General features: G+C 71.8%; 106 protein-coding genes (1 of these 106 running past the window's edge). 52 read left to right on the top strand and 54 right to left on the bottom strand.

Annotation, left to right across the window (positions count from 1 at the left end; genetic code table 11):
* Nucleotides 1-21 precede the first annotated feature (21 nt).
* The 4 genes from ACIBQX_RS02220 to ACIBQX_RS02205 are packed head-to-tail and all read left to right on the top strand — an operon-like array spanning nt 22 to nt 5,630.
* Nucleotides 22-1,323, top strand: coding sequence for an ABC transporter substrate-binding protein (locus tag ACIBQX_RS02220; RefSeq protein WP_396999661.1), 1,302 nt, complete (start codon nt 22-24; stop codon nt 1,321-1,323).
* Nucleotides 1,317-2,195, top strand: a complete 879-nt coding sequence (locus ACIBQX_RS02215) for a carbohydrate ABC transporter permease (RefSeq protein WP_396999659.1) — start codon at nt 1,317-1,319, stop codon at nt 2,193-2,195. The genes ACIBQX_RS02220 and ACIBQX_RS02215 overlap by 7 nt, the downstream gene beginning before the upstream one ends.
* Nucleotides 2,192-3,019 carry a carbohydrate ABC transporter permease gene (locus ACIBQX_RS02210; RefSeq protein ID WP_396999657.1) on the top strand — a complete coding sequence of 276 codons (828 nt, stop codon included), beginning with the start codon at nt 2,192-2,194 and terminating at the stop codon, nt 3,017-3,019. Before ACIBQX_RS02215 ends, ACIBQX_RS02210 begins: the two co-directional genes overlap by 4 nt.
* 22 nt (nt 3,020-3,041) lie before the next feature.
* The gene (locus tag ACIBQX_RS02205; RefSeq protein ID WP_396999655.1) at nt 3,042-5,630 is read left to right on the top strand and encodes a glycoside hydrolase family 78 protein; all 2,589 of its coding nucleotides are present in this window, start codon (nt 3,042-3,044) and stop codon (nt 5,628-5,630) included.
* 31 nt (nt 5,631-5,661) lie between these two features.
* Here ACIBQX_RS02205 and ACIBQX_RS02200 read toward each other — a convergent pair whose 3' ends face one another.
* On the bottom strand, nt 5,662-7,167 hold the full coding sequence (locus ACIBQX_RS02200) for a sugar ABC transporter ATP-binding protein (protein ID WP_396999653.1): 1,506 nt from the start codon (nt 7,165-7,167) through the stop codon (nt 5,662-5,664).
* 75 nt (nt 7,168-7,242) lie between these two features.
* A complete protein-coding gene (locus ACIBQX_RS02195; protein WP_396999651.1) occupies nt 7,243-8,043 on the bottom strand; it encodes a DeoR/GlpR family DNA-binding transcription regulator in 801 nt (266 codons plus the stop codon).
* A 273-nt stretch (nt 8,044-8,316) separates the two neighbouring features.
* Here ACIBQX_RS02195 and ACIBQX_RS02190 point away from each other — a divergent pair, with 273 nt between their 5' ends.
* The 8 genes from ACIBQX_RS02190 to ACIBQX_RS02155 all read left to right on the top strand — a co-directional run bounded on the left by ACIBQX_RS02190 (nt 8,317) and on the right by ACIBQX_RS02155 (nt 18,372).
* Nucleotides 8,317-10,851, top strand: coding sequence for a PA14 domain-containing protein (locus ACIBQX_RS02190; RefSeq protein WP_396999649.1), 2,535 nt, complete (start codon nt 8,317-8,319; stop codon nt 10,849-10,851).
* Nucleotides 10,852-10,866: 15 nt separating this feature from the next.
* Entirely contained in the window at nt 10,867-11,934 is a 1,068-nt protein-coding gene (locus tag ACIBQX_RS02185) for an ABC transporter substrate-binding protein (protein WP_396999647.1), read from the top strand.
* A gap of 1 nt (nt 11,935) precedes the next feature.
* Complete coding sequence (locus ACIBQX_RS02180) at nt 11,936-13,474, top strand: sugar ABC transporter ATP-binding protein (protein ID WP_396999645.1); 1,539 nt, start codon at nt 11,936-11,938, stop codon at nt 13,472-13,474.
* A complete protein-coding gene (locus ACIBQX_RS02175) occupies nt 13,467-14,438 on the top strand; it encodes an ABC transporter permease (protein ID WP_396999643.1) in 972 nt (323 codons plus the stop codon). Before ACIBQX_RS02180 ends, ACIBQX_RS02175 begins: the two co-directional genes overlap by 8 nt.
* Nucleotides 14,435-15,391 carry an ABC transporter permease gene (locus tag ACIBQX_RS02170; RefSeq protein ID WP_396999641.1) on the top strand — a complete coding sequence of 319 codons (957 nt, stop codon included), beginning with the start codon at nt 14,435-14,437 and terminating at the stop codon, nt 15,389-15,391. Before ACIBQX_RS02175 ends, ACIBQX_RS02170 begins: the two co-directional genes overlap by 4 nt.
* Nucleotides 15,392-15,424: 33 nt before the next feature.
* A complete protein-coding gene (locus ACIBQX_RS02165) occupies nt 15,425-17,434 on the top strand; it encodes a protein kinase (protein ID WP_396999639.1) in 2,010 nt (669 codons plus the stop codon).
* Between the two features lie 136 nt (nt 17,435-17,570).
* Nucleotides 17,571-17,945, top strand: coding sequence for a helix-turn-helix transcriptional regulator (locus ACIBQX_RS02160; RefSeq protein WP_397001514.1), 375 nt, complete (start codon nt 17,571-17,573; stop codon nt 17,943-17,945).
* Between the two features lie 10 nt (nt 17,946-17,955).
* Nucleotides 17,956-18,372 carry a VOC family protein gene (locus ACIBQX_RS02155; protein WP_396999637.1) on the top strand — a complete coding sequence of 139 codons (417 nt, stop codon included), beginning with the start codon at nt 17,956-17,958 and terminating at the stop codon, nt 18,370-18,372.
* A 51-nt stretch (nt 18,373-18,423) separates the two neighbouring features.
* Here ACIBQX_RS02155 and ACIBQX_RS02150 read toward each other — a convergent pair whose 3' ends face one another.
* Nucleotides 18,424-19,350 carry a pirin family protein gene (locus ACIBQX_RS02150; protein ID WP_396999635.1) on the bottom strand — a complete coding sequence of 309 codons (927 nt, stop codon included), beginning with the start codon at nt 19,348-19,350 and terminating at the stop codon, nt 18,424-18,426.
* A 43-nt stretch (nt 19,351-19,393) separates the two neighbouring features.
* Nucleotides 19,394-19,897 carry a MarR family winged helix-turn-helix transcriptional regulator gene (locus ACIBQX_RS02145; protein WP_396999633.1) on the bottom strand — a complete coding sequence of 168 codons (504 nt, stop codon included), beginning with the start codon at nt 19,895-19,897 and terminating at the stop codon, nt 19,394-19,396.
* 36 nt (nt 19,898-19,933) lie between these two features.
* Here ACIBQX_RS02145 and ACIBQX_RS02140 point away from each other — a divergent pair, with 36 nt between their 5' ends.
* Complete coding sequence (locus tag ACIBQX_RS02140; protein ID WP_396999631.1) at nt 19,934-20,377, top strand: hypothetical protein; 444 nt, start codon at nt 19,934-19,936, stop codon at nt 20,375-20,377.
* A gap of 33 nt (nt 20,378-20,410) precedes the next feature.
* Here ACIBQX_RS02140 and ACIBQX_RS02135 read toward each other — a convergent pair whose 3' ends face one another.
* The 3 genes from ACIBQX_RS02135 to ACIBQX_RS02125 all read right to left on the bottom strand — a co-directional run bounded on the left by ACIBQX_RS02135 (nt 20,411) and on the right by ACIBQX_RS02125 (nt 23,741).
* Nucleotides 20,411-21,532, bottom strand: a complete 1,122-nt coding sequence (locus tag ACIBQX_RS02135; protein ID WP_396999629.1) for an MBL fold metallo-hydrolase — start codon at nt 21,530-21,532, stop codon at nt 20,411-20,413.
* A gap of 99 nt (nt 21,533-21,631) precedes the next feature.
* Nucleotides 21,632-22,345 (bottom strand): DUF3152 domain-containing protein, encoded by a 714-nt coding sequence (locus ACIBQX_RS02130; protein ID WP_396999627.1) that lies wholly within the window; start codon nt 22,343-22,345, stop codon nt 21,632-21,634.
* Between the two features lie 61 nt (nt 22,346-22,406).
* A complete protein-coding gene (locus ACIBQX_RS02125) occupies nt 22,407-23,741 on the bottom strand; it encodes an NAD(P)/FAD-dependent oxidoreductase (protein ID WP_396999625.1) in 1,335 nt (444 codons plus the stop codon).
* A gap of 34 nt (nt 23,742-23,775) precedes the next feature.
* On the opposite strand from ACIBQX_RS02125, the gene ACIBQX_RS02120 reads away from it, so the two are divergent.
* Nucleotides 23,776-23,952 carry a hypothetical protein gene (locus ACIBQX_RS02120; RefSeq protein ID WP_396999623.1) on the top strand — a complete coding sequence of 59 codons (177 nt, stop codon included), beginning with the start codon at nt 23,776-23,778 and terminating at the stop codon, nt 23,950-23,952.
* 22 nt (nt 23,953-23,974) lie between these two features.
* Here ACIBQX_RS02120 and ACIBQX_RS02115 read toward each other — a convergent pair whose 3' ends face one another.
* Nucleotides 23,975-24,403, bottom strand: coding sequence for a type II toxin-antitoxin system PemK/MazF family toxin (locus ACIBQX_RS02115; protein ID WP_396999621.1), 429 nt, complete (start codon nt 24,401-24,403; stop codon nt 23,975-23,977).
* 190 nt (nt 24,404-24,593) lie between these two features.
* Entirely contained in the window at nt 24,594-25,337 is a 744-nt protein-coding gene (locus ACIBQX_RS02110) for an SDR family oxidoreductase (RefSeq protein ID WP_396999619.1), read from the bottom strand.
* A gap of 174 nt (nt 25,338-25,511) precedes the next feature.
* Between ACIBQX_RS02110 and ACIBQX_RS02105 the strand changes: the two genes are divergently transcribed.
* Both ACIBQX_RS02105 and ACIBQX_RS02100 read left to right on the top strand, forming a co-directional pair.
* Nucleotides 25,512-26,417, top strand: coding sequence for a LysR substrate-binding domain-containing protein (locus ACIBQX_RS02105; RefSeq protein ID WP_396999617.1), 906 nt, complete (start codon nt 25,512-25,514; stop codon nt 26,415-26,417).
* A gap of 22 nt (nt 26,418-26,439) precedes the next feature.
* Nucleotides 26,440-26,853 (top strand): VOC family protein, encoded by a 414-nt coding sequence (locus ACIBQX_RS02100; protein WP_396999615.1) that lies wholly within the window; start codon nt 26,440-26,442, stop codon nt 26,851-26,853.
* Between the two features lie 39 nt (nt 26,854-26,892).
* Here ACIBQX_RS02100 and ACIBQX_RS02095 read toward each other — a convergent pair whose 3' ends face one another.
* On the bottom strand, nt 26,893-27,645 hold the full coding sequence (locus ACIBQX_RS02095) for a hypothetical protein (protein WP_396999613.1): 753 nt from the start codon (nt 27,643-27,645) through the stop codon (nt 26,893-26,895).
* 60 nt (nt 27,646-27,705) lie between these two features.
* Entirely contained in the window at nt 27,706-28,560 is an 855-nt protein-coding gene (locus ACIBQX_RS02090; protein WP_396999611.1) for an enoyl-CoA hydratase/isomerase family protein, read from the bottom strand.
* Between the two features lie 90 nt (nt 28,561-28,650).
* Between ACIBQX_RS02090 and ACIBQX_RS02085 the strand changes: the two genes are divergently transcribed.
* Nucleotides 28,651-29,286, top strand: coding sequence for a TetR/AcrR family transcriptional regulator (locus ACIBQX_RS02085; protein ID WP_396999609.1), 636 nt, complete (start codon nt 28,651-28,653; stop codon nt 29,284-29,286).
* On the opposite strand, the gene ACIBQX_RS02080 is transcribed toward ACIBQX_RS02085, so the two are convergent.
* Nucleotides 29,277-30,293, bottom strand: a complete 1,017-nt coding sequence (locus tag ACIBQX_RS02080) for an Lrp/AsnC family transcriptional regulator (RefSeq protein ID WP_396999607.1) — start codon at nt 30,291-30,293, stop codon at nt 29,277-29,279. The genes ACIBQX_RS02085 and ACIBQX_RS02080 overlap by 10 nt on opposite strands.
* Before the next feature lie 123 nt (nt 30,294-30,416).
* Here ACIBQX_RS02080 and ACIBQX_RS02075 point away from each other — a divergent pair, with 123 nt between their 5' ends.
* Genes ACIBQX_RS02075 through ACIBQX_RS02040 form a run of 8 tightly spaced genes read left to right on the top strand, consistent with a single transcriptional unit; the run spans nt 30,417 to nt 37,838 of the window.
* Nucleotides 30,417-31,688 carry an amidohydrolase family protein gene (locus ACIBQX_RS02075; protein WP_396999605.1) on the top strand — a complete coding sequence of 424 codons (1,272 nt, stop codon included), beginning with the start codon at nt 30,417-30,419 and terminating at the stop codon, nt 31,686-31,688.
* A gap of 30 nt (nt 31,689-31,718) precedes the next feature.
* Nucleotides 31,719-33,179 carry an MFS transporter gene (locus ACIBQX_RS02070; protein ID WP_396999603.1) on the top strand — a complete coding sequence of 487 codons (1,461 nt, stop codon included), beginning with the start codon at nt 31,719-31,721 and terminating at the stop codon, nt 33,177-33,179.
* Between the two features lie 12 nt (nt 33,180-33,191).
* Entirely contained in the window at nt 33,192-33,572 is a 381-nt protein-coding gene (locus ACIBQX_RS02065; protein WP_396999601.1) for a RidA family protein, read from the top strand.
* Nucleotides 33,573-34,547 (top strand): threonine/serine dehydratase, encoded by a 975-nt coding sequence (locus tag ACIBQX_RS02060; RefSeq protein ID WP_396999599.1) that lies wholly within the window; start codon nt 33,573-33,575, stop codon nt 34,545-34,547. It begins immediately after the preceding gene.
* Entirely contained in the window at nt 34,544-35,077 is a 534-nt protein-coding gene (locus tag ACIBQX_RS02055) for a hypothetical protein (RefSeq protein ID WP_396999597.1), read from the top strand. The genes ACIBQX_RS02060 and ACIBQX_RS02055 overlap by 4 nt, the downstream gene beginning before the upstream one ends.
* Nucleotides 35,077-35,667 (top strand): thiamine pyrophosphate-dependent enzyme, encoded by a 591-nt coding sequence (locus ACIBQX_RS02050; protein WP_396999595.1) that lies wholly within the window; start codon nt 35,077-35,079, stop codon nt 35,665-35,667. Before ACIBQX_RS02055 ends, ACIBQX_RS02050 begins: the two co-directional genes overlap by 1 nt.
* On the top strand, nt 35,664-37,043 hold the full coding sequence (locus tag ACIBQX_RS02045) for an aldehyde dehydrogenase family protein (RefSeq protein WP_396999593.1): 1,380 nt from the start codon (nt 35,664-35,666) through the stop codon (nt 37,041-37,043). Before ACIBQX_RS02050 ends, ACIBQX_RS02045 begins: the two co-directional genes overlap by 4 nt.
* Nucleotides 37,044-37,079: 36 nt before the next feature.
* A complete protein-coding gene (locus tag ACIBQX_RS02040; protein ID WP_396999591.1) occupies nt 37,080-37,838 on the top strand; it encodes a thioesterase family protein in 759 nt (252 codons plus the stop codon).
* On the opposite strand, the gene gndA is transcribed toward ACIBQX_RS02040, so the two are convergent.
* Both gndA and ACIBQX_RS02030 read right to left on the bottom strand, forming a co-directional pair.
* Complete coding sequence (gene gndA, locus ACIBQX_RS02035; protein WP_396999589.1) at nt 37,835-39,259, bottom strand: NADP-dependent phosphogluconate dehydrogenase; 1,425 nt, start codon at nt 39,257-39,259, stop codon at nt 37,835-37,837. The genes ACIBQX_RS02040 and gndA overlap by 4 nt on opposite strands.
* Nucleotides 39,260-39,319: 60 nt before the next feature.
* Nucleotides 39,320-40,012, bottom strand: coding sequence for an HAD family hydrolase (locus tag ACIBQX_RS02030; protein WP_396999587.1), 693 nt, complete (start codon nt 40,010-40,012; stop codon nt 39,320-39,322).
* Nucleotides 40,013-40,035: 23 nt separating this feature from the next.
* Here ACIBQX_RS02030 and ACIBQX_RS02025 point away from each other — a divergent pair, with 23 nt between their 5' ends.
* Nucleotides 40,036-40,677, top strand: a complete 642-nt coding sequence (locus ACIBQX_RS02025; RefSeq protein WP_396999585.1) for an SDR family oxidoreductase — start codon at nt 40,036-40,038, stop codon at nt 40,675-40,677.
* A 97-nt stretch (nt 40,678-40,774) separates the two neighbouring features.
* Nucleotides 40,775-43,273: an ATP-dependent Clp protease ATP-binding subunit gene (locus ACIBQX_RS02020; protein ID WP_397001512.1), complete on the top strand. Its 2,499-nt coding sequence runs from the start codon at nt 40,775-40,777 to the stop codon at nt 43,271-43,273.
* Between the two features lie 3 nt (nt 43,274-43,276).
* Here the strand turns inward: ACIBQX_RS02020 and ptsP are convergent, their stop codons facing one another.
* The 8 genes from ptsP to ACIBQX_RS01980 all read right to left on the bottom strand — a co-directional run bounded on the left by ptsP (nt 43,277) and on the right by ACIBQX_RS01980 (nt 50,087).
* Entirely contained in the window at nt 43,277-44,935 is a 1,659-nt protein-coding gene (gene ptsP / locus ACIBQX_RS02015; protein WP_396999583.1) for a phosphoenolpyruvate--protein phosphotransferase, read from the bottom strand.
* Nucleotides 44,928-45,212 carry an HPr family phosphocarrier protein gene (locus ACIBQX_RS02010; protein WP_396999581.1) on the bottom strand — a complete coding sequence of 95 codons (285 nt, stop codon included), beginning with the start codon at nt 45,210-45,212 and terminating at the stop codon, nt 44,928-44,930. Before ACIBQX_RS02010 ends, ptsP begins: the two co-directional genes overlap by 8 nt.
* Before the next feature lie 10 nt (nt 45,213-45,222).
* Nucleotides 45,223-46,227, bottom strand: coding sequence for a zinc-dependent dehydrogenase (locus ACIBQX_RS02005; RefSeq protein ID WP_396999579.1), 1,005 nt, complete (start codon nt 46,225-46,227; stop codon nt 45,223-45,225).
* Complete coding sequence (locus ACIBQX_RS02000) at nt 46,224-46,652, bottom strand: PTS sugar transporter subunit IIA (RefSeq protein ID WP_396999577.1); 429 nt, start codon at nt 46,650-46,652, stop codon at nt 46,224-46,226. Before ACIBQX_RS02000 ends, ACIBQX_RS02005 begins: the two co-directional genes overlap by 4 nt.
* Entirely contained in the window at nt 46,645-46,953 is a 309-nt protein-coding gene (locus ACIBQX_RS01995; protein ID WP_189139194.1) for a PTS lactose transporter subunit IIB, read from the bottom strand. The genes ACIBQX_RS02000 and ACIBQX_RS01995 overlap by 8 nt, the downstream gene beginning before the upstream one ends.
* A gap of 3 nt (nt 46,954-46,956) precedes the next feature.
* Nucleotides 46,957-48,177, bottom strand: a complete 1,221-nt coding sequence (locus tag ACIBQX_RS01990) for a PTS transporter subunit EIIC (RefSeq protein ID WP_396999574.1) — start codon at nt 48,175-48,177, stop codon at nt 46,957-46,959.
* Between the two features lie 43 nt (nt 48,178-48,220).
* The gene (pfkB, locus tag ACIBQX_RS01985) at nt 48,221-49,264 is read right to left on the bottom strand and encodes a 1-phosphofructokinase (RefSeq protein ID WP_396999572.1); all 1,044 of its coding nucleotides are present in this window, start codon (nt 49,262-49,264) and stop codon (nt 48,221-48,223) included.
* Nucleotides 49,265-49,325: 61 nt separating this feature from the next.
* A complete protein-coding gene (locus ACIBQX_RS01980) occupies nt 49,326-50,087 on the bottom strand; it encodes a DeoR/GlpR family DNA-binding transcription regulator (RefSeq protein ID WP_396999570.1) in 762 nt (253 codons plus the stop codon).
* 195 nt (nt 50,088-50,282) lie between these two features.
* On the opposite strand from ACIBQX_RS01980, the gene ACIBQX_RS01975 reads away from it, so the two are divergent.
* Nucleotides 50,283-51,098 carry a hypothetical protein gene (locus ACIBQX_RS01975; protein ID WP_396999568.1) on the top strand — a complete coding sequence of 272 codons (816 nt, stop codon included), beginning with the start codon at nt 50,283-50,285 and terminating at the stop codon, nt 51,096-51,098.
* Nucleotides 51,099-51,119: 21 nt separating this feature from the next.
* On the opposite strand, the gene ACIBQX_RS01970 is transcribed toward ACIBQX_RS01975, so the two are convergent.
* From ACIBQX_RS01970 to ACIBQX_RS01960, 3 genes are read right to left on the bottom strand one after another with little or no spacing between them, the layout of a single operon-like run.
* A complete protein-coding gene (locus tag ACIBQX_RS01970; protein WP_396999566.1) occupies nt 51,120-51,812 on the bottom strand; it encodes a B3/4 domain-containing protein in 693 nt (230 codons plus the stop codon).
* A gap of 32 nt (nt 51,813-51,844) precedes the next feature.
* Complete coding sequence (locus ACIBQX_RS01965) at nt 51,845-52,192, bottom strand: MmcQ/YjbR family DNA-binding protein (protein WP_396999564.1); 348 nt, start codon at nt 52,190-52,192, stop codon at nt 51,845-51,847.
* Between the two features lie 9 nt (nt 52,193-52,201).
* The gene (locus ACIBQX_RS01960) at nt 52,202-52,618 is read right to left on the bottom strand and encodes a CBS domain-containing protein (protein ID WP_396999562.1); all 417 of its coding nucleotides are present in this window, start codon (nt 52,616-52,618) and stop codon (nt 52,202-52,204) included.
* Between the two features lie 146 nt (nt 52,619-52,764).
* Between ACIBQX_RS01960 and ACIBQX_RS01955 the strand changes: the two genes are divergently transcribed.
* On the top strand, nt 52,765-53,559 hold the full coding sequence (locus ACIBQX_RS01955) for a class I SAM-dependent methyltransferase (RefSeq protein WP_396999560.1): 795 nt from the start codon (nt 52,765-52,767) through the stop codon (nt 53,557-53,559).
* 4 nt (nt 53,560-53,563) lie between these two features.
* On the opposite strand, the gene ACIBQX_RS01950 is transcribed toward ACIBQX_RS01955, so the two are convergent.
* Together ACIBQX_RS01950 and ACIBQX_RS01945 are read right to left on the bottom strand one after the other, a co-directional pair.
* On the bottom strand, nt 53,564-54,088 hold the full coding sequence (locus tag ACIBQX_RS01950; RefSeq protein ID WP_396999558.1) for a hypothetical protein: 525 nt from the start codon (nt 54,086-54,088) through the stop codon (nt 53,564-53,566).
* A gap of 11 nt (nt 54,089-54,099) precedes the next feature.
* Nucleotides 54,100-55,080, bottom strand: a complete 981-nt coding sequence (locus ACIBQX_RS01945; protein WP_396999556.1) for a hypothetical protein — start codon at nt 55,078-55,080, stop codon at nt 54,100-54,102.
* A gap of 127 nt (nt 55,081-55,207) precedes the next feature.
* On the opposite strand from ACIBQX_RS01945, the gene ACIBQX_RS01940 reads away from it, so the two are divergent.
* A complete protein-coding gene (locus tag ACIBQX_RS01940) occupies nt 55,208-56,143 on the top strand; it encodes a GNAT family N-acetyltransferase (protein ID WP_396999554.1) in 936 nt (311 codons plus the stop codon).
* Nucleotide 56,144: 1 nt separating this feature from the next.
* Here ACIBQX_RS01940 and ACIBQX_RS01935 read toward each other — a convergent pair whose 3' ends face one another.
* The 3 genes from ACIBQX_RS01935 to ACIBQX_RS01925 all read right to left on the bottom strand — a co-directional run bounded on the left by ACIBQX_RS01935 (nt 56,145) and on the right by ACIBQX_RS01925 (nt 58,567).
* The gene (locus ACIBQX_RS01935) at nt 56,145-56,822 is read right to left on the bottom strand and encodes a 2-phosphosulfolactate phosphatase (RefSeq protein WP_396999552.1); all 678 of its coding nucleotides are present in this window, start codon (nt 56,820-56,822) and stop codon (nt 56,145-56,147) included.
* Between the two features lie 75 nt (nt 56,823-56,897).
* Nucleotides 56,898-57,227: a nucleoside triphosphate pyrophosphohydrolase family protein gene (locus ACIBQX_RS01930; protein ID WP_396999550.1), complete on the bottom strand. Its 330-nt coding sequence runs from the start codon at nt 57,225-57,227 to the stop codon at nt 56,898-56,900.
* Between the two features lie 122 nt (nt 57,228-57,349).
* A complete protein-coding gene (locus ACIBQX_RS01925) occupies nt 57,350-58,567 on the bottom strand; it encodes an MFS transporter (protein ID WP_396999548.1) in 1,218 nt (405 codons plus the stop codon).
* 96 nt (nt 58,568-58,663) lie between these two features.
* Here ACIBQX_RS01925 and ACIBQX_RS01920 point away from each other — a divergent pair, with 96 nt between their 5' ends.
* A complete protein-coding gene (locus ACIBQX_RS01920) occupies nt 58,664-59,143 on the top strand; it encodes a winged helix-turn-helix transcriptional regulator (RefSeq protein ID WP_396999546.1) in 480 nt (159 codons plus the stop codon).
* Here ACIBQX_RS01920 and ACIBQX_RS01915 read toward each other — a convergent pair.
* The gene (locus tag ACIBQX_RS01915) at nt 59,094-59,927 is read right to left on the bottom strand and encodes a DNA polymerase beta superfamily protein (protein ID WP_396999544.1); all 834 of its coding nucleotides are present in this window, start codon (nt 59,925-59,927) and stop codon (nt 59,094-59,096) included. The two genes, ACIBQX_RS01920 and ACIBQX_RS01915, sit on opposite strands and share 50 nt — an antisense overlap.
* On the bottom strand, nt 59,924-60,577 hold the full coding sequence (locus tag ACIBQX_RS01910; protein ID WP_396999542.1) for a DNA polymerase beta superfamily protein: 654 nt from the start codon (nt 60,575-60,577) through the stop codon (nt 59,924-59,926). Before ACIBQX_RS01910 ends, ACIBQX_RS01915 begins: the two co-directional genes overlap by 4 nt.
* 135 nt (nt 60,578-60,712) lie before the next feature.
* Between ACIBQX_RS01910 and ACIBQX_RS01905 the strand changes: the two genes are divergently transcribed.
* From ACIBQX_RS01905 to ACIBQX_RS01875, 7 genes are all read left to right on the top strand, one after another.
* Nucleotides 60,713-63,817 (top strand): NACHT domain-containing protein, encoded by a 3,105-nt coding sequence (locus ACIBQX_RS01905; protein WP_396999540.1) that lies wholly within the window; start codon nt 60,713-60,715, stop codon nt 63,815-63,817.
* Nucleotides 63,818-63,978: 161 nt separating this feature from the next.
* Nucleotides 63,979-65,157: a sensor histidine kinase gene (locus tag ACIBQX_RS01900; RefSeq protein WP_396999538.1), complete on the top strand. Its 1,179-nt coding sequence runs from the start codon at nt 63,979-63,981 to the stop codon at nt 65,155-65,157.
* Between the two features lie 31 nt (nt 65,158-65,188).
* The gene (locus ACIBQX_RS01895; protein ID WP_396999536.1) at nt 65,189-65,839 is read left to right on the top strand and encodes a response regulator; all 651 of its coding nucleotides are present in this window, start codon (nt 65,189-65,191) and stop codon (nt 65,837-65,839) included.
* Between the two features lie 164 nt (nt 65,840-66,003).
* A complete protein-coding gene (locus ACIBQX_RS01890; RefSeq protein ID WP_396999534.1) occupies nt 66,004-68,019 on the top strand; it encodes an MMPL family transporter in 2,016 nt (671 codons plus the stop codon).
* Between the two features lie 49 nt (nt 68,020-68,068).
* Nucleotides 68,069-68,959: a hypothetical protein gene (locus ACIBQX_RS01885; protein WP_396999532.1), complete on the top strand. Its 891-nt coding sequence runs from the start codon at nt 68,069-68,071 to the stop codon at nt 68,957-68,959.
* A 33-nt stretch (nt 68,960-68,992) separates the two neighbouring features.
* A complete protein-coding gene (locus ACIBQX_RS01880) occupies nt 68,993-69,910 on the top strand; it encodes a hypothetical protein (protein WP_396999530.1) in 918 nt (305 codons plus the stop codon).
* Between the two features lie 41 nt (nt 69,911-69,951).
* Nucleotides 69,952-70,824, top strand: coding sequence for a hypothetical protein (locus tag ACIBQX_RS01875; RefSeq protein WP_396999529.1), 873 nt, complete (start codon nt 69,952-69,954; stop codon nt 70,822-70,824).
* 14 nt (nt 70,825-70,838) lie between these two features.
* On the opposite strand, the gene ACIBQX_RS01870 is transcribed toward ACIBQX_RS01875, so the two are convergent.
* Both ACIBQX_RS01870 and ACIBQX_RS01865 read right to left on the bottom strand, forming a co-directional pair.
* Nucleotides 70,839-71,984, bottom strand: coding sequence for a UDP-N-acetylglucosamine--N-acetylmuramyl-(pentapeptide) pyrophosphoryl-undecaprenol N-acetylglucosamine transferase (locus ACIBQX_RS01870; RefSeq protein ID WP_396999527.1), 1,146 nt, complete (start codon nt 71,982-71,984; stop codon nt 70,839-70,841).
* Nucleotides 71,985-71,988: 4 nt separating this feature from the next.
* A complete protein-coding gene (locus tag ACIBQX_RS01865) occupies nt 71,989-72,804 on the bottom strand; it encodes a formylglycine-generating enzyme family protein (protein ID WP_397001510.1) in 816 nt (271 codons plus the stop codon).
* Nucleotides 72,805-73,042: 238 nt separating this feature from the next.
* On the opposite strand from ACIBQX_RS01865, the gene ACIBQX_RS01860 reads away from it, so the two are divergent.
* Nucleotides 73,043-74,002 carry a Ppx/GppA family phosphatase gene (locus ACIBQX_RS01860; protein ID WP_396999525.1) on the top strand — a complete coding sequence of 320 codons (960 nt, stop codon included), beginning with the start codon at nt 73,043-73,045 and terminating at the stop codon, nt 74,000-74,002.
* 80 nt (nt 74,003-74,082) lie between these two features.
* Nucleotides 74,083-74,217 (top strand): hypothetical protein, encoded by a 135-nt coding sequence (locus ACIBQX_RS01855; protein ID WP_396999523.1) that lies wholly within the window; start codon nt 74,083-74,085, stop codon nt 74,215-74,217.
* Here ACIBQX_RS01855 and ACIBQX_RS01850 read toward each other — a convergent pair.
* From ACIBQX_RS01850 to ACIBQX_RS01840, 3 genes are all read right to left on the bottom strand, one after another.
* Nucleotides 74,204-74,626, bottom strand: a complete 423-nt coding sequence (locus ACIBQX_RS01850; RefSeq protein ID WP_396999521.1) for an ATP-binding protein — start codon at nt 74,624-74,626, stop codon at nt 74,204-74,206. The genes ACIBQX_RS01855 and ACIBQX_RS01850 overlap by 14 nt on opposite strands.
* Before the next feature lie 94 nt (nt 74,627-74,720).
* Nucleotides 74,721-75,266: a TetR/AcrR family transcriptional regulator gene (locus ACIBQX_RS01845; RefSeq protein ID WP_396999519.1), complete on the bottom strand. Its 546-nt coding sequence runs from the start codon at nt 75,264-75,266 to the stop codon at nt 74,721-74,723.
* A gap of 65 nt (nt 75,267-75,331) precedes the next feature.
* Nucleotides 75,332-75,649 (bottom strand): STAS domain-containing protein, encoded by a 318-nt coding sequence (locus tag ACIBQX_RS01840; RefSeq protein WP_396999517.1) that lies wholly within the window; start codon nt 75,647-75,649, stop codon nt 75,332-75,334.
* A 67-nt stretch (nt 75,650-75,716) separates the two neighbouring features.
* On the opposite strand from ACIBQX_RS01840, the gene ACIBQX_RS01835 reads away from it, so the two are divergent.
* Nucleotides 75,717-76,646, top strand: coding sequence for a GNAT family N-acetyltransferase (locus ACIBQX_RS01835; protein ID WP_396999515.1), 930 nt, complete (start codon nt 75,717-75,719; stop codon nt 76,644-76,646).
* Here ACIBQX_RS01835 and ACIBQX_RS01830 read toward each other — a convergent pair.
* The 5 genes from ACIBQX_RS01830 to ACIBQX_RS01810 all read right to left on the bottom strand — a co-directional run bounded on the left by ACIBQX_RS01830 (nt 76,643) and on the right by ACIBQX_RS01810 (nt 82,906).
* Nucleotides 76,643-77,971: an AAA family ATPase gene (locus tag ACIBQX_RS01830; protein ID WP_396999513.1), complete on the bottom strand. Its 1,329-nt coding sequence runs from the start codon at nt 77,969-77,971 to the stop codon at nt 76,643-76,645. The two genes, ACIBQX_RS01835 and ACIBQX_RS01830, sit on opposite strands and share 4 nt — an antisense overlap.
* Nucleotides 77,968-79,395, bottom strand: coding sequence for a hypothetical protein (locus tag ACIBQX_RS01825; protein WP_396999511.1), 1,428 nt, complete (start codon nt 79,393-79,395; stop codon nt 77,968-77,970). The genes ACIBQX_RS01830 and ACIBQX_RS01825 overlap by 4 nt, the downstream gene beginning before the upstream one ends.
* Before the next feature lie 64 nt (nt 79,396-79,459).
* Complete coding sequence (locus tag ACIBQX_RS01820; protein ID WP_396999509.1) at nt 79,460-80,557, bottom strand: hypothetical protein; 1,098 nt, start codon at nt 80,555-80,557, stop codon at nt 79,460-79,462.
* Nucleotides 80,554-81,441, bottom strand: coding sequence for a hypothetical protein (locus ACIBQX_RS01815; RefSeq protein WP_396999507.1), 888 nt, complete (start codon nt 81,439-81,441; stop codon nt 80,554-80,556). The genes ACIBQX_RS01820 and ACIBQX_RS01815 overlap by 4 nt, the downstream gene beginning before the upstream one ends.
* A 109-nt stretch (nt 81,442-81,550) precedes the next feature.
* On the bottom strand, nt 81,551-82,906 hold the full coding sequence (locus ACIBQX_RS01810; protein ID WP_396999505.1) for an MFS transporter: 1,356 nt from the start codon (nt 82,904-82,906) through the stop codon (nt 81,551-81,553).
* Nucleotides 82,907-83,165: 259 nt separating this feature from the next.
* Here ACIBQX_RS01810 and ACIBQX_RS01805 point away from each other — a divergent pair, with 259 nt between their 5' ends.
* From ACIBQX_RS01805 to ACIBQX_RS01795, 3 genes are read left to right on the top strand one after another with little or no spacing between them, the layout of a single operon-like run.
* On the top strand, nt 83,166-84,020 hold the full coding sequence (locus tag ACIBQX_RS01805) for a shikimate dehydrogenase (protein WP_396999503.1): 855 nt from the start codon (nt 83,166-83,168) through the stop codon (nt 84,018-84,020).
* A gap of 56 nt (nt 84,021-84,076) precedes the next feature.
* Entirely contained in the window at nt 84,077-85,918 is a 1,842-nt protein-coding gene (locus tag ACIBQX_RS01800; protein ID WP_396999502.1) for a bifunctional sugar phosphate isomerase/epimerase/4-hydroxyphenylpyruvate dioxygenase family protein, read from the top strand.
* 52 nt (nt 85,919-85,970) lie between these two features.
* Nucleotides 85,971-86,633: a TetR family transcriptional regulator gene (locus tag ACIBQX_RS01795; protein ID WP_396999500.1), complete on the top strand. Its 663-nt coding sequence runs from the start codon at nt 85,971-85,973 to the stop codon at nt 86,631-86,633.
* Here ACIBQX_RS01795 and ACIBQX_RS01790 read toward each other — a convergent pair.
* From ACIBQX_RS01790 to ACIBQX_RS01770, 5 genes are all read right to left on the bottom strand, one after another.
* Nucleotides 86,621-88,033: a dihydrolipoyl dehydrogenase family protein gene (locus ACIBQX_RS01790; protein WP_396999498.1), complete on the bottom strand. Its 1,413-nt coding sequence runs from the start codon at nt 88,031-88,033 to the stop codon at nt 86,621-86,623. The genes ACIBQX_RS01795 and ACIBQX_RS01790 overlap by 13 nt on opposite strands.
* 98 nt (nt 88,034-88,131) lie before the next feature.
* Nucleotides 88,132-88,953: an ABC transporter permease gene (locus ACIBQX_RS01785; RefSeq protein WP_396999496.1), complete on the bottom strand. Its 822-nt coding sequence runs from the start codon at nt 88,951-88,953 to the stop codon at nt 88,132-88,134.
* Nucleotides 88,950-89,669 carry an ABC transporter ATP-binding protein gene (locus ACIBQX_RS01780; RefSeq protein ID WP_396999494.1) on the bottom strand — a complete coding sequence of 240 codons (720 nt, stop codon included), beginning with the start codon at nt 89,667-89,669 and terminating at the stop codon, nt 88,950-88,952. Before ACIBQX_RS01780 ends, ACIBQX_RS01785 begins: the two co-directional genes overlap by 4 nt.
* A gap of 71 nt (nt 89,670-89,740) precedes the next feature.
* A complete protein-coding gene (gene mctP / locus ACIBQX_RS01775) occupies nt 89,741-91,351 on the bottom strand; it encodes a monocarboxylate uptake permease MctP (protein ID WP_396999492.1) in 1,611 nt (536 codons plus the stop codon).
* A complete protein-coding gene (locus ACIBQX_RS01770; RefSeq protein ID WP_396999490.1) occupies nt 91,348-91,560 on the bottom strand; it encodes a DUF3311 domain-containing protein in 213 nt (70 codons plus the stop codon). Before ACIBQX_RS01770 ends, mctP begins: the two co-directional genes overlap by 4 nt.
* 320 nt (nt 91,561-91,880) lie before the next feature.
* Here ACIBQX_RS01770 and ACIBQX_RS01765 point away from each other — a divergent pair, with 320 nt between their 5' ends.
* The gene (locus ACIBQX_RS01765; protein WP_396999488.1) at nt 91,881-92,774 is read left to right on the top strand and encodes an SDR family oxidoreductase; all 894 of its coding nucleotides are present in this window, start codon (nt 91,881-91,883) and stop codon (nt 92,772-92,774) included.
* Here the strand turns inward: ACIBQX_RS01765 and ACIBQX_RS01760 are convergent.
* The 4 genes from ACIBQX_RS01760 to ACIBQX_RS01745 form a co-directional block, all read right to left on the bottom strand.
* The gene (locus tag ACIBQX_RS01760) at nt 92,765-93,718 is read right to left on the bottom strand and encodes a helix-turn-helix transcriptional regulator (RefSeq protein WP_396999486.1); all 954 of its coding nucleotides are present in this window, start codon (nt 93,716-93,718) and stop codon (nt 92,765-92,767) included. The genes ACIBQX_RS01765 and ACIBQX_RS01760 overlap by 10 nt on opposite strands.
* On the bottom strand, nt 93,700-95,280 hold the full coding sequence (locus ACIBQX_RS01755) for a CocE/NonD family hydrolase (protein WP_396999484.1): 1,581 nt from the start codon (nt 95,278-95,280) through the stop codon (nt 93,700-93,702). The genes ACIBQX_RS01760 and ACIBQX_RS01755 overlap by 19 nt, the downstream gene beginning before the upstream one ends.
* Nucleotides 95,281-95,373: 93 nt before the next feature.
* Nucleotides 95,374-98,796 carry a S8 family serine peptidase gene (locus ACIBQX_RS01750; RefSeq protein ID WP_396999482.1) on the bottom strand — a complete coding sequence of 1,141 codons (3,423 nt, stop codon included), beginning with the start codon at nt 98,794-98,796 and terminating at the stop codon, nt 95,374-95,376.
* Nucleotides 98,797-98,997: 201 nt separating this feature from the next.
* Nucleotides 98,998-100,425, bottom strand: coding sequence for a glycosyltransferase family 39 protein (locus ACIBQX_RS01745; RefSeq protein ID WP_396999480.1), 1,428 nt, complete (start codon nt 100,423-100,425; stop codon nt 98,998-99,000).
* Between the two features lie 271 nt (nt 100,426-100,696).
* Between ACIBQX_RS01745 and ACIBQX_RS01740 the strand changes: the two genes are divergently transcribed.
* The 4 genes from ACIBQX_RS01740 to thyX all read left to right on the top strand — a co-directional run bounded on the left by ACIBQX_RS01740 (nt 100,697) and on the right by thyX (nt 107,662).
* Nucleotides 100,697-102,829, top strand: a complete 2,133-nt coding sequence (locus tag ACIBQX_RS01740; protein WP_396999478.1) for an anthranilate synthase component I — start codon at nt 100,697-100,699, stop codon at nt 102,827-102,829.
* A gap of 52 nt (nt 102,830-102,881) precedes the next feature.
* A complete protein-coding gene (locus tag ACIBQX_RS01735; protein ID WP_396999476.1) occupies nt 102,882-104,027 on the top strand; it encodes an amidohydrolase family protein in 1,146 nt (381 codons plus the stop codon).
* 173 nt (nt 104,028-104,200) lie between these two features.
* Entirely contained in the window at nt 104,201-106,846 is a 2,646-nt protein-coding gene (locus ACIBQX_RS01730) for a M4 family metallopeptidase (protein WP_396999474.1), read from the top strand.
* A 105-nt stretch (nt 106,847-106,951) separates the two neighbouring features.
* Nucleotides 106,952-107,662: an FAD-dependent thymidylate synthase gene (gene thyX / locus ACIBQX_RS01725; RefSeq protein ID WP_396999472.1), complete on the top strand. Its 711-nt coding sequence runs from the start codon at nt 106,952-106,954 to the stop codon at nt 107,660-107,662.
* 46 nt (nt 107,663-107,708) lie between these two features.
* On the opposite strand, the gene ACIBQX_RS01720 is transcribed toward thyX, so the two are convergent.
* Nucleotides 107,709-108,017 (bottom strand): molybdopterin synthase sulfur carrier subunit, encoded by a 309-nt coding sequence (locus ACIBQX_RS01720; protein WP_396999470.1) that lies wholly within the window; start codon nt 108,015-108,017, stop codon nt 107,709-107,711.
* Between the two features lie 3 nt (nt 108,018-108,020).
* Entirely contained in the window at nt 108,021-109,100 is a 1,080-nt protein-coding gene (locus ACIBQX_RS01715; RefSeq protein ID WP_396999468.1) for a WD40/YVTN/BNR-like repeat-containing protein, read from the bottom strand.
* 167 nt (nt 109,101-109,267) lie between these two features.
* Between ACIBQX_RS01715 and ACIBQX_RS01710 the strand changes: the two genes are divergently transcribed.
* Nucleotides 109,268-110,059, top strand: coding sequence for a helix-turn-helix domain-containing protein (locus ACIBQX_RS01710; RefSeq protein ID WP_396999466.1), 792 nt, complete (start codon nt 109,268-109,270; stop codon nt 110,057-110,059).
* A gap of 6 nt (nt 110,060-110,065) precedes the next feature.
* On the opposite strand, the gene ACIBQX_RS01705 is transcribed toward ACIBQX_RS01710, so the two are convergent.
* Nucleotides 110,066-111,133: a globin domain-containing protein gene (locus ACIBQX_RS01705; RefSeq protein WP_396999464.1), complete on the bottom strand. Its 1,068-nt coding sequence runs from the start codon at nt 111,131-111,133 to the stop codon at nt 110,066-110,068.
* Between the two features lie 534 nt (nt 111,134-111,667).
* Between ACIBQX_RS01705 and ACIBQX_RS01700 the strand changes: the two genes are divergently transcribed.
* Together ACIBQX_RS01700 and ACIBQX_RS01695 are read left to right on the top strand one after the other, a co-directional pair.
* Nucleotides 111,668-112,354 carry a gamma-glutamyl-gamma-aminobutyrate hydrolase family protein gene (locus ACIBQX_RS01700; RefSeq protein WP_396999462.1) on the top strand — a complete coding sequence of 229 codons (687 nt, stop codon included), beginning with the start codon at nt 111,668-111,670 and terminating at the stop codon, nt 112,352-112,354.
* 9 nt (nt 112,355-112,363) lie between these two features.
* Nucleotides 112,364-113,210 carry the 5' portion of an alpha/beta hydrolase gene (locus ACIBQX_RS01695; RefSeq protein WP_396999460.1) on the top strand. The gene runs 68 nt beyond the window's last position, so 847 of the gene's 915 nt are visible here — the first part of the coding sequence; it begins with the start codon at nt 112,364-112,366; its stop codon lies beyond the right edge, outside the window.

The following is a 113,210-nucleotide window of genomic DNA, read 5'->3' as shown; positions in this document are numbered from 1 at the left end:
GATCGGACCTTGGAGAGCGTTATGAACACCTCTCACCGCGCGCTGGGAATGGGCCTCGCCGTTCTCACCATGGCGGCCCTGACCTCCTGCGGCTCTGACAGCGAACCGGCGACCGGCGGCTCCGTGACCCTGACGTTCCTCGTGGACAACAGCCAGGCCACCATGGACACCGCCAAGGCGCTCGCGGACGCGTTCATGCAGGCCAATCCCACCATCAAGATCGAAACGGAGAGTCGTCCGGGCGGGACCGAGGGCGACAACATCGTCAAGACCCGCCTGGCTACCGGTGAGATGGCCGACGTGTTCTGGTACAACTCCGGCTCGCTGCTCCAGGCGCTCAACCCGGCACAGACCATGGTCGACCTCACCGGCGACCCGGTGCTCGCCAACGTGCAGAAGGACTACCTGCCCGTCGTCACCCAGGGCGGCAAGGTCTACGGCGTCCCGGCCGGCACGGCCATGGGCGGAGGCATCCTCTACAACCGCAAGGTCTACGACGAACTCGCCCTGAAAGTGCCCATGACCTGGGCCGAGTTCATGGCCAACAACGAGAGGATCAAGGCCGCCGGGCGCACCCCGGTGATCTCCACCTTCAAGGACACCTGGACCTCCCAACTGCTCGTGCTGGGCGACTACTTCAACGTCCAGGCCGCGGTGCCGGCCTTCGCGTCGGACTACACCGCCAACAAGGCCAAGTTCGCCACCACTCCGGCCGCGCTGGCGGGCTTCCAGCACCTGGCCGACATCCACGCCAAGGGGTACGTCAACAAGGGCTTCGGCTCGGCCACCAACGAGCAGGGCATGAAGATGCTGGTAGCGGGCGAAGGGGTGCACTACCCCATGCTGAGCGCCCAGCTCCCGCCGCTGGTGGCCACCACCCCGGCGGCGGCCACCGACATCGGCTTCTTCGCCATCCCGGGCGACGACCCGGCCACCAACGGCGCCACCATCTGGGAACCGCCGGGCATCTACCTCGCCAGGACCGGCGAGCACCAGGAGGAGGCCAAGAAGTTCCTGGCCTTCATCGCCTCCCCGCCGGCCGCCGACGCCGTCAACAAGGTCGTCCAGCCGGCCGGCCCGTACCGCATCGACGGCGCCAAGCTCCCCGACGACGCCATCCAGGTGGCCAAGGATCTCCAGGCCTACATCGACAAGAACGCCACCGCCCCCGCCCTGGAGTTCGTCTCCCCGATCAAGGGGCCGGCCCTGGAGCAGATCACCTCCGCGGTCGGCTCGGGCCTGACCACCCCGGCCGAAGGGGCCGCCCAGTACGACAAGGACGTGGAGAAGCAGGCCAAGCAGTTGGGCCTGCCCGGATGGTGACCACTCCCCACCGGACCACGAAGAGCCCTTACCCCTACGCCCTCTACCTTCCGGCGGCCGTGGTCTATGTCGTGATCTTCCTGGTCCCGACGGTGATGGCCTTCTACTTCTCGCTGACCCGGTGGACGCTCTTCGACAGTACGTTCGTCGGGTTCGAGAACTTCGTCGACTTCTTCGCCGAGCAGAACCTGCGCATCGGATTCCAGAACACCATCATCTACGCGGTGCTGACCAGCGGCCTCAAGGTCGTGCTGGGCATGGCGCTGGGGGTCCTGCTGACCTCGAAGCTGCGGCTGCGCGGATTCCTGCGCTCGGTGGTCTTCTTCCCGGTCCTGGTCAGCACCGTCGCGGTCGGCATCACCTTCAGCGTGCTCCTGCGCCCGGACACCGGCCTGGTCAACAAGGCGCTGGCGCTCGTGGGCGTCTCCGGCCCCGACTGGCTGGGTGACGCGAACACCGCCCTGCTGTCCGTGGTGGTGGTCGACGTCTGGAAGGGCGTGGGCCTGGCCGTCGTCATCTACATCGCGGGCATCCTGTCCATCCCCCAGGACTACTACCAGGCCGTCGCCGCCGACGGGGGGACGGCCTGGCACCGGTTCCGCCATGTCACGCTGCCGCTCAGCTGGCCCGCGACGTACTCGGTGATCATCCTGTCGTTCATCGGCGGGCTGCGCTCGTTCGACCTGATCTGGACGATGACGCGCGGCGGGCCCGGCTTCACCAGCGACGTCATCGCCTCGATCATCTACAAGCAGTACCAGGCCGGCTTCTTCGGCCTGTCCACGGCGGGCAACGTCATCCTGTTCGTGGTCGTCACGGCCATCGTCGTGCCGCTGGCGTACTTCCTGGGCAGACGGGAGGTCTACTCGTGAGGGCGCTCCGCAGGTCAGCCGGCGAGATCGCCGTCCTGCTCATCGCGACCGTCGTCTTCCTCGTCCCGTTCTCCTTCATGCTGCTGACCGCGCTCAAGGACGAGGCCGAGGCGGCCGATCTGAGCTTCGCGCTGCCGACGAACTGGCCCGTCGTCGAGAACCTGATCGCCGTCATCTCCGCCCGGGACTACGTGCTGCTGCGGGCCTACCTGAACAGCACGATCCTCACCGTCACCTCGGTGGCGCTGGTCGTCGTCTTCGGCGCGATGGCCGCCTTCGTCCTGCAGCGTCGCGGCGGCCGCGTCGGCGCCGTGGCGAACATCCTCGTGCTGTCCGGTCTGATCATCCCGCCGGCGATCGTGCCGACGATCTGGCTGCTGCAGTCCATCGGCCTGTTCAAGACCCTGCCGGGCCTCATCCTGGTCGAGGTCGCCTTCCAGGTGTCGTACGCGATGCTGCTGTTCCGGGCGTTCATCGCCGCCATCCCGCGCGAGCTCGACGAGGCCGCGCAGATCGACGGGTGCACCGGTTACCGGCTGTTCTTCAAGGTGATCTTCCCGCTGCTGCGGCCGGTGACCATCACGGTCATCCTCACCAGCTCGGTGACGATCTTCAACGACTTCGTCAACCCGCTGTACTTCCTGCCGGGCGACGACAACGTGACCGTCCAGGTCACGCTCTACAACTTCCAGAGCCAGTACAGCACCCAGTGGAACCTGCTGTTCATGGACATCGTGCTCATCACGATCCCGCCGCTGCTGGCCTTCGTCTTCTTCAACCGCAAGATCGTCGCCGGCATGACCGCCGGCGCCATCAAGGGTTGACCTCAGAGGAGCATCACACCCCGTGACCCCCGCACCTGACCTCCGCGTCGAACCGCCCCGCTTCGAGCACCACCGGGAGCCGATCGGCATCGGAGAGAGAACTCCCAGGCTGTCCTGGACGACCGTCACCGATCTGCCGGACTGGCTGCAGCGAGCGTACGAGATCGAGCTCTGCGACGCCGACGGCGCGATCACGTACGCCACCGGGATCGTCGAGACCGGCTCCTCCGTGCTGGTGCCCTGGCCCGGCGTGCCTTTGGAGTCGCGCCGGCGAGGAGGGGCGCGGGTGCGGGTGCACGGCCGTGACGGGTCGAGCTCCGGCTGGAGCCCGTGGGCCTGGGTCGAAGCCGGGCTGCTGGAGCCCGGCGAGTGGCGGGCCGGCGCGGCGGCTCCGCCTCTGGAACTGCTCGGCGCCCCCGACGGGCCGGCCGTTCACCTGCGCCGGGAGTTCGCCGTGCGCGCGTCCATCGCCCGGGCGCGGTTGCACGTCACGGCCCACGGGCTCTATGAGGTCGAGATCAACGGGTCCGTGGTCGGCGACGACGTCCTCGCTCCCGGATGGACCAGCTACGGGCACCGGCTCCGCTATCGCACGCATGACGTGACCGCCCTGCTGCGGGAGGGGGACAACGCCATCGGCGCCACCCTGGCGGACGGCTGGTTCCGTGGACGTGTGGGGTTCGAGGGCGGGCGCACCGGCGTCTACGGCGACCGGACCGCTCTCGTGGCCCAGCTGGAGGTCACCTATGACGACGGCACGGTGCTCCGGGTGGTCACCGACGAGCGGTGGCGATGCGCCCGAGGCGCCGTCACGGCCGCCTCGCTCTACGACGGGGAGCGCTTCGACGCCCGCCTGACCCCCGCGGGCTGGTCGCGACCGGGCTTCGACGACGCCGGCTGGATGCCCGCCGACGTCGTGGCGTTCGATCCCGCCCTGCTCGTCGCACCGGTGGGCCCCGCCGTACGCCGCGTCGAGACGCTCGGCCCGGTGGCGGTCCTCACCGGGCCCGCCGGTGAGACCATCCTGGACTTCGGCCAGAACATCTCCGGCCGCCTGCGTATCCGCGTCCACGGCCCCGCCGGCCATACCGTCACCTTGCGGCACGCCGAGGTGCTGGAGAACGGGGCCCTCGCCCTGCGCCCCCTCCGGGACGCCGCCGCGCGTGACGCGTACACGCTGCGCGGTGCGGAGGGCGTCGAGGAGTGGGAGCCCACCTTCACCGTGCACGGTTTCAGGTACGCCCAGGTCGACGACTGGCCCGGTGACCTCGGCCCCGACTCGGTGCGGGCCGTGGTCTGCCACACCGACATGCGCAGGACCGGCCGCTTCACCTGCTCCGACGCCGAGCTGACCAGGCTGCACGAGAACGCGGTGTGGAGCATGCGAGGCAACTTCGTCGACCTGCCCACCGACTGCCCGCAGCGCGACGAACGGCTCGGGTGGACGGGCGACATCCAGGTGTTCGCGCCCACGGCGTCCTTCCTGTACGACTGCGCGGGCCCGCTGACGTCCTGGCTGGAGGACCTGGCGGCCGAGCAGGAGGAGTACGGCACGGTTCCGCACTACGTGCCGTGGGTCCCCCTGGTCTTCCCGGTCGGCCCGGCGGCGGCCTGGGGCGACGCCGCGGTGATCGTGCCGTGGACGTTGTACCAGCGGTTCGGCGACCTCGGCCTGCTGGCCGCCCGGTATCCCAGCATGACCGCCTGGGTCGACCAGGTCGCCGGGCTGGCGGGCGAGCGCCACCTGTGGGACACGGGCTTCCAGTTCGGCGACTGGCTCGATCCGGCCGCGCCTCCCGACCGCCCGGCGAAGGCCAGGACGGACAGCGCCCTGGTGGCCACGGCCTACCACGCGTGGACCGCGCACCTGGTGGCCGAGACCGCCGCCCTGCTCGGGCGGGACGAGGACGCGGTCCGGTACGCGGCGCTCGCCGCGGCCGTCCGCGAGGCGTTCCGGGACGAGTACGTCACCCCGGCGGGCCGGTTGACCAGCGACAGCCAGACGGCGTACGCCCTCGCGCTGAGCATGAACCTGCTGGCCAAGCCCGAGCAGCGTGACCGGGCGGGGCGCAGGCTGGCCGAGCTGGCCGCCTTCGACGACTTCCGGATCGCGACGGGCTTCGTCGGCACCCCGCTGGTCTGCGACGCCCTGGCCGACGCCGGGCAGCTGGAGACGGCCTATCGGCTGCTGCTCCAGCGTGACTGCCCGTCCTGGCTGTACCCGGTGACCATGGGAGCCACCACCATCTGGGAGCGGTGGGACAGCCTGCTACCCGACGGGACGGTCAACCCCGGCGACATGACCTCGTTCAACCACTACGCCCTGGGCGCGGTGGCGGACTTCCTGCATCGGGTGGTCGCCGGCCTGGCTCCCGCCGAGCCCGGCTACCGGCGGCTGCGGATCGCGCCGCGCCCCGGCGGGGACCTGACGTCGGCCGCGGCCGAACTCGACACCCCCTACGGCCGCGCGGCGGTCTCCTGGCGGCTGGACGACGGCGTTCTCACCGTGACGGCCACGGTTCCGGCCAACGTGGTGGCGGAGGTGGACCTGCCCGGACTGGCTCCGGTGGAGGTCGGCTCGGGTACGCACACCTTCGCCACCGCGCGCTGACCCGCGGCCGGCCGGCCCGTTCGCCGGCGTCTCAGTCCTTCGCGAGGGCGGCGAGGAGGCGCTCCTCGGTCACCTCGGGGCCGGCGAGCTGGTCGGTGATCGCGCCGTCCCGCAGCACCACCACGCTGTCGCAGTTCTCCACCAGCTCGGCCACGTCGGAGGAGATCAGCAGGATGGCCAGGCCGTCCACGGCCAGCTCGTCCAGCAGGCTCTGCATCTCCACCTTGGTCGCCACGTCGACGCCCCTGGTCGGCTCGTCCAGCAGCAGCACCTTGGGGTGCATGGCCAGCCAGCGGGCCAGCAGCACCTTCTGCTGGTTGCCGCCCGACAGCTCGCCCGCGGCCTGGTGGGGGGAGACCGCCTTGATGCCGAGCCGCTTCATGAACGTGGCCACGATGCTGTCGACCCGCGCGTCCGACACGATCCCGGCCCTGGACAGGCGGGGGAGCGCCGCCAGCGCGATGTTGTCGCGCACCGACAGGGTCGGCACGATGCCCTCGGTCTTCCTGTTCTCCGGGACCAGGCCGATGCCGGCGCGGATGGCGTTCCTGATCGACCAGGTGCGGGGCCCGGCCCCCGACACCGCCCCCGACACCGTCACCTGGCCGGCGTCGACCGGCATCGCGCCGGCGATGGCCCGGGCCGTCTCGCTGCGACCGGCGCCCAGCAGCCCGCCGAGACCGACGACCTCACCCGCGCGCATCACCAGCGACACCCCGTCGAGCACGTGGTGGCGGGTCAGGCCCGTGGCCTCCAGCACCGGCAGGTCGCCGGGCTCGTCCGGCTGCCCGGTGACGGCGGAGGGCGGCGCCCGATGGAAGGCCGGGTGGAAGGGCCGGCCCAGCATGAGCGAGACCAGCCGCAGCCGGTCGAGGCCCGCCAGGGGGCCGGTGTGGACGACCCGGCCGTCGCGGAGCACGGTGACGCGATCGCAGATCTCGTAGAGCTCCTCCAGCCGGTGGGTCACGTAGACGACCGAGCGGCCCTGCTCGCGGAGTCTGGCCACGGCGCCGAACAGCGTCTCCAGCTCGGCGTGGTCCAGGGCGGCGGTGGGCTCGTCCATGATCACCAGCTGGGCGTCCGCCGAGGCGGCCCTGGCCAGCGCGACGAGCTGGCGGGCTCCCTCGCCCAGCGACGCGAGGGGCCTGCGGACGTCCGTGCGCAGGCCGTACGTGGCGAGGACCTGCGTGGCGCGGTCGTTGACGGCCGCGAAGTCGATCAGCCCGAACCTGCCGCGCGGCTCCCTGCCCAGCAGCAGGTTTCTGGCGATGCTCATGGTGGGCACCAGGTTGGTCTCCTGGTGGACGGTGGCGATGCCCGCGCGCCGGGCGTCGGCCGGGTCGGTGAACCTGACCGGCTCGCCTCGGTAGCGGAGCTCGCCCGCGTCGGGCTGGTGAACCCCGGACAGCACCTTGACCAGAGTGGACTTGCCCGCGCCGTTGCCGCCGACCAGCGCGTGCACCTCGCCGGGGCGCACGGACAGGGTGACGTGGTCGAGCGCGATGACGCCCTGGAAGGTCTTGAGAACTCCTGCCACCTGTAACACGGTTGCCTCCGGACTCGATCGTGATCGTAGCAGGAAACAATCCAGTAACAGAGAAGTCACATTCGATCAGAGTCGGGCGATGTGCAGCCGGACGCCACGGCCGGACAGCTCGTCCAGCACCTCGGTGGGCGCGCCCTCGTCGGTGACGAGGTGGTCGATCTCCTCCGGCGGGACGGTCTGCACCATCGTGTCGATGCCCACCTTGGTGTGGTCGGCCAGCACGACCACCTCCTCCGCCGCCGCGGCCAGCGCCCGGTCGACGCCCGCGACCACCATGGTGGGGGTCGACAGGCCGCGCTCGGCGCTCAGCCCGTTGCCCGAGATGAACGCCCGGCGCACCCGCAGCCCGGCCACCGAACGCTCGGCGGCGCTGCCGACCAGGGCCAGGATGGAGCCGCGCAGCGTGCCGCCGGTCAGCATCACCTCGACCCGGGGCGAGCTCGCCAGCGCCTGCGCGACCAGCAGCGAGTTGGTCACCACGGCGAGCTCGGAATGCCTGGTCAGGCGGCGGGCGAACTCCTGGGTGGTGGTGCCGGGGCCGATCACGATGGCGTCGCCGTCCTCGACCAGCGCGGCCGCCAGCTCGGCGATGGCGGCCTTCTCGGCCGACTCCAGCGACACCTTGTGCGTGTAACCCGCCTCGCGGGTCAGCTCGCCGGGCAGCGTCGCGCCGCCGTGGTGGCGGTTGAGCAGGCCCTCCGACTCCAGCGCGCGCAGGTCGCGGCGCACGGTCACCTCGGAGGAGTGCACGGCCTGGGCGAGCTCGCGCAGCGACACGGCGCCGTTGGCGCGCACCAGCTCCAGGATGCGCTGCCTGCGCTCAGCGGCGAACACGGGCCGGCGTCCGTCGCTCTGCGTGTCGCTCACGCTCCCGATCATAGACGCACGGTCAAATCCGCTTCGCCTCTGACCGATTAAGTACGAATCTGATCGGAAATCTTGACCGGCTGGGTCCATTAGTGCTTATTTGGAGCCCAGGCAGGGGTCACTTCCTGTCCGATCCTGATCGAAGGGCCGCATCATGCGCACCCCCCACCTTCGTCCGTCCGGTCGCCCCCGCGCTGTCGGGACCTGTTCCTCGCATCCCCCCGCGTGAACGTGCGTGAACGTGAACGTGCTCTCCGTGTGAAAGGACCATCCGTGCGAAAGACGATCGCGGTACTGACCTCCGTACTGCTGGCGGTGTTAGGCGCGGTGGTCGCCGCGCCGCCCGCCGTCTCCGAGACGAGCGCCGCCGCCGGCGAACGGCACGGCCTGCGCGGCGACTACCACCTGTCCACCGGGGCGGGAACGCTCGACTTCGGTGAGCTGAAGGCCAGCGTCGTGGAGCCCAACCTGGAGCTGTCCGACCTCAACCCGGCGCTGCAACTGCTGACCGGCCGGGCCGACGACGTCTCCGTGCGGTGGACCGGGCAGATCCAGCCCGAGCACTCCGAGACGTACACCTTCTCGATGATCGGCGACAACGGCTTCCGGCTCTGGATCGACGGCCGGGTCGTCATCGATCACTGGGTCGACGACTGGGACGTCGAGCAGGTCGGCACGCCGATCGCGTTGGAGGCGGGCCGGAAGTACGACGTCAAGGTCGAGTACTTCGAGCACTTCGGCGGCGCCCACCTGCGGCTGCGCTGGCAGAGCCCGAGCCAGCCGAAGGAGATCGTGCCCGTCGAGGCGCTCACGTTGCCCGAGGGGTTCGACCCGCCGGGACCGGTGGCCGCCACGGTGAACGAGGCCGGTGACGTCGCCACGCTGACGTTCGGCAAGCCCCTGAACGCGCTGCCCGCCGACGCGGCCGACAAGCTCGTCATCACCGTCGCCGGCACCAGATGGCCGGTGAAGTCCGCCGCCCTGACGGGGCAGGACACGGTGGCGCTCACCCTGGAGCACCCGGTTCCCGCGAAGGCGGGCAGCAGCCTGCGCGCCTCCTACGACGGCAGCGGCGGGATCACGCACACCGACGGCACCCCCCTGGCCGCCTTCCCCTACGCCTTCGTGATCAACGCCTCCACGCACATCCTGTCCACCCGCTGGTCCAAGGACGTGAACCCGGCCCGCCCGCTGCCCGAGTACCCCCGCCCGCAACTGGTCAGGGACGACTGGCGCAGCCTCAACGGCACCTGGCAGTTCGCCCCCGCCCAGGAGGGCGAGGCCGCCCCGATCGGCCGCGACCTGTCCGAGCGGATCGTCGTGCCGTACCCGGTGGAGTCGCAGCTGTCCGGCATCGGCCGGCACGAGGAGCGCATGTGGTATCGCAGGACGTTCGAGGTGCCCCGCTCCTGGAAGGGTGAGCGCGTCCTGCTGCACCTCGACGCCGTCGACTGGGACTCCACCGTGTACGTCAACGGCGAGCGGGTCGGCAACCACAAGGGTGGCTACGACCGCCACACCGTGGACGTGACGGACGCGCTGAAGCGCCACGGCCGGCAGGAACTCGTCGTCGGCGTCGTCGACCTCACCGACCAGGGCGGCCAGGCCGTCGGCAAGCAGCGGCTCGCCCAGGGCGGCATCTGGTACACCCCGGCCTCCGGCATCTGGCAGTCGGTCTGGATGGAGCCGGTGCCCGAGAACCACATCGAGCGCGTCGACACCGTCCCCGACGTGCCCGGCCAGGCGCTGAAGGTCACCGTCAAGGGCTCGTCCGGCACCGCGATCGTCACCGCCCGCGACGGTGGGCGCGTCGTCGGCCGCGTCGTCGGCAAGGTCGGCACCGAGCTGACGCTGCCCGTGCGGAACCCGAAGCTGTGGTCGCCGGAGGACCCGCACCTGTACGACCTCACCGTCAAGGTCAAGCACGACGAGGTGAAGTCGTACTTCGGCATGCGGACGATCTCCGTCGAGAACAACCGGATGATGCTCAACGGCAAGCCCGTCTTCCAGATCGGCCCGCTCGACCAGGGCTTCTGGCCTGACGGCATCTACACCGCCCCCACGGACAAGGCGCTGCGCCATGACCTGGTGGAGACCAAGAGGCTCGGCTTCAACGCCGTCCGCAAGCACGTCAAGATCGAGTCCGACCGCTGGTACCACCACGCCGACAAGCTCGGTCTGCTGGTCTGGCAGGACATGCCGTCGGCGCACCGGAGCACCGACAGGCCGCAGTTCGAGGTCGAGCTGAAGGCGATGGTCGACCAGCACCGCAGCAGCCCGTCGATCATCATGTGGGTGCCCTTCAACGAGGGCTGGGGCCAGTACGACATGGCCCGCATCGCCGACCAGGTCAAGAGCTGGGACCCCTCCCGGCTGGTCAACAACCAGAGTGGCGTCAACTGCTGCGGCGCCGTCGACGGCGGCAACGGCGACGTCAAGGACCTGCACATCTACCCCGGCCCCGGGAACACCGGCAAGCCCAGCGGCACCCGCGCGACCGTGCTCGGCGAGTACGGCGGGCTGGCCCTGCCGGTCATCGGCCACACCTGGACGGGCGGCGGCTGGGGCTATGCCACCGAGCCCGACAACAAGGCGCTCACCGACCGCTACATCGCGATGACCGAGGAACTGCGCCGGCTGCACGCCTGCGACGACCTCAGCGCCGCCATCTACACCCAGACCACCGACGTCGAGACCGAGATCAACGGCCTCATGACCTACGACCGCGCGATCACCAAGCCCGACGTTCAGCGCGTGCACGACGCGAACAAGGCGCTCACCGGCGAACTCAGCCCGGCCTGTGCCTGATAGGAAGGAATCCCTATGAAGCCCCCCATCCGGACGGCGTCACTGGCGCTGGCCGTCCTCCTCACCGCCGCAGGGTGCGCCAAGGCGGAGGCGCCGCAGAGCGCGCCCGCCGCCACCAGCACGGCCGGGCAGCAGGTCGTGCAGACCCCCACCGGCAGCGCCGGCGCGACCTGCACGCTGCAGCAGTTCGGCGGCGAGAAGTTCGACCTCAAGACGGCCACCGTCGGCTTCTCCCAGTCGGAGAAGGAGGCCAACCCGTTCCGCATCGCCGAGACCAAGTCGATCAAGGACGAGGCGGCCAAGCTCGGCATCGCCGACCTGAAGGTCACCAACGCGCAGTCGCAGTTCTCCAAGCAGATCACCGACGTGCAGCAGCTCATCGCCCAGGGCGTCAAGCTGCTGGTCATCGCGCCGCTGAACTCCGACGGCTGGGAGCCGGTGCTCCAGCAGGCGGCGGCCAAGAAGATCCCCATCATCACGGTCGACCGCAAGATCAACGCCAAGCCGTGCAGCGACTATCTCACCTTCATCGGCTCCGACTTCTACGAGCAGGGCAAGCGGGCGGCCGACCAGATGATCGAGGCGCTCTCCAGCAAGGGCAAGGTCGCGATCCTGCTCGGGGCGCCCGGCAACAACGTCACCACCGAGCGGACCAACGGCTTCAAGGACCGCGTCAAGGAGGCCGCACCGGAGATCGAGATCTCCTTCGAGCAGACCGGCGAGTTCGCCCGCGAGAAGGGGCAGCAGGTCACCGAGCAGCTCATCCAGTCCAACCCCGACATCAACGGCATCTACGCCGAGAACGACGAGATGGCCCTGGGCGCCGTCACCGCCCTCAAGGGCGCGGGCAAGGAAGCCGGTGACATCAAGATCGTCTCGGTGGACGGCACCCGCAGCGCGGTCCAGGCCATCGCCGACGGCTGGCTGCACGCCGTCATCGAGTCCAACCCCCGCTTCGGCCCGCTGGCCTTCTCCACCGCCCAGAAGTTCCTGGACGGCGAGGCCATCCCCGAGAAAGTGATCATCTCCGACCGCGACTACGACACGAGCAACGCCAAGACCTCCCTCGGTGAGGCGTACTGAGTTGGAAGCGGTACTCGAGGCCAAGGGGATCAGCAAGCGCTTCCCCGGCGTGCTCGCTCTCGACGGCGTGTCCCTCGCCCTTCACCCGGGCGAGGTGCACGCCCTCGTGGGGGAGAACGGCGCCGGCAAATCCACGCTGATCAAGGTCTTCACCGGCGTGTACCACCCGGACGGCGGCGAGCTGCTCCACCAGGGGCGGCCCGCCGTGTTCGGCACACCCATGGACGCGCAGCACGCCGGGATCTCCACCATCTACCAAGAGGTCAACCTCGTCCCCATGATGAGCGTGGCCCGCAACCTGCTGCTCGGCCGCGAGCCACGCAGCCGCTTCGGCGTCATCGACGCCAACGCGATGTACGGCGAGGCCGGTCGCGTCCTGGCCGGCTACGGCGTCGAGACCGACGTCCGCCGGCCGCTGCGCGACCTCGGCATCGGCGCCCAGCAGATGGTCGCCCTGGCCAGGGCCGTCTCGGTGGACGCGCGGGTGGTCATCATGGACGAGCCCACCTCGTCCCTGGAGCCGCGCGAGGTCGAGACGCTGTTCGGGGTGATCAGGCGGCTGCGCGACAGCGGCATCGCCGTCATGTACGTCAGCCACCGGCTCGACGAGCTCTACCAGGTGTGCGACCGGGTCACCGTGCTCCGCGACGGGCGGCTGGCGCACACCGGCGCGCTGGCCGGGCTGGAGCGGCTGGAGCTCATCTCGCTCATGCTCGGCCGCGACCTGGGTGAGGTGCGCGGCTCGGGCGTGACGAAGTTCTCCCGCGACCGGCACCTCGCCGCCGGGACGTCCGTGGACCAGAAGGCCGAGCCGGCCGTCGAAGCCCGCGGGCTCACCCGGCGGCACGTGCTCGACGGCGTGGACGTATCGGTCAGGCCAGGCGAGGTCGTCGGCCTCGGCGGCCTGCTCGGCGCGGGCCGTACCGAGACCGCGAAGGCCATCGTCGGCGCGATGCCCCTCGACGGCGGGCAGGTGATCGTCGCGGGGCTGCCGCTGCGCGGCGGCTCCACCAAGGCGGCCATCAGGGCGGGCATCAGCCTGCTGCCCGAGGACCGCAAGGCCGAGGGCATCATCCCGACGCTGTCGGTGCGGGAGAACATCGCGCTGGCCGCGCTGCCCTCGCTCGGCACGGCCGGCGTGGTCTCCGACACCAAGATCGACCGGGTGGTGGAGATCTTCATGCGCCGGCTGCGGATCAAGGCCGCCTCGCCGAACCAGCTCGTGTCCGAGCTGTCCGGCGGCAACCAGCAGAAGGTCCTGCTCGCCCGCTGGCTCGCCGTGCGGCCCAAGGTGCTGCTGCTCGACGAGCCCACCCGCGGCATCGACGTGGGCGCCAAGGCCGAGGTGCAGGCGCTGATCGACGAGCTGGCGGCCGAAGGGCTGGGCGTGCTGCTGATCTCCTCCGACCTGGAGGAGCTCGTCGAGGGCGCCGACCGCATCCTGGTGCTGCGCGAGGGCGCGGTCGTCGGAGAGCTGTCCGGCGACGACGTCACCGAGGAGAGAATCATGGCTACGATCGCGGAGCAGTCGGATGGCTGAGCTCACCTCGCCGCGAAGCGAGCGGATGGCGGTGCTCAAGCCGCGCGTCTACGCCTGGGTGCAGGACTACGGCGTGTACGCGGCGGTGCTGGCGCTGCTGCTGTTCAACGTGCTGTTCACGCCGTACTTCCTGGACGCCTCCAATTTCCGCACCCAGCTCGTCCAGGTCACGCCCATCGTCATCGTCTCGCTCGGCATGGCGCTGGTGATCGGCACCCAGGGCATCGACCTGTCGGTCGGCTCCGTCATGTCGCTGGCCGCCGCCGTGGTCGTGCTCTACCTCGGCTACGGATGGCTGCCGGCGCTGATCGCCGCCCTGGTCGGCGGGGCCGTCGCCGGGGCGGCGGGCGGGGCGCTGATCGCCTACGTCGGCGTCCAGCCGATCGTCGCCACCCTCGCTCTGCTCGTCGGGGTGCGCGGCCTGGCCAACGTGTTCGTGCCGCAGCTCGTCGAGTTCCGCAGCCCCGGCCTGATCGCGCTCGGCAGCAGCTCCGTGGCGGGCATCCCGATCATCGTGCTCATCGCGGGCGCGCTCACGCTGGTGATGATGTTCGTGGTCCGGCGCACCACCTTCGGCCGCCAGGTGGTCGCCATCGGCGGCAACCGGACGGCCAGCGAGCTGTCCGGCCTGCCGGTCAAGCGCGTGCTGCTGATCGTGTACGTCATCTCCGGGCTGCTCGCGGCGCTGGCCGGCGTGCTGGCCACCGCCAGGCTGCAGGCGGCCGACCCGACCTCGCTCGGCCTGTTCATCGAGCTGTCCGCGATCACCGCGGTCGTGGTCGGCGGCACCCCGCTGACCGGCGGGCGGATCAGGGTGCTCAGCACCGTCATGGGCGCCCTGCTCATGCAGCTGCTCGCGGCGACCCTGATCAAGCACAACCTGCCGCAGTCGTGGACGCAGATCGTCCAGGCCGGGATCATCCTGGCCGCCGTCTACGCCACCAGGGAGCGTGGGACCCGATGACCTCTCGCGAACAGGTGAGCCGCACCCTCCAGCAGCACGGCGCCCTCATGGTGCTGGCCCTGCTGGTCATCGTGGGCAGCCTGGCCTTCGACTCGTTCGCCACGGCGGGGAACGCGGCCAGCGTCGTGGTCTCCTCGTCCTTCCTGGCGATCATCGCCATCGGCATGACGTTCGTGATCATCAGTGGCGGGATCGACCTGTCCGTGGGCTCGCTGTTCGTCCTCGGCGGGGTGCTCGCGGCGTACGGCTCGCAGTACGGGATCGTCGTCGCCCTGGTCCTGCCCCTGGCCGCCTGCGGGCTCGTCGGCCTGCTGCAGGGCGTGATCATCGCCAGGACCGGGATGGAGCCGTTCATCGTCACCCTGGCCGGGCTGCTCGGCGTCCGCGGCCTCATGCTGGCCCTGTCCGACGAGGGCGCCACCACCTACCTGGTGAAGGACCCCGCCTTCGCGGCGCTGGGCCAGGGGCAGATCCTCGGCCTGTCCTACCCCGTGTACATCACGATCGGGCTCGCCCTGGCCGCCATGGTGCTGCTGCAACGGACCGGCTTCGGCCAGAACGTCTACGCCATCGGCGGCAACCAGCAGGCGGCCGCCCTCATGGGCGTGCCGGTGGCCGCCACCAAGATCCGCGTGTACGTCATGTCCGCGCTGCTCGCCGGGCTGGCCGGAGCGCTGAACGCGGCCCGGCTGTCCTCCGGCGTCACCATCCTCGGCATCGGCCTCGAACTCGACGTCATCGCCGCCGTGGTGATCGGCGGCACCCTGCTGACCGGGGGAGCGGGCGGCATCACCGGGACGGTGGCGGGGGTGCTGCTGCTGGGGGTCATCCAGAGCCTGATCAACCAGGTGGGCAACCTGACCTCGGCCTTCCAGCAGGTGGTCAGCGGGTTGTTCCTGGCGCTGGTCGTGGTGGCGCAGCGGCTGCTGAGCAAGGCGCAACGCCTGTCCTGAGGTCGGGCTCCGCATTACCGCCATAATCGGGACATGTCGCCCGCTATGGAGTGCCGAGCCGAGGATCCCGCCGAGCTCGGCGGGTACGCCATCCGGGGCCGGCTGGGCGAAGGCGAGCAGGGAGTCGTCCACCTGGGCGCGGACGCCGACGGCGGCCAGGTGGCGATCAAGTGGCTGCGCCCGCACCTGGCCGGCGACCCGGCGGCCGCCCAGCGCTTCGCCCGCGAGGCGGCGCTGGCGCGGCGGGTCGCGCCGTTCTGCACGGCGCGGGTGCTGGCCACCGGCGTGCACGAGGGCCGGCCGTACATCGTCAGCGAGTACGTCGACGGGCCGTCGCTGGGGCAGGCGGTGGCGCGGGAGGGGCCCCGGGCGGGCTCCGGGCTGCACCGGCTGGCCATCGGCACGGTGACCGCGCTGGCCGCCATCCACCAGGCCGGGATCGTGCACCGCGACCTCAACCCGAACAACGTGCTGCTCGGCGGCGAAGGGCCGCGCGTCATCGACTTCGGCATCGCCAAGGCGTTCGACGCCAACGCGACGATCGGCTCCGTACCCGTGGGCGCCCCCGCCTTCATGGCCCCCGAGCAGATCCTGGGGCGGCCGGCGGGGCCGGCGGGGGACATGTTCGCCTGGGCGAGCACCCTGGTCTTCGCGGCCGACGGCGTCGGCCCGTTCGCCGCGGCGTCGGCGCCCGAGGTCGTCCAGCGGGTGTTGCACGACGAACCTGACCTCACCCGGCTGACCGGGCCGTTACGCGACGTGGTGGCCGCCTGCCTGTCGAAGGACCCGGCCCGCCGGCCGGCCGCCGAGGAGGTGATCCTCCGCCTGATGGAGCACCCGGCATTCTCGGGTAGCGCTCCCTTCCAGCCCTCCTCCGGGAAGTCCTTCGTAGGTGAGCCGTTCTCCCCGGCGTACCCCCCGTCGTTCTCCTCGTCGTCCGAGCCCATTCGGCAGAAGGGCCGGAGGGGGTGGGTGGTCGCGGCGATCGCGGTCGGGGCGGCGCTGGTCACGACGGGCGCCGTGGTCGTCGTCGCGGTGAGCGACCTGGGAGGCGGGCGCGAGGTGCGGCCCATCGCCCTGACGAGCGGCCCGGCCGGCACCCCGTCTTCCACGCCGGTGCGGACGGCGGACCTGGTCGGCTTGTCGCTGCCCGGCACGGACGCCACCCTCTTCGAGCACCCGTCCGACCCTGTCAGGCTGACCACGTACTCGGTCTACAGCACGAAGGCCAAGCAGTGGGTGTACTACCCCCGTAACTCCCTCACCGGAGAGTTCCGGAAATATCCGGATGTGTGGGAGAGCGTCCTGTCGCCCGACGGCCGGTACCTGGCCCAGCGCGGCAAGCGGTACGTCGACGGCTACGACAGCGTCAGGATCACCGACAGGGAGACGGGCCGGACCTCCCGCGTCAACGTGGTACGCCGGCCGCTCAGCGCCTACATCCAGGCCTGGTCCCGCGATAGCCGCCGCCTGCTGCTCAACGTCGGCAACCCGGTCAAGGCCTCGTGGCAGTCGACCGGTTTCGCCATCGTGGACGTGCCCACGCGTACCGCCGGCGTCGCCGCACTCCGGGAGAGCCGCCTGCGCGGCATCCGCTACGGCTTCGCCCCCTCGGGCGGCGGCGTGGTGGCCCTGGCCGAGCAGAGCAGCCGGCAGGACCTGCGCTTCTTCGACGACAGCGGCCGCCGCCTGCGCAGCGTCCCCGGCGTGGGCGCGGGCCTCGCCGACCACCTGTTCTCACCGTCGGGGAAGAGGTTCGTCACCACCTGCCCCGGCCTCGCCGCGGGCACCACCTGCGTGTACGACTCCCTTTCGGGGCAGGAGCTGAAGCGTGTCGAGTCCCACTGCACCAACCTGGCCACCTGGTACGACGACGACCACCTGATCTGCTGGCTCCGGCCCGACCCCGGCGGCCGACGACACCAGGCGCAGGTTGTGGACCTCACCGGCACCCCGATCCGCGTACTGGTCGACGCCCCGACCGGGGCGGCGGACCTCAGCCTGACCTACACCTACACCTACACCTACAGCCACACCGACTAGCCGCCACCGCCCGAAGTCGCGCTGTTCGCGCTCTGATCAGCAGGAACTCCGGTGAGACGGCGGCACGGCGCTGTGGGATGCTGGTCGGGTGACGACGTTGGAGGACCTCGTCCGGCTGCGCCGGGCCCGCGACCGGATGGACCGTGACTACGCCGAGCCGCTCGACGTGCCGGCGCTGGCGCGGGTCGCCCTCATGTCACCGGGCCACTTCTCCCGCAGCTTCCGCGCCGCCTTCGGGGAGACGCCGTACAGCTACCTGATGACGCGCCGGATCGAGCGGGCCAAGGCGCTGCTGCGCCGGGGTGACCTGACGGTGACGGAGGTCTGCTTCGCGGTCGGCTGTACGTCCCTGGGGTCGTTCAGCACGCGGTTCACCGAGCTGGTCGGCGAGAGCCCCAGCGCCTACCGGGCCCGCAGCCATGACGAGGGCGCCACCATCCCGGCCTGCGTCGCCAAGATCTACACGCGACCCGTCAGGAATGGAGAAGCGAAGGCCGCCCGCCGTTCATAGGGTGAAACCCATGGACATCCAGCTCTCACAGTGCTTCATCGCCGTCGAGGACCACGACAAGGCGCTCGCCTTCTACCGCGACGCCCTCGGCCTGGAGGTGCGCGACGACGTCGAGTTCGAGGGGATGCGCTGGGTGACCGTCGGCTCGCCGTCGCAACCCGAGGTGGACATCGTCCTCGAACCGCCCCTCGCGGACCCGAACGCCTCGCCCGCCGACCGGAAGGCCATGGCGGAGCTGCTGGCCAAGGGCATGCTGCGCGGGATCATCTTCAGGACCGACGACTGCGACGCCACCTTCGAGCGGGTCCGCGCCGCGGGTGGCGAGGTGCTGCAGGAGCCGATCGACCAGCCGTACGGCGTCCGCGACTGCGCCTTCCGCGACCCCTCCGGCAATATGCTGCGCTTCAACCAGCCCCGCGCCCGGTGAGCTCGGCGTCGCCGGCCTTCCCCGTCCGCCGACGCAGCCGTCCCCGTGGGACTAACGCACCCGCCCGCGCGGCCGCAACCGGGTCCCCGGCAGGGCGGGGGCCGGCAACGGCTCGCCGTCGAATCCCTCGACGGCGCCGAAGCCCGTGCCCTCCATCCACTCCTTGCGGAAGGCGGCGATCTCGTCATGACCGCGACCGACGAAGTTCCACCACATCACGATCTCCTCGCCGAACGGCTCGCCGCCGATGAGCAGCATCCGGCCCTGACCGCTGACGCGCACGCTCTCACGGCCGGGCGGCAGGTAGCGCAGCGGGCCGGGCCGTAGCGGCTCGATGGCCCCGTCGAGCAGCAGCAGCCCGTGCTCGAACGCCGGATCGAGCGGCACCTCGGCGCTCCCGTCGACCGCCACCTCCGCGCCCACGAGCGGGCTGTGCACGGTGGCGGGCGACGTCTCCCCGCCGAGCGAGCCCATGATCACGGTGGCGGCGAAGCCGGATCCGGCCCGGACGGGCAGCACCGCGTGATGCTCGAAGCGGGGCGCGACCTCCCGCTGCTCGCCGGGCAGCGCCACCCACAGCTGCACCCCGTGCAGCACCTCGTGCCGCGACTCCTCGGAGTGGGAGATGCCCCGCCCGGCCGTCATCAGGTTGAGGCCGCCCGGTCGTATCTCCTGCATGCTGCCGAGGCTGTCGCGATGCAGCACCCGGCCGGCGAGCAGCCAGCTCACCGTCTGCAGGCCGGTGTGCGGGTGCGGCGGCACCCGCATCGCCGTCTCCTCGGGACCGTAGGCGTCGACGAAACACCAGGCGCCGATCATGCGCCGGCGCACGTTGGGCAGCGTCCTGCTGACGGCCATCGCGCGCGGGCCGCCGAGCGGCACCGCACGCCCCTCCAGCAGCTCGCTCTCCTCGCCGACGCCGCCGCGACCATCACTGCCGCAACGCACCTCACGCGGCTCCCGCTCCAGATTGCTCACCCCACGACTGTACGGCGAAGCTGGGCGGCCGGTTCGGCTTCGATCACGGCTCCCGGGCCTCCTGCTCCGCGTCGGGGTCGTCCAAGGCGGCCGACAGTCGCAGCGCGTGCGCGCGGTTGACCTCGGCGAGCCGGCCGAGGAGCACGAGGAAGCCGCGCAACCGGTCGGCGGGGACGTCGTCCAGCACGGCGACGGCGTCCGCGTGGACCCGCTCCCAGGTCGTCGCGCGCAGCTCCGCGTGGCCGTCCGACACGCGGATGACCTGGGCGCGGCGATCGGCGCTGCTCTGCCGCCTGACCGCGTAACCGGCGGCGACGAGCCGGTCGGTGACCTTGGTGATGGCCGCCGGGCTGAGGTTGCTCAGCGCGGCGAGGCGCTGGGCGCGCATCTCGCCTTCGCGATGCAGGATCTCCAGGCAGCGCAGGTCGTTGTGGTTGAGCCCGTAGCGTCCGGCGACCGACTCCAGCAGGGCGTCATGGGTGGCGTGGAGCTCGCGGATCGCGTTCAGCGCGCGGGCCGCCTCATCCGAGGCTGCGGGGTCGGCCATGTCCACCTATATTTTCCATCGTGTATCTTTCACGTCGTGAACTACTTTACCGCACAGGGAAGATGGCCCGCCGCCGCGACCGCGCTGTACGTCCTGTGGGGGCTCCTGCACGTGGGACTGGGCGCGAGCATGATCCTGGCAGGGCTGTCCAGCGGGCCGCCGGCGGACGAGCAGGCGGCCGAGAGCCTCATGTTCTTCGTGTGCGCCGTCGTCTTCGGGGCCCAGGCCATCGCCGTCGCCCTCACGATGAACCGCCTCAACAGCCGCGGCGGGCACTGGCTCAACCTCGTCGTGCTCGGCGTCGTCGACGCGGCGTTCCTGGCTCTGATGGTCCGCCCCGGTCACGTGGACGTGGTGGGCGGGCTGTCCGGGCCGGTGGTCTGGCTGCTCGCCGCCATCGCCTCCACGCTCGCGCAGCGCCGCGGCCCGTACGGCGACGCCGCGGCGAGCGATCGCCGGCCGCGGCGTTCGTCCGCGTGATCAGCCGAGGGTGTTCGGCGTCCGCTCCCGTGATCAGCCGAGGGTCTTCCACCAGCCGTCGACCGGCGGGGCGGCGGCGGTGTCGACGGCCTCGCCCGGGCGCGGCACCACGATCTTGACGTCGCGGGCCTTGGCCTCCCGCCACAGCCGGTCGACCGGCTCCGCCCACGGGTGCACCGCCAGGGTGAACGTCGCCCAGTGCACCGGCAGCATGAGCTTGCCGCCCAGGTCGAGGTTGGCGTTGACGGCCTCCTCCGGGTCCATGTGGATGTCCGGCCAGGAGGCGTTGTAGGCGCCGATCGGCATCAGGGTCAGGTCGAACGGCCCGTGCGCGGCCCCGATCCCCTTGTAGCCCTCGAAGTAGCCGGAGTCGCCCGCGTAGAAGACCCGCTTGGCGGCGCCGGCCACCACCCAGGAGCCCCACAGCGTGTCGTTGCGGGTGAGGGTGCGGCCGGAGAAGTGGCGGGCGGCCGTGGCGACGAACCGCAGTCCCGCCACGTGCGCCTCCTCGTCCCAGTCCAGCTCGATGATCCGGTAGGCCGGGACGCCCCACCGCTCCAGGTGGGCGCCGATGCCGAGCGGCACCAGGAACGGCGCCTTCTGCGTCCTGGTCAGCCCGCGCACGGTGTTCAGGTCCAGGTGGTCGTAGTGGTCGTGGGAGATCACGACGGCGTCGACCTGCGGGAGCCGGTTGAGCGCCACGGGCAGCGGATGGTGACGCCTGGGGCCGACGAGCTGAGAGGGCGAAGGACGATCGCTCCACACCGGGTCGAACAGCACCCGCCGCCCTTCGATCTCGACCAGCGTGGAGGCGTGGCCGTACCAGATGGCTCGCAGTCCGGTCGGCGAGGGGTCGCCGGTCGGCGGCACGCGCACCGGGATGGGGCCGGGCGGGCGGCGCAGCTCCCTGTCCTTGACCATCTCGCCCAGCAGGCTCACCGGCGGCGCCGTCATCATGGTGGTCGTCTCGGGCATCGGGTTGACGAACGTGCCATCCCTGAACTGGCGTGAGCGCCGTATCCTGTCAGCCCGGTCGGGCCCCGACGTCAGCGGTCGCACGCCCAGCTCGGCGGGCACGTCCCGCAGCACCCATCCTGCGGCGGCCAGGGCCGCGCCCCCCGCCAGGATGCGCCGAACCGTCCGAAAACCTGCCATCGCCACACTCCTCAAGAATCAGTTACACCCAGCTCAACTGATCTCGACGTCCCCCGTGTTCCCATCGGCCACGATATGTCGCGTCGCGCTTGTCCTGGCCTATCGCTCCGGTTCGCCGTTCCCGGTGCGGCCGGGGTGCGGCCAGGGGTTGGGACTGCAGCGGCCCAGCGACTTCGACTGCTGCATCATCACCGGAGCCGGACGTCCGGGGCCGGGGCAGCCGGTGTGGTGGTGGCCGAGGGCGTGACCGACCTCGTGGCTGATCACGTACTGACGGTATGCCCGCAGGTCGCCGAGGTACTGCGGGACGCCCGTGGCCCAGCGGACGGCGTTGATGATCGAGCGGGTGCCGTTCCAGCAGGACAGGTCGCCGCCGGTGCGCAGCGGCCGGCACCCCCGGTCGGTCAGGCGCGGACTGGCCAGGGCCACGCGGACCCGCACCGGCGGACGGTCCACGCGCCGGAACCGGGCCCAGCCACGCGGGTCGTTCAGCGTGCGGTGCACCTCGGCGGCGAAGGCGCGGCCGTCGAACGGCAGCCCCCGCTCCACCTCCACCAGGTAACGCACCACCGCGCCGCGGCCACGCCTGGGGGCCGCCCCGCCGCGCACCACCGCGTAATGACCGGACGCGGCCCTCGGCACCTTCGGTGTCTGCGGTGTCGCCTCCGCCGGGACCTCCCGGGGTGCCGTGCGCGGCGGCTTCCCGGCGTCGGCCTTGCCCGGTGGCGCGGTGGCCTCACGGGCTCTCGGCGTCGTCGCGCCGCACGCCGTGACCGGCAGCAGCATGAGGACCAGCAGTACGAACCGGCGCATGGCCGCCTTCCCCTCCGAGCGCGGTGGGGAGGCTTCGATGATAGAAGAGCCGTTTCGTCCCTCAGCCAGGGGGGCCGTACGGAGCCAGGTCGATGGGCGCGTCCTCGCCGAGCGCCAGCCCGGCGGCGAGCTCGCCGGTGAACGGACCCGCCGTCAGGCCGTACGCGCTCAGGCCCGTCGCCACCACCACCCGATCGGTGACGCGGCCGATGAGCGGCGGACCCGGCGCGTACACCGGGCGCAGCCCGACCCTCGTCTCCGTCACCGTCGCGCCGTACAGGCCGGGCGCCACCCGCAGCCCCGCCTGCAGCACCTCCTCCAGCCCGCCCATCGTGATCCGCGGCGCGAACCCGACGTCCTCCACCGTCGCGCCCACCACCACACGCGAGCCGGGGAACCCCAGCAGGTACGGCCCGCTTCTGGGCAGCACGATGGGCCACCAGGCCGTGTCGACGCCGTCCAGGGTGGCGTGCACGATCTGACCGCGCCTCGGGAAGACGGGCAACTCCACGCCGAGCGGGCGGCACACCTCGCCGGTCCAGGCCCCGGCGGCCACGATCACCACATCGGCCTCGATCGGCGTCCAGCCTTCCTCATCGCCCCCGGCCTCGCTCCCGGCCACCGGCCCTTCGCCCCCGGCCTCCCTCTCAACGACCGCCGCGCTCTCCGGGCGTGCGTCCTCCAGGTCGGCCGGGCGCTCTTCAGCGGCCGTTTCGCCCGGGATGTGGAGGCTGCCGGGTGGTGCCGGTTCGGGGGCGCCCTGGCGCCAGGACGCCTGGGCGCCGGTGGTGCCGCGTGTCCCGGGCGGAGGCTGCCGGGACAGCAGCCGGCCGCGCGAGTCGGCCTCGTGCGCCTCCCGTACCAGCACCCGGCCGTCCGGCGTGACCATCGCCGTCCCCGTACGCGACTCCGCGCCCTGGCGGAAGGCCGCGTCCAGGAGCGCGTCCCGCACCGCGCGCCCGTCGACCCGGGCGGCGCCGGGGACGAGCAGCGCGCTCAGGTCCTCGGCGATCGGCGGGAACAGCTCCGACGGCGCGGTCACGTCCGTGACCGCGCCCATCTCCGGCGCTTCCGCGTAGCGGCGGGCCAGCAGGGAGCGCACCGGTTCCAGCTCGGCGGGGTCCTCCGCCACCAGGAGCGCCCCCACCTGGGCGTAGCCGATGTCCTCGCCGAGGACGCCGACGAGCTCGGGATAGCGGCGGGCGCCCTCCCTGGTCAGTCGGTACCAGTCCTCGTCGTCCGGATGGTCCACCCACGGGCACACGATGCCCGCCCCCGCCTGCGTCGCCTGGCCCTGGTAGGCCCCGTCGATCACGGTGACGGACACGCCGCGGCCGCTCAGGTGGTAAGCGGCGGCGGCGCCGACGATGCCGCTCCCGATGACTGCAACACGCATACGGCAATGATCGCAGCCGGGTCGACGTCGGAGGATGACGGGTGTAGTCATCGGCACGCTGGTCGTCATGGGCCGGGAATACGGATGGCTGTGTGACAGGCTGATCGGGCTCGGCCGGGACGTTCTGGTGATCGATGGGGGCACGGGTGAGCCGGGCGTGTCGTACCCGGTGAACGCGCCCGACGACCGGCCCGCGGCGACCCGATCGTGACCTCCGCCGTCGTGCCGGCGGATCAGCGTCCGGCGGACCAGTCGTAGAGCTTCATGAGGCGGGCCGCGACCCGCGCGAACTGGTCGGCGTCCATGACAGCTCCCTCGCGCCGGATGTCGTCCTCGTTCAGCACGAACACTCGATCCAGCCGCAGGTAGGACACCTTCCCGTCGCGCCCCCACGCGCCGACGCTCATCCAGTCGGGCGCGTCGTCGCCCCGGCTGGACAGCATCATGCCCAAGAGTCCGCGCCCGCTACGGCCCACGACGAGCAGCGGCCGGTCCTTGCCGCGCGCCGGATCCTCCTCGTACGGCACCCACGCCCACACGATCTCACCGGGATCGGCGAGACCGTCGAGGTCGGGGGAGTAGGACAGCGTCGCCACCCGAGCCGACGACACCTCACGCACGGCGCCCCTGAGAGGCCGGGGGTCTTCACCTGAATCTCGCACCGTCGGATCCTACGGAACCCACCGGATCCCCGCCAGTCGGGGCATCCGGACCCCCTGTCGACGCCGCACCGGCCGCTGGGCAGGCTGTGGGCCAAGCGGGCCTCCAGCTCGAAGAACTTCAGCATCAGGCTGACGTCTGTTCCTACCCCGCTGAGGACGCTGCGGCCCCGGCGTGGTGGCGGGTGCGTCCCTATACTCCGATCCCGCCTCCGCCGCCGACGATGATGTTCTCGCCGGTGATGTAACCGGCCGCGGACGAGGCGAGGAACGCCACCACTTCGGCGATCTCCTCGCTGGTCCCCAATCTGCCGAGGGGGACCCGGGAGGCCGTGGCGTTGGCGGCCGCTTCGATCGCTTCGGGCGGGAGCCCGCCTTTGGCCCAGATTCCGGTGTCGACGGCGCCGGGGCTGACGGCGTTGACCCGGATGCGCCGGGGCGCCAGCTCGACCGCGAGCGAGGGTACGAGAGACAACAGGGCGCCTCTGGTGGCGGCGGTGACCGACCCGCCGGATATCCCGCGAATGGCGCCGATCCCGACGGTGAAGATGACCGAACCTCCGTCGCTGAGCAAGGGGAGGGTCTTCTGGAGGGTGAAGAACTGGCCTTTGAAGTTGACGTTGACCAGGTCGTCGAAGGTGGCTTCGTCAAACGCCGCGACCGGTCGTCCCCGGACGATCCCCGCGTTGAGGAACAGCACGTCCAGAGCGCCGAAGCACTCCCGGATCTCCTCGGTGACGCGGTCGGTGTCGGTCAGTGACCTGGCGTCGGCGCGGAGCACGACGATCTCTTCCGGGAGTGCCTTCTCGGCTGCGGCGATGGTGTCGGGATTCTGCCCGGTGACGATCACCCGGTATCCGCGGGCATGCAGCAGCTCGGCGGTGGCCTTGCCGATTCCGCTGGTTCCGCCGGTGATCAGGGCTGTCGGTGCGGACATGGTGCACTCCATCTGTGATGAGCGGCCCGGCTGCGGCACCACGATGGTGTCCGGCCGCTGGCCCAGTCTGTGGCGGCGGGGCACTCAAGATCCAATGAATGTTTCGTATCGCGTCATACGATTTGCGTATCACCGCACGTCATGGTGGCTATCGCGCGAGCTACGCTGCGGGGTATGCCCGACTCGCCACCGCCTTCGGTGAACCTCGACCTGCGCCTGGTGCACTGCTTCACCGTCGTCGCCGAGCACCGGCACTTCGGCCGTGCCGCCGCCGCCCTCCACACCACCCAGCCGTCCCTGAGCCGGCAGATCCACCGCCTCGAACAGCAACTGGGCGTCCGCCTGCTCGACCGCACCCCCCAGGGCACCGAGCTCGCCGAAGCCGGTGAGGTCTTCCTGCCGCTCGCCAGGACACTGCTGCAGTCGGCCACCCAGGCCGTGGCGCGCACGAGGGCCGCCGCCCGGCCCACCCGGATCACCATCGGCTACACCACGAACCTCATCATCACCCCGGCCGTGCGCGAGTTGCGCCACCGGCACCCGGACGCCGACGTTCGCACCGCGTACCTGGCATGGGACGAGGCGCGAGCGGCGCTGCTCGATCACCGGGTGGACGCGTTGGTGGCCCGGCTGCCGTTCCCGACCGACCGACTGCACGTGACGGTCCTGTACGACGAACCCCGCGTACTCGTGGTGCCCCTCGATCACCGCCTGGCCGGCAAGGAATCCGTCACCCTTGACGACATCGCGGACGAACCCCTGCCCCGGGTGACGGACCCGGACTGGAACGCCTTCTGGCGCATCGACCCCCGGCCCGACGGAAGCCGCGCACCCGACGGCCCCCTCATCGAAGCCGTCGAGGACAAGGCGGAGCTCATCGCCACAGGGCAGGCCGCCGCGATCATCCCGGCCGGCGAGCACACCAGCCGGCTGCGCCCCGATCTCACCACGATCCCCCTGGAGGGCGTCGAGCCCAGCCAGGTCGTGCTGGCCACCCGCGCCGGCGACCGCGACCGTCTCGTGACGGCCTTCCGCAAACTCGCGGGAGCCCATCTCACGGGCACCTCGGCACGCCAGTGACCCGGCCCGCAGCCTTGGCCGGGTGACGTACGCGTTCAACGGGCGGGGGTTCGACGCGCCGGACCCGAAATGGAGCGGGGGACGCCGGAGTACCGCTATTTCTTCGATCGTGTTCGACTGCGCCGCGCCCGGCGCGCTGGCTGAGTTCTACGCCAAGGCCACGGGCTGGGCGGTGTCGCACGCCGACGCCGACTCGGCCGGTGTCGACGGTGGCGCCGTTCAGCTGTCCTTCCAGCGGATCGACGGCTATCAGGGGCCGGGGTGGGCGAATGACGCCAAGCACCTCCACCTCGACCTGCTCGTCGCCGACGTCGAAGCCGCCACCCGGGAGCTGGCCGGGCTGGGCGCGACGGTGCCGGACTTCCAGCCGGGCGGCGACGGGTGGACCGTGCTCGTCGACCCCGAGGGCCACCCGTTCTGCATCTCGGCGGCCTAGAAACTCCGGGACCGCCTCGTACGACATCGTGCGGGCGGGTCACGGCGCCGACGGGACGCCGATCGCGTCGGCCCACGCGTGGATCGACCCGTCGTAGCCGGTGAAGTGCCCGCGCTGGATGACGCCGGCCGGGTCGATGTGGCGGGACCCGGAGAGCCCGAACCGGCCCAGCAGATCGACGACGAGCGGTCGCGCCGTCGCCGCAAGGCCAGGCGACAGGCACGTGGCCAGGTCGGCGGTGCAGCGAGCGGAGGCGATCTCGGTGACCTGGCGGTCTCCCGCCGGACCGTACAGGCCATGGGCGTGGTTCCAGATCTCCATCGGCACCCCGTCGCCGGGGGAGATGACGGCCGCTTCGACGACGGCTCCGCCCAGCACCCCGGTGTGAATGCCGTAAGCCGCCGTGAGCCGCAGCAGCGCGATGGTGATCCAGGCCAGGGCGCCCTCGCCGACAGCCCAGACCTGTCCGCCGTCCGGCGGACTGTCGCGCAGCGACCCCACCTGAAGCGCACCGAGTGCGGACCCGTCCGCATGGAGCTCGCAGTGGTACGTGCTGGGAGGTCGTGACGGCGTGAAGGTCAGCTTGTCCGCGTGTGTCTCCGGGCGCTCCGATCCGATGGGCACCGGGGCCGGCCAGCCGGCGACCTGGCGGCTGACCCACTGCCCGAGTTCGCCGCCGCTCGCCGCGCTGAATCCGGCCGGCGCCGGGTGGACCGGCACCGCGCTCACCGCGAGCCACGGCGAACGAGTGCCCGGCGGGGCGGTCGGGAGCCGGCCGAGATCGATCATCATGCGTACCTCGTCTGTCGGTGAAAGCGGGCGGGCCGGCCGGGCCGGCCCGCCCAGGGGAGGTCAGAACAGCTTGTGCGCCTCGGAGTCGGCGAGCAGCGCCGGGTCGGGCACCACGGACTTGCCGGCGACGTTGGCGAGCATCTGATGCGCCATGTGGAAGCCGAAGTCCTCGGCCACCGCCTTCTTCCAGTGCCGCGACAGGATGTTGTGAGTGGCCCAGCGCGTGTAACGCGGCCGCTTCATGATGAAGCGGGCGAGCTCCCAGGCGCGTTCGAGGAGCTGCTCGCGGGGAAGCACATCGCTGATGACGCCCCATTCGAGAGCCTTGTCGGCCGGGATCGATTGGGCCGCGTACATGTAGTACGCGGCGCGCTTGGGGCCCATCAGCGCCTGGAGCGCCATGCCCTGGCCGTCCCCGGGAGGTGAGCCCAGCCAGAAGTGCGGGTCCATGAAGTCGGCGTCCGGCGCGGCGAGCGTGACGTCGCTCATCATCGCGAACTCGGTGTGCACGCCGGGGCCGTTGACGGCCGCGATCGTCGGGATGTCGATGTTGTTGACGAAGCTCTCGATGAGCTTCCAGCCGTCGATCATCCGCTGGTAGATGTGGTCGGGGTCCAGGTCGGAGGCGGGTTTGGGGTTGAGCCCCTTCGGGTTGCCCGTCATCCACCTGTCGCCGGTGCCCGTGATGATCAGGACGTGGTTCTCCGGGTCGTTGCCGATCTCCTGCCATACGCGTGTCCACACGTTGTGCGCGGCGTGGGTGTGGGCGTACGGGCCGTCGCCGGTGTGCAGGCGGACTTCGATGATGCCGCCCTCGCGTCGCATCCGGAAGAAGTCCGCGTACCTGGCCGAGTACTCCTCGAACGCGGGCGGGGGCAGGTAACCCGCCCAGTGTTCGGCCGGATCGAATGCCATGTGACTACCTCCGTGTAGTGGTCTGCCGCAGCACGCCCATAAAAGCACACTATTCAGTGTGGTTTTAAGGATCCAGCGTATGCTGAGCGCATGTCGAGGGCTATCGCGGAGGTGCAGACCCCCGGCCGCCGCCGTCGGTCCGAGGGCAAGCGGGCGGCGATCCTGGACGCGGCGGAGGCGCTGTTCATCGCCGAGGGCTACGAGCGGGCGAGTGTCGACGCCATCGCGGCCCGCGCGCAGGTCTCCAAACGCACCGTCTACGACCACTTCGGCGAGAAGGGGACGATCTTCCTGCGGGTGCTCGAACGGGTGAACGACACGCTGGTGAGCACCGTACGCGCCGCGATCGACGAGGAGCTGCCACCGGGGCGTGACCTGCGGGAGGCGTTGACGGCGTTCGGGCGGCGACTCGTCACGCGGACGTTCCCGTCATCCGACTACGTGACCTTCCGGCGGCTGACCGCGCAGCACTGGTCGACTCCGCGGTTGGCCGGGGCCGCGCGTGACCGGCCCGAGCGGATGCTCGCCGAGCGCTTCGCCGCGCTGGCGGCTGTCGGCGAGATCCGAGCCGCCGATCCCGGCCTCGCGGCGCGGCACTTCACCGCCCTCACGCTGGGCCTCGCGCTGGACGCGATCGACGAACGGCACGACGCCGGGGCGGGGGAGCCGGAGGTCCTGGCGATCATCGACGACGGCGTCGAGGCGTTCCTGCGCGCCTACCGTTGACCGTCCGCGTCGGAGACGAGCGGGACGGCACGGACGGATCGCCCCTCCCTGTCCAGGATGCGCCCCAGCAGCTTGATCATGTTCAGCACCACCGAGCGGTCCTGAACGCGCAGGGCCGGCAGCTCCTGGCCCATCCGCCACTCCAGGTCGTGCACCTCGGCGGTCGACCGCAGCGAGGCGTCGACGATCACGTTGAACGGCCCCGCGACGAACGTGGAGGCACGGACACCTGGCAGTGAGCGGATGCGCGCCTCGGCGGCTGCCAGGTCCTGGGCGGCCAAGGAGCCGAAGTACACGGCGGACACGGACCGGGCGGACAGCAGACGCGAGATGTCGCAGCGGAAGGTGATGAGCCCCGCCTCCTGCATACGCGAAAGCCGGCGGCGCACGGACACCGGGCCGATGCCCGCACGCCGGGCGAGCCGTTCGAAGGACATCCGCCCGTCCATGTGCAGCGCGCGGAGGATCCGGCTGTCGGAGCCGTCGAGGATGTCGGCGTCCTCGGACCGGAGCCTCGCGTGGGAGCCGAGGCGGCGCCGCTGCTCGGGGTTGAGCGCGCCCTCCCGCCAGCGGCTGGCCTCCAAGGTCGACCGGGTGACCACATGGCTGCGGATCCTCGCGATGCCCGGGAAGCGTCCGACGAGGTTGAGGAGATAGTCCGACAGCGAGTCGAGGTCGGGCGCCTGGGCCAGCACGAGCACGTCCCGGGCGCCGCTGGTCACCTTGACGGTGGCCGCCTGGGTGTCCTCCGCGAGTGCGTGCGCGACGTCGGCCGACCGCCCCGCCACGCAGTCGACCTCCACCAGCGCGCACGCGGGGGTCGCGCTGCCCGAGGGGTGGGCGGTCACCCAGGCGGCGCCCTCGGACTCCATACGCGCCCAGCGGCGGCTCACGGTCGCCGGGTCGACCCCGAGCACCTCGCCGAGGTTTCGCCAGCTCGCGCGCGGAGCCGATCGCACGGCGTCGACGATCGCGACGTCGAGCTCGTCGAAGGACGCAGTGAGCATCTCGCGGTGCACCTTTCCTGCAGGGGACCGGTGTTCGATGGAGATTTCATGCGATTTCGAGGCCCAATCGCAGGAGGACCTTACCGTCGGTGCGCACAAGAGCCAACGAGAACAGGTCGACGAGTGAGACTGAACGACGGAAGCGCGCTGCGGGTTGACCGTGTGCGGCTCATCGACGGTGTCAGCGCGGACGTCGTGGACGATGCCGTGCTGGAGGCCGACGCCGATGGCCGGATCACCTACGCGGGTCCGGCGGCGCGGGCGCCCGAGGCGCGCGTGGGGGTCAGGACGATCGACGGTCAGGGCGGGACGCTCCTTCCCGGGCTTTTCGACTGCCATACCCACCTGGGTGTGGCCGCTGACCGATCGCTCGTGGAGAGCGCTCTGCTGACCGACCCTGTCCTGGGTGTCCTCCGGACGGCCGAACGGCTGAGCCGGACGCTCGAGTCGGGGATCACGTCGGCCCGCGATCTGGGCGGGCTGCCCGCCGGATTCCGCGACGCCGTCGCGGCGGGACTCGTCGCGGGCCCCCGCCTGCAGACGTCGGTCGGCGTGATCAGCCACACCGGCGGGCACGCTGACGACACCCTGCCCAGCGGCAAGAGCCTGGACCTCGACTACTGCGAGATCGCCGACGACGTGGCGGGCGTGCGGAGGGCGGCGCGGCGGATGCTGCGTGCCGGCGCCGACCTCATCAAGATCTGCACGAGCGGCGGGATCAGCAGCGCGCACGACGATCCCGACGATGAGGACCTGCTCGACGAGGAGATCGCGGCGGTCGTGGACGAAGCGCGCCGCCACCGCGGACGCCCGGTAGCCGCGCACGCGCAGGGGCGGGCCGGCATCCTCGCCGCGATCCGGGGCGGCGTCCGCTCGGTCGAGCACGGCTTCGGCATCGACGACGAAGGCTGTGACCTGCTCGGCGAGAAGGGGGCCTTCCTCGTACCGACCCTGTCGGCCGTCTTCCAGCCGCTGGACCCGCAGAAGACCACGCCATGGCGCTACCAGAAGAAGCTGCGCTGGAACGAGCGAGCCAAAGAGAACCTGGCCGAGGCCATCGCGCGCAAGGTGAACGTCGCGGTGGGCACGGACGCCGGCGTCACCCCACACGGTCAGAACCTGTTCGAGCTGTCGTGCCTGGTCGAGCTGGGCATGTCGCCGATGGACGCCATCCGCGCGGCGACGTCCGGCAGCGCCCGGCTGCTCGGCGTGGCGGACACCCTCGGGACGCTGCGACCTGGATACGCGGCGGACCTCGTCCTCTGCACGGAAGATCCGCTGCGGGACGTCGCCGTCCTGTCGGACTCCCGGAACATCGCGATGGTCGCGCAGCAGGGCGTCGTCCGCAAGCTCACCCTTCCCGGCACCGGCTCGCGCGTCGCGGCGCGGCCCTGATCCCCGTATCCAGAGCAGAAAGAAGACCCCATGCAGGACAGCACCCTCGCGGAGAAGCCGGCGCCTGATCCGCACACCGGCTGGACGGGCCGGGTCATCGGCTATGTCGCCATCCTCATCCTGGTGAACGTCATGGTCGACACCGTGATCGCCGCGCCGACCTTCGTCCTCCCGCAGCTGAGCGCCGCCTTCGACACCACGCAGTTCGCCTGGATCGACTCCAGCGCGATGCTGGCGGGAGCCATGTGGGCGCCGCTGCTCGGCAGGAGCGCCGACATCTACGGCAAGCGCAGGGTGCTCGTCAGCACGCTGCTCGTCGCCGGTCTCGGCGGGGTCGTGTGTCTTCTCGCGCCCCACATCGGCGTCTTCGTCCTCGGGCGGGCCCTTCAGGGCGCGGCGGTGGCGGCACTGTTCCTCACCGTCGCGATCATCCGCGACATCTGCGCGCCCAGGTTCGCCATGATCGTGACCGGGATCGTCACCTCCGGCTCCGCCGTCTTCGGCATCGCCACCGCCTTCATCCTGGAGCCGGCCACCGAGGTGTTCGGCTGGCGGTTCGTGTTCGTGGTCTCGGTGACGTTCGCGGGCCTGGCCGCGCTGCTCGTGCGCCTGGTGATCCCGCTCTCCCGGTACCGCACGCCGGGCAAGGTCGACGTCGCGGGGGCGCTCCTGCTCGGTGGCGGCCTCGCGGGCGTGCTCACCTACATCAGCCTCGGGCAGGAGTTCGGCTGGCTGGGCATCGCTCCGGTCGCCATCCTCGCCGGTGGCGTGGCCGCGCTGCTGGTCTGGTTCTTCGTCCTGAGCCGCGTTCCGGAGCCCGTGATCGACATCCGCGGCGTCTCCCTGGCGCTCGGCCTCGGCCTGCTCGTCGTCGTGATGGGCACCGGCGCCTACCGGAGCATGCTCGCGCTGTTCAGCCTGCTGATCGCCGTCTCTCCCGAGGACGGCCTGGGCTACGGGATCGCCGGTCCGGGGGCGCTCGGCCTGATGTTCGGCATCCCGTCGATCGGGATCATGCTCGGGGGCGTCATCGCGGGCGCGATCGCGACCAGGGTGGGCCCGGCCTGGCCGCTGGCCGCCGGTGTCGTGCTGGGGACGACCGCGTCCCTCGTGATGTTCCTCGTCGGCGCCGGCAGCCTCCCGATCGCCGTGATCTGCTCGTTCGCGTTCAGCCTCACGGCGGGCTCGCTCGTCACCTCCGGGTTCAACCTCGCATCCGTCCTCGCGCCTCCCGAGCGGCAGGGCACCGTCTCCAGCATGGTCATGGTGATGGTGGCGGTCGGCTCGGTGACAATGAGCTTCATCGGCTCGGCCATCCTCGGGGCCACCGACATCGTGGTCGACGGACAGACGGTGAACTCCTCGCTCGGCGTGCACTCCTACATCGCCGTCGCGGCCGGCGTGTTCGTGCTCGCCGCCGTCCCCACGGTCTTCCTGGTACGCAGGATGCGCGGACATGTCGTCGCGGGCATCCCCATGAGCCATCTCTAGGAGGGAGGCGCAATGACGAACCTCGCACCGGTGAGTCCCTCGCAGGCGCGGCACCCGTACAGTCCCGTGCGTGCGGCCGAGGGCCGGATCGTGTACGTCTCCGGGCAGCTCGGCATCGCCGACGGCAAGATCGTCGAGGGCGGCGTCGTCCATGAGACGCGGCGGGCCCTCGCCAACCTGCGGGACAAGCTGGCGTCGGCGGGGCTGGAGCTCCGCCACGTCGTGAAGATCACGGTCTACCTGGCGTCGATGGACGACCGCAACGCCATGGACGTGATCTACCAGGAGACGCTGCCCGAGCCGCTGCCGGCCCGCACCTGCGTCGCCGTGGCGGCGCTGCCGTACGGCGCCCGGGTCGAGCTCGACGCCGTCGCCGCCGGAGAGGGAGCCTGAATGGGCGCCCCAGCGGTGATCGTCGGCGATGTCGTCGCGGCACGCGCCCGGATCGCCGGGGACGTCGTGCGAACGCCGCTGCTGCCCGCCTCCTGGGCGCCGGGAGAGCTCTGGCTGAAGGCCGAGAACCTCCAGCCGATCGGGGCCTTCAAGCTCCGCGGCGCCCTGAACGCGATCGGCCGGCTCCACCCGGACGTCCGGGCACGCGGCGTGGTCACGCACTCCAGCGGCAATCACGGCCAGGCGGTCGCGTGGGCCGCACGCGCGGCGGGCGTCGCCGCCGTGGTCGTCATGCCGGACACGGCGACGCCGGTCAAGATGGAGGCGACCAGGCGGCTGGGCGCCGAGATCGTCATGGTTCCCGGCGCCCGGAGAGAGGCCAGGGCCGAGGCCGTGCGGGCGGAGCGGGGGATGACACTGATCCCGCCCTTCGACCATACGGACGTCATCGCCGGGCAGGGGACGCTCGCTCTGGAGGTGCTCGACGATCTGGACGACATCGACACGGTGATCGTGCCGATCGGGGGCGGCGGGTTGATCTCGGGGGTGGGAGTCGCGGTCACGGCGCTGTCCCGGCGAACCCGCGTGGTCGGCGTGGAGCCGGAGCTGGCCGCGGACGCGCGTGACTCGCTCGCGCGCGGGCGCCGGGTGGAGTGGGACGCGCGGTCGGCCTCCCGCACGATCGCCGACGGAACGCGGGCGCCGGTCGTCGGCGAGATCACGTTCCCGCTGATCCAGGCCACAGTCGATGAGATCGTCACGGTGAGCGAGGACGAGATCCTCGCCGCGGTGGCGGTCCTGGCCCGTCGCGCCCATCTCGTCGCCGAACCCAGCGGAGCCCTCAGCGTCGCCGCTCATCTCGCCGACCCGGGCAGATACGGGCGGGCGGTCGCCGTCCTGTCGGGCGGCAACATCGACCCGCCCGTCCTCGCCCGCGCGCTCGCCCTTCCCTCCCGAGAGGAACCACACACATGAGATACGCGGAAGCCGTCGCCGACGGCATCTGGGCGGCGGACGTCGTACGCGTCGGGTACATCCCCTCGGTGACCGTCGCGCCGATCGTCAACGCGCTGGTGGCCGCCGACGGCGGGGCGAACGGCGTCTCCCCGCGCGTCACGCCGCTCTCGCGGGAGGAAGAGGCCGTCGGCGTGATGGGAGCCGTCGCGTTCACCGGCAGGCTCGGCGCCGTCGTCATGCAGGACAACGGCTTCGGCAACGCGCTCACCGCGCTGACGACGTTCACGCTCTCCTACCACCTGCCGTTGCTCATCTTCGCGAACACCCGCGGCGGCCTCGGCGAGTACAACTCGATGATTCACTCCATCAGCCAGCCGGTGCCGGCCCTCCTGCGCGCGGTCGGGCTGCCCGTCATCGAGCTGGACCGCAGGAGCGGCGCCGAGGACTGGCGCGACACCGTCCTGGAGGCCGGTGCGCACGCCGTCATGACGTACCGGCCCGTGGTGGTCCTCGGGTCCTTCTGGAACACCGACGGGAAGGTCGCCTGATGAAGCGGATCGAAGCGCTCGGCGTGCTCGCGGACCTGACGAGCCGGCATCCCGTCGTGGTGACCTGCGCGGCGACGAGCCGTGAGCTGGCCTCCGTGCGGGACGGCGACAACCACCTCTACCTCCTCGACGCGATGGGCCTCGCGGGGTCGGTCGCGACCGGCCTGGCGCTCAGCGTGGACCCCGCCGCGCCGAAGGTCGTCGGCATCGAGGGGGACGGCTCGCTGTTCATGAACCCGAACGTCCTGCCCACGGGCGGCTACCTCGCGCCCGGCAACCTGCTCCTCGTCCTGCTCGACAACGGGGTGTACGGATCGACCGGGGCGCTGCCCACCTACTCCTCGAAGATCGATCTCGAGCGACTCGCCGCCGCCGCCGGCTGGACCACCCGCTCCACGGACACCACCGACGGGCTGCGGGCCGCCTTCGGTGAGCTCCTCACGGAGACGGGACCGGCGTTCCTGTACGCCCGCATCGAGGCAGGCAACGCCGAGGGCGTCGAGAAGCTGCTGATCGACCCGGTCGCGCTCACGGGCCGGTTCACCCGCTGGCTTCGCGAGGCGCATACCGTCGCGGACGTCACGGCATGACGCGCGCGGACGCCGGCATCGTCACCATCGACCCCACGTCGGGCGACGAGCTGGACTTCTACCCGTACACGACTCCGCAGGGCGTCGACCGGGTGCTCGACCTCGCCGCCGCTTCACGCTGGGGGCGGTCGAGCGTCGAGGACCGCGTCGCCGCCATCGGCCGGCTCGGCGACGTCCTGGCGGCCCGGCGAGAACCGCTCGCCGCGCTCGTCACCCGCGAAATGGGCAAGCCGATCACGCAGGCGCGCGCCGAGATCGACAAGTGTGTCACCGCTTGCCGCTACTACGCCGGGGAACTCCCCGGCATCCTGCGGCCGGAGACCTTCGACCTCGACGGCGACGCCGCGGTCGTCCGGGTCGTGCCGATCGGGGTGGTGTTCGCGATCCTGCCGTGGAACTACCCGTGGTGGCAGGTGATCCGGGCGATGCTGCCCGCGATCGCGGCCGGCGACACCGTCGTACTCAAGCACGCGGAGTCCGTCACCGGCAGCGCCATGGCGGTCGAGGAGGTGTTCCAGGACGCGTTCGGCGCGGGCGTCCTGCAAGCCGTCGTCGTCGACGGGGCGACGGCGTCGGACATCATCGAGGACAGGCGCGTCGCCGCCGTCACCTTCACCGGCAGCGACCGCGTGGGCGCGCTCGTCGCCGCGCGCGCCGGCGCCGCGCTCAAGAAGTGCGTGCTGGAGCTCGGCGGATCCGACCCGTTCATCGTCCTGGCCGACGCCGACATCCCCGCCGCGGCCGCCGCCGCGGTGCGATCCCGATTCCTCAACAACGGGCAGAGCTGTATCGCGGCCAAACGGATCCTCGTCCACCGCGACGTGCGTGACGCGTTCGTGGACGCTCTGGCGCCGCGGGTCCGCGCGTTGAGAGTCGGCCACCCGGCGGACGAGACGATCGACGTCGGGCCGCTCGCCCGCCACGACCTGCGGGACACGCTGCGCGAGCAGCGCGCCCAGGCGCTGGCGGCCGGCGGCCGGGTGATCGCCCAGGCCGGGGCGCCCGAGTCCGCCCGCGGGGCGTGGTTCGCGCCGTCGATCGTCGAAGTGGACGCGTCCGGCTCGGTCCTCCTCTCCGACGAGACGTTCGGGCCGCTCGGCGCGCTCACCACCGGCGCGGACGACGACGAGCTCATCGCCATCGCCAACTCCTCGCGCTACGGGCTCAGCGGCAGCCTGTGGAGCATGGATCACGAGCACGCCGCGGCCGTGAGCGCCCGGATCCAGGCCGGAGCGGTCTTCGTCAACATGATCTCCGCGACCGATCCGCGCCTGCCCACGGGCGGCATCAAGGCGAGCGGCCACGGACGCGAGCTCGGCAGGTGGGGCGTGTACGAACTGGCCAACCTCCAGGCACTCCGCGTCCACACGACGTGAGGGCCGCCGGCCGGCTCTGCTCTAGAATCCGATTCTGTGACGTCAGCGTTCTTCACGCGCGGCCCGGCGGGGTTCGTCCCCGCCCCGCACGCCCGCAGCCCCTGGTCCCCCGGCATGCTCCACGGCCGCCTCATCGGCGGGCTCGCCGCCCGCGCCATCGAGGAGGAGTACGGCGACCCGGAGATGCACTTCGCCCGGCTCACCGTCGACCTGTTCCGCAACAGCCCGATGCTGCCGATCACCGTCGAGGTGGACCTGGTCAGGGACGGGCGCCGGATCCGGGTGGCCGACGCCGTGCTCCGCACCGAGCAGGGCGTCATCGGCCGGGCGGGCGCCGTACTGCTCAGGAAGGGCGAGCAGCCCGCCGGCGACCGGCCGGTCACCCCGGCGTGGGGGGAGAGCCCGCCCGACGGGCCGCCACCGGAGCACGCCGGCGGCTGGACGCCGCCGTTCGACCTGTGGCCGCTGTCGGCGTGGAACGGGCCGGGACGCCGGCGGATCTGGACACGGGAGAACCGCCCGCTCGTCGAGGAAGAGGAGCTCTCCCCGTTCGTGCGGGCGGCACTGGCCGCCGACTTCGCCAGCCCGCTCAGCGGCATGGACAGCGGCGGGCTGCAGTTCATCAACGCCGACTACACGCTCAACCTGGCCCGCCTGCCGGAGGGCGAGGTGATCGGCATGGACGCCACCGGTCACCTCAGCGTCGAGGGGGTCGCGGCCGGGCAGTGCACCGTGCACGACGCGGCCGGACCGATCGGCTACTGCCTCGTCACCGCCGTCGCCAACCCGCGCTAGGCCGGCCGCTCGGCGCGGTCGCCCGACCAGTCGGTGTGGAAGACGCCCTCCTTGTCCACCCGGTGGTAGGTGTGCGCGCCGAAGTAGTCGCGCAGCCCCTGCACCAGCGAGGCGGGCAGCCGGTCACGCCGCAGCCCGTCGTAGTAGGCCAGCGCCGAGGAGAAGCCGGGCGTCGGCACCCCGATCCGCACCGCCGTGGTCACCACCCGGCGCCAGGACTCCTGCGCCAGGTTGAGCGCGCCCGCGAACGTCGGGTCCGCCAGCAGCGTCGGCAGGTTCGGGTCGGCGTCGTAGGCGGCGCGGATCCGGTCGAGGAACTTGGCCCGGATGATGCAGCCGCCCCGCCAGATGGTGGCCATCGCGCCCAGGTCCACGTCCCAGCCGTACTCCTTGGACGCGGCCGCCATCTGGTCGAAGCCCTGCGCGTAGGCGACGATCTTGGACGCGTACAGCGCCTGCCGCACGTCCTCGACCAGCTCCTTGGCGCCGTCCCCGGACAGCTCGGGGCCCTCCAGCGACCTGGCGGCCCGCCGCTGCTCCGGGTGGCCGGACAGCGCCCTGGCGAACACCGCCTCGGCGATCCCTGTCACCGGCACGCCCAGCTCCAGCGCGCTCTGCACGGTCCAGCGGCCGGTGCCCTTCTGCTCGGCCTGGTCCACCACGACGTCCACGAACGGCTTGCCGGTCTCGGCGTCGACCTGCTCCAGCACCTCGGCGGTGATCTCGATCAGGTAGGAGCCGAGCTCGCCCTCGTTCCACTGCCTGAACACCTCCGCCAGGTCGGCGGGCGTGACGCCGAGCGCCTGGCGCAGCAGGTCGTACGACTCCGCGATGAGCTGCATGTCGGAGTATTCGATCCCGTTGTGCACCATCTTCACGAAGTGCCCGGCGCCGTCGGGACCCACGTGCACCGCACAGGGCACGCCGTCCACCTGGGCCGAGATCTTCTGCAGGATCGGGCCGAGCGCCTCCCAGGACTCCTTCGACCCGCCCGGCATGATGCTCGGGCCGTTGAGCGCGCCCTCCTCGCCGCCGGAGATGCCGCTGCCGACGAAGTGGATGCCCCGCTCGCGCAGCGCTGCCTCGCGCCGCCGGGTGTCGGCGAAGTGCGCGTTGCCGCCGTCGACGATCATGTCGCCCGGCTCCATCAGGTCCGCGAGCTGGTCGATCACCGCGTCGGTGCCGCCGCCCGCCTTCACCATGATGATCGCCCGCCGTGGCCGCTTCAGCGAGGCGACGAAGTCCGCCAGCTCGCTCGCGGGCACGAACGTCCCCTCGTCGCCGAACTCCCGCACCAGCTCCTGGGTACGGGTCTCCGAGCGGTTGTGCACGGCCACCGCGTAGCCGTTCCTGGCCAGGTTGCGGGCCAGGTTGCGGCCCATCACGGCCAGGCCGGTGACGCCTATGTCTGCCAAGTCCATGTCAGCTCCTCCATGAGGGATACGGATGCTCCAGCCTGATGGTTCGGCCGGATATTCCCATCAGTCGCTCTGCCGGACGCCCAGCTCGTCGAGCCGGTCCAGCATGTCGGCCGGATCGGCGTAGACCCGGAACGCGCCCGCTCGTTCGAGCTCGTCCCGGCCGTAGCCGCCCGACAGCAGCCCGATCCCGAGCGCGCCCGCCCTGCGTGCGGCGAGCAGGTCCCAGATGCTGTCACCCACCACCATGGCATGCGCGGGATCCACCCGCAGGAGGGCGGCGCCGGCGAGGAACAGATCGGGGTCGGGCTTGGCCCGGCGCACCAGGTCGCGGGTCACCATCGGTGCGTCGTCGGGCAGCCCCAGCAGGCCCAGCGCCAGCTTGGCCGTACGCGCGTAACCACTGGTCGCGATCGCCCAGGGCACGCCGCGCGAGGTCAGCTCGCTCAGCAACTCGACCGAGCCGGGCAGCGGCCTGACCGAGTCGGCCTGCTGCTCGTACGCCGTGGCGTGGGCCGACTGCAACTCGTCGATCTGCTGCTGCGTCAGCTTCAGCCCGGTCTCACGCAGCAGCGCGTTGACGAACAGGCCGCCGCTCATGCCGATGCGCCGGTGGATCCGCCACACCGACAGGTCGATGCCCAACCCCGACAGCGCCTGCCGCCAGGCGATCACATGCTGGTAGACGCTGTCGATCAAGGTGCCGTCGAGGTCGAAGAGAAACGCCGGAGTGGGTGCTTCAGGGAAGTCGTACATGGCTCCATGACACCATGGCGACCATGAGGATCATCATCGCGGGCGGGCACGGCAAAATAGGGTTGCGCCTGGCGAAGCTGCTCGGAGCGGGCGCGGTGGGCCTGGTGCGCAACCCCGCGCACCTCGCCGACGTCGAGGCCACCGGGGCCGAGGCCGTGCTCTGCGACCTGGAGAAGGCGAGCCTGGAGGAGGTCACCGAGATCCTGCGCGGCGCCGACGCGGTCGTCTTCGCCGCCGGAGCCGGTCCGGGCAGCGGCGTCGCCCGCAAGGACACCGTCGACCGGGCGGCCTCCGTCCTGCTGGCCGACGCGGCCGAGCGGGCGGGCGTGCGGACCTTCGTGCAGATCTCCGCCATGGGCACGGGCAAGGCGCCGAGCCCCGGGACCGACGCGGTGTGGGCCGCCTACCTCAGGGCCAAGACCGAGGCCGAGGAAGACCTGCGCAGCCGCGACCTGGACTGGACGATCCTGCGGCCTGGCCGGCTCACCGACGAGCCGGGGATCGGGCTGGTGCGGCTGGCGCCCGAGGTGCCGCCGGGCTCGGTGCCGCGCGACGACGTCGCCGCCGTCATCGCCGCGCTGCTCCGGGCCCCGGACACCGGCCGCCGCACCCTGGAGCTCGTCACCGGCGACACCCCCATCAGCGAGCTCGTCGCGACCCAGTGACCCGCCGGTCCCCAGCCTTTACCGTCAGGTGGCCATAGGTTGCGGCATGCCCGGCAACAGGTCCCTGAGGTGGGCGAAAGGGGACGTAGTGTCGAACATGCCATTCGGGTCGTTCTTCGGCAGGGACCCGTTCAAAGGATTCGAAGAGCTGACCGGCCGGGTGTTCGGCGACATGGACGCCTGGCCGCCGGCCAGGCCCAGCGTGCAGCGGGTCGACGTCGGCAAGCTGCTGAGCGCCACGGCCAGGGACGTGCTGTCCGGCGCGCTGGAGCACGCCGGCCGGCGCGGGGCCGAGGACCTGGACGTGCTCGACATCCTCGGCGCGCTGACCGAGGCGGAGCCCACGCGCGAACTGCTGCGCAAGGCGGGCGCGGACGCCGGCCGGCTGCGTGACCGGATCGCCGCGCTCGCCGGGGCGGGCCGGCCCGCCGAGCCGCCGAGCACGCTGTCCCCGGCCGCCAAACGGGCCGTCCTGGACGCCCAGCGCGTCGCCAGAGCCCTGGGGTCCTCCTACATCGGCCCCGAGCACCTGCTGCTCGCCGTCGCCGCCAATCCCGAGTCCCATGCCGGGCGCCTCCTGCAGGAGCAGGGCGTGTCCGCCAACGAGGTGCAGCAGGCCATGCTCGCCGAGCCGTCCGGCCCTGGGCAACCGGCGCCGGACGGCCGGCGATCCGGCGGTGACACACCCTCGCTCGACCAGTACGGCCGGGATCTGACCGAGGAGGCCAGGCAGGGCCGGCTCGATCCGGTCGTCGGCCGCGAGGAGGAGATCGAGCAGTCCATCGAGGTGCTGTCGCGCCGTACCAAGAACAACCCCGTGCTCATCGGCGAGCCCGGCGTCGGCAAGACCGCCATCGTCGAGGGCATCGCCCAGCGCATCGTCAACGGCAGCGTCCCCGACACGCTCAAGGACCGGCGGGTGATCGCCCTCGACCTGACCGGGATGGTGGCGGGCACGAAGTACCGGGGCGAGTTCGAGGAGCGCATCAAGCAGGTCATCGACGAGGTGCGGGCGCACGCCGACGAGACCATCGTGTTCATCGACGAGGTGCACACCCTGGTCGGCGCCGGCTCCGCCGAAGGCGGCATGGACGCCGCCAACATCCTCAAACCCGCCCTGGCCCGGGGCGAGCTGCACGTCATCGCCGCCACCACCATCGACGAATACCGCAAGCACATCGAGAAGGACGCCGCCCTGGAGCGCCGCCTCCAGCCGATCCTGATCGCCGAGCCGACCGTCGAGGAGACGATCGAGATCCTCGCCGGACTGCGGGACGCGTACGAGGCCCACCACCAGGTGCGCATCACCGACGAGGCGCTCGACGCCGCCGCCACCCTGTCCGCCCGCTACATCGCCGACCGGTTCCTGCCGGACAAGGCCATCGACCTGATCGACCAGGCCTCCGCCCGCGTCCGGCTGCGCTCCCGGACACCCGCCGGTGACGTGCGGGAGCTGGAGGAGCGGCTCGACGCGTTGCGCAGGGACAAGGACCAGGCGATCTCCTCCGACGACTTCGACCGGGCCAAGGAGGTCACCGCGATGATCGACAAGGTCAGGCCGGAGCTCGACCGGGCGAAACAGGGCCACCACGAGGTGCCGCAGGTGATGGTGGAGGACATCGCCCACGTCGTCTCCCGCCGCACCGGCATCCCGGTCACCCAGCTCACCCAGCGGGAGCGCGAGCGGCTGATGCGGCTGGAGCAGCTCCTGCACGAGCGGGTCATCGGCCAGGACGACGCGGTCATCGCCATCGCCGAGGCGGTGCGCAGGGCCCGCGCCGGCTTGGGGGACCCGAACCGGCCGATCGGCAGCTTCCTGTTCCTCGGCCCCACGGGCGTCGGCAAGACAGAGCTCGCCAGGGCGCTGGCCGCCGCGCTGTTCGGCGGCGAGGACCACATGGTCCGGATCGACATGAGCGAGTTCCAGGAGCGGCACACCGTCTCCCGGCTCATCGGCGCGCCTCCCGGCTACGTCGGGTACGAGGAGGCAGGGCAGCTCACCGAGGCCGTCCGCCGCCGCCCGCACGGCGTCATCCTGCTCGACGAGGTCGAGAAGGCGCACCCGGACGTGACCAACATCCTGCTGCAGATGCTCGACGCCGGCCGCCTCACCGACGGCCAGGGCCGCACCGTCGACTTCAGCAACGCGATCGTGATCATGACCAGCAACATCGGCGCCCAGCTGATCCTGGACGCGCCCGGCGACGTGCCGCGCGAGCAGCTCATGGACCTGCTGCGCCACTCACTGCGCCCCGAACTGCTCAACCGCATCGACGAGACCATCGTGTTCGAGCGCCTGGGGCGCGAGCAGCTCCGGCAGATCGTGGACCTGCTGCTGGAGAAGACCAGGCAGCGGCTGCGTGGCCAGAACGTGACGCTGGAGGTGACCGACGCGGCCAAGGACCTGCTGGTGGCGCGCGGCCACCAGCCGGAGTTCGGCGCCCGCCCGCTGCGCCGCACCATCCAGCGCGAGCTGGACAACCGGCTCTCCACGATGCTGCTGACCGGAGAGGTCCCCGAGGGCGGCCGGGTGACGGTGGACGTCGAAGGCGATGAGCTCAGCCTGCGCGCCCACCATCCCCAGCCGGTCGGCTGACGATCAGGCGGTGGCCGTACGGGCGCGTTCCCGGCATTCCTCCAGCGTGTGCCGGGCCAGGGCGTCGCGGACGGCGGGGACGCAGACCGGCGCCATGGACAGGCTGGTGACACCGAGCCCGGCCAGCACCGGGGCGAGCACCGGGTCGCCGGCCGCCTCCCCGCACACGCCGACCGGTTTGCCCGCCGCGCGTCCCGCCTCGGCGCAGGCGCCGACGAGCCGCAGCAGGGCGGGCTGCGACGGGTCGAGCAGGTCGGCCAGACCGGGATGCTGGCGGTCCGCCGCGAAGGTGTACTGGCTGAGGTCGTTGGTGCCGATGCTGAGGAAGTCGACCTCCTCCAGCAGCCGGTCCGCCTGCAGCGCGGCGGCGGGGACCTCCACCATCACGCCCACCCGGCCGATGCCCCGGGCGCGGGCGCGCCGGGCGAAGTCGGCGGCCTCGGCCGGGGTGGTGACCATGGGCGCCATCACCCACGCGTCCGCGCCGGTCGCGCGGGCCGCCTCGGCGATCGCGTCGAGCTGGGTGTCCAGCACCTCCGGCAGCACGCGGTCCACGCGCAGGCCCCGGATGCCGAGCGCCGGATTGTGCTCCGGCGGCAGGCCGAGGAACGGCAGCGGCTTGTCCGTGCCCGCGTCCAGGGTGCGCACGACGACCTGCTCGGCCTGCCTGAACACCTCGGTGTAGGCGGCCACCTGCTCCTCGAACGACGGCGCCTGTTTCCGGTCAAGGAAGAGGAACTCCGTCCTGAACAGGCCGACTCCCTCCGCGCCCGGCCGCAGGTCGGCGGCCGAGCCGATGTTGAGCAGCAGCTTGACCGGGTGGCCGTCGGCGGTCCTGCCCGGCCCGCTGGTGGCGGCCAGTCTCGCCCGCTCCCTGCTCTCCTCGTCCAGGATGCGCGCGGCCTCCGCCTCGGTGACGCCGACCGCGATCTCGCCGCTGACGCCGTTCACGGAGATGTACGTACCGTCCGCCAGCTCGGTGATGCCCGCGCACGCGACCACCGCGGGCAGCCCGCGGCCGCGCGCCAGGATCGCGGTGTGGCTGGTCGGGCCGCCCTTCTCCGTCACCAGCGCCAGCACGTCGGCGCCCAGCCCCGCCGTGTCGGCGGGGGAGAGGTCCTCGGCGACCAGCACGTACGGGTGCCCCGGCGCGGGCAGGCCGGGCATCGGCACGCCCAGCGCGCCGGCCACCGCCCGGTGCTTGAGGTCGTCCAGGTCGGCGGCCCGCTCGCCCAGATAACCGCCGAGCGCCGCCAGCGCCTCCCGATGCCGGTTGAACGCCGCGTCCAGCGCGTGCGCGGCGTCGAGCCCGTCCCGCACGCCCTGCTCGGCCTCCTCCCGCAGCATCGGGTCGTCGGCCATCATGGCCAGCGCGTCCAGGATCTCGGCCGCGTCGTCGCCACCGGAGCCGGACGTACGGTCATGCGCGGCGGCGGAGCGGCGCCGCAGGTCGGCGGCCACCGCCTCCAGGGCCTTGCCCACCACCGCGAGCTCCGCCCCGGCGTCGGCCACGGGCCGCGCCGGGGGCAGCACCGGCGGCCCGGCCATCCGCATCAGCGGCCCGGCGGCCCGGCCGGGGCTGACCCCCAGCCCGGTGAAGCCCCCCGGTGCCGCGGGGGCGTCGGCGGGAGTCCCGGGGGCCGGGACCGCCTCGTCAGGCATCGAGGGCCTCTTCCGCGTCCAGGTCGCGGGAGAGCAGCCCGGCCAGCGCCTCCAGCGCCTCCTCGGCGCCCGGCGCGTCCGACTCCAGGGTCACCTCCGTGCCGTGCACCGCGCCCAGCGACAGCACGCCGAGCATGCTGTTGGCCGGAACCGCCTTGCCGTCACCCACCCGGATCCGCACCGGCACCCCCAGCCGCGCGGCCTCCTGAACGAAGAGCTTGGCAGGGCGGGCGTGCAGCCCGCTGGCCGATGCGACGGCCACCGTCCTTGCTGGCATCGGAACCTCCTCAGGGTTCGATCGTGACCTTGATGGCCGCGCCCCGGCTGACGAGATCGATCCCGTCGAGCACCTGGGACAGCGGGAGCCGGTGCGTGATCAGGTCGGCGACCGGCACGGCGCCCTCCGCGATCAGGCGGAGCGCCTCGGCGTTGTGCGCGGGGCTGGAGCCGTTCGCGCCGACGATGGTCAGCTCCCGGTAGTGCACCAGGTTGGAGTCCAGCCTGATGAACGGGTCGTCCTTGGGCAGGCCGCCGAAGAAGCTGATGCGGCCCTGCCTGGCGGCCATCAGCACCGCCTGCTCCTGCGCCGCGCCGGCCGCCGCCGCGGTGATGACCACGTCGGCGCCGCGCCCGCCGGTCAGCTTGAGCACCTGGTCGACCGGGTCGGTGTCGATGGCGGCGTCCGGGCGTACCAGCTCGGCCGCCATCGCCAGTCGTTCGGCGTTGACGTCCACCAGGAACACGCGGGCCGCGCCGCGCGCCCGCGCCAGCCGGACGTGCAGGCAGCCGATCGGGCCGGCGCCCATCACCACCACGTCGTCACCCTGACCCACCCGGGCCAGCGCCTGCCCGTTGAGCACGCAGGCGAGCGGCTCGGCCACCGACGCCTCGGCGAAGCTCACCCCTGCCGGGATCGTGTTGACCCCGTTCACGGCGAGCACCTTGGCCGGGACGATCATGTACTCGGCGAAGCCGCCGTCGTAGTGATAGCCCATCGACTCCTGGTTGGGGCAGACGGTCAGCCGTCCCCTGGCGCACTCGGCGCACGTCCCGCACGGGATCGCGGCGATCACCTGCACCCGTTCGCCGGTGCCGACCACCTCGCCGGCGATCTCGTGCCCCATCACCCGGGGCGGCCGGATGTGGTGGTGCCCGAACTTGAAGATCTTCGCGTCGGTCCCGCAGGTCGAGCAGTTGCGCACCCGGATCTTCAGCTCACCCGGACCCGCCTCGGGCTCCGGGGCGTCCTCCACCCGGATGTCGCCCGGCGCGTGGAATCTGGCGACCTTCACGACGTCAACTCCTTCGTCACCTGATGAACCTCGGTGGCCTCGCGCAGCGTCCGCGCCCTGTCGGGGTCGAGCAGGATCTCCGCCAGCGCGGCCAGCAGCGGCACGTGCCCGTCGTCCTTGGCCGCGATGCCCACGCAGACCGTGACCCGCTCGCCGTCCCAGTCGACCCCGTCGGGAAAGCGCACGACACAGATCGCGTCGCGCCTGACGTCCTCCTTGGAGGCGGCGGTGCCGTGCGGGATGGCCACCCCCTCACCGACATACGTGGAGATGGAACGCTCGCGTTCGAGCATGGCCTCGATGTACGGCTCCGCGACGGCCCCCACGTCGACCAGGGCGCGCCCGCACCGGCGGATGGCCTCCTCCCGGCTGCCCGCGCTCTCGTGCAGCAGCACGCCACGCGGGTCGAGCAGGTCGTCACGCATCTACGGTGCCACCGTTCTTGATCGTGGCGATCAGCTTGGTCACCGCCGGGTCGCCCAGGAAGATCTGGAACGGCACCAGCACCTTGCCGGGAGCGGAGACCCTGGCCCTGGCGGCGAGCCCGGTGTGGCAGAGCACCACGTCGGCGTCGGCGGGGATGTCGTTGACCGGGGTGTGCTCCACGGTGACGCCGGTGGACTTGAGCTGCTTGCGGAGCTGGGTGGCGAGCATCACGCTGCTGCCCATCCCCGCGTCGCAGGCCACGATGATCTTGTGGATGTCCTTGCTGTCGATGCTGGGCATGACTCACGCCTCCTTGGCGATGGTTCGGGGCTGCGACTGCGGCGTTTGCTCCGGCTCCTGAGCCTCGGCGCGGGCGGGCTCGGCCTGCCCGGCCTGCTCAGCGCGCTCGGTGCGCTCGGCGTCCTCGGCCGGCTCCGGCGTGGCGTCGGTCGTCGGGTCGTCGGCCGGGACCTCCTTCTCGCCCCTGCCGAAGCCCATGAGGACCGCGGCGACGATGAAGGTCACGGCCGTGGCGATGAGAATTCCGGCGATCATGCCCAGCCAGCCGCCTCGCGGCGTCACCGCGACGTAGGCGAAGATGCTGCCCGGCGACGGCGTCGCCACCAGGCCCGAGCCGGTGACCATGAAGGTGGCCACGCCGGCCGCGCCGCCCGCGATCATGGCGAGGATGAGACGCGGCTTCATCAGCACGTACGGGAAGTACATCTCGTGGATGCCGCCGAAGAAGTGGATGATCATCGCGGCGGGGGTGCTGGGACGCAGCGCTCGCGGGCCGAAGAACAGGAAGGCCAGCAGCAGACCGAGGCCGGGGCCGGGGTTCGACTCCAGCATGAACATGATCGACTTGCCGCTCTCCGCCGCCTCGGCGACGCCGATCGGGCCGAACACGCCGTGGTTGATGGCGTTGTTCAGGAACAGCACCTTGGCCGGCTCGATCAGCACGGAGACGAACGGGAGCAGGCCGTTGTCGATCAGCCACCCGACCGCGCCGCTGGCCGCCGTGGTGATGCCCTGGACGATCGGGCCGATGGCGAACATGCCCGCGATGGCCATGACGCCGCCGACGATGCCGGCGGTGAAGTTGTCCACCAGCATCTCGAACCCGGACTTGGTCCGCTCCTCAGTGAACTTGTCCACATATTTCATGACCAGGGCCGCGAGGGGGCCGATGATCATGGCGCCGAGGAACATCGGGATGTCGGCGCCCACCACGACGCCCATGACGGCGACGGCGCCGACCACGGCGCCACGCTGCCCGTGCACCATCCGGCCGCCGGTGTAGGCGATGAGGATGGGCAGCAGCATCTTGATGATCGGGTCCACCATCGCGCCCAGCGTGGCGTTCGGCAGCCAGCCGGTGGGGATGAACAGCGCGGTGATCAGGCCCCAGGCGATGAACGCGCCGATGTTCGGCATGATCATGCCGGCCAGATGGCCGCCGATCCGCTGGATCGTGGCCTTGATGCCGGTCCCTTGGACCGGGGGAGTGTAGGTGTCGGCCATTGGACGTGCTCCTTCGGGGGGTGAGCAGACGCTCCTGAAAAGGTCAGCGGGACGCCGGTGGGGGATGGTGATCCGGCTCGCCCAGGCCCGCCCCCGGCGGGCCGAGGGGATTCGGGCCGCTGGGACGCGGGTCGGGCGCCTCCGACCAGACGGCGGAGGTGAGCAGCCGGGCCGGGTCGGGCCTGCCGGTGCGGACCCCGTCACGCCTGATGTCGCCCGGCCCCGGCATCCGGCTGCCCGGCAGGCGGACCGCCGCGGCGCCCCAGGCGAGGGCCTCCACCAGGGCCGCCTCGCCGCGCGCGCCCCCGGCGAGGAACCCGGCCAGCATGGCGTCCCCCGCGCCGACCGAGCTGCGGGGCCCGGTCACCGTGGCCTCGCCGTACCAGATGCCCTGGTCCTCGACCAGGACGGCGCCGTCGGCGCCGAGGCTGGCCAGCACGGTGCGCGCGCCGGTGGCGCGGAGCTTGGCCGCGGCCTCCACCACGTCGCCGACGCACAGGATCGGCCTGCCGGTGACGCCGGCGAGCTCCTCCAGGTTGGGCTTGACCAGGGCGGGGCCCGCGCCGAGCGCGCTGGCCAGCGCCGGGCCGCTGGTGTCGACCGCGACGTGGATGCCCGCGCCGGCGAACCTGCGGCAGAGCCCGGCGTAGACGTCTGCGGGCACCTCGGGCGGCAGGCTGCCCGAGGCCACCACCCAGTCGGCCTCGTGCGCCTCGGCCAGCACGGCGTCGGCGATGGTGTCGAGCTCGCCGGTGGACAGCGCGGTGCCGGGCTCGTTGATCTTGGTGACGGTGCCGTCCGGCTCGGCCAGGGTGACGTTGGACCGGGTCCGGCCCGCCACCGGGACGGTGACCATGTCCAGGCCCTGCTGCCGGAGCAGGTGCACGAGCTGCCGGCCCTCGTCGCCGCCGAACGGCACCACCGCCCGCGAGGCGACCGAGTTGGCCAGCAGGGCACGCGAGACGTTGACGCCCTTGCCGCCGGGGTCCAGCCGGGCGGTGGCGGCGCGGATGACGGCGCCCCTGGTCAGCGAGGCGATCTCGATCGTGCGGTCCAGGCTCGGGTTGAGCGTCAGGGTGAGGATCACGGCCGCCGCCCTCCGGTCCTGGCTCCGTACGAGATCGTCGAAGGAGGGGTCGTCGAAGGGATCATGTCCGCACCACCTCCGGGCCGGCCGCCGACAGGTCGGCGGCCAGGGAGAGGTCCAGCCCGGTGTCGGTGATCACGAGGTCGATCTCGCTCAGCGCCGCGAACTGGGCCAGGTAGGTGTTGGTGAACTTGGTGTGATCGGCGAGCAGCACGCTGCGCTGGGCGGCGCGCACCATCGCCCGCTTGATCGCCGCCTCGGCCGGGTCGGGCGTGGTCAGCCCCTTCTCCGCCGAGCAGCCGTTGGTCGCCATGAACGCCACGTCGACGTGGAGCTGCGCCAGCGGCAGCAACGCCCAGTCGTCCACCGTCGCCAGCGTCCTGCCGCGGACCCTGCCGCCCAGCATGATGACGGTGAGGTTGGCGCGCGCCGCCAGGACGGTGGCCAGCGGCGGCGAGTTCACCACCACGGTGAGCTCGCGGTCGGCGGGCAGCACGCCCACCAGGCGGCCCGTGGTGGTGCCCGCGTCGATGATCACCGACCCGTCCTCGGGCAGCTCCGCGAGCGCCGCCTTGGCGATGCGCTCCTTCTCGGCGGTCAGCACTTCGTCGCGGGTGGCCACAGCGGGCTCGAAGCCGAGCCGCTCCACGGGGATGGCGCCGCCGTGCACCCTGCGCAGCACTCCCGCCCGCTCCAGCGCGGTGAGATCACGGCGGATGGTCTCGGTGGTCACGTCGAGCTCGGCCGCCAGTGACACCACGTCCACGCGGCCCGCTGCACGCGCTCTGCGGAGGATCTCCTGCTGCCGCTCCTCGGCGTACATGATGTTGATTCACCGCCGTTTCCGTTTGGTTTCCTCTGTGTTTAGTACTGTTTCTGTGGTGCGTCAAGACTCTGATAGGTATGTCGGATGCGAATGAAGCCGTGGGCCGCCGTGGCGGCAGCCGTACCCCTCGCAGCAGGCTGCGTCGCGGGCCCCTCAGCGGGCCCAGCGTCCGCGACGACCAGCGCGTCCCCGTTGAGCGCGCCTTCCGCCGACGCCTCTCGTACGGCCGAGCCGCCCCGGGTGCCCGCCGGCACCACTGCTTCGTGGCTCGTCTATGACCGCAAGGCCCGCAAGCTCGTGGCGACCAAGCACGCGCACCGCAGGTTCCGCTCCGCCTCGGTGATCAAGATCTTGATCGCGATCGACTTCCTGGACAAGCGTGCCGCGCTCTCGGCCGCCGACGCCCGGCTGCTCAGGGTCATGCTGCGGGAGAGCGACGACGCCGCCGCGACGGCGTTCTGGAACCGGGGCGGCAAGGGCGCGATCGTCACCAGGACGGCCCGCAAGCTGCGCCTGTCCGACACCGCGCCGCCGCCCGCCACCCACCCGGGGTTCTGGGGCTACGCGTCACTGAGCGCCCACGACATCGTCCGCACCTACCGCTACCTGCTGGACACCGCCGAGCCGCGCGTCCGCGACACCATCCTCGGCCACCTGCGCAAGGCCACCCCGTGCGGCAGCGACGGCTTCGACCAGACCTTCGGCATCCCCCAGGCGGTGCCCGCGCCGCGCGCCGTCAAGCAGGGCTGGTCCGGGTTCGGCACCGTGCCGCCGGTCAAGTGCGACGCCCGCGCCTCGGGCGCGTCGATCTCCACGATCGCGCTGCGATCCGCCGGTTCGGGGATCCCCGACCTCGGACGGCCCGTCCTCTACACGACCGGGCTGGTGGGCAAGGACGAGCGGTACGTCATGGCGCTGCTGACCACCCACCCCGCGGGCAGCACCTGGAGCAGCTCGGTGCGCCGGATCACCACCCTGGCCAAGGGGCTTTACCGCAGCGTCTCCTGAACGCGAAGCCGGCGGCGTGCCTCACCACTCCAGGCGCGGGGAGCGCGGGCTCAGCAGCGCGGTCTCCGGGGCGGCGCCCCAGAGGGCCTTCAGATCGTCGGTGAGAGTGGCCAGCAGGGCGCGGACGTCGTCGGCGGCCGTGGCGTGCAGCGCCTCGGCGACGATCAGGACCGAGCTCGTCGTGTCGCGCACGGCCGACAGGCCGCTCTGCCGGTTGGACCAGCGCCGGGCGTGCGCTCGCCCGGCGGCGTCGGCGAAGATCACCTCGCGGGGCTCCGGATGCTCGATCTGCCCGGCGAAGGTGAGATGCTCCTCCTCGCCCGAGGCGCGCCGGACCTCCAGGAAACCGGTGACCTCCGACAGGTCGAACACGGCCACCGGGATCGCGAACGCCAGCGAGATCGCGTTGCAGACGTCGATCAGCGGATGGATCCGGGGCAGCGTCCCGTCCTTCTTGAAGCGCCGGAGCAGCGATTCGGAGGCGCAGCGGTACTGCGTGGGCTTGAGGCCCATCGCGGCGAAGGTCCGCCGCCAGGCCCGGATCTCCGGCAGCTCCGACTCCGGCCCGCCGGCCAGCCGGGACCTCGCGGTCGCGTGATGGCCGGCGATCCGGGAGCCGGCGGGCGCGTCGCCGGTGATGCCGTCGGCGAGCAGCGCGCCGGCCGCCAGGCCGGGGAAGTCCCGCCAGATGTCGCTGGAATGCTGGAAGTGCATGTGGTCGCTCCGGGCTCGGATGCCTGATCACCCTACCGGGATGCGGCCAGGTAGGCGGCGTAGACCTTCTTCGGCACCACCATCCGCCAGGCCTCCACGACCAGCTCGCGCATCTCCTCCGGGTCCAGGGCGGCCAGCCGCGCCTGCACCCAGTTGAAGCGCAGGTCTGACTCCGGCGGCAGCAGGAACGTGTCCGGCTCGGCGGCGACCAGCGCGGCCCGCTCCTCCTTCGGGAAGGCGAAGCCCATCAGCGTCTCGTCGCGGGAGAACGCGAGGTAGACGATGGCGCCCACGCGGAACTTGACCCGGTCCCGGATCAGGTGCTCCGACGAGCGGGGAAAGGTCGCCGCGAGCCGTCGTACATCGTCGACCGTGACCATGCGGCCAGCCTAACGGTTGCCCTCCGCGGCGGAGATGTCGGCGAGCGCCGAGTTCGGGTCGCGCTCCATGGCCAGGTCGCCCAGGCTGAGGATGCCCACCGGGCGGCCGTCCTCCACGACGGGGAGACGGCGCACGTGGTGGGTGCGCATCAGCTTGACGGCCTGGTCGATGCTGGTGTCGGGGCCGACGGCCTCGACGCTGGCCGAGCACGCCTCCCGTACCGGCGTGTCGGGGCCCTTGTCGTCGGCGACGCACCGCACCGCGATGTCGCGGTCGGTCACGATGCCCTGCAGGCGGCCGTTGTCGTTGACGAGGATCGCGCCGGTGTCGTTGTCGCGCATGAGCGCGGCGGCCACCTTCACCGGCTGGTCGCCCTCGATGGTCGCGGGGTGGGCGGTCATCACATCTGCCACGGTCCTGGCCATGATGTGCCTCCATTCGTCGCTGTCGCTGGAGCCCTCCTGCTACCCGATATTCCGGCCTCTCACATGTCTCTCATGGTGAGACGATATTTCTTGAATGGCGAGACGGTGTTAGCGTGCCGGTACCCGTACGACATGAGGGAGTCTCGATGGACGCCGTCTACACCCATGGCCACCATGAGTCGGTGCTGCGCTCGCACCGGTGGCGCACCGCCGCCAACTCGGCCGCCTACCTGCTGCCGCACCTCCAGCCGGGGATGAGCCTGCTCGACGTGGGCAGCGGGCCGGGCACCATCACCGCCGACCTGGCGCGGCGGGTGGCGCGGGTCACGGCGTCAGAGGTGAGCGAGCAGGCGCTGGCGCTCGCCAGGGCCGAGGTGGAGTCCGCCGGCGTGGGCAACGTCGACTTCGCCGTCGCGGACGTGCACCACCTGGACTTTCCCGACGATTCCTTCGACGTCGTGCACGCCCACCAGGTGCTGCAGCACGTCGGCGACCCCGTACGGGCTCTGCGCGAGATGCGGCGGGTGACCAGGCCGGGCGGGCTGGTCGCGGTGCGTGACAGCGACTACGCCGCGTTCGCCTGGCACCCGGCGCTGCCCGAGCTGGAGGAGTGGATGACGCTCTACCAGCGGCTGGCGCGAGGCAACGGCGGCGAGCCGGACGCCGGGCGGCGGCTGCTGTCGTGGGCCTGCGCCGCCGGTTTCGACGAGGTCACCGCCACCTCGTCCACCTGGTGCTTCGCCACCCCCGAAGACCGGGCCTGGTGGGGCGGCATGTGGGCGGAGCGCATCCTCGCCTCCGCCATGGCGGACCAGGCTCTGGCCACCGGCGCCGCCACCGAGGAGGACCTGCGGCGCATCTCACGGGGATGGCTGGAGTGGGCCGGGGCGGGCGACGGCTGGCTGTCGATCCTGCACGGCGAGATCCTCTGCCGCGCCTGACCGGTCAGAGCCCCAGGGTGGTGGTGCGCTGCCACTGCGGGTCGCGGTAGAGCACCACGTTCGCGGTGGTGTCGAGCAGCTCGTCCGGCGCCGACAGCATCGTGATCTCGCCGTTCTCCTGCATCCGCAGCAGCAGGTCGCGCACTCGGGGGCCGACCGGCAGCCGCCCGCCGGGCAGGCCGAGGCCGTCCCGGACCGTGTCGGCGATCTCCGACAGGTGGAACGGCCCGTCGAAGTCCGCCACCACGCCGCGCACGACGGCCATCGTGATCACCTGCTCGGCCTCGGCGTGCGCGAGCTGCCAGATCATCTGCTCACGGCGGCGGCCGGTGCCGGCGCAGGCCGTGCACTCGCGCGTCACCCCGGGGACCACCTCCTCCTCGACCGTGCCGAGGCAGGCCGAGCACAACTGCTGCTCGGCCGCGTGCAGCTCGGCGGCCATGCGATGCACCAGCCGCGTGCCGCAGGCGCAGGCGTAGCCGTCGCCGAGGATGGTGCTGGTCTGCCGGGTGATCGTGTGCTTCGTCATCGCGCCAGACTCTACCGGCGCGCGTCGGCCAGGCCGTGCAGGCGGCGCAGCGCCTTACGGGCGGCGGCCGAGACGCGGCTGTCGGGATGGTGGTCGATGAACACCCTGAGCACCAGCTCGGTGCCGGGATGGTCGCCCAGCGCGAGCAGCGCGATGGTGCGCGCCTGCTCCTCCGGGTCCTTGCCGTCGGCGAGCGACTCGATGACCTCGCTCGTCTCGCCGCCGAACTCCAGCAGCGCCGCCGCCATGTCCACCAGCACCCAGGCGATGTCCTCCGGCGCCGGGTCGTGGCCCTCGCGGCCCAGCCGGGCGGCGATCACGGCCCCCACCCTGGGCTCGTCCAGCAGCCCGTCGAGCGCCTTGGCGCCGTCCTCGCCGAACCGCGAGGCCAGCAGCTCGACCCCGACCGCCCGGCCCAGCGGGCTCGCCTTGCCCAGCGCCGCCGCGATCTCGGCCGCCGCCTGCGCGGGCTCCCGGCCCTCCAGCCAGCCCGCCAGCTCCTCCTCACGCTCGGCCTGCGGGTAGGAGCGCAGGCCGTGCAGCAGCGCGGCGGCGTCCTGCCCCGCCAGCGAGCCCATGACGGGCACCTCCTGCCCCGCCGCCTCCGCGAGCACCTGCCTGCCGATCCACCGGCCGAGCGGCGTCAGCTCGTACGGGCCCTTGGCCTCCACCAGGCCGAGGCTGGCGAGCACGTCGGGGGAGTCGTCCTCGGTGGGTTCGCTGCCGAGGAACAGGCGGACCACCTCCAGCAGCAGCGCCTCCTCCGGGGCGAGCAGCGCGCGGCAGACCTCCGACCAGGTCCGCAGGGTCAGCTCGGCCGGTCCGTCGCGCAGCGCGGCGGCCATCTCGGCGTTCGCCCGAGGGTCGCCCGCCTCCTCGCGGCGCAGGATCTCGGCCGCCAGAGGGGTGGCGCGGACGGCGTCGGCCAGCTCGTCGTCCGGCGGCAGCCGGAGCGGCGGCTGGAGGGGAAGCATGTCGTTGTAGGTGCCCACGTTCTTATCCTGTCGGAACTCCCGTCACTTTGGGTTAAAGTCGGCGGGGCCCTGAAAAGTCGAGGGAAAGGAGGCGCTGCGATGTCCCGTGGTCTACGGACGCTTCCCGCGTCCTTCTGGAGGAATCGTGCTGTTCCGCTCCACGGTCGAGGCTGACCTCGACCGCCTGCTCCGCTGCACCGTCGACGAGCCCGTCAGCTGGGCGAACCCCGACCGGTTGTGTTCCTTCCTGGCCGACGGCCACTACCGCCACGAGCGCGTCTGGATCGCCGAGCAGGACGGCGAGATCCTGGCCCGCGCCGTCTGGTGGGGCTTCCCCGACGGCGACCGGCCGCTCGCCCTGGACTGCCTGTACGTTCACCCCTCGGTCGAGGACCGCGTGACGCTGGCCGCCGAGCTGCTGCGGCACGGCCACGCCGCCTTCGGCGACGCCCCCGCCTACCACGTGTTCGTGCCGACCGGCTGGCGCGACAACCCCGCCGTCGCCGACGCCGTCGCGTGGCGGTGGGAAGCGGGCCGCCGCGCCGGGCTGACCGACGAGCTCGAACGCCTGCGGTACGCGTGGACGCCGGCCGCGCCGGTGCCCGAGCCGTCAGGCAGGCTGACGTTCACGGCGGAGCCCGACGACGAGGCGTTCGTCGAGGTGTTCCGCCGGGTCGCCGAAGGCAGCCTCGACCATCACACCCGCCTGGCCCTGCTCACCAAGGACGCCGAGACGCAGGCCCGCGAGGACCTCGCCGACTACCTGAGCATGCCGGGAGACAGGTCCTGGTGGCGGCTGGCCCACACCCCGGCCGGCGACCTGGCGGGCTTCGCCCTGCCGTCCGCCAACAACGCCGGGCCCGTCGTCGGCTATCTGGGCGTGCTGCCCGAGCAGCGCGGCCACGGCTACGTCGACGACCTGCTCGGCGAGATCACCCGCTGCCACGCCGAGCGGGGCGCGCAGCGGATCGCCGCCGACACCGACGCCACCAACCTGCCGATGGCCAGGGCGTTCGAACGCGCCGGCTACCGGTTGTTCGCGGTGCGGCTGGTGCTGTCGGCCGATCCCGCGGCCGGCTGAGTCACGGCGTCACGCGCGGACGCAGGACCATGAGCGAGCCTTCCGAGCTCGCCACCATGGCGAAGGGGAACCGGTCGACCTCGAGACAGAGTGCGACGTCATCAGGATGGACTCCTTGGCGCACCCCCTCCGCCAGCTCGGCGGCGGCGCGTGACTCGGCGGCGCGGCGGAGGAACTCGGCGGCATCCGTCCCAGCCTCGGCGACCCGGCGAGCGATGTACTGAGCACACGCCAGATCCTCATCGGCCTGCCCGTCTTCGCCGGTGACCACGAACGTGACACCGTCACCCTCGCGCGTCCGCAAGAGCCGAGCCGTCGCCTCCGCCACCACGAAGCCGGCGCACAGCACCAGCGACGCCTCCTTGACCGCAAGGGCGCCGACCGTCCCTGCCGTGGTCTTCTGCACAACGGTCCGTCCGCCGAGGTCGATGGACCGCAGCAGGCCCGGCGAGTTGACGGCGTCGAACCCGGGCGCGGGCGGACCGTCCTTGACCGCCACCCAATCCGGGTGGCGGGCCTTGAGCGCCAGGGCTTCGTCCAGCGACTCAGCGAGAACGATCTTCTCCGCACCCTGGGCGAAGGCCCAGGCGGCCACGGTGAAAGCACGCATGACGTCGACCACGACCGCCACGGACGGGGTTTCGACCAGCTCAGCGATACCGAGGAAACGAGTGTCCATTCCGGTCATGATGGGGCATACCAGGGCGCGCTGGGTGCCGCACACGTGCTGAGCCGGGGCGACGACGTCGCCATGTCAGCGACCGTCGCCACTGCCGCCGATCACTCCTCGTCGCTGCCGGTCGGCGAGCTTGGCAATATTGAGTTGGGCGACTTCCTCAAGTTCGACATCAAAGTAATCGGCGATCACGGCGATATACCAAAGCGAGTCGCCAAGTTCTTTCTTGAGGTCTTCTACGTCCCACTGAGAGAAGTCGCTATCGTGATCGCGAACGACCTTCTTGGCCTTTTCGGCAATCTCCCCTGTCTCGCCGACGAGTCCGAGGAGCAGATGAAACAGCTCGTTGTGCTTGCTCTTGGGGGCTGCGGTCAGAAGTGCCGCCTGCTGATAATCATTCAAATTCATACGCTCACCCTATCGTGCCGATGCCAGGTGAACCGGTCGCGTCCGTGGGGCGGTAATGGACGGGATCGGACATTTTCGGGATCGCCGACTCGGCGAATCCCCTGAGGTTTTCTCAACGGTGCTCACTTCCGGATCCGGTTGAGGACCAGGAGCGCGAGGCAGCTGATCGCGGCCCCCAGTGCGCACACGGCACTCCAGCCGCCCACGGCATAGAGGGCGGTCGAGGCGATGGCTCCGAAGGCGCTGCCGAGCGAGTAGAAGACCATGTAGCCGCCGATCAGCCGGCTGCCCGCGTCCGGGCGAAGCGCGTAGATCAGGCTCTGGTTGGTGACGTGGACCGCCTGCACGGCGAGGTCGAGGACGATCACGCCGAGCGCCAGTGCCCAGAGCGACTGCCGGGCGAAGGCCAGGGGCAGCCACGAGGCGACGAGCAGGGCCAGGCCGATGCCGGTGGTCCACTGGGAGAGCCCGCGGTCGTTCAGGCGCCCGGCTGCGGTCGCGGCCAGGGCGCCCGCGGCTCCCAGCAGGCCGAAGGCGCCGATCGCCGTGTGGGACAGAGACAGCGGAGGCGCGCTCAGCGGCAGCGCGATGCAGCTCCACAGGGTGCTGAAGGCGGCGAAGATGAGCAGGGCGAGCAGGGCGCGGAGCCGAAGGAGGCGCTCCTGTGCGAACAGGGTGAGCGTGGAGCGCAGGAGCTGTCCGTAGTGCATGGACGGTGCGGCGGTGTCGCGGGGCGGCAGGGCATGGTGCAGGGCCAGGGCGAGCGCGCAGGTGAGGGCCGCCGAGGTGAGGTAGACGGAGCGCCAGCCGGCGACGTCGGCCAGGATGCCGGATACGGTGCGGGCGAGCAGGATGCCGGTGACCACGCCGCTGGTCGCGAGGCCCACGACGCGTCCGCGTCGCGCCGGTGGGGCGAGCGAAGCGGCGAAGGCCACCAGCGTCTGGGTCACCACCGCGAGGAGTCCTACGGCGGCCATGCCCGCGAGCAGGAGTGCCGCGACGGTGGCGGTGCCGACCACCATCAGCGCCGCTGCCAGCAAGAGCAGCTGCACCACGATCAGCCGCCTGCGGTCGAGCAGGTCGCCCAGCGGCACGAGGAAGAAGAGTCCCAGCCCGTAACCCAGTTGGGTGAGGGTGACGACGGCACCGAGTGCCGCCGGGCTGATCGCGAAGTCACGGCCCAGCGTCACCAGGAGGGGCTGCGCGAAGTAGACGTTGGCCACCGCGGTCCCACAGGCGATGGCGAAGAGCAGGGTGACGCCTCTGGGCAGCGCGCGGCTGGGAATCCTCTCCTGCGTGCCCGCGGTCCGCGGTTTCGTGGTCTCGTCGTTGCCGGCCACCAGGCGTCCTCCCAGAGAATGGTTTCATCTTGCTACCAGTTGGACGGTAAGCCATTCTGGTAGCATGTTGCAACCGATGTAAGGGTGGAGGGTGACATGGTGAAGCGGACGCGTCTCAATGACAGTGACTGTCCCGTCGCGCGATCAGTCGACGCGATCGGCGACTGGTGGTCCTTGTTGATCGTGCGGGACGCGTTCGACGGCAGCCGCCGCTTCGGAGAGTTCCAACGCAGCCTCGGCGTCGCCAAGAACATCCTCACCACGCGTCTGCGCGCCTTGGTCGCCGGCGGCATCCTCGACGTCGTCCCGGCTGCCGACGGCAGTTCTTACCACGAGTACGTGCTGACGCCGAAGGGCAACGACCTCTTCCCCGTCATCGTGGCGCTGCGACAATGGGGCGAAGGCCACTTCTTCGCGCCCGGTGAGCCGCATTCGGAGCTGATCGACCGCCAGTGCGGGCGGCCCCTGCGCGTGCTGGAGGTCCGCTCCGCAGATGGGCGACGGCTCGACCCCGATGACACCATCGTCAACAAGGTCGATCAGCCTCGAACGGCTGATCTCGGTCAACGGAGCTGATTCCCTCGATCGAACCCACGGCCGATCCTGCGGCCGGCTGAGTCATGGTGCCGCCCGCCAGGCGGGTCCGCACGACCAGGTCGTGTACGGCCTGGTGGGCGCTGCCCGTCTCGGGAAGAGGCGAGGCGTCCCTCGCCGCCTCCAGCTCCGCCGTCAGCCGCGCCACGTCCCCGGCCGCGTCGGGGACCGGTGGGGCGGCCCCGTGCTCGGCCTCCCGCTTGGCGGCCACCAGCTCCGGCAGATACCCGGGACCGTACGCGTACAGCCTGGTCAGGTCGGCTTCGAGCGCGCCGGTTCGCATCAGGTGGAGGCCGGTGGCCAGCACCCGGAAGGTGTAGAGCAGCGGCTTGAGCTCGCCCGTCCTGCCGTACAGCCGCCACTGCGTGCGCGCGAACCCCAGGTAGTGGTGGGCGTGGTGACGGGTCAGGCAGCCGGGGGCCAGCGCCACCAGCTCCTCGTGCACCGGCGACGACGCCACGACCAGCGGTGACAGCAGCTGCTCCAGGACGTAACCGTTGCGGCCCAGCAGCAGCCGGCAGAACTTGGCCAGGTCGTGCGTGACCAGGTCCACCTCCACCCCGTCACGGGTCCACGTCCTGTCGAGCGTCTGCGGCCCGACGGTCAGGCCGACGACCTGCTCGACCGGCAGCACGTGCACGCCGCGCAGGTCCACGTCGGAGTCCGCGGACGGGAAGCCGTACAGGTGGGCGCCGCTCACCGTCGCGAACGCGAGCGGATGCGGCTGCTCGCCGGGGATCTCCGGCAGCCAGTCGGGCAGTCTCACAGATGCTCCCTGCGCACGTCGATCAGGAACTCCTCCACCGCGCGGACGTCCGGCCGCTCAGGCAGTACGGACTCCGCGCCGGCCAGCTCGGCGGTCAGTTCGGCCCGCCAGGCGGTCACCCGCTCCCACGGCACCTCGCCCCGCCGGACGGCCAGCAGGCGCTCGCGGTACGGGCCCACCTGGAGCAGCAGGTCGCCGTGGCGTACCAGGTGCAGGCCGCTGAGCAGCAGCCTGATCAGGTGCATGGCCTGCTTCCACTTCGGCGCGGCCGGGTCCAGCCGCCGGAACTGCGCGTCGGCGTATCCGGTGAACGTCCGGTGGGCGCGCGCTGACAGGAACGCGCCCCGCAGGTCACGCAGCCGCTGCCCTTCCGGGGTGCACACCTCCACGATCGGCGACCACAGGCACTCCAGCACCGTCGGGTTCGCGTCCAGGGCCAGCCGGCACAGCCGTTCGACCTCCCAGGAGAACTGCTCGGGCAGCGGTCCGTCGCGGTGCGTGGCCGGCTTGTCCAGGCGCCAGAAGGCCTCGGTCGGCGCCACGAACACGCCCCGCCGGTCGGTGTCGGATGAGGCGGTGTCGAGCCCGTAGGCGCGCGACCCCACCACCACCGAGAGGATCAGGTCCTCGCCCGCGGAGGCGTGCGTCATGATCGTCCACCTCCCCGTGCCTGACTCGAAGCCATACCTTAACGGAACGGCTGATCACCCGTACTAGCCGAGAACGCTCCAAAAGCGGTGGGAACGGCGTCATGATGGACCCACCCGTACCTCCTGGAGACGCCTATGACGGACATCCTGAGCTACGCCGACGCCCTGGAGATCCTCGGCTGTGAGCAGAGCAGGCTGGTCGAGCTCACCGAGTTCGCCTCGACCGTGGCGCGGACCGGCTGGGCCACGGCCGGCGTCGCGCGGCCGGCGACGGGCCTGCTCGACCTGCGGAGCGACATCGTCGGCTACACCGAGGACGTGGTACGTCGCCTCGGCCGGCGTCGGAGGGGCGGCAACAGGTTCACCCGCACCCGGCGGCTGGCCGCCACGCACGCCGTGCTCGTCGTGTCGGCGTACTTCGAGGCGCTCGGCGACGCCAGGCTGCCCGTCGAACTGGACCGGCTCGACCACGTCCGCCATCCCGGCAGCGGCCCGGCGGAGAAGTTCGCGGCCCTGGTGGAGAGCCTGCTGCTGGAGCCGCTGCCGATGCCCGAGCCGCACCGCCCCTACGCCGAGACCCGGCAGGCCGTGCGGCGGTTCTACGAGCGGATGTCGCAGGCCCTGACCACGTATGCCCGGGAGCTGCCGGTGTGGGGGGAGATGTCCGTCGGCGACCGCACCCGCCTGCCCATCCTGCTGGACGACGGGCCGGCCACCCAGGCGTTGCGGATCTACGACGAGGACTACCGGCTGCTCGGTGCGGACAGCCCCGAGTTCGGCATGTGGAGCCTCGTCACCGAGCCGCAACCGCTGGGCACCGGCCTGTCCAGGGTGGCGCGGCTGCTGGCCGAGCTGGCCCCGCCCAGGGTCGGCGACCGGCCGATGATCCACCTGGTGCGGCTCGCCGCCACCGCCCTGGACCTGCCGCTGATGGCCGGCGGGACGGCGCCCGAGGACGTCACGCTGCCGCTGCTCGGCGAGGGCTACATCAGCCCCCGCTGCCGGGTCGCGGAGATGACGCGCGAGGCGTCGGTGCGGCTGCCCGCCGCCAAGAGCTGGTGGGCCGACCAGCGCGAACTGCCCGATGCCGAGGCGTTCCTGATCGGGCACCTCACCTCGCTCCGCGCCACCCAGGCGCCCCTCGTCGTGCTCGGCGAGCCCGGCTCGGGCAAGACCAAGCTGACCGAGGTGCTGGCCGCGCGGCTGGCCGGATCGGAGTTCCTGCCGATCAGGGTCGAACTGGGCGACGTGGCGGCGGACTCCGCCGTCTCATCACAGATCGACCAGGGTTTACGCCACCTGCTGGGCGAGGAGGCGCGCTTCGAGGACCTGGTGGGCACGGGAGAAGGGGCGCTGCCCGTGGTCATGCTCGACGGTTTCGACGAGCTGATCCAGGCCGCGCACGCCAGCAGGTACGACTATCTGGAGCAGATCCAGCGGTTCCAGCTCACGCAGTACCGCGCGGGACGGCCCGTCGCCGTGATCGTCACCGGCCGGACCGTCGTGGCCGACCAGGTCGGGTTCCCCGAAGGCGTGCTCGCCCTGCAACTGCGGCCGTTCGACGAGGACCAGGTGCGGCGCTGGCTGGACATCTGGGACCAGACCAACCGCGCCGTACTGGCCAGGCACGACCGGACCCCGCTGACCGCCGACGTGGCGCTCGCCCAGGGCGAGCTCGCCACCCAGCCGTTGCTCCTGCTCCTGCTCGCCCTCTACGACGCCACCGGCAACACGGTACGGCGAGACGGGCCGCACATCGGCCGGGCCCAGCTCTACGAGTCGCTGATCAGGGACTTCGCCCAGCGCGAGGTGGCCAAGGACGCCGACGCGGCCGGCCTGCCGCCCGCCCGCCTGCGCGCGCTGGTGGACCGGGAGCTGGTGCAGCTCGGGGCGGTGGCGTTGTCGATGTTCGCGCGCGGCCGGGCGGTCGCCACCGAGGCCGTGCTCGACCGGGACCTGGCCGCGTTGTGCGGGCAGGCGCGCGGCGGCGCGGACGTCGCCGTCAACGACGGCACCGACCACGGCACCGTCGACCACGGCACCGTCAACTGGGCGCGGCGGGCCACCCGGCGCTTCTTCTTCGTGCACCGGACGGAGACCGGGCCGCCCACCGGCCGGGTGCGCTGCTACGAGTTCCTGCACGTCACCTTCGGCGAGTTCCTCGTCGGCTGGCTGGCCGTCCACGCGGTGCGGGAACTCGTCCGCAGGCACGAGCTGGTCGACAGCGAGCTGACCGCCGCCCCCGCCCAGGACATCGACGACGACCTGCTGCACGCCGTGATCTCGTTCTCCTGCCTGGCCGAGCGCGGGCCGATGGTCGGCTTCGCCGTCGAGCTCATGGCCGCCCTGCCCGCCGAACTGCGCGATCGGGCCGGCGACCTGCTCGGCACGCTGCTGCGCGAGTCGCTGCACGAGCGGCGGCGGCGCTCCTTCACCGGCTTCGAGCCGGTCCGCCACCCGGTGACGCGCCGGCTGGCCGCCTACTCGGCGAACCTCACCCTGCTCCGCGTGGCCGCGTCCACCGAGCCGGTGCGCGTCTCGGAGCTGCTGCGCGACCGCGACCCCCTGGCCCGCTGGACCTCCTACGCGCACCTGTGGCGCAGCCAGCTCGGCGACGACGGCTGGGCCGGCCTGCTCGCCGCCCTGCCGGCGCACCGGGTGTCAGAGGGCGGCGAACGGGACATCCTGCTGGGCCGAGCCGGACAGGCGCCCGAACCGGCGGGCCTGAGCTGGTGGTTCGACCACCGGCCGCGCCGCCAGGCCACGCTGTTGCGCCACCGCACCAGGGCCCTGGCCGAACGCCCCTACCTGCTCGACGTCGACACCGACCTGCTCGCCGACCTGCTCGGGGACGAGGCGGAGCTTCCCCTCGTGCTGCGCCCTTCGGGCGAGGTGGCCAGCGGCGCCCGCCTCGTGCACGACCTGCTCACCCGCGAGCCCGGCGCCGCCGGTGAGCGCGTCGCGCTCTACCTGGACACGATCGCCGCCGTCACCGCGCCGAACACGCCGCGCAACGGCCGGCTGCTGGGCCTCATCGCGCACGCCGTCACGCTGGACGGCGCCGCACTGCCCTTCGCCGACCGCGGCCGCATCCTCAGCGAGCTCCTGCACGGCGGCACCGACCACGCGCTGCTGCGCCCCCTCGTGGAGTCGATGATCGCCGAACGGTTCGAGAGCTGGGAGAGCCTGGTCAAGGCGGGCATCCCGGAGGACGTGCTACGGAAGATCCACAGCCCCTAGGACGACCGGCGGCTCGGCCGTGCCGCGCTCGCCGTACCCGATGTACCGCCACGGCGGTATCGCGCGGCGGCAGGGGCGCGCACTACTGTGCGGGTGTGAAGTGGGCCGGTGCGCGGGCGGGTGCGGGGCGGGCCGGCGCGCGGAGAATGTGGTGGGCCGGTGTGCGGAAAAGCGTGCGGCGGGTCGGCCTGCGGGCGGCCGGCGCGCGGTGGCTCGGCTTGGGGTCAGGGGGTTCGAAGGCGGCCGGGGTGCGGACGGTCGCGCTGGTGGGTGGCTTGGCCGTGGTGGTGCTGTCCTCGACGGTCATGGCCTACGGCAACCAGCCGGACAGCAGGCCGCTCGACGTGCTCGGCTACGCGCTGCTGGTCGCGACCGCCGCCGGGCTGGCGTGGCTGCCCGGCAGGCCGGTGGTGGCGCTGGTCGTCACGATGGCGGCGGCCGGCGCCTGCTTCGCCCTCGGCTACGCCTACGCCTTCTGGCCCGTCCCAGCGCTGGTCGCGATGTTCGCCGCCATCGCCGCGGGCCGCCGGTCGGCGGGCTGGACGGGCGCCGCGCTCCTGGTCGCGGTGCCGGCGATCGCGACGGCGGCGCATCCCGGCCTGGACCGGGTCGTCGGCGTGGTCATCTGGGCGCTGCTCGTCCTGGTCGTCGCCCAGCCCGCCGAGGTGTCCCGGGCCCGCCGCGCCTACGTCGCCGAGGTGGAGCGGCGCGCCGCCGAGGCCGAGCGCACCCGCGAGGAGGAGGCCCTGCGCCGGGCGCAGGAGGAACGGCTGCGGGTGGCCAGGGAGTTGCACGACGTCACCTCGCACACCGTGTCGGTGATCGCCTTGCACGCCGCCGTCGCCGCCGAGGCGGTGGAACGGGCCGGCGGGCCGCCCGAGGCGAGCGCCGCCCTCCAGGTGATCCGCGCCTCCAGCCGCCAGGCGCTGGCCGAGATGAAGGGCGTCCTCGGCGTCCTGCGCCCCGGCTCCCGCCGGCCGCCGCCCGGCACCGCCCAGCTCCCGGCCCTGGCCGAGACCGCCGGGCTGCCGGTGGACCTGGCGGTCTCGGGCTCGCCACGCCCCCTCCCACCCGCCGTCGACCTGGCCGTCTACCGGGTCGTACAGGAGGCGTTGACCAACACCATGAGGCACGCCGCCGCCACCCACGCCACGGTGACGCTCACCTACGACGAAGCGGCTGTGACGGTCCGGGTGGACGACGACGGCGCCGGCAGCCGGGCCCCGAGGGGTCACGGACTCACCGGCATGGCCGAACGCGTCGCCGCCGCCGGCGGCCGCCTCACCACGGGCGACGGCCCCACCGGCGGCTTCCGCGTCGACGCCTGGCTGCCCGCGTGATGCCGAACCCGCTCACCGCTGGGGAGCCCGCGTGATCACTGTTCTGCTCGCCGACGACCAGCCGCTGGTCAGGGCCGGGCTGCGGGCCCTGCTGGACACCGAGGACGACCTCACCGTCATCGGCGAGGCCGCCGACGGGCGGGAGGCGGTACGGGAGGTCGCCCGGCTGCGGCCCGCGGTGGTGCTGATGGACATCCGGATGCCGGGGCTCGACGGCCTGGAGGCCACCCGCGAGATCGTCCCCACCGGTGCCCGGGTCGTCGTGGTCACCACCTTCGACCTGGACGAGTACGTCTACGAGGCGCTCCGATCCGGGGCCAGCGGTTTCCTGGTCAAGGACGCCGAGCCCGCCGAGATCCGGCACGCCGTGCGGGTGGCGGCCAGAGGCGACGCGCTGCTGTCGCCCGGCGTCACCCGGCGGCTCATCGAGGAGTTCGCCGCCCGCCCGGCGAGCGGGAGCGCCCATCTGCTGGCGCCGCTGACCGCCCGCGAGCGTGAGGTCCTGGCCAGGGTCGCGCACGGCCTGACGAACACCCAGATCGCCGAGGAGCTCTTCATGAGCCCCGCCACCGTCAAGACGCACGTCAACCGCATGATGGCCAAGCTCGCCGCACACGACAGAGCCCAGCTCGTCGTCCTCGCCTACGAGAGCGGCCTGGTCCGGCCCGGCCACAGCGCCTGACCGGGCGGCAGGCGTACCTGCCGCGCCCGGCCCCTGCCCGGCGACCTCGCGGATGCCGCGTCCGGCCTCTGCCCGGCGACCCTGGCGGATGCCGCGTCCGGTGTAGCGCGGTGTCCGTGGTGGGTGGACGACCGGGGGTGGTGGCGGTTCCTAGCGTTCGCCGCATGATCCTTTTCTGTGTTCGTCACCGGCGCCTCGTCCTGATGCTCTGGCTGGTGCTCGCCGCCGCTCTCGTGGCGGGAGCCGTCGCCCGGCCCGGCCCCTCCTCCGATGACTTCTCGCTGCCCGGCTCGGAGAGCCAGCGGGCCGCCGACCTGCTCGGCGACGCCCGGCCGGAGCCGTCGGGCAGGCTCGTGGTGTCCGCCTCCTCCGGCGTGCGCGACCCCGCCGTCCGCGCGAGGGTGAGCGAGCTGGTCGCCCGCATGAACGCCGTCGCCGGCGTACAGGCCGGCCAGGCAGGTGAACGGGCTTCCACCGGCGCTCCCTACGGGCAGGTTTCACCGGACGGCACGATCGGCACCATCCCGATCAGCTACCTGGACGCCGGCACCGCGCTGGAGCTGAAGAGCCTGCGGGACGGATTCGCCGCTCCCGGCGTGGCCGTCGAGCTGGCGGGCGAGGACTTCGCGGACTTCACGCCCGGGGGAGTGACGGAGGGCGTCGGGCTGCTGGCGGCGGCGGTGATCCTGCTGCTGGCCTTCCGGTCGCTGCTGGCCGCCGCGCTCCCCATCGCCATCGGCGTCATCGGGGTGACCTGCGGCGTCGCCCTCCTCACCCTGCTGAGCAACGTCGTCGACACGCCCGGCTTCGCCGTCTTCCTGACCATCATGCTCGGCCTGGGCGTCGGCATCGACTACGCGCTGCTCATCGTCACCCGCTTCCGCACCGGGCTGGAAGAAGGGCTCGGCGTGGACGCGGCGATCGGCCAGGCGATGCGGACGGCCGGCCGGTCCGTGCTGTTCGCCGGCGTCACGGTGATCGTCACCGGCGCGGGCATCCTGTTCCTCGGGCCGTCGCTCGGCGGCGGCATCGCGCTGGCCGCCGGATGCGGCGTGCTCATGGTGATGCTCGCCGCGCTCACCCTGCTGCCCGCCCTCCTGCGGATGGCCGGCACCCGTATCGACAGGCTGTCGCTGCCGCGCCGTACCGGACGGGAGCCGCTGTCGGCGCGGTGGAGCGGGATCGTGCGGCGCCGGCCGTGGACGGCGGGACTGCTGGCGGCGGGGCTGCTCGTCGTGCTCGCGCTGCCCGCGCTGGACCTGCGCGCGGGCTGGTCCGACGCGAGCAACCGGCCGGTCAGCGACACCACGCGGCGCGCCGGAGACCTCCTGGCCCGCGGCTTCGGGCCCGGCGCGGAGGCGCCGCTGGTGTTGGCGGCGGGCCGGGAGCACGCGGAGGCGATCGGCGAGGCGGTCGAGCGGGCGCGCCGGACGCCGGGTGTGGCCGATGCCGTGGCGCTGGGGGAGGGGGCCGCGCTCGTGGTGCCCGCCACCGGGCCGCAGGACGAGGCCACCACCGCGCTGATCCACCGCCTGCGTGCCGAGTTGCCCGCGCCGGTGCTGGTCACCGGCTCCACCGCGGCCGCCGCGGACTTCGCCGGCTTCGCCGCCGGGCGGTTGCCGTGGATGGTCGGGGCGGTGTTGCTGGCCTCGTACGTGCTGCTGCTGGGCGTGTTCAGGAGCGTGGTGCTGCCGTTGAAGGCGATCGTGGTCAACCTGCTGTCCATCGGGGCGGCGTACGGGGTGATCGTCGCGGTCTTCCAGTGGGACCTGCTGGGGCGCGGCACCGGCGGCCCGGTCGACGCCTGGGTGCCGATGATGCTGTTCGTCATCACGTTCGGGCTGTCGATGGACTACGAGGTGTTCCTGCTCTCCCGCATCCGGGAGGAGTATCTGGGCGGGCTGGGCAACAGCGCCGCCGTCGCGGCGGGGGTCGCGGGGACGGCGCGGGTCATCACCGCCGCCGCCGCGATCATGTTCTGTGTGTTCGCCGCCTTCGGCACGTTCGACGACCGCGCGCTGCAGATCATGGGCATCGGATTGGCCGCCGGGGTGCTGGTCGACGCCACCGTGGTGCGGCTGATCCTGGTGCCGGCCGCGATGGAGGTGCTCGGCGAACGCAACTGGTGGTTCCCTCACCTGTCCTTCACGAGGCTGCCACTTAGGAGAAATGTCTCGTAGTATCCCCGTCATCACGAGCGTTGGGGGCGCCAGGGTGCCAGGACAGAGCGTGGGTGTGGTGGTCGATCCCGGAGTGCCACCGGAGATCGCCGGGTCACTGCGTGCCAACGCCCCGCTGCTGTCCAGGTTCAGATCCGGCTGGGTGCCCCCCGCCGGGGTGCCGGTCGGGCCGCGGCGCAGGAGCCCGTCCAGCGCCGTCCTGCTCGCCGCCACGCCGGTGATCATCGCGTTGATGGCGGTGCTGCTGGAGACCGCCATGGCGCCGGTCGGCTTCGTCCTGCTGGGCACGTTCGTCTTCGTCGTGCTCATCAAGATGGCCGGCTATGACGAGGTTCCGGAGGGCCACCGCCCGCACGAGCGGGACGTCTACGAGCACGCCCGGCGCCACGAAGGCCGCTACTTCCTGCCCGAGGACTTCGACGAGCGGGCCGGGCAGGTGCTCGGCAGGGCGCAGCGGGCCATCGGCACCGTGCTGCGCTCCCATGTCAACGCCGAAGGGCTGCTCGACGACGCGCGCAACGCGGTGATGCTGCCGGAGCAGGAATGGGAGATCGCCCGGCTGCTGGCCAAGCTCTCGGTGCTGCGCGCCGAGCACCACGACCTCGTCGCCCGGGGGATCGCGCCGGAGGTCGCGGCCGTGGTCCGGCCGCTGCAGAACGCGCTCGACGTCAGCGAGGCCGCCGTGGTCGCGCGGGTCGAGGCCCTGGAACGTTACGCCGGCCACGTCGCCGAGGCCGAGCGCGCCTACCACGCCCGCGGCCAGATCGAGACGTTGCGCGCCCGGCTGCCCCGCTACGAGGAGCTCCTGGCCGAGTCGGGCGCCGACGCGCTGGCCGTGCCCGAGATCGAACGGCTCGCCCAGGACGCCGACGACGTCGAACGCGCGCTGCGGCGCAGCGTGAGCTCCGCGCACGAGGCGTTCCGCTACTTGGAGGGCTGACGTTCGGACAGATCGCCACATAGGATCTGTTATGTGCCCGGTCGCCATGCGAAGGTGGTAGTGGAGCCGACGGTGCCTGGCGAGGCCGCCGACCTGTTCCGTGACAACCGCAACCTGCTGGTACGCATCCGCGCCGGGTGGATCCCCACCCACCGGCCCCGGCCGCCCGCGTTCGGCCTGGTCACCAACATGCTGATCGGCGCGGTGGCGCTGGTGGCCATCGGAGCGGGGCTCGACTTCTTCCTGGCCGGCCTCTACACGCCGTTCGTCGTCATCATGACCCTCGCCGCCCTGCTGATCGTCGGCGCGCTGGCCAGGCCCCGGCCGGACGCCGAAGCAGAGCGACGGCACGCGGTCGAGCACCACGTCTTCGAGAGCGCACGCCGGTACGAGGGCAGGTTCGTGCTGCACGAGGACCTCGACGAGGGCGCCCGCGCGCTCATGACCCGCGCCCAGACGGCCATCGACGCCATCATGGGCTCCCATGTCAACGCCCAGGGGTTGCTCGACGACGTGCGCAACGCGGTGATGCTGCCGGAGCAGGAGTGGGAGATCGCCCGGCTGCTGGCCAAGCTGTCGCGGCTGCGGGCCGAGCACGACGAGGTGGTCGCCGAGGGCGTCACTCCCGAGGTCGCGGCCGTCACCGAACCGTTGGCCCAGGTGCTCGACAGCAGCGAGCGGGCCGTGCGCACGCGGGTCGAGGCGCTGGAACGCTACGCGGGCCACGTGGCCGAGGCCGAGCGCGCCTACCGCGCCAGGCACCAGATCGACCGGCTCAGCGCCAACCTGTCCCGCTATGAGGAACTGCTGACCGAATCCGGCGCCGACGACTCGGCCCTGCCCGAGCTGAGCCGTCTCACCGAGGACGCCGACCGTCTTGAGGAGGCCCTGCGCGTCAGCGTCACCTCCGCCCAAGAGGTATTTCGCCATTTACGTGGGGGAGACGATTGATAACCCCCGAAGGCCGATTTCCCATAGGATTCGAGTTTGTGGTGGACGTGGTAGTAGATCCGGGGGTGCCGCCGGAGGACGCGCGACTGATCAGGGAGAGCAAGCACGTCCTGATCAAGATGCGTCGCGGCTGGGTGCCCGAGCCACCACCCAGGGCGGGCGTGGGCCGCTCCATGACCATCACGGTGCTGGCCGTCGCCGCCCTCCTGATCACCCTCGCCGTGATGACCAGAGGCCTCGGCATGCTGCTGCTCGCCATCGTGGCCGCGCCCATCCTCATGGTCACCCTGGTCCGTAACGATCCCGGCGAGGAGGAGCAGGCCGTCGCCGACCGCGAGATCTACGAGCAGCTCCGCTGGTACGAAGGCCGCTACGTGCTCGCCGACGACCTCGACGAATCCTCTCGCAGGCTGCTGGCCAGGGCGCACCGGGCCGTCACCGCCGTGACCGAGTCGACGGTCAACGCCGAGGGGCTGCTCGACGACGTGCGCAACTCGGTGATGCTGCCCGCGCAGGAATGGGAGATCGCCCGGTTGCTGGCCAAGCTGTCCGCGCTGCGCACCAAGCACAGGGAGACCGTCACCGACGGCCTCAGCCCCGAGGTGGCCATGGTCGCCGAGCCGCTCGCCAGGGCCCTCGACAGCAGCGAGGACGCCGTCGTGGCCCGGGTGGAGGCGCTGGAGCGCTACGCCGCCAACGTGGCCGAGGCCGAGCGCGCCTACCGCGCCCACCACCAGATCGAGGAGCTGCGCGGCCGGATCCACCAGTATGAGGAGCTGGTCGCCGAGTCCGGCGCCGACGGCTTCGCCGTGCCGGAGATCGAACGGCTCTCCCGCGACGCCGACCAGCTCGACCAGGCCCTGCGGCGGAGCCTCCACTCCGCCCACGAGGCCTTCCGCCATCTGGATCCCTGAGCCGTAGGGCCCCGCTAGCCGCCGGGCCGCGTCGTACTCTCCACGGACCGCACCAGCAGGTCGCAGAGCGCGTCGGCCGCGTCCAGGCGGCCCAGCTTCTGCGCCGCCTCGCCCATCGAGGCGAGCCGGCCCGGGTCGGCGAGCAGCGGCATCAGCTCCGCCAGGAGCATGTCTGCGGTGGGGCGCGGCTCCAGCAGCGCCCGTGCGGCGCCCGCCGACACCAGGTAGGAGGCGTTCTTGCGCTGCTCGTCACCGCCCGTCGGGATCAGCGGGATCAGCACGGACGGCTTGCCGATCGCGGTCAGCTCCGACACCGTGCCGGCGCCGCTGCGGGCGATCACCACGTCGGCGGCGGCGTACAGGTCGGGCAGCTCGCCGCCCACGTAGGGGACCGGATGGTAGCGGTCGGCCAGCTCGGCGGGCAGCTCGACCGAGCGCATCTGCTCGATCCACGCGGGCCCGCACTGGTGCACGATCTGGGCGTGCGGCAGCAGCCGGGGGAGGATCTCCTGGATCAGCGTGTTGATCTGCTTGCTGCCCTGCGCGCCGCCCGTCACGTAGATCAGCGGCACCTCGAACGTCAGCCCGAACAGGTCGTAGGCCGCAGCCCTGTTGCCCTGCAGCAGCTCCGGCCTGATCGGGTTGCCCGTCACCACCGCCTTGCTCCTGGTCGAGGCAGGAAGGTAGTCCAGCGACGACTCGTGGGACAGCGCGATCCGGGTCGCCAGCCTGGACAGGATGCGGTTGGCCAGCCCCACCACCGTGGTCTGCTCGTGCATGACCAGCGGGCGCCGGATCAGCTTGGCAGCGACGCCGATCGGCACCGCCACGTAGCCGCCCGTCGACAGCACCACGTCGGGCAGGTAGCGGGCGGCGTGCCCGATCGCCTGGAGCACCCCCACCGGGATCCGGAACACGTCGGCGATGTTGGTGCCGAGCTCGCGGAGGTTGGGCCGGCGGCGCAGCTTGCCCGTGGTGATCGCCTTGAACGGGATGCCGTGCTCGGCGGTGATCTTGGCTTCCAGGCCGCCGGACGTGCCCACCCAGAGCACGTCGTGCGGCACCTGACGGCGCTGCATCGCCGACAGAGTCGTCAGAGCCGGATAGGTGTGACCGCCGGTGCCGCCGCCGGTGATCAACAGTCGCAGGGTTCGTGACATGCGCTCAGACTATGGCCGCACAGCGGAAACCCGTGTGCCCGGTGGCGGAGTCGGGAGTATTGGCGGTGCGCGCGGCCACCCGGTAGCGGTTGCAGTAGGAGTCGTGGCACAGGTAGGAGCCGCCGCGCATCACCTTGGCGTCGCCGTCGGCGGGCCCGGTCGGGTCCTCGGCGAACGGCTCCCAGACCGTGCCCCACCAGTCGGCGGTCCACTCCCACACGTTGCCCGCCACGTTGTAGAGGCCGTGGCCGTTGGGCTGGAACGACTTGACCGGCATCGTGCCCTTGCTGGGCGCGCTCGGGAAGTGGCCCTGCCAGATGTTGCACCGCGTGCGGCCCTTCGGCGCCAGCTCGTCGCCCCAGGGGTAGCGGGCGCGCTCCAGCCCGCCGCGCGCGGCCATCTCCCACTCCGCCTCCGTGGGCAGCCGCTTGCCCGCCCAGGCCGCGTACGTGGCCGCGTCGTTCCATGAGACGTGCACGACCGGATGGTTCTGCCGGCCGCCCACCGAGGAACCGGGCCCTTCCGGCGAACGCCACGTCGCCCCCTCGACCCCGGCCCACCAGGGCGCCTGCGGCACGCTCGCGTCCATGACGCCCGGCCCGGCGAACTGCCTGAAGACGAACGACCAGCCGATCCGCTCGGCCTCCGTCACATAACCGGTGTCCTTCACGAACGTGGCGAACTGCGCGTTGGTCACGCAGGCCGGGTCGATCAGGAACGGCGTCAGCCGCACCTGCCGCACCGGCCCCTCGCCGTCCTCCTGGTTTCCGTCCGGGTCGTCCCCGCCCATCCAGAAGGTCCCGCCGGGAATGCGCGCCATCCCGCGCGGCGGCTCTCGCCGCACCGTCTCCACCACCACGGGCGGGCCGGCCGCCGGCCGCTCCGCCCCGGAGGCCGCGTCCCTGCTCGGACCGCAGCACGCTGCCATCAGCACTCCTCATCTGTCACCAGGAAGCGTAGTGGCCCCCGCTCACCAGGAAGCGCAGTGGGCTCCGCTCACCAGGTAGCGCAGCGGCCTCGGCTTCACCGGGTGATGCGCGGAGCTGTAGCGTCAAGCCATGCGACTCGGCGTGCTGGACATCGGCTCGAACACCGTCCACCTACTCGTCGTCGACGCCCACCGCGGCGCCCGGCCCATTCCCGCCTATTCACACAAGGAGGAGCTGCGGCTGAGCGAGCACCTCGACGAGGGCGACAACCTGTCGGCCGAGGGTATCGAGCGGCTCGGCGCGTTCGTCGAGGAAGCGGTGCGCATCGCCGAGGACAAGGGGGTGGAGGACCTGCTGGCCTTCGCCACCTCCGCCGTGCGCGAGGCCGCCAACGGGGAGCGGGTGCTGGCGGGGATCGACGACCGCTGCGGGGTGCACATCGACGTGCTGTCCGGGCGTGACGAGGCGAGGCTGACGTTCCTGGCGGTGCGGCGCTGGTTCGGCTGGTCGTCCGGCCGGCTGCTCGTCTTCGACATCGGCGGCGGCTCGCTGGAGATCGCCTCCGGTGTCGACGAGGAGCCCGACGTGGCCGTGTCGCTGCCGCTCGGCGCGGGCCGGCTGACCCGCGACCGGCTCACCGCGGACCCGCCCACCGTCGAGGAGGTACGGAGCCTGCGCAAGCACATCCGGACCGAGATCGCCCGCACGGTCGGCGGCGTCGTCAGGTACGGCCGCCCCGACCGGGCCGTGGCGACCTCCAAGACGTTCAAGCAGCTCGCCAGGATCGCCGGGGCGGCGCCCTCGGGCGACGGCCTCTACGTCTCGCGCTCACTGACGAGGCAGGACAGCGCCCACTGGGCGGCGGAGCTCACCGCCATGAGCTCCGCCGAGCGGGCCGAGCTGCCGGGCGTGTCCGAAGGGCGGGCGGCGCAGCTGGGGGCGGGGGCGGTCGTGGCCGACGCCGTCATGGACCTGTTCGAGGTGGACCGGCTGGAGGTGTGCCCGTGGGCGCTGCGCGAAGGGGTGATACTGCGCCGGCTGGACATGCTCCCGAGCAGCCTCGACCCGCACAACAACACCGCCAAGTAAGGATGAAATATCCCCACATAACGCCCAGTTAGCGGTGTCGAAACAGCATGAATGGGGGGTATTGCGGGCATTTTTGGCGGATGTGGACACTGCTCGGCGCGTTCGCGTCCTTGGTGATCGCCCTCATCCTGTCGTTCCTGGCCGTGGTCCTCATCTCGGTGGTCGTGCTCGTCTGGCTCGCCTTCATGGCGAGCATGACGGCTAGGTCGTCATGAAGTGCGGTCCGGCCGCCCCGGGGACGAAGCGGAGTTTCTTCTCCAGACACACCATGGCGCCGTTCTCCCGCTTGTTGGTGAAGCGGACGTCATCGGCGAGCGCACGCATGATCTGCAGGCCGCGGCCGTGCTCCGAGCTGGGTGAGGGCTCACGCACGGCGCCGGCGTCGAAGCCGCCGCCCGTGTCGATCACCTTGATCACGCAGAGGTCGTCGTAGACGGAGACGCTGACGGTGTAGTCGTCGCTGGGCTGGGCGTGCTTGACCACGTTGGAGCAGGCCTCGCTGAGCATGAGCTCGATGTCGTCGCGGATCTGCGCGTCGACGCCCAGCGATCGCAGTGTGCCGTCCAGCATCTGCCTGATCAACGGCACACTGGCCGCATCCCTGGGCAGACGGAGTGCGATCATCGTCTCCACTGCGTTCCTCCCCATTCGCCGTGGGAACCCCCTGCCCAAGATCCGGGCCGGCAATCGTCACCGGCGCCACTCCCGCCTCGGCGTCCTACGGCTCCAGGAGACCGAGAGCCACCTCCAGCGAGGCCTCGGTGACCTCCTCCTCGGTGAGCGAGCCGTCGCCCGCCACCCACTTACTGGCGTGCAGGGTGTAAAGGGCCATGAACCGGCTGACCCGGGTGGCCGGGGGCATGTCGTGCTCGCTCATCTCGCCGACCAGCCCCACCAGCACCTCGCGCATCCGGAAGATCCTCGGATGGTGGCGCAGCGATGTCTGGTTGCGCTCCAGGAACCGGGCGATCCCGACGTAGCGGGGCTCGCGCAGCTTGGCGGCGTAACGCAGGATCAGCTCGCGCCGCATCTGCGGAGTCTTCGGCTGCGACCTGACCCAGGCCAGCAGGCCGTCCATCTCGGCCGCCCAGAGCTCGGCCAGGCTGGCCACGATCTCGTCCTTGGTCTTGAAGTGGTAGTAGAGAGCCGCCTTCGTCACGCCGAGCCGCTCGGCGATCTCCCGCAGCGAGGTCGCCTCGTATCCCTGCTCGGTGAAGAGCTCGAGGGCGACCTCCTGGATCCGGGACCGGGTGTCTTCCCGCACAACGCACCTGTCTCGACGGCCGGAGATGAGATCCCCCAGCCTAGGGCACCTGCCGGGAGGCAAGATCAGGCGGGCGGGATGCCGAACAGCCGGTCCAGCGCCGTCATCCGCATCAGGCTGCGCACATAGGGGGTCAGCGCCACGATGCGCAGCACCGCGCCTGTCCCGGCCACGGCCTGCTGCAGGCGGACCAGCGAGGCCAGCCCCGAGGAGTCGATGAAGGCCAGGCCGGACAGATCGACGTCCACCCGGTCGTAACCGTCCACGGGGAGTGACGAGAGCTCCGCCGCCGTGTCGAAGTCGAGGTCGCCGCTGAGCGTGATCCGGATCGTCCCCGCGGTGGGCGAGTCGATCTCGATGCGTAGCGGCGTCTTGTCGAGCACGTCCCACAGCCTATCCGCGGACGGAAAATGAGAGGCAGGCGGTAGGGGTTTTGTGGAGAATCACCGCATGCACATCATCAGGCGGCCACGGGCCGAGGACGCCGCCGCCATCCACGAACTCAGCGTGGCCTGCGACGTGGCGGTGCTCGGCGTGCCCGACACGACGCTCGGCGACGTCGAGGACGTGCTGGCCGAGCCGACGCTCGATCTCGGCAGGGACGCCTGGCTGGCGCACGACGCCGACGGCGGGCTCCTCGCCTGGGCGTGGGCCTGCGGACCGGGTGACAGCGACCTGGTGGAGATCGAGGTCATCGTCCGGCCGGGCACGTCCGGCCTGGCCGAGCGGCTCTGGCCGGTCGTCGTCGAACGGGCCCGCGAGATCGCCGGCGAGCGCGGCTACGACACCGCCACGGTCGACGCGGTCGTCTACCGCGCCGACGAGACCAAGCGGGCGCTGGCCGAGCAGCACGGCTTCGAGCACAGCACCAGCTACTTCCGGATGCGCGTCGACTTCGACGGGCCCGTCGAGCCGCCCGCCGAGCCGCCGGGGCTCACCGTGCACACCGGCGAGAGCGACGAGATCCGCCGCGAGGCGCACCAGGTGCTGGAGGATGCCTTCGCCCACCACCACGGCTTCGTCAGAAGCGGCTACGACCTGTGGTTCGAGCGCAGGCAGCAGCAGAGCGTCAACGACTGGAGTCAGCTCACCCTGGCCAGGATCGACGGCCGGCCGGCGGCGGCGCTGCACGCGAACGACCAGTTCGTCATCGACGAGAGCTGCGGCTACGTCGCCTCGCTCGCGGTGCTGCCCGAGTTCAGAGGCCGGGGGCTCGGCAGGTTCCTGCTCCGGCGCGCCTTCGCCGCCGACGCCGCCCGTGGCCGCAAGGGCACGATCCTGCACGTGGACTCCAACAACGTCACCCCCGCGCTCGGCCTCTACGAGTCGGCGGGCATGCGGTCCGTGCTGATCATGGACGCGTGGCGGCGCCGGATCTAGACCCGATGGGCGGCCAGGTGGTCCAGCACCGACTGGTTGGCCTCCCAGCCGTCGGGGAACTTCACCGGCGCCCCGAGCTGCACCGGCTCCGCCGAGGGATGGGCGTCCAGCAGCTCGGCGATGCCCGCCCTGGCCACCACCACGCAGGCGTGCCGGTGCCGCGAGGTCAGCACGCACAGCCGCCCCGACTCCAGGTGGAACGCGGTGGCGTCCCGGCGCCCCGACAGCGGGTGCAGCACGATGGTGACGTCGTACTCACGGCCCTGCAGCCGGTTGGCGGTGTCGACCGTGATCTCCGGCGGCAGGCCCGCGCTCCTGATCGCCGCCACCTGGTCGCGGTGGGCGGCGCCGACCGCGATCCGGTCGGCGGTCACGGGCCGCTCGCCCTGCTCCGAGCTCGCCACGGCGCCGCGCTGCAGCAGCCGCTCGGCCAGCAGCGCCACCGCCTCGACCGCCTCGCCGTCGGTGCGCACGGTGTGCCGGTTCGGCAGCTCCAGCAGCGCCCACCCGGACCTGGCCGCCTCCTCCAGCGCCCGGTCGTGCACCGTGCCCATGCCGCCGGTGGTCAGCTCCAGCCGCCGGTCCTGCGGCCCGGTGCCCGAGGTGAACCCGGTGAACGGGTAGAACGCCCCCGACACCACCGGCGCGGCCGAGGCCGGCAGCCGCCACGACACCGGCAGCCGGTGCACCGGCAGGTCCGGGTTGTGCCGCAGCAGCACCGAGACCGCGCTCTGCAGCGGGTCCCACGACAGCCCGGACCACCGGTCGCCGTCCACGATGGAGAACGGGTCGAGCTGGCCCGGATCGCCGACGAACAGCGCCCGCTCGAACAGCCCGGCGATGCGTAGCAGCTTGTCCGAGCGCATCTGGTACGCCTCGTCCACGATCGCCCACGGCCAGACCCGGCCGGAGATCCACGCCCACTTGTCCGCGGTGGCGATGACGATGTCGGGATCGCCCAGGTCCTGGACGCGGGTGCCGACGGTGACGCCGGGCAGCTCCAGCATCCGGGCCGGCGGCACGTAGCCACTCGCCGACAGCCGCCCCACGGTCAGCCGCGGGTGCTTGTCGCTGATGCGCGCCACCAGGTCGTCGACCTGCTCGTTGGTCTGGGCCACGATCATCAGCGGCTCGCCGGTCTCGGCGAGGTGCGCGGCGGCCCGTACGACCAGCGTGGACTTGCCCGCGCCCGGCGGCGAGTCGACCACCACGCCCCGGTTGCGCGGCAGGTCGGCGAGCACGGCCTGGATGACCTGCTCCGGGGTGGGGCCGGTCGGTTGCGCGGCCGGCTGTGCGGCCGGTTGGGCGGTCGGCTGTGCGGTCACGACCACTCCTCCTGGGCGTCCTCGTCGGTGGGGACGTACGGCTGGGGCGGGCCGCCGTGGGTCCACGGGGTCGCCTCCGGGTCCGGCAGGGCCGGTGAGCCCTGGAAGTCGCCGGTGAGCGAGGTGTAGCAGACCCGTTCGCCCACCTCCGGCACCGAGCCGGGAGCGGGCGTCCTGGCCCGGCCCATCCCCTTGGTGATCTTGATGGTGACGAGGCCGTCGCGGGCCGACACCAGCTGCGCGCCCTGGCCGCGACGCTCCGGCGTGCCCAGGGCGGTCCCCGGCGCGAGCCGTACGGGATCGTCGGTCTTGACCACGACCAGCGGGCGCAGCTTGCGCGAGCGGCCTTCGCCCTCGGTGTTGTCAGGATCGTTGTCGACCACCTCGCCCGCGAACGCCTCGCCCGTCAGCCGGTACTCGGCCATGATCAGCGGGTCGTCGTAGGCGCGCTGCACGTCGTAGGTGGCCTGGGCGCGCTCCATCCGGGCCAGCCGGGCGGCCGCCGCGATCGCGCCGTCCCGCCTGGCCTGCGGCGGCCCGCCCTCCGTGACCTGGGCGGCCATGCCGCTGAAGGAGGCGCGGTCCTGCTCCCACCGCTGCGCGACGCTGGCCCCCTCCGCCAGGCCGCGCAGCAGGTCGAGCGCGCGCCACATGAGCCGCCAGGTGGGTTCGAGCTGGGTGCGCAGCGCCTCGGTGACGCGTTCGGCCGACTTGCTGTCGATCGCCGGCGCGAGCACCTCGGCGTCGAACCCCGGATCGGTCGCCGGTCCCGCGGGCGGCCAGATCAGCGGGTCCTCGGCGTCGTCGTTCGGCCCCTCGGTGATCCAGGAGACCAGCGCGGCCAGGTTGGCGTCCTCCAGCGAGCTCTGCCCGCTCGCCCAGTGCCTGCCGAGCTCGTCGGTCGCGCACAGCGTCAGCGACGAGCCCGGGTAGGCGGCGCGCTCGCCGAAGTACGTCAGCCAGCGCCCCAGCAGCGGCACCCCCGTCGGCACCGGGTACGGGCCGTCGAGGCGGCGGAAGCGGGTCGAGCGCCCGAGCAGCCGGGTGAACGCCACCCCCGCCCGGTTCGGCACCACGAGCTGCGGCGCGTCCAGCGCCCGCTCGTACGGGTCGGCGTTCTTGCGCTCGACCGTCTCGGTGCTCGACAGGAACGTCTCGACGTACGGCACCAGCACCCCGGCCAGTTCGGCGGCCCAGGCGAACCGCAGGTCGCGGTTGCGCGGCTGGGGCACGACCAGCAGCCGGGGCTCGTCGCGGTCGGTGCCGAGCATGGCGGCCAGCGGCGCGGCGGCCTCGCCCGACAGCTTGAGCGGGATGAACACCATGGGCCGGGCCGACACGTGACAGTGGCGGACGGTCGCGATCGGCTGCGCGATGCCCTCGTCCAGCGCCCGCAGCCGGGCCAGCGAGGTGAGCAGGCTCATGCCGCGAACCTCCGGCACACGGCCCGAAGGGTGATGCGGCGGCGCCCGATCCGGTGGCGCGGGGTCACGTGAGGCACTCCCGGCGCAGGCGTTCGGCGTTGCGGAGCAGCCGGGCGATCTCCTCCTGGCCGGCCGCGGCGTCACGGGTGCCGTCGGCCAGGCCGAGCACCTCGCCGACGGAGGCCACCCCGCCCAGCTCGTCGCGGACGTTCCGGCCGAGCAGGTCGGAGGCGCCCTCCTGCCTGGCCTCGTCCCGGCAGAAGAAGCACAGGTCACAGGTGGACAGGCAGTCGGGCGCGTAGCGGGCGGCCGCCCCGCGCACCGCGTCGGCCAGCTCGGCGACCGGCCTGGTGGGCAGCCCGTCCTCGCCCGGCAGCAGGTCGAACGTCAGGTCGTCCGGCAGCCCGTCCAGCAGCCGGTCCAGGTTCGTCATCCGGGTGAGCTGGCGGCGCAGCACCGCGAGCTGCCTGCGCACGTCCACCAGCGTCGCCACGGGCCGGTTGGCGAAGTTCTCCGGGCAGACCAGCACCACCTCGTGCGACACCCGCAGCGGGTCGTGCCCCAGCTCGGCCAGCAGCCCGCGCAGCGCGAGCACGTACACGGCCGCCTGCCGCGCCGCCGCCGCCACCGCGGCCGGGTCCGCCTGCCCGTCGATCACCGCGAACGACTTGATCTCCACGATGTGGAACCGCCCGCCGACCTGGAAGGCGACCACGTCGGGCTCCAGGTAGGCGGTGTGCCCGGCGATGTCCAGGGTGAACAGGGGATGGTCGTAGACGGTGCCCGCGTCCTCCTGGCGGACGGCGCGGTCGATCAGCGTCCGGGTGTGGGCGTGGCGCAGGTGCGCGCCGACGTTCTCGACGTCGTGGTAGGCCACCTCCGCGATCGGCAGGCCGAGCAGCTCGCGCAGCATCCGCAGCAGCTCCGCGCAGCCGTCGGCCTTGACCAGCGCCTCGAAGGCGTTGCCACGCGTGATCGCGAACGGCGACTGCCCGAACGGCGCGGGGAATCCCAGGTGCCGCGCGGCGGCGTCCTTGTCGATCCCGGCCCCGTCCATCAGCGCGCGGCGGGTGCAGCCGGGGTTGGCCGCGAGCGCCGCGATCGCCCGCGCGTCGTGCGGCTTCTGCGGCGTCGTGCCGCGCAGCGCGTCCAGCCGGTTCATCGGCCGCCTCTCATAACCCTCGTGGATCTTCCCTTGGCGACGGTGCTCAGCGTAGCGGCGCCGAACAGCCCGGCCGCCTCATCCAGCTGGGATGTCGCGCGTTTCGCCAGCTCCGCCCTGTCCCGCGTGTCGCGGCCGGTGTGCACGCGCAGCTCCCTGCTGGCCGCCTCGATCACCCGGCCGGGATCCGGGGGCCCGAACGCGTCGTCGCCCGCGCCGGGGATGTTGCGGGCCATCCTGGCCAGCAGCCGGTTCCCGTCGGGTAAGGAGCCCGGCAGCCCGCCGAGGTGCCGCGCCACCCGTAAGGCGCAGGTGAGGAAGTCGACGCGGGGGCTGAGCGGGCCCACGACCCTGCGCTCGGCGGGCCACGTACTGACCGTGAGCAGGCCACGGGCGGGGGAGAGGCGGTCGGTGAGCGCCGCGCACAGGTAGTACGGCCTGCCGTACGGCGAGGCCCGGAACGAGCGCTCCTCGTCGCGGCGCAGGCTGGTGAGCTGAGGGCTGCGGATGGAGCCGGCGAAGAACGCCTGGCTGACGGCGACGATGAGCCGGGCCTGCGCGGGCGCGTCCAGCAGGGCCAGCGCCTGGTGCACCTGCTCGCGCACCGTCACCAGCCGCGGCCCGTCACCGCGCCCTGCCCCCTTGGCGCGAGTCCGCGCCCCCGCGCCCCGTCCGGTCTCATCCGGTACGGTCTCAGCCGGCGAGCCGTCCGCCGGGGCGGGGTCGTCCTGGCCGCTGACCAGCGTGTCCCAGGCGCGCTCGGCGGTGCGCAGCTCCGCGCGCAGGGTCCTGGCCGTGGCGGCGTCCCTGGCCCGCATCGCCGTGCGCACGCCGGCCCGGAGCTCGTCGATCCGCCTTTCGAGATCGTCCAGCCGGTCACTCATGGCGCGAGCGTACCAATAGTTCCAGTAATTACCAGTAATATCGCCGCATCGCGCCGCGTGTGCTTCCGGAGACCACGGCGGGCGGGCGGTCCCCGGAAGCGGGCAGGCGTCAGGCGGGCGCGGAGGCGTTCGGCCGGGGCTCGGACGGGTCCAGACCGAGGTGCTCGGTCGGAGTCCGGTACGTCTCCCGCGCGGTCGCCACCGCGATGGCGCTGATCGCGCACAGGACGCCGGTGAAGACGGCGACCCCGCCCCAGCCCTGGAGCCCGAGCCATCCGGACGGGGAGACGATCCCGGCGGCCGAGGCGACCGCGAAGCCCGCGACGGCGAACCCGATCTGGGTGCCGATCGCCATGCCCGACAGCCGGACCTTGGTGGTGAACATCTCGCCGTACAGCGCGGGCCAGATGCCGTTGGACGCGCTGTAGACGACACCGAGCGTGAGGATGCCGACGAGGAAGATGAGCGGATAGCTCTTCGAGTTGATCGCCGCCAGGTAAGCGAAGATCATCAGCGGGCTGCCGACGGCGCCGATGAGGAAGACGGGCTTGCGGCCGACACGGTCGGAGAGCATGGCCCACAGCGGGATGGCGAGCAGGGCGGTGGCGTTGGCGGCGGTGCTGATCCAGAGCATGGTGGCCCGGTCCAGGCCGACGGCGTCGCTGGTGGCGTAGCTGAGCGCCCAGACGGTGAAGATGGTGCTGACGGTGGCGATCAGCGCCGCGCACACCACCCGCAGCACGCTCGCCCAGTGGTCGCGGAACAGCAGCGACAGCGGCATCCTGGGCACGGTCCCCTCGGCGACCTCGCGTTCGAAGGCCGGCGTCTCCTCCAGTTTCCGGCGGATGATCCACCCGGCCACGGCGACGGCCAGGCTCAGCCAGAACGGCACCCGCCATCCCCAGGTCAGCAGGTGTTCCTCCGGCAGCGCGGCCACCGGGATGAAGACGACGGTCGCCAGGATCTGCCCGAACTGCGTGCCGTTGAGCGTGAAGCTCGTGTAGTAGCCACGGCGATGGGCGGGGGCGTGCTCCAGGCTCATGGAGTTGGCGCTGGCCTGCTCACCGGCCGCCGACAGGCCCTGCAGCACCCGCAGGACGACCAGCAGCACCGGGGCGAGGCCGCCGATCTGGTCGCGGGTGGGCAGGCAGCCGATGAGGAAGGTCGACACGCCCATCAGGACGAGCGTGAACACCATGATCTTCTTGCGGCCGAACCTGTCGCCCACGTGCCCGAGGAAGAACGCGCCGACCGGGCGGGCCGCGTACGCGACGCCGAAGCTGGCCAGCGACTGGAGCGTCGCGGTGGCGGGGTCGGATTCGTCGAAGAAGACCCGAGAGAAGATCAGGGCCGCGGCGCTGCCGTAGATGAAGAAGTCGTAGTACTCCAGCGCGCTGCCGATCCAGGCCGCGGTGGCCGCCTTGCGAGGGGTGCCTTGCGGGAGGCTGGGGGGTTGATCGGTCACGAGTGCTCCTTGCGGCTCTGAATCTGGTTCTGGGTGGGTTTCGTGCGGTTTGGAGGTCCCCCCGTCACGCACCGCTGATCGTGTACGCGAGCCTGCCGGATGTAGTTACGAACTAGATAGTTAATTGTGTGCCGTCATGCTCCTGTGGCGGCCAACGGGTGTCAAGAGGATCCGGCTTGCCTCTTCACCGTCCGCCGCCGGGGTGCTATGACTAACTCACTAGTTCGTACATTTACGGAGTGAGGATGAGCCACGTCAGATGACCTCCTACCTGGTCGGCCTGATCGGATCCGGCATCGGCCCTTCCCTCAGCCCCGCCCTGCACGAGCGCGAGGCGCGCCGCCAGGGGCTCCCGTACGTCTACCGGCTCATCGACCTCGGCGACCTCGGCCTGGCCGCCCAGGACGCGGGAGAGCTCGTCCGCACGGCCAGAAGGCTCGGCTACGACGGACTCAACATCACCCACCCCTGCAAGCAGACCGTGATCCCGCACCTGGACGGCCTGTCCGGCGACGCCGCCACCCTGGGCGCCGTCAACACCGTCGTCTTCGAGGGCGAGCGCGCCATCGGCCACAACACCGACTGGACGGGCTTCGCCGAGTCGTTCGCCCGCGGCCTGCCCGACGCCCCCACCGGCCGCGTCGTCCAGCTGGGCGCGGGCGGGGCGGGGGCGGCCGTCGCCCACGCGCTGCTCACGCTCGGCGCCGACGAGGTCGCCGTGGTGGACGCCGTCCCGGCCCGCGCGCGGGATCTCGCGGAGAAGCTCGCCGCACGCTTCGGCACGGACCGCGCCCGCCCCGCCGCGCAGGCGGACCTGGCCGCGCTGCTGCCCCGGGCCGACGGCCTGGTCCACGCCACCCCGACGGGCATGGCCCACCATCCCGGGACCCCGCTGCCGGCCGAGCTCCTGCACCCCGGCCTCTGGGTCGCCGACATCGTCTACCGCCCACTGGAGACGGACCTGCTGCGGCACGCCCGCGCGCGGGGCTGCCGCACCCTGGACGGCGGCGGCATGGTCGTCTTCCAGGCGGCGCACGCCTTCCAGCTCTTCACCGGCCAGGAACCGGACGCCGAGCGCATGCTCGCCCACCTGGCCGACCTCATCACCACCTGACCCCGGAAAGCCGGCGGCGGACGCCCCGGACCGGCGCGACATGACAGGAGGACGGCATGCGCAAGTGCATCGCCACCGTCTCGGTCAGCGGCACGCTGACCGAGAAACTCGCCGCGATCGCCGCCGCCGGCTTCGACGGCGTGGAGATCTTCGAGAACGACCTGATCTCCTGCCCGCTCTCCCCGGAACGGATCCGCGACCGCGCGGCGGACCTCGGCCTCGGCATCGACCTCTACCAGCCGTTACGCGACTTCGAAGCGGCCGGGCCGGCGACGCTGAAGCACAACCTGCGCCGGGCCGAGCGCAAGCTCCGGCTCATGGAGCGCCTCGGCGCCGGGACGCTGCTGGTGTGCTCCAGCGTGTCACCCGAGGCGGCTGACGACGACGAGCTGGCCGCCGCGCACCTCCACGCCCTCGCCGAGCTCGCGGCCCGCCACGGCGTCCGGGTCGCGTACGAGGCGCTGGCCTGGGGCCGGCACGTGAACGACTACCTGCACGCCTGGCGCATCGTCCAGCTGGCCGATCACCCGAACCTCGGCACCTGCCTGGACAGCTTCCACATCCTGTCGCGCGGCTCCGACCCGATCGGCATCGAGGCGATCCCGGGGGACAAGGTGTTCTTCCTCCAGCTGGCTGACGCGCCCCTGCCGGCCATGGACGTGCTCCAGTGGAGCCGCCACTACCGTTGCTTTCCCGGCCAGGGCGGCTTCGACGTGCCGGGGCTGGTGCGCCACGTCCTCAACACCGGGTATCGGGGGCCGCTGTCGCTGGAGGTCTTCAACGACGTCTTCCGCCAGTCCGACGCCCGCCGTACGGCCCTGGACGCGATGCGCTCGCTGATCGCCCTGGAGGAGGCGCTCGACCGCCGGGCACCGGGACCGGTGATCCCGACGGGATTCGCCTTCGCCGAGCTCACCACCGGGACGGCGAACACCGGGACGGCGACGGCCGCGCGGACCGGTGGGCCGTCCGCCGGTGACACCGTCCCCCCGGCCTCCGGTGCGGCCGCCACGCTGGTCGGCCTGCTGGCGGCACTCGGCTTCACCCGCACCGGGGCGCACCCCACCAAACCAGTCGAGATGTGGGAGCAGGGCGCGGCCAGGATCCTCCTCAACGCCACCGGCACGGAAGCCGCGCTCGCCGCCATCGGCCTGGAGACCCCGGATCCCGCCGCGTCGGTCAGGCGGGCCGAGGACCTGCTGGCCCCCGTGCTGCCGCGCGAGCGAGCCCCGGAAGAGGTCCCGCTGGAGGCGATCGCGGCGCCGGACGGCACCCAGATCTTCTTCTGCCGCAGCGGCCGGCCCGACCACCCGGACTGGACCGGCGACTTCACCCGCGGCCCGGCCCCGTCGTCAGGGTGTGTCACCCGGGTGGACCATGTGGCGCTCACCCAGCCGTGGCATCACTTCGACGAGGCGTCGCTGTTCTACCGCAGCGTCCTGGGCCTGCGCCCGTTGGAGAGCGTGGAGGTCCCGGAGCCGTCCGGGCTGCTGCGCAGCAGGGCGATGGCCGGCCCGGACGAGGGGGTGCGGATGGTGCTGAACCAGGCGCGGGTCGGCGCCGGGCAGACGCCCTGGCAGCACGTCGCGCTGGCCTGCGACGACCTCCGGGGCCTCGCCCGCCGCCTGTGCGCCGAGCACCCCGGCCTGCTGCTGCCGATCCCGGGCAACTACTACGACGACCTGGAGGCCCGCCACGACGTCGGCCCGGAGATCCGGGAGCTCGGGCTGCTGTACGACAAGGACGAGCACGGCGAGTTCCTGCACCTGTACACGATCACGGTGGGCCGGGTCTTCTTCGAGATCGTCGAGCGGTCGGGCGGCTACCGGGGCTACGGCGCCGCCAACGCGGCCGTCCGCCTGGCCGTACAGCACGCTCGCGGCCCAGGCGCGCCGTGAGCGGGCCGGTCATAGGATGAGGCGGATCGGTCCCGCCTTTCCGTGGAGCCCCATGACCTCGCAGCCCACCACCCGCCCGGCCGGTGAGCGCCGGCGTGACGCCGACCGCACCAAGGCGGAGATCCTCCAGGTCGCCCAGGGGGAGTTCGCGCGGCGCGGCTACGCGGGGGCCAGGGTCGACGAGATCGCCGAGCTCATGCGCACCACCAAGCGCATGATCTACTACTACTTCGGCAGCAAGGAGAAGCTCTACGTCGCCGTGCTGGAGAAGGCCTACTTCGAGGTCCGCGCCGCCGAGCGCGCCGTGGACGTCGAGCACCTGGCGCCGGTGGAGGCGATCCGCACGCTGGCCGAGCTGACGTTCGACCACCACGATCGCCACCGCGACTTCATCAAGCTGGTCGCGATCGAGAACATCCACGAGGGCCGGCACATCCGCAAGTCCGAGGCCCTGGCCAACCTCGGCACCCCGGTGCTGGACGTCATCTCGCGCATCCTCGACGCCGGCCGGGCGAGCGGTGCGTTCGTCACCGAGGCCGACGCCGTGGACGTGCACATGATGATCAGCGCGTTCTGCTTCTTCCGTGTCGCCAACCAGCACACCTTCGGCGCCCTGTTCGGCCGTGACATGACGGCGCCGGAGCACCGCGACCGGCTGCGCAAGATGGTCGGCGAGATGGTGGTGTCCTACCTGCGCGGAGGTCAGAGGCCGTAGGTCTCCAGCAGGCGCAGCCAGATCTCGCTCACGGTGGGGAAGGACGGCACCGCGTGCCAGAGGCGCTCGAGCGGCACCTCGGCGGTGACCGCGATGGTCGCCGCGTGCAGGAGCTCGGCGGTGCCCTGCCCGGCGAGGGTGACGCCGAGCAGCACCCGGCGGTCCTCGTCGACGACCGCCTTGGCCCGGCCCTGATAGTCGTCGCCGAGCAGGTAGGCGCCGGAGACGGAAGCGAGGTCGTACTCCACCACCCGCACCCGGAAGCCGTCGTGGCGGGCCGCCTCCTCGGTCCGGCCGACGGCGCAGATCTGCGGGTCGGTGAAGACGACCTGCGGCGCGCCGTAGCCGTCGGCGGTGGCGCGCTGGGCGGGCAGGTCGTCGGGCTCGCCCTTGGCGCGCGCGACGATCACGTCACCACACGCCCTCGCCTGATATTTCCCCATGTGGGTGAGCAGGTTACGGCCGTTGACGTCGCCCACCGCGTACAGCCAGCCCTCACCCACGCCGGTCGCCCGCAGGCTGTCGTCCACCTGGACGGGCTTGTCGACGGCCAACCCCACGCTCTCCAGCCCCAGCCCTTGGGTTGCGGCCTTCCGCCCGGTCGCGACGAGGATCTCGTCGGCCTCGACGGGCGGCCCGTCCGGCAGGTGCACGGTCACCTTGCCGCCCGGCTCGGGCCGCTCCACCCGTACGGCTTCGGTACGGGTACGCAGGTCGATGCCGGAGGCGGCGAAGGAGGCGGCCAGCAGTTCGCCCGCGAACGGCTCCATCCTGGGCAGCAGCGAATCGCCGCGCACCAGCACGGTCGTCTGCCGGGCGCCGAGGCCGTGCATGGCCTGCGCCATCTCGCAGGCCACCACGCCGCCGCCGACCACGACCAGGCGGCCGGGCACGGACGTGACGGCGGTGACCTCGTGACTGGTCCAGGGCGAGGCCTCGCGCAGGCCGGGCGTCGGCGGGATCGCCGCGGTGCTGCCGGTGGCCAGCACGACCGCGTGCCGGGCGGTGAGCAGCCGCTGCGACCCGTCCGGCTCGGTGACCAGCACCCGCTTGGGGCCGTCCAGCCTCCCGCGCCCGCGTACGAACGTGGCGGGCACCCCTTCGAGCCAGCGGACCTGTCCCGAGTCGTCGTAGTGGGACACCGCCTCGTCGCGCCGGGCGAGCACCGCGTCGACGTCGATCGGGTCGAGCGACATGCCGGGCATCCGCGCGACCTCGGCCGCCAGCTCCACCGGGCGCAGCAGTGCCTTGCTCGGGATGCACGCCCAGTAGGAGCATTCGCCGCCGGCCAGCCGCTCTTCCACGACGGCCGCGGTCAGCCCGCCGCGCACCGCCCGGTCCACCACGTTCTCGCCGGCCGGCCCGGCTCCGATCACGATGACGTCGAACTCGTCGGACACGCGTACCTCCGGAAATTCAGGACACCTGTGGGCAGTCTGCCATCCTGTGCCCCGGCAGCACGCACTGCAACGCGCACACAGGCGAGCCGAGGCGCGGATCAGTCACCGAAGCGGGACAGCCGCCCACGCCGCCGGGCGTCGCTGAGCGCCCACGCGAACAGGCCGAGCGTGGCGGCCAGGTAGATGACGTTGAGCCCGGCCGCCCACGCCAGCCGGTCCCATGGCACCGCCCCGCCGCCCATGACGGTGCGCATGCCCTCGAACACGTGGGAGGCCGGCATCAGCCAGGCGACCGTCTGCAGCGGCGCGGGCAGCACCGAGACCGGGTAGAAGATCCCCGCCAGCGGCTGCGCCACGAACACCAGCGACCAGGCGATCACCTGGGCGTTCTCGCCGAACCTGAGCACCGCCGCGATGCCCACCAGCCCGAGCGACCAGCCGAACACCAGCAGCACGCCCATGAACGGCACCAGCCCCACGCCCAGGCTCGTCACCCCGAACCCGTAGAACGCCAGCGCCAGTCCCGCCATCACGGTGACGGCGAGCACCACCTTGCCCAGCGCGAACAGCATCAGCCCGGTCAGGTACTCGCCACTGGACAGCGGGCTGACCTGCACGTTCAGCAGGTTGCGCGACCAGATGTCCTCCAGGAACGCGATCGAGATCTCGTTGCTGGCCTTCTGCAGCACCTGCCACAGCAGCACGGCCCCGATGAGGAACGACGCTACGAACGGCACCCGCTGCGTCTGCAGGAACGCCGTGACGAACCCCCACAGCACCAGCTCCACGGTGGGCCAGAACAGGATCTCGAACATCCTGATCGAGCTGCGCCGCAGCGCCGCGAAGTCACGCCGGACGACGCCGAAGACCCGCCTGCGCCGCGCGGCCAGGCTGAGCGGGGGAAGGGTGAGAGCGGTCATCCGCGAGCCACCTTGAGGAACACCTCTTCCAGGTCCTCGGCCCCGTAGCGGCCGGCCAGCTCCGCGGCGCTGCCGGAGGCCACGATCCGCCCGTCGGCCATGAAGTGGATCCGGTCGCACATCCGCTCGACCTCGCGCATGTTGTGCGAGGTGATCAGCATCGCGCTGCCGTTCTCCCGGGCGGCCCGGGACAGCAGGCCCCGGATGCGGTCACCGGCGTCGGGGTCGAGGTTGGCGGTCGGCTCGTCGAGCACCAGCAGCCGGGGCGCGTTCAGCAGCGCCTTGGCGAGCTGCACGCGGGTGCGTTGCCCCGACGACAGATCCATCATCCTGCGCCCGCTGAGCGGCCCCAGCTCGAACAGCTCGATCAGCTCCGCGACCCGCGCCTTCGGCCGGCGCAGCGCGTAGAGCATGGCGAAGGAGTCGAGCACCTCGCGCACCAGCAGCACGCCGGGCAGGTCCACGTAGCTCGCGGCGAAGTTCACCTGGCTGAGCACTTCGGTCCGGCGCCGGGCCAGGTCCAGGCCGAACATCCTGACCTGCCCGGCGTCGGGGGTGATGAGCCCGAGCAGCATGTGCAGGGTGGTCGACTTGCCCGCGCCGTTGAGCCCCAGCAGCCCGACGACCTCGCCCTCGGCGACGCTCAGACTCAGCCCGTCGACGGCGGTGACCGTCCCGAACCGCTTCACCAACCGGACCGCGTCGAGTAGGGGCACCGGTACAGCCTGCGGCTCCCGCGCGACCGGGCGCAACGGATTTTCCAGCAGGCCGTACCGGGGCCGGTCCGTCAGTGCGTGCCGGTCAGGTCCATGGGCTTGACCTTGGGGTCGCCCTCGTCGGCGAAGTAGTCGCCGCGGGTCGTCGCGTCCCCGCCGTCGGCCACCTTCATCGCCCGGAACGCCAGCGTCGCCAGCACCGCCACCACCAGGTTGACGGCCAGCGCCAGGAACCCGGCATAGATCGTCATCGTCGTGTCGAAGCCGAGGTTCGACAGCCCGAAGGCCGATCCGCCGAAGTGCGCCTTACCGCTGACGGGGTTCGGGATCAGGTAGAGCATCCACAGCCCCGCCCCGAGCCCGAGCGCCCATCCGGTGATCAGCCCGCCCCGGTGGAACCAGCGCGTGTAGAGCCCCAGCGCCACGGACGGCAGCGTCTGCAGGATGATCACACCGCCGATGAGCTGCAGGTCGATGGAGAACTGCGGATCCAGGATGAGGATGCACAGCACCGCTCCGACCTTCACCACCAGTGAGGTGATCTTGGAGACCTTGGCCTCCTGAGCGTCGGTGGCGTTCTTGTTGAGATACTCGCGGTAGATGTTGCGGGTGAACAGGTTCGCCGCCGCGATGGACATGATCGCCGCCGGGACCAGCGCCCCGATCGCGATGGCCGCGTAGGCGACCCCGGCGAACCAGTCCGGGAACATCTGGTCGAACAGCACCGGCACGATGGTGTTGCCGTCCGGCCTTCCGTTCGCCCCCACGACGGGCTTCGTCCCGGCCGCGATGGCCATGAAGCCCAGCAGCGCGATCAGCCCGAGCAGGAAACTGTAGGCGGGCAGCGCCGACATGTTCCTCTTGATCACTTTCCGGTTCCTGGACGCCAGCACGCCGGTGAGGCTGTGCGGATACAGGAAGAGCGCCAGGGCCGAGCCGAACGCCAGCGTGATGTACTGCAGCTGGTTGCTCGCGTTCAACGTGAGCCCGTCGGCCTGCGAGGGCGAGGCGTCGAACTTCTCCTTCGCGGCGCCGAAGATCCCCTCCCAGCCGCCCAGCTGGGTCGGGATGTAGATCACGGCCGCCAGGATCACGATGTAGATCAGCGTGTCCTTGACGAACGCGATCAGCGCGGGCGCCCGCAGCCCCGACTGATAGGTGTACGCCGCCAGGATGGCGAAGGCGATGACGATCGGCAGGTGCCCGGTGATCCCCATCGTCTTGAGCACCGCCTCGATGCCGACGAGCTGCAGCGCGATGTACGGCATCGTCGCCACCAGCCCGGTGATGGCCACGAGCAGCGCCAGCGTCGGCGAGCCGAAGCGCGCCCGGACGAAGTCGGCGGGGGTGACGAACCCGTGCACGTGCGACACCGACCACATCCGCGTCAGCACCAGGAACACCATCGGATAGATCACCACGGTGTACGGCAGCGCGTAGAAGCCGAGCGCTCCGGCGCCGAACACCAGCGCGGGCACGGCCACGAAGGTGTAGGCGGTGTAGAGGTCACCGCCCACCAGGAACCAGGTGATCCAGGTGCCGAAGTTGCGGCCGCCGAGGCCCCACTCGTTGAGGCTCTCGATGTTGTCGGGCCGGCGCCACCGGGCGGCGACGAATCCCATGCCGCTGACCAGCAGGAACAGCAGGGTGAAGACGACCAGCTCGGTCGTGTGCGCGCTCACCTGGTCATCCGGTAGACGAGCGTGGTGCAGCTGACGCCCACGATGATGAAGGCGAGCTGCAGCCAGTAGAACAGCGGGAAGCCGAACAGTCGCGGCTCTTCGGAGTTGAAGAGGAACGTTAACAGGGGCAGCACGATCGGCACGAACAGCAGCCAGTTCCAGGGGCTGCGATCGCTGCGTGTCTTCTGCCCGGATTCCGGGGTCGTCATTGTTTGTCTCCCAGACACACTCAGGCCAGGGGCCGAAACGACTCGGTTCCTGACTGATAGTCAGTGAATGGAGACTAACTGCGTCGAGATATATACCCCAGTGTCCCTAATGTCACAGTTTGGCGTAAATTTCGTGATGCGTGACAGGGTGCAATGAGGCGAATTCGTACGTCACATTAGCCCTGACCGGAAAGGCCGTCAGGTCGTCAAGCGGCGAGTGGTCGCCTCCTCGCGCCGAACGGTCGATCGCCCGGCAGCGGCCCCGGAACCCGCCGGAAAACATGACAGAGGATGTCCCCTTTACCGGACAGGCTGGCCGCATGATCACTTTGGTGGCGGGCGCGACCCGCGGCACGGGACGAGGAATAGCGGTGGCGCTGGGCGCCGCCGGCGCGACGGTCTACTGCACCGGCAGGACGACCCGCGACCAGCGCTCGGAGATGAACCGGCCGGAGACGATCGAGGAGACGGCCGAGCTGGTGACCGCGGCCGGCGGCACCGGCATCGCGGTGCGGGTGGACCACCTGGACCCGGCGCAGGTCAAGGCCCTGGTCGAGCGCATCGACCAGGAGCAGGGCCGGCTCGACGTCCTGGTCAACGACGTCTGGGGCGCTGACGCGCTCTGGGAGTGGACGACGCCGGTCTGGAAGCACGATCTGGACAACGGCCTGAAACTGCTCAGGCTGGCCGTCGACACGCACCTCATCACCAGCCACCACGCGCTGCCGCTGCTCATCCGGAACAAGGGCGGCCTGGTGGTGGAGGTGACCGACGGCACCTGGGAGTTCAACGCCACCCGCTACCGCGAGTCCATCTTCTACGACCTGGCCAAGATGGCCGTCAACCGGCTGGCCTACGCGCAGGCGCAGGAGCTGCGCGAGTACGACGGCGCGGCGGTGGCGCTCACGCCGGGCTTCCTGCGCTCGGAGAGCATGCTGGAGCACTTCGGCGTCACCGAGGCCACCTGGCGCGACGCCGTCGCCCACCAGCCGACGTTCGCCGTCTCCGAGACGCCCGCCTTCGCGGGCCGCGCGGTCGCCGCCCTGGCCACCGACCCCGACCGGATGCGCTGGTCCGGCAAGTCCGTCGACAGCGGGACGCTGGCCAAGGAGTACGGCTTCACCGACGTGGACGGCAGCAGGCCGGACGTGTGGCGCTACATCGTGGAGGTGGAGGAGACGGGCGCGCGGGCGGACCCGCTGGACTACCGCTGAGGCGGCCCGTACAGGGCGGACAGGCGGGCGGCGGCCTCGGCGGCCATCGCCCGCAGCTCCGGCGGCCCCAGCACCTCGGCCTCCGGCCCGAACCGCAGCACCTGCGAGTAGGCCACCTCCAGCGACTCGACGCCGAGCCGTACGGTCCCGTCGGGCTGGAGGGAGGCGAGCGCGTCCGGCAGCGCGGCCGGGTCGGCGATGTGCCGCAGCTGCCGCACCCCGCGCGCGGTGAGCCGCAGCGTGATCTCGGCGCGCAGCAGCGTGCGGGTGAACGCCGCCGACTGCTCCGCCCAGAAGCCCGCCAGGTCGAAGCCCGGATCGCGGGCGAAGACGTCGTCACGCACGTCCAGGTCGCCGAACCGGTCCACCCGGAAGATCAGGAACCGGGTGCGGGTGCGGGCCGCGAGATACCAGGCGCCCGCCTTCAGGATCAGCCCGTACGGCTCCAGCGTCCGGGGCCGGTCCTTGTAGACGGCGGTGACGACGCGGTCGTTCCACACGGCCCTGGCCAGCCGGGTCAGCGCGGCAGGAGGCGGGTCGTCGCCGGCGAACCAGCCGGGCGCGTCCAGGTGGAAGCGCTGGGCGGCGGTCGCGGGCGCGTCACGCAGGCCGGGGGAGAGCGCGGCGGCCGCCTTGAGCCGGGCCGTCGCCGCCACCTCCTGCAACCCCATCTCGCGCAGCGCGCCGGGCACGCCGGACAGGAACAGCGCCTCGGCCTCGGCCCGGTCGAGGCCGGTCAGCCGGGTGCGGTAGCCCTCCAGCAGCCGGTAGCCGCCGCCGCGTCCCCGATCGGAGTAGACCGGGACGCCGGCCCCCGACAGCGCGAGCACGTCGCGGTGCACGGTCCGCTCCGACACCTCCAGCTCGGCCGCGAGCTCGGCCGCCGTCATGCCGCCCCGGCCCTGCAACAGCAGGACCAGCGACATCAGCCGCGCGGCGCGCACAGCGGCAGCACCACCGCGGACGGGCGGGCGGGGGAGTGGAACACCTCCACGTCGGCCGGCACCATTGGCCCGCCGTCGCCGATCGGCAGGCCGGTGCCGGGGTTGCGGGCGATCGTCGGGTACGCGCCCGCAGCCACGTGCAGCCGGATCCGGTGGCCACGCTTGAACCGGTGTCCCACCGGCCACAGCTCCACCGACACCCTGCGCACGTCCTCCAGCGTATTGCCGGGGCCGAGCCGGCGCACGCCCTCGCACACGTTCATGGATCTGCCGTCCGGGTGCACGTCGCACAGGCGCACCACCACGTCCACGTGCGGGGTGCTGGAGCGTACGAACAACTCGGCGCTGACCGGCCCGATCGCCTCCACGTCCGACCCCAGCTCGGGCGAGGTGTAGACGAGCACGTCGCGGCGGGCCTCCAGCCGCCGCTGGTCGCGCGGCCGGGAGTCGGCCAGCAGCACCGGCCCGCCGATCACCGGCGTGGGATGGTCCGGGTGGTAGCGGAACCGGTCGGGCTCGCCCTCCGGCGGTCCCTCCGGCCCCAGCCCGAAGCCGGGCTGCAGGTGCCAGCGCCGCGGTCGCATGCCGGGCACCGGCCAGTCGGGGAGGTCGCGCCACTCCCCGGCCCCCGTCACGTACAGCCGCACCGGCTGCTCGCGCAGCCCCGAGGCGTCACCCAGCAGATGCGCCCGGAACCAGGACAGCGACTCGGCCATCGACACCCGGCCGTGCCGGGTGTCGACGTGCCACCACGGCCCGATCGTCAGATGCGGCCGCCGCCCGGCCGCGCGCAGCGCGAGGTAGTCCTTGAGCTGCCACGGCAGGAACACGTCGTACCAGCCGCCGATCATGGTGACCGCGGCCTCGACCTCACCGACCCTGGAGGAGAAGTCGCGCTTGGTCCAGTACGGCTCGGGGTCGGCGTGATGGGCGAGCAGATCCCGGTAGAAGCGCAGCGGCCGCCCGGCCGTGACCAGGTCGAGCTCGGCCATCGGCCGCCCGGACAGCACGGCCCGCCGGGTCACCCTGGGCGCGGTCAGCGCCGCCGTGCCGCCGAACCGGCGCGACATGGAGTCCGTCAGGGTGGTCCAGCTCAGCGCCGACTCCAATGCGAACGCCCCGCCCACGTAGGCGGCGTCCCTGAACTGCGAGGCGGTGATCTGCGTGGACATCGCCTTGAGGTCGGGCCCGGCGTCGGGAGCCACGGCCCACTGGGTGTAGCCGAGGTAGGAGGGGCCGAACATCGCCAGTGAGCCGCCGTACCAGGGCTGATCGCGCAGCCAGGCGAGGGTGGCCAGGCCGTCGTCGCGCTCGTCGCCGAGCGGGTCGAGCTGCCCGCCCGACCCGAAGCCGCCCCGGCAGCTCTGGATCACCACCTGGAAGCCGTGGCGGGCGAACCCGCGCCCGTACACGAACCCGAACAGGCCGCGCCTGCCGTAGGGGGAGCGGACGAGGATGACCGGCGCCCGCTCGGCCCCCACCGGCACGTAGCGGTCGGCCAGCAACAGCACGCCGTCCGGCATCGGGACGGGAAGGTCGCGCTGAATTCGGACGCGTCGCATTACCTACCAGTAACATACTCCGCCGGCGGAACGGTAGCCGGGGTGCCGGAGCCCGCCCCACCGGCGGTGGGGCGGGCTCGGTGGACGACGGACCTACGGGGCGGTCCTGTCGGGCCGCTCGGAGATCCTGATGCCGTTGACGAGCGTCGAGCCCTCGCGGGTGGCGAAGCGCACGTTCAGCTGCCCGTCACTCACACGCACCGTGTACTGCCTGCTCACGGCCGTGTACGTGCCCGCCTCCAGGGCCAGGTCGAGGGCCGGGATGGCCAGCTCTCCCTCGACCAGCACGTCGAACACGCGCCGGCCCGGACGGGTGTTCTCGATGTCGGCGAAGTCCAGCTCCACCGTGTAGACCCCGTTGGGGACGCCGTCGAAGCGGTACTCCAGCATCCCTTCGCGAGCCGTCCTGAACAGCGACTGGTCCTCGGTGCCCTGGATCGTCCTGCGCGTGCTGCCGGTGCTGCTGTGGTTGGCCACGTAGCCGTGACCGCCCGCCCGGTACCTGCTGTCGGCGACCCAGCTGTCGCCGGCCGCGTCCGTGGTCCCGCGGGTGCCGCCGACGTCCACGGCCACCTGGTGCTTGGGCACCACGACCGTCACCGCGACCTCGATGACGGGCTGGCGGCCGCTGGCCGACCTGATGAGCAGCTTGGCGGCGCGCGCCGTGCCGGCCGCCACGCCGTCGCTGGAGACGGTGATCTTCAGCGTCGTCTTCTGGTCCTTGGCCAGAGTGCCGGAGCCCGGTGTGACCGTGAGCCAGTCCGCCGATTCGGCGGTGACGGTGTACGGCGTGGCCGAGCCGAGGTTGGTCAGCTCCATCGTCCGCGTCCTGCTGGCGTCCGCGGGCATCACCACGGCGAGCTCGGCCACCGAGGCGGCCACCCGGCCGGTGACCAGGGCCGTGTCGACCGGGGTCAGCGTCCCGGGCACGACCGTGACGGACCGGGTGAAGGTGCCGTAGTGCTCCTTGGAGACCTCCACCTCGTAGTCTCCGGCCAGCACCTGGCCGGAGAACCTGCCGTCGGCGCCGGTGGTGAAGGTCCCCACCTCGCCGATCTTGACCGTCGCGCCCGGCAGCGGGTCACCGTCGTTGGCGTCGGTCACCGCACCTGTCACCAGGCCGTGCTGGCTCGCCGTGAAGGTGAGGCTCTGCCCGTCGGATATCGCCGCCTCGTTCGCGGAGTGGAGCAGCGCGTCGTCGCCCGCGCTGTTCTCGATGCCGATCGTGGCGGACGAGCCCTGGTCGCGCTCGCTCTCGATGTCCTTGTAGCGGTAGGCGACCGACCCGTCCTCACCCAGCAGAGCCGAGAACGAGACCCGCTGCGTGTCGTCGTTGTAGAACCTGACGTTGCGCCACTCGATGACGAACCGGCGGTGCGGAGCCGTGCCGACGACCCCGGTGTACACACCGCTCTGATCGTCCACCACCAGGTCGTCCCAGAACGGGTAGACCGCGTTGTTGGGCGTTCCCGAGCTGGGCAGGGTGCCGTTGCTGCCGCTGACGACCCTGTTGGCGGCGAAGGTGGCGAACCCGTTGGTGGTGATCCACGCACTGGACGCGCCGCCACCGTAGAACGGGATCGAGAACGGCAGCGTCACCTGGGTCGCGTCGTCGTCGCCGGTGAGCGCGAGCTTGTCGGTGCCCGCCGTGTACGGCTCGGCGTCGCTGCCGCAGGTGTAGCCGAAGTTGTCGCCGCGCAGCGGCAGCTCGACGTCCTTGGTCAGGTCGCCGGCCACCGTGACGGACACGGTGGTGCCGCCGGAGCAGCGCGACGCCGGCACGACGGAGAGCTCGTAGTCGCCGTACGGCAGCGTCAGCCGGTAGTGGCCCTCGGCGTCGGTGACGGCGCTGAGCGGCGTGCCGTCGGCCTCGATCCGGGCGCCCGACTCGGCGGTGCCGGCCGTGGTGACCGTGCCGGACACCACGCCGGAGGCCAGCTGGGTCAGCGCCACGTCGGCGGTCGCGCTCTGCTCGGCCACGACGGTCGCGCTCGCGCTCGCCGTCTCATAGCCGAACTTCGCGGCCTTGATCTCGTATGCGCCCGGCACCAGGCGGACGAAGGTGTAGGCGCCGTCCGCGCCGGTGACGACCGTGCGGTTGGTCGGGCCCGAGGCGGTGATCGTGACGCCGGCCACCGGCGCGCCGCCCGCGGTGACGACGCCCTTGAGCTCGCCCACCGCTTCCTGCGGCGCGGCCTGGACCGCGGCGAAGGCGTCGAGCCTGCCCTCGCCCCAGATGTTGTTGTCGGCGGGGGCGCCGCCGCAGGCGGTGTCGGGCACATCGATCGCGGTGACGTCGAGCAGCGGCCGGGTGGCCTCGATGTCACCGTTCAGGCTCGGCGCCGCCGACCAGATGAGCGCCACGGTGGCCGCCACGTGCGGCGAGGCCATCGACGTGCCCGTGAAGGAGTCGTAGCCGCCGGGCACCGAGGAGCGGACGTTCACTCCGGGGGCCGCGATGTTCGGCTTGATCTCGCCGTTCTCGCCCGCGCCCTTGCTGGAGCGCGCGTACAGGGCGTTGTTGACGTCGAAGCCGCCGGCGCTGTAGCTGGTGATGTACTGGCCCGGTGAGCCGCTGGTCGTGCAGGCGGGGCCCGAGTTGCCGTTGGAGAAGGCCGGGAAGATTCCGGCGGCGACCCATGCCTCGACCGTCTCCTTGTACCAGGGGTCGAAGCCGGAGCCGCCCCAGGAGTTGTTGACGATGTCAGGCGCCAGGTCGGGGCGCGGGTTGGCGCCGCCGGCGTCCGTGGGGGCGAGGATCCACTGTCCGGACGCCAGCAGGGAGGCGTCGCTGCAGGAGTTGGCCTCGCAGCCCTTGGCCGCGATCCACGTCGCGCCCGGGGCCACGCCGATGCCGTTGGCGCCCACCATGGTGCCCATGGTGTGGGTGCCGTGGCCGTTGTTGTCGCACGGCGCGGAGGTCGGGCAGATCTGGGCCGGGTCGAACCAGTTGTAGTCGTGGCTCACGGAGCCGTCCGGGTTGCGGCCGCGGTAGGACGCCTGCAGGTCCGGGTGGTCGAACTGCACACCGGTGTCGATGTTGGCGATCACGATGCCCTCACCGCGGTTGCCCAGTTCGTCCCACACCCGCGGGGCGCCGATCCGGTCGACGTTCCACTCGATCGCGTTGATCTTGTTCTCCGCCTTGCCCTGTTCGGGCTTGGGCAGCGTGAGCGTGCGGACGGGCTCGATCCGCTCCACCTCGGGCCGCTCGGCGATCTCGGCCGCCAGCTTGGCGTCCGCTGTCACCTTGATGGCGTTGACGATCCAGTACGGGGTGAAGTCGGCGCCGTGCGACTTCAGCAGCTTGCGCAGGGGCGCCTGTGAGGTCTCGGCCTGATCGGTCTTGGCCGCGTAGACCCGCTCGGCCTTGACCTCCTTGGAGGTGGCCCGGCGGGCGGAGCTGAGGTCGGCCTCGCCCTTCACGTGCACCCAGAAGGTGGCCTTGTCAGCGCTGTCAAGCTGCTTCTGGACAGCTGAGTCGATCTTGCCGGGGTCGGGGGCGGCGTGTGCCACGCCGTAGGGGAGGATGAGACTGAGAGTAGCGACGGCTCCGAGTAAGAGCGCGCGCCATCGGGGGGTGTTCAGCACAACTCTCCTTCGCACTCAGCGGTAGAGCTGATCTTTACGCCTACGTCGAGAAGAGTGAAGAGATCTTGTTCGGAAAGCAAGTGCTTAACCCCAACAAAATCTGACATTTCCTGAAATGTGATCTGGTCAACTGAAATGTCGCCATGTGTGCCAGGTGGTGCTCCATGGCTGGTCAAGGCCCCTGCAGAGGTGGATCCGCAGCCCCTGCTCCTCGTTGTCGATGCCGACGCCATTGTCAACTTCGGCCCTCAGCTCACACGTCGAGAACTGCAGGTCGCGGCGCATCGGGCCGATGTCCAAGACGATCGCGACCGTCCCGGACTCGGGCGGCGGGCCGTATTCGCCCAGCTGGTTGTGGCCCGAGTAGACGCGCGGCAGACCGGCACTTGACAGCGAGCCGTACTCGCCGTAATTGGCGGTGACGATCACAGCCCGTGACCGGTCCTCCGGCGACAGCGAGCGGAGGATCCCGCTGACGGCCTCGTTCAGCCGGGGCCAGCCGATCGACTCCCTGGCCACCTCGTTGATCGCCGGCACCGGCGTCCTGGCGAGCACGCTCACCGGGATCAGCGGCAGCGCGATCAGCGCGCAGCCCAGCGAGTTCATCGCCACCGACACGACGCCCGAGCGGACCCGGTCCGGGCCCGCCGCCTCCACGCTCACGCAGCCCGCGGCGAACAGCAGCAGGATCAGCCCGGCCGTGTAGTCGAACCGGCCGCCGCTGATGAGCGTGACCGCTGCGGTCACCGGGTACGCCACGGCCAGTGCCCGTACGCGCGCGTCCCGCCACAGCCGCACGAACCCGAACGCGCCGATCACCGCCACCACCGGCCCGAAGAGCAGCAGCTGCATCGGGACGAAGAGCGCCCGCATGCCGTCGCCCTTGTTCTCGCTGAGCGCCGCCGCCATCTCCAGTTGCGGCCAGCCGTGGGTGTGCTGGTAGACCAGGTTCGGCGCGGCCAGCGTCAACGCGACCAGCGCCCCGGCCCACACCCACGGCCCGGCCAGCACCCGGCGCGGCCCCACCGCCAGCAGCCCGCCGGCCAGCCCCAGCACCAGCATCGCGATCAGGTGCTTGTTGTAGGTGGCGAGCCCGAGCACCGCGCCGGCCGCGAGCCACCAGCGGGGGTCGCGCAGCAGCGCCCGCAGGATGAACAGGATCGCCGCCGCCCACAGCGGCAGGTCGAAGCTGACCGTCAGCATCGTGTGCCCGGCGATCAGCGTGTACGCCCCGCCGGCCGTGCCCGCCGCCGCCAGCGCCTGCGCCACGCGGCCGCCGCCGAGCTCGCGCGCGATGAGCGCCATCAGGAACACCAGGACCACGACGGACAGCGCCGGGAACACCCGGATCGCGGTGATGCCGTCACCGAACAGCGCGATGGCCGCCTTGGCCAGCATCGGCGTCAGTGGCGGCTGGTCCACGTATCCCCAGGCGGGATGCTCGGCCAGCACCCGGAAGTACAGCTCGTCGCGGTGGAATCCGTAGCCGGGGCTGAGCACCAGCAGGACGCCGAACAGCAGGACCGCGATCACGGTGACGGATCGCCATGCCAAGGGCTGCCTCATTGGGCCCAAACTAGATCCTTTGTGTGCGTTCTGTCAGTACGGGTTTCACCCCCTTGTCGCCCGGCGTGTCCGCGTTGCGTGATCTTGGCCCAGCGGAGTAATCTGTTCTCCATGCGAAATCGCGCCCGGCTTCAGTGGTGGCGCCGCTTCTAGGCGGCGCGAGATTCGCATACCTCAACGGACGGCCGCCCCGGTGAAGGCGGCCTTTGTCGTGTCCGCCCCCGGGGCTCATCATTTTCGGATACCAAAAGGGGCAGCAGTGGAGACGAGTGGATATACCACCGCCGGAGGCGTCGGCGTCGAGCGCGAAGTGCGCCAGGTGTCGGAGGACGCCCTCGAAGAGATCGTGACGTCCCTGGGCGACAGGCGCGGCGGCGCCTTCTCCTCCGGCATGGACTATCCCGGCCGCTACAGCCGCTGGGCGTTCGGCTACGTCGACCCCTGCGTGGAGCTCGTCGCCAGGGGCCGCACCATCTCGGCCAGGGCGCTCAACGAGCGCGGCAGGGTGGTGCTGCCCGCCGTCTCCTCCTGCCTGCTGGCCGCCGGCAAGCCGGTCGAGGAGCCCACCGCCGACTACGTCGAGGTGCGCGTCGACGAGTCCGAGGACCTGCTCCCCGAGGAGCTGCGCAGCCGCCGGCCCACCGTCTTCACCGCGATCCGCGAGGTCATCGCCGCCTTCAAGGGCGACGACCCCCACCTGGGCCTCTACGGCGCGTTCGGCTACGACCTGGCCTTCCAGTTCGAGCCGATCAGGCAGGAGCTCGTCCGCCCCGACGACCAGCGCGACCTCGTCCTGCACCTGCCCGACCGGCTCGTCGTCATCGACAGGCAGCGCGAGACCTGCGTCGACATCCGCTACGAGTTCACCGTCGACGGCGCCACCACCCGCGGCCTGGAGCGCACCGGCGAGTCCACCCCTCTCGTCGCGCCCGCGCAGCTGCCGCCGGACCCGGCCAGGGGCGACTACGCCAAGGTCGTCGCCGCGGCCAAGGAGCGGTTCAAGCGCGGCGACCTGTTCGAGGTCGTGCCCGGCCAGGTCTTCCACGCCACCTGCACCGACCCCGCGGCCTTCTACCGCAGCCTGCGCCAGAGCAATCCGGCGCCGTACGAGTTCATCATCAGCCTCGGCGAGGGCGAGCACCTGGTCGGCGCGTCGCCCGAGATGTTCGTCCGGGTCACCGGCGACCGGGTCGAGACCTGCCCGATCTCCGGCACGATCGCCAGAGGCGCCAACCCGGTCGAGGACGCCGAGGCCATCCGCACCCTCCTGACCAGCGTCAAGGAGGAGTCGGAGCTGACCATGTGCACCGACGTCGACCGCAACGACAAGTCGCGCGTCTGCGTCCCCGGCACGGTCAAGGTCATCGGCCGCCGCCAGATCGAGCTCTACTCACGCCTGATCCACACCGTCGACCACATCGAGGGCCGGTTGCGCCCCGAGTTCGACGCCCTGGACGCCTTCCTGACCCACATGTGGGCCGTCACGGTCACCGGCGCGCCCAAGACCTGGGCCATGCAGTTCATCGAGGATCACGAGGCCACCACCCGCAGGTGGTACGGCGGCGCGATCGGCTTCATCGGCTTCGACGGCTCCATGAACACCGGGCTCACCCTGCGCACCGCCCAGGTCAAGGACGGCATCGCGACCGTGCGGGCCGGCGCCACGCTGCTGTTCGACTCCGACCCGGAGGCCGAGGAGCGCGAGACCGAGCTCAAGGCCAGCGCTCTGCTGGGCGCGCTCGCCGCCGTCAACGAGCCCGAGGCGGTGCCCGTCACCGTGCCCAGGCAGCAGCCGGGCCAGGGCATGAAGGTGCTGCTCGTGGACCACGAGGACTCCTTCGTCAACACCCTGGCCGACTACTTCCGCCAGGAGGGCGCCGACGTGGTGACCCTGCGCCACGGCTTCCCCGCCCGGACCATCGACGAGATCGGCCCCGACCTCGTGGTGCTCTCGCCCGGCCCCGGCTGGCCGTCCGACTTCGGCATGTCGGCGCTGATCGACGAGATCTACGCCCGTGAGCTGCCGGTCTTCGGCGTCTGCCTGGGATTGCAGGCGATGGTCGAGCAGGCGGGCGGCAGCCTGGAACTGCTGGACTACCCCGAGCACGGCAAGCGCGGCCGGGTCGCCCGGCTGGGCGGCAGCGCGCTGCTCGACGGGCTGCCCGAGGAGTTCACCGCGGCCCGCTACCACTCGCTGCACGCCAAGCGGCCCGGGGTCGTCGGCTTCACCCCGACCGCGGTCACGCCCGACGGCAACGTGATGGCGATCGAGGACACCGCCAACCGGCGCTTCGCCGTGCAGTTCCACCCCGAGTCGATCCTCACCGCGGAGGGCGGCGCCGGCGCGAAGGTCATCGCGAACGTCCTGCGGCTTTCCCGCAGGTCCGGCTAACTCGTCGGTAAAACGTCCACGGGGCGTGCGGCCAGCCTTTAGAGTCTGCCGCATGCTCCCCGTAGACCTGCCCGACACGGTGCGTGAGGCCCTGCTCGCCCCGCTCGTCGACCACGCCTGCCACGGGGTGCGCCGGGACGAGCTGTCCAGGGCGCAGTTCGAGCTGCTCATCAACGAGGGGGCGAGCCCCGCCCCGCCCGGCACCACCCACTTCGACACCCCGATCGGCGCCGGCATCCGCCGCTGGTGCGCGCCCGTGCTCGGCCTGGAGCCGCACGCGCCGCCGGCCGTCTACGTGAGCCGCCGTGCCGAGCTCGGCGCGGCGGAGGTCAACCGCCGCCTGCTGCAGGCGGCGGGCGTGGTGGTGTTCCTGGTGGACACCGGCGTGGAGAGCGTCGACCTGCTGTCGGCCGCCGAGATGGGCCGCGGCGGCGAGGCGGCGGCCGACGAGATCGTCAGGGTCGAGCAGATCGAGCAGGACGTGGCCGAGATGGCGCAGGTCGCCGTCGACTACATGGACAGCCTCGGCGAGGAGCTCGCCGCCAGGGCGGTCCGGGCCGTCGGGCTCAAGACGGTCGCCGCCTACCGGCTCGGCCTCGGCTTCGATCCGTCCAGGCCGAGCCGCGGCTCGGTGATCGCGGCGGCCAACCGGCGGCTGTCGGAGCCCAAGCGGCGGCTCAACGAGCCGGTCCTGCTGCGCCACCTGCTCTGGACGGCGGTCGACGTGGCCAGGGAGCGCGGCCTGCCGATCCAGTTCCACACCGGGTTCGGCGAGTGCGAGGCCGACCCGCACCGCGCCGACCCCGCCCGGCTCGCCGGCTTCGTCCGGGCGCTCCAGCCGCTGGGCGTGCCGATGGTCCTGCTCAACGGCTACCCCTACCAGCGCCAGGCCGCCCATCTGGCCCACGCCTTCCCGCACGTCTACCTCGACGCCGGGCCCGCGTTCGCGCAGACGGGGGCGGGCTCCGCGCGGCTGGTGGAGGAGTTGCTGGAGCTGGCGCCGTTCCACAAGCTGCTGTTCGGCTCCGGCTGCCGGGGCGTGTCGGAGACCTGTTTCCTCGGCGCGCTGCACTTCAGGCGGGCGCTCGGCAGGGCGTTCAAGGCGCGGCTCGACGAGGGCGAGTGGAACGCGGCCGACGCCTCCAGAATCGCCCACATGATCGGCTCCGGTAATGCCCGTCGGATATACCGACTTTAAGGCCATATTTCAGGGTTGATCCGCGCGACCTGCCCTTTCGGTGTTTTTTCCTGTTTCGTACGAGCATTAATCGCTATTTCCGTACATTGGTGATCGAATTGTTATTTGTCGGTCAGTCAAATCTGCTGTCATGATCAGGGCGCCAGACCCCCTACGCCACACCAGGAGGTGTCGTGTCCTGGCGCCCCATCACCCTCACGGCCGTCGCCGCGCTGGCCGCCGCGCTGGCCGTACCCGGAACCGCCGTCGCGGACGACCCACCACCACCCCAGGTGGAGTCCCGCGCCGGCACCGAGGCCCCCGCCGAGGTGAGCGGCCTCGCCGAGCCCGCCGGGGCGGGAGACCTCGTCCAGGCGGCCAAGGCGCACCTGGAAGACCCGCGCTACCACCTGGACCCCGACGACCTGGTGCCTCTCCAGACGATCACCGACGGCACGGACCGGACGGTCAGGTTCGCCCAGCGCCACCGGGACCTGCCGGTGTTCGGCGGCCAGTACCTCGTCCACTTCACCGACCGGGACGGGCAGCGGGTGGTCACCGGGGCCGGCGGCCGCTTCCTCACCGAGCTCAGCGTCGACCCGACCCCGACGGTCACCGCCGAGACGGCCGGCAAGCTCGCCCGCAACCTGCTGATCAAGAACCGGGTCGCCCGGGAGAGCGTCGAGGCGGGCGCCGGCGAGCTCGTCGTGGTGCCGCGCGGCACCGGCGTGCTGGCCTGGCGGATCCCGCTCAAGGGCCACGACCGCGCCGCCAAGCGGCCCATCCTGCGTGACGCCTACGTGGACGCCCGCTCCGGCGCCCCGCTGTTCGCCGTCGACAGGCTCCACTTCGAAGGCCCCGTACAGGCGACCGGTCAGAGCGCGCACGGCGAGCAGCGCACGCTCAACGCCTACCAGCGCGCCGACGACGCCTACGAGCTGCGCGACCGGGCCCGCCCGATGTGGAACGGCGGCACCGGCGAGATCCTCACCTACGACGCCGCCGGCGGCGACGTCTTCGACTACCTGGAGCCCGGCATCCCGGCCGGCACCGAACCGGCCCGGTCGCCCACCCAGGCCTTCGGCCCGGCGCACACCGAGAGCGGCGCGGTGGACGCCCACCATGGCGCCGGTGAGGTGTACGAGTACTACCGGCGGCTCGGCCGCGAGGGACTGGACGGCAAGGGCGGCACCATGCACTCCGTCGTCAACGTCACCCTGTCCGGTGAGCCGTTCGCCAACGCGTTCTGGGACGGCACCAAGATGGTCTACGGCGGTGGCGGCCCCGACTACCACTCCTTCGCCGCCGGCCTCGACGTGGTCGGGCACGAGATGACGCACGGAGTGATCACCAACAGCGCCGACCTGGTCTACCTCGGCCAGTCGGGCGCGATGAACGAGGGCCTGGCCGACTACTTCGGCAACGCCATCGAGACCGACGCGCTCGGCATCCCCCTGTCCGACCCGGACGCGAGCCTGCTGGGCCAGGGGATCTGCAGGACCGCCGCACCCGCCGAGTGCGCCATCCGCGACCTCGACGACGACCGGAACGCCGTCGAGGACTACCTCGGCGTCACCGTCAGCCTCGACAGCGGCGGCGTGCACCTCAACTCCACGATCTTCTCCGGCGCCCTGTGGGACATCAGGGAGCGGCTCGGCGGCGCCAAGACCGACAAAATCGTCTACAAGGCGCTGACGGAGTACATGACGCCGCTCGACGACTTCGTCGACGGCCGCCGCGCCGTCGAGTCCGCCGCCCGCGCGGCCCGGCTGCCCGCCCGCGACCGGATCACCGTCGCGCGGGCCTTCGAACGGCACGGCATCACGCCCGGCTGGGACCGGCGGATCGGCACCGACAGCCGCGTCCTGGTCGACGGCCTGACCGACGCCTTCGTCAAGCCTGACGTGGCGGGGGACCGGTACGTGGCGGTGAACTCCGACGCCGACGCCACCGGGCCCACCTCCGTCCTCACCGGGCGGGTGCGCGGCGGCAAGGCGGTGAAGCTGTCGGACAACGACCAGTGGAACACCGCGCCCGCGACGGACGGCCGCCGGGCCGTCTGGGTCTCCTTCGACGACGCGCAGACCAGCTTCCAGATCCTGTCGCGCCCCCTCGACGGCCGTTCCCCGGTCACCACCGTGCACGAGACGACCAGGCTGGTGGCCTCCGTGGTGGTCTCCGGCGACGACCTCGCCTGGGAGGAGGTCGACCTGAACACCGGGGAGTCCCAGGTCTGGCTGAAGCGCGGCACCGGGGAGCCGGTCAACGTCTCCGCCGAGGACGGCGCCCAGGGCCTCCAGCCGTCGCTCGCCGGCGGCAGGCTGGCCTACCTGCGGTGGGCGGTCCAGGACGGCGTCCCGCACACCACCCCGGTCGTCCACGACCTGGCCACCGGCACGCGGACCGTGCTGCCCGAGGTGCCCTCCACCGGCGACACCCCGTCGGCGTCGGCGGTGCCCGTCCTGACCTCGCGGTACCTGGTCTGGCTCGTGGACACCGACGGCGACGGCACGTACGGCGTCATGCGGGCCGCCGCCGACGGCACGGGCGCCACCGCGCTCGTCCCCGACGGGCCGGAGCTGGGCTTCCCCACCTGGCTGGACGCCAGCGACTCGGCCGTGACCGTCGGGCTCTTCACGAGCTTCAGCGTCGAGGACAACGCCGGCCTGCCCAAGCTGTTCCAGGTTCCGCTCAACGGCGGCACGCTCCAGCGTTACTCCTGCAACCGAGGTGATCAGTACCTGTTCGCCGCCGGCGACGGCGCCCGAGCCGTCTGGCTCGACGGCACCGCGGCCGACACCGATCTCGTCACCCGCCCCGGGCCGGCCCGCCGCTGCTGACCGGCCCGCCCGACCGCTCGCCCGGCCCGCCTGCCGTGTCCCGTGACCGGGGTGCGGCAGGCGTACGATGGCGGGCGGCCTGTTCGCAGACGGAGGGATCGACGAGTGCGTTTTCTGGACGACGTGACGGTGGAGCTGGTCAAGCACAGCGCCGCGGACACCGATGTGCTGTGGGCGGCGCGGGTGTCCACGGCGGGCGAGCAGTCACTGGAGGAGCTCGGCAAGGACCCCGAGCGCTCCAAGGGACTGATCAACTTTCTGATGCGCGACCGGCACGGCAGCCCGTTCGAGCACAACTCCATGACCTTCTTCGTCAGCGCGCCGATCTTCGTCTTCCGCGAGTTCCAGCGCCACCGGGTGGGCTGGTCCTACAACGAGGAGAGCGGCCGCTACCGCGAGCTCCAGTCCGCCTTCTACGTGCCCGGCGCGGCGCGCAAGCTGGTGCAGGAGGGCAAGCCGGGTCACTACGTCTTCACCGAGGGCACCCCCGAGCAGCACAAGCTCGTCACCGAGGCGATGGAGGGCGCCTACCGCCAGTCCTACGCCGCCTACCAGGAGATGCTGGAGGCGGGCGTGGCCCGTGAGGTGGCGCGCGCCGTGCTGCCGCTGGGGGTGTTCTCCACGATGTACGCCACCTGCAACGCCCGCTCGCTCATGCACTTCCTGTCCCTGCGCACCCAGCACGAGCAGGCCAGGGTGCCGTCGTTCCCGCAGCGCGAGATCGAGATGGTGGCCGAGCGGATGGAGGCGATCTGGGCCGGGCTGATGCCCCTCACCCACGCCGCCTTCATCGCCAACGGCCGGGTCGCCCCCTGACCCACCCCTGGCCCCCCGCTCTGGTCCACCGCCCTGGCCCAGCCGGTCAGGCGAGCGCGGGCAGCACGTAGACCTCCGCGCCCGGCGGCATCGCACAGTCGAGGCCGCCGAGGCCGCGGGAGTTCTCGCCGCACACGATCATGCTGATGTGCCGGCGGATGCGCCCGTACTCGTCACGGATGCGCTCCTCCAGCAGCGGGTGGGTACGGCGCAGCATGTCCAGGGCCGAGCCCAGGGTGGGCGGGGAGTCGCGGTCGGCGCCGACGGCGAACACCTTGACCTCGGTGCGCCCGCTGACCCACCGGCGCAGCGAGCTGGGCAGCACGAAGACCACCATCATCACGGATTTGGCCATGGCTCACAGCACCGCCGCGCGCACGGTCAGCACGTCGGGCAGGTGCCGGCCCACCAGCGACCAGGTGTCCCCGTCGTCGCGCGAGCCGTAGACCGCGCCGTCGCGGGTGCCGAAGAACACCCCCGCCGCCGAGGCCGTCATCGCGTCGCGCAGCACGCAGGCGTAGACCGGCTCCTCGGGCAGGCCCCGGTCCAGCGGCTGCCAGGTGTCGCCGGCGTCGTCGCTGCGGTAGACGCGGTAGCGGTGGCCGACCGGGGTGCGGTCGATGTCGGCGTGCAGCGGCAGCACGTAGACGGTGTCGGGCCTGGTGGGGTGGACCACGATCGGGAAGCCGAAGTCCGACGGCAGCGGTGAGCCGATGTCCTGCCAGGAGGCGCCGAAGTCGTCGCTGCGGTAGACGCCGAAGTGGTGCTGCAGGAACAGGCGCTCGGGCCGGGACGGGTGCATGACGACCTTGTGCACGCACTGGCCGTACTCGGGATACTGCTGCCCCTCGGGCATGAACGGCGCGCGGATGCCCTGGTTGGCCGCCTCCCAGGTCAGGCCGCCGTCGCCGGTGCGGTAGAAGCCGCCGGTCGACACCGCCACGCCCATGATCAGCGGGTCGGACGGGTGGGGGATGATCGTGTGCAGGCAGAGCCCGCCGCCGCCCGGCTGCCAGTGCGGCCGGTGCGGGTGCTCCCACAGCCCCTCGACGAGGTCGTAGGTGACGCCGCCGTCCTGCGACCGGAACAGCGCACCCGGCTCCACGCCCGCCCAGACCACGTGGGGCTCCGACGGGGAGGGGACGAGCTGCCACACCCGGGTCAGGGTCGCCCCGGTCCGCCCGGGGAAGGCGATGGGCGCCCGCTCGGCCTCCTGCCAGGTCTTGCCGAGATCGTCGGAGTACATCACCGAGGGACCGAAGTGGCCGTACTCGATGGCCGCGAGGAGGCGGGGGGTGGTGCCGCGGGTGTCGATCGCCACCGCGTGCACCGCGACCGTGGAGAACTGGATCGGCTCGAGCTCGAAGGGTCCGCCGCCGGACGAGCGGGCGAGGAACAGGCCCTTGCGGGTGCCGATCGCGAGCATTGCGTCAGTCATGGCATCGCTCCCATGTTCGCTTCCGGCCATCGTGCCACGCGGTTGTCCGCGCCGCCGAGGACTGGGCGTTTCGTCGCATCAAGACAGCCGGCTCCGGCGTGTCGCCGTCCCTTGATGACCTGAGAGGTAATCGTCGCAGTTCCCACTGACAGATAACGTTGCTGGACATGGGAGCGCTGGCCGTACAAGAAGAGACTTTCGGTGATCTGCTGCGATCGTGGCGCCAGCGGCGCCGGGTGAGCCAGCTCGATCTGGCGATCGACGCCGACGTGTCGTCCCGGCACATCAGCTTTCTGGAGACCGGGCGGGCCCGGCCGAGCCGGGAGATGGTGATCAAGCTGGCGGAGGAGCTGGAGGTGCCGCTGCGGCACCGCAACAGGTTGCTGGTCGCCGCCGGGTTCGCGCCGGTGTTCCCCGAGCGCGAGGTGCACGACCCGCGGCTGCGGTCGGTGCGGGAGGCGCTGGACAAGATCCTGGCCGGCTGCGAGCCGTACCCCGCCCTGGTCGTGGACGCCGGGTGGAACCTGGTGGCGGCCAACTCGGCGGCCGCCGTGTTCATGGACGGCGTGCCGGCCGAGCTGCTGAAGGAGCCGGTCAACGTGATGCGCCTGTCGCTGCACCCCGACGCGATGGGCGGCAGGCTGGTCAACCTCGCCGAGGTGCGGGCCCACCTGCTGCACCGGCTGCGCAGGCAGGCCGAGATGTCGGCCGACGGAGGGCTGGCCGAGCTGCACGACGAGCTCGCCGGCTACGTCTATCCGGGCGTGGACCTCAACGTGGCGCACGTCCCCGGCCCCGCCGACATCCTGGTGCCGTTGCGGATCAGGCACGGCGGCACGACCCTGTCGATGTTCACCACCCTCGCCACGTTCGGCTCGCCCGTGGACGTGACGGTCTCCGAGCTGGCCATCGAGATGTTCTGGCCCAACGACGAGGAGACCGCCGCCGCCTTCAGATGAACCCGTTCACCGCTCGGAGTGCACGACGTCGCGGTGCACGCGCGACAGCGGCACGCCGTCCGTCCGCAGGCGGGAGACCGTCTCGTCGACCATGGCGGACGGTCCGCACACGTACACCTCGTGCTCGGCCCAGGAGCGCAGCCGTTGCGTCACCTCCGGCAGGCGGCCGCGCATCCCGTCGTAGGCGGGCTCGTCCGAGACCACCGGCAGCACCTGCAGCCAGGGGAAGGACGACTCCATCCGGATGAGGTCCGGCAGGTCGTACAGCTCGGCCGAGGTGCGCGCGCCGAACAGCAGGTGGATGCCGGGCCGGCGGCCGGAGGCGATGACCTGCTCGACGATCGCCTTCAGCGGCGCCAGCCCGGTGCCGCCCGCCACGAACAGCAGGTCGCGGGGGCTGTCCTCCGGTGGCGCCATCGTGCCCATCGGCGGCCCGAGCATGAGCGTGTCGCCGACGCGGGTGTCCCTGATCAGGGTGCCGGAGACCCACCCGCCGGGGACCGAGCGCACGTGCAGCCGGATCGAGTTGTCCTCGCGCGGCGCGTTCGCGATGGAGAACGTCCGCCACACCCGCGGCCAGCGTGAGACCTGCACGTTGACGTACTGACCGGCGGTGTACGGCAACGGCTGCGTGGGACGCAGGGTGATGACCGCGATCTCGTCGTGCGGGCGCTGGTGCTCGATGACCTCCGCCAGCCACCACGCGGGGGAGACTCCCGCGTCGGCCTCGGCGGACTCGATCATGATGTTGGCCGCCGCGGTGTAGGCCGACACCCACGCGGCCTCGATCTCGTCGTTCCAGATCTCGATGGCGAAGCGCCGCACGGTGGCCAGCATGGCCGTGCCGATGGCGGTGTAGTGCTCGGGGGTCACGCCGTACTTGCGATGGTCCCTGCCCATCTGGCTGAGGAAGGACGTCAGGCTGCCCGGACTGTCCAGGCTCCACACGACGCGGGTCAGCGCGCCGAAGAGCCGGTCCCGCTGTACGTCCAGGGCGGGCGGGAACATCCCGCGCAGATGCGGGTTCTCGGCGAACAGCCGGCCGTAGAAGTAGGCGGCCGCCTTGTCGGCCACCGGCTCGATGAGGGAGAAACTCTCTTTTACCAGACGCGGATTTATCGACATATACCCAACCCGTCCTCTTGACCGGAGACAACTCCGATCGTCGTGGCCCACCTCCCTGGCGGTTCCGGGTGACGAGCGTCCGGCGGACCCCGGCGCTTCCGAGCGCTCGAATCAAGTGTTACACCGCCTTCCTTGCCTCACAACCGATTCGCCCTAATGGCGGGCACGTCTGAACTGTCCGTAACGACGCCACCATTCGCCTGGCCGGGTTCCGGTCCGGCAAAGTGAATAAGAATTGCATTCGCGTTCATCGTGAAAAGCGGTCTTATCTGATGATTCGTGGTGGCTTCATCGCCACCCAGCCCTCCTGGCGACGCCTGCCCGGTTCGGACACCGGGATCGAGAGAGGCAGGGGGGAGGAGATCTGCGGGAGAAGCGACATAACCGAAATGGAGTGCGTCATGATGGGCTGGTGGCTGCCCGACCGGCGCCGGCACGGACACCCGCCCCTGCCGCCTGGAGAACGCTCCCCCTGGAGAACGCATGTCCCGACCGCTGATAGGCATCACCGCCTACTTCGAAGCCGCCCGCTGGGATGTCTGGGTGCGGGAGGCGGTGCTGTCCCCGCCCGCCTACGCCAAGGCCGTCGAGCGGGCCGGTGGCGCCCCCGTGGTGCTGCCACCGCTCAGCCCCCACGCCGTCGACGACTACGTGCGCGGGCTGCGGGGCGTGGTGCTCACCGGCGGGGTCGAGGTCGGCGGCCCGGCCTACGGCGACGAGCAGGACGAGCGCGTGCCCGCGGCGCAGCCACAGCGCGACCGGTTCGAGCTGGCGCTGGCCAGGGCGGCGGTGCGGGCCGAGGTGCCCATCCTCGGCATCGCCCGCGGCATGCACGTGCTCAACGTCGCCCAGGGCGGCAGCCTCATCCCCTGGCTGCCCGAGATGCTGGAGAGCGACCGGCACGCCGAGCCCGCCACCCCGCACCGCATCCAGGTGAGCGTGTCCAGCAAGCTCGGCAAGGCGGTCGGCGACCACGTCGAGGTGGTCGCCCCGCACACCCAGTCGGTGCGGCGGCTCGGCAGCGGCCTGCTGGCGGTGGCCTGGGCCGACGACCAGATCGTGGAGGGCATCGAGCTGCAGGGCCACCGCTTCGCCGTGGGCGTGCAGTGGCACCCCGAGCGCGGCGACGACAACGGGCTGTTCGATGCGCTCGTGGAAGCGGCCCGATAGGCTGCGATCATGCCGCTGCACCCTCAGGCACGGGACTACCTCACCGACTACCCGTCGGACTTGAACACCGACCTGGCCGAGCTGGACCTGGAGCGGATCCAGGAGATACGCGCGCACGACGGCCTGGCCGCCCAGCGCGGCCCGCTGCCGCAACTGCCCCACGTCCGCGACGAGACGGCCGAGGGCGTGCCCGTGCGCATCTACCGCGCCGACCGCGGCGACGCGCCGCTGCCCGTGGTCGTCTACCTCCACGGCGGCGGCTGGGTGTTCGGCAGCGTCAAACGCAACGACGCCCTCGGCCGCGACCTGGCCATCCGCACCGGCGCGGTCGTGGTCTCCGTCGACTACCGCCTGGCCCCCGAGCATCCGTTCCCGGCCGCCGCCGACGACGCCTGGACCGTGCTGCGCGACATCTTCGCCCGGCCCGCCTTCTACCAGAGCAACGGCAGCATCGCCCTGGTCGGCGACAGCGCGGGCGGCAACCTCGCCGCCGTGGCCGCCTGGCAGGCGCGCGACGCCGGGCTGCGCCTGGCCCACCAGGTGCTGGTCTACCCTGTGCTGGACGCCGGCCTGGACACCCCCAGCTACAGCGAGTTCGCCAAGGGCTTCGGCCTGGACGCCGAGGAGATGGCCTGGTTCGTCCGGCAGTACGCCGCCGGCGCCGACCGGGCCGACCCGCGTCTGTCGCCGCTGCGCCTGCCGTCGACGGCCGGCCTGGCGCCGGCCACCGTGCTGACCGCCGGCTGCGACGTGCTGCGCGACGAGGGCGAGCGTTACGGCGAGCGGCTGGCCGAGGCGGGCGTGCCCGTCGAGGTGCGCAGGTTCGACGGGGCGGTGCACGGCTTCTTCGGCCTGC

The organism is Nonomuraea sp. NPDC049714, from assembly GCF_044465295.1.
Classification (GTDB): domain Bacteria; phylum Actinomycetota; class Actinomycetes; order Streptosporangiales; family Streptosporangiaceae; genus Nonomuraea.
Note: the sequence above shows the minus strand (reverse complement) of the source record. Positions and strands in the feature narration are given on the sequence as shown.

Excerpts from the sequence above, each read along its gene's own strand:
- ACIBQX_RS01890 (WP_396999534.1), top strand. The coding sequence starts at position 66,004 with ATGATCCTTTTCTGTGTTCGTCACCGGCGCCTCGTCCTGATGCTCTGG.
- ACIBQX_RS01930 (WP_396999550.1), bottom strand. The coding sequence starts at position 57,227 with ATGAATTTGAATGATTATCAGCAGGCGGCACTTCTGACCGCAGCCCCC.
- ACIBQX_RS01935 (WP_396999552.1), bottom strand. The coding sequence starts at position 56,822 with ATGGACACTCGTTTCCTCGGTATCGCTGAGCTGGTCGAAACCCCGTCC.
- ACIBQX_RS02095 (WP_396999613.1), bottom strand. The coding sequence starts at position 27,645 with ATGATGATCGATCTCGGCCGGCTCCCGACCGCCCCGCCGGGCACTCGT.
- ACIBQX_RS02175 (WP_396999643.1), top strand. The coding sequence starts at position 13,467 with ATGGCTGAGCTCACCTCGCCGCGAAGCGAGCGGATGGCGGTGCTCAAG.
- ACIBQX_RS02125 (WP_396999625.1), bottom strand. The coding sequence starts at position 23,741 with ATGCGTGTTGCAGTCATCGGGAGCGGCATCGTCGGCGCCGCCGCCGCT.
- ACIBQX_RS01820 (WP_396999509.1), bottom strand. The coding sequence starts at position 80,557 with ATGAACCGGCTGGACGCGCTGCGCGGCACGACGCCGCAGAAGCCGCAC.
- ACIBQX_RS01720 (WP_396999470.1), bottom strand. The coding sequence starts at position 108,017 with ATGGCCAAATCCGTGATGATGGTGGTCTTCGTGCTGCCCAGCTCGCTG.
- ACIBQX_RS02185 (WP_396999647.1), top strand. The coding sequence starts at position 10,867 with ATGAAGCCCCCCATCCGGACGGCGTCACTGGCGCTGGCCGTCCTCCTC.
- ACIBQX_RS01855 (WP_396999523.1), top strand. The coding sequence starts at position 74,083 with ATGTGGACACTGCTCGGCGCGTTCGCGTCCTTGGTGATCGCCCTCATC.
- ACIBQX_RS02065 (WP_396999601.1), top strand. The coding sequence starts at position 33,192 with ATGACGAACCTCGCACCGGTGAGTCCCTCGCAGGCGCGGCACCCGTAC.
- ptsP (WP_396999583.1), bottom strand. The coding sequence starts at position 44,935 with ATGCCTGACGAGGCGGTCCCGGCCCCCGGGACTCCCGCCGACGCCCCC.
- ACIBQX_RS01850 (WP_396999521.1), bottom strand. The coding sequence starts at position 74,626 with ATGATCGCACTCCGTCTGCCCAGGGATGCGGCCAGTGTGCCGTTGATC.
- ACIBQX_RS01965 (WP_396999564.1), bottom strand. The coding sequence starts at position 52,192 with ATGGTCACGGTCGACGATGTACGACGGCTCGCGGCGACCTTTCCCCGC.
- ACIBQX_RS02025 (WP_396999585.1), top strand. The coding sequence starts at position 40,036 with ATGAGGATCATCATCGCGGGCGGGCACGGCAAAATAGGGTTGCGCCTG.
- ACIBQX_RS01960 (WP_396999562.1), bottom strand. The coding sequence starts at position 52,618 with ATGGCCAGGACCGTGGCAGATGTGATGACCGCCCACCCCGCGACCATC.
- ACIBQX_RS02020 (WP_397001512.1), top strand. The coding sequence starts at position 40,775 with ATGCCATTCGGGTCGTTCTTCGGCAGGGACCCGTTCAAAGGATTCGAA.
- ACIBQX_RS02055 (WP_396999597.1), top strand. The coding sequence starts at position 34,544 with ATGAGATACGCGGAAGCCGTCGCCGACGGCATCTGGGCGGCGGACGTC.
- ACIBQX_RS01800 (WP_396999502.1), top strand. The coding sequence starts at position 84,077 with ATGCGCAAGTGCATCGCCACCGTCTCGGTCAGCGGCACGCTGACCGAG.
- ACIBQX_RS01835 (WP_396999515.1), top strand. The coding sequence starts at position 75,717 with ATGCACATCATCAGGCGGCCACGGGCCGAGGACGCCGCCGCCATCCAC.
- ACIBQX_RS02090 (WP_396999611.1), bottom strand. The coding sequence starts at position 28,560 with ATGGCATTCGATCCGGCCGAACACTGGGCGGGTTACCTGCCCCCGCCC.
- ACIBQX_RS02030 (WP_396999587.1), bottom strand. The coding sequence starts at position 40,012 with ATGTACGACTTCCCTGAAGCACCCACTCCGGCGTTTCTCTTCGACCTC.
- ACIBQX_RS01765 (WP_396999488.1), top strand. The coding sequence starts at position 91,881 with ATGATCACTTTGGTGGCGGGCGCGACCCGCGGCACGGGACGAGGAATA.
- ACIBQX_RS02155 (WP_396999637.1), top strand. The coding sequence starts at position 17,956 with ATGGACATCCAGCTCTCACAGTGCTTCATCGCCGTCGAGGACCACGAC.
- gndA (WP_396999589.1), bottom strand. The coding sequence starts at position 39,259 with ATGGACTTGGCAGACATAGGCGTCACCGGCCTGGCCGTGATGGGCCGC.
- ACIBQX_RS02010 (WP_396999581.1), bottom strand. The coding sequence starts at position 45,212 with ATGCCAGCAAGGACGGTGGCCGTCGCATCGGCCAGCGGGCTGCACGCC.
- ACIBQX_RS01950 (WP_396999558.1), bottom strand. The coding sequence starts at position 54,088 with ATGACGAAGCACACGATCACCCGGCAGACCAGCACCATCCTCGGCGAC.
- ACIBQX_RS01755 (WP_396999484.1), bottom strand. The coding sequence starts at position 95,280 with ATGCGACGCGTCCGAATTCAGCGCGACCTTCCCGTCCCGATGCCGGAC.
- ACIBQX_RS02110 (WP_396999619.1), bottom strand. The coding sequence starts at position 25,337 with ATGTCCGCACCGACAGCCCTGATCACCGGCGGAACCAGCGGAATCGGC.
- ACIBQX_RS02070 (WP_396999603.1), top strand. The coding sequence starts at position 31,719 with ATGCAGGACAGCACCCTCGCGGAGAAGCCGGCGCCTGATCCGCACACC.
- ACIBQX_RS01995 (WP_189139194.1), bottom strand. The coding sequence starts at position 46,953 with ATGCCCAGCATCGACAGCAAGGACATCCACAAGATCATCGTGGCCTGC.
- ACIBQX_RS02220 (WP_396999661.1), top strand. The coding sequence starts at position 22 with ATGAACACCTCTCACCGCGCGCTGGGAATGGGCCTCGCCGTTCTCACC.
- ACIBQX_RS02045 (WP_396999593.1), top strand. The coding sequence starts at position 35,664 with ATGACGCGCGCGGACGCCGGCATCGTCACCATCGACCCCACGTCGGGC.
- ACIBQX_RS01860 (WP_396999525.1), top strand. The coding sequence starts at position 73,043 with ATGCGACTCGGCGTGCTGGACATCGGCTCGAACACCGTCCACCTACTC.
- ACIBQX_RS02130 (WP_396999627.1), bottom strand. The coding sequence starts at position 22,345 with ATGCGCCGGTTCGTACTGCTGGTCCTCATGCTGCTGCCGGTCACGGCG.
- ACIBQX_RS01955 (WP_396999560.1), top strand. The coding sequence starts at position 52,765 with ATGGACGCCGTCTACACCCATGGCCACCATGAGTCGGTGCTGCGCTCG.
- ACIBQX_RS01870 (WP_396999527.1), bottom strand. The coding sequence starts at position 71,984 with ATGTCACGAACCCTGCGACTGTTGATCACCGGCGGCGGCACCGGCGGT.
- ACIBQX_RS01910 (WP_396999542.1), bottom strand. The coding sequence starts at position 60,577 with ATGACGCACGCCTCCGCGGGCGAGGACCTGATCCTCTCGGTGGTGGTG.
- ACIBQX_RS02080 (WP_396999607.1), bottom strand. The coding sequence starts at position 30,293 with ATGCTCACTGCGTCCTTCGACGAGCTCGACGTCGCGATCGTCGACGCC.
- ACIBQX_RS01700 (WP_396999462.1), top strand. The coding sequence starts at position 111,668 with ATGTCCCGACCGCTGATAGGCATCACCGCCTACTTCGAAGCCGCCCGC.
- ACIBQX_RS01825 (WP_396999511.1), bottom strand. The coding sequence starts at position 79,395 with ATGAGCCTGCTCACCTCGCTGGCCCGGCTGCGGGCGCTGGACGAGGGC.
- ACIBQX_RS01715 (WP_396999468.1), bottom strand. The coding sequence starts at position 109,100 with ATGACTGACGCAATGCTCGCGATCGGCACCCGCAAGGGCCTGTTCCTC.
- ACIBQX_RS02165 (WP_396999639.1), top strand. The coding sequence starts at position 15,425 with ATGTCGCCCGCTATGGAGTGCCGAGCCGAGGATCCCGCCGAGCTCGGC.
- ACIBQX_RS02135 (WP_396999629.1), bottom strand. The coding sequence starts at position 21,532 with ATGGCAGGTTTTCGGACGGTTCGGCGCATCCTGGCGGGGGGCGCGGCC.
- ACIBQX_RS02215 (WP_396999659.1), top strand. The coding sequence starts at position 1,317 with ATGGTGACCACTCCCCACCGGACCACGAAGAGCCCTTACCCCTACGCC.
- ACIBQX_RS02000 (WP_396999577.1), bottom strand. The coding sequence starts at position 46,652 with ATGCGTGACGACCTGCTCGACCCGCGTGGCGTGCTGCTGCACGAGAGC.
- ACIBQX_RS01905 (WP_396999540.1), top strand. The coding sequence starts at position 60,713 with ATGACGGACATCCTGAGCTACGCCGACGCCCTGGAGATCCTCGGCTGT.
- ACIBQX_RS01735 (WP_396999476.1), top strand. The coding sequence starts at position 102,882 with ATGCTCCCCGTAGACCTGCCCGACACGGTGCGTGAGGCCCTGCTCGCC.
- ACIBQX_RS01710 (WP_396999466.1), top strand. The coding sequence starts at position 109,268 with ATGGGAGCGCTGGCCGTACAAGAAGAGACTTTCGGTGATCTGCTGCGA.
- ACIBQX_RS01815 (WP_396999507.1), bottom strand. The coding sequence starts at position 81,441 with ATGAGTGACCGGCTGGACGATCTCGAAAGGCGGATCGACGAGCTCCGG.
- ACIBQX_RS02060 (WP_396999599.1), top strand. The coding sequence starts at position 33,573 with ATGGGCGCCCCAGCGGTGATCGTCGGCGATGTCGTCGCGGCACGCGCC.
- ACIBQX_RS01795 (WP_396999500.1), top strand. The coding sequence starts at position 85,971 with ATGACCTCGCAGCCCACCACCCGCCCGGCCGGTGAGCGCCGGCGTGAC.
- ACIBQX_RS02085 (WP_396999609.1), top strand. The coding sequence starts at position 28,651 with ATGTCGAGGGCTATCGCGGAGGTGCAGACCCCCGGCCGCCGCCGTCGG.
- ACIBQX_RS02105 (WP_396999617.1), top strand. The coding sequence starts at position 25,512 with ATGCCCGACTCGCCACCGCCTTCGGTGAACCTCGACCTGCGCCTGGTG.
- ACIBQX_RS01990 (WP_396999574.1), bottom strand. The coding sequence starts at position 48,177 with ATGGCCGACACCTACACTCCCCCGGTCCAAGGGACCGGCATCAAGGCC.
- ACIBQX_RS02120 (WP_396999623.1), top strand. The coding sequence starts at position 23,776 with ATGACGGGTGTAGTCATCGGCACGCTGGTCGTCATGGGCCGGGAATAC.
- ACIBQX_RS01805 (WP_396999503.1), top strand. The coding sequence starts at position 83,166 with ATGACCTCCTACCTGGTCGGCCTGATCGGATCCGGCATCGGCCCTTCC.
- ACIBQX_RS02145 (WP_396999633.1), bottom strand. The coding sequence starts at position 19,897 with ATGGCCGACCCCGCAGCCTCGGATGAGGCGGCCCGCGCGCTGAACGCG.
- ACIBQX_RS02050 (WP_396999595.1), top strand. The coding sequence starts at position 35,077 with ATGAAGCGGATCGAAGCGCTCGGCGTGCTCGCGGACCTGACGAGCCGG.
- ACIBQX_RS02160 (WP_397001514.1), top strand. The coding sequence starts at position 17,571 with ATGGACCGTGACTACGCCGAGCCGCTCGACGTGCCGGCGCTGGCGCGG.
- ACIBQX_RS01980 (WP_396999570.1), bottom strand. The coding sequence starts at position 50,087 with ATGTACGCCGAGGAGCGGCAGCAGGAGATCCTCCGCAGAGCGCGTGCA.
- ACIBQX_RS02170 (WP_396999641.1), top strand. The coding sequence starts at position 14,435 with ATGACCTCTCGCGAACAGGTGAGCCGCACCCTCCAGCAGCACGGCGCC.
- ACIBQX_RS01920 (WP_396999546.1), top strand. The coding sequence starts at position 58,664 with ATGGTGAAGCGGACGCGTCTCAATGACAGTGACTGTCCCGTCGCGCGA.
- ACIBQX_RS01865 (WP_397001510.1), bottom strand. The coding sequence starts at position 72,804 with ATGGCGCGCATTCCCGGCGGGACCTTCTGGATGGGCGGGGACGACCCG.
- ACIBQX_RS01785 (WP_396999496.1), bottom strand. The coding sequence starts at position 88,953 with ATGACCGCTCTCACCCTTCCCCCGCTCAGCCTGGCCGCGCGGCGCAGG.
- ACIBQX_RS01970 (WP_396999566.1), bottom strand. The coding sequence starts at position 51,812 with ATGCACTTCCAGCATTCCAGCGACATCTGGCGGGACTTCCCCGGCCTG.
- ACIBQX_RS01770 (WP_396999490.1), bottom strand. The coding sequence starts at position 91,560 with ATGACGACCCCGGAATCCGGGCAGAAGACACGCAGCGATCGCAGCCCC.